This window comes from Bacillus sp. B.PNR1 (genome assembly GCF_030386235.1).
Lineage (GTDB): Bacteria > Bacillota > Bacilli > Bacillales > Bacillaceae > Bacillus > Bacillus stercoris.
This window is the reverse complement of the sequence record NZ_JANYMN010000002.1, coordinates 228,695-344,037: the sequence shown is the minus strand read 5'-3', so window position 1 is coordinate 344,037 and position 115,343 is coordinate 228,695. Positions and strand designations below refer to the sequence as shown.

Annotated in this window: 115 protein-coding genes, 1 riboswitch and 1 other annotated feature (2 of these 117 running past the window's edge); of the genes, 40 read left to right on the top strand and 75 right to left on the bottom strand. The window is 45.8% G+C overall.

Annotation, left to right across the window (positions count from 1 at the left end):
• The 11 genes in view from NZD81_RS13105 to spsA are tightly spaced (at most 24 nt apart) and all read right to left on the bottom strand, a layout consistent with a single transcriptional unit that may run on beyond the window.
• A protein-coding gene (locus NZD81_RS13105) for a dTDP-4-dehydrorhamnose 3,5-epimerase family protein (RefSeq protein WP_014665810.1) crosses the window boundary here: on the bottom strand, window positions 1–235 show its 5' portion. The gene continues 221 nt to the left of window position 1, outside the view; only the first 235 of its 456 coding nucleotides appear in the window; its start codon is at window positions 233–235; the stop codon falls past the left edge of the window.
• Window positions 228–1,079, bottom strand: a complete 852-nt coding sequence (gene rfbD / locus NZD81_RS13100; RefSeq protein WP_282373776.1) for a dTDP-4-dehydrorhamnose reductase — start codon at window positions 1,077–1,079, stop codon at window positions 228–230. The genes NZD81_RS13105 and rfbD overlap by 8 nt, the downstream gene beginning before the upstream one ends.
• A 13-nt stretch (window positions 1,080–1,092) precedes the next feature.
• Window positions 1,093–2,040 carry a dTDP-glucose 4,6-dehydratase gene (gene rfbB, locus NZD81_RS13095; RefSeq protein WP_040081490.1) on the bottom strand — a complete coding sequence of 316 codons (948 nt, stop codon included), beginning with the start codon at window positions 2,038–2,040 and terminating at the stop codon, window positions 1,093–1,095.
• Window positions 2,040–2,780: a sugar phosphate nucleotidyltransferase gene (locus tag NZD81_RS13090; RefSeq protein ID WP_014665812.1), complete on the bottom strand. Its 741-nt coding sequence runs from the start codon at window positions 2,778–2,780 to the stop codon at window positions 2,040–2,042. The genes rfbB and NZD81_RS13090 overlap by 1 nt, the downstream gene beginning before the upstream one ends.
• A 24-nt stretch (window positions 2,781–2,804) precedes the next feature.
• Window positions 2,805–3,824, bottom strand: coding sequence for a PseG/SpsG family protein (locus NZD81_RS13085; RefSeq protein WP_014665813.1), 1,020 nt, complete (start codon window positions 3,822–3,824; stop codon window positions 2,805–2,807).
• A 2-nt stretch (window positions 3,825–3,826) separates the two neighbouring features.
• Window positions 3,827–4,549, bottom strand: coding sequence for a glycosyltransferase family protein (locus NZD81_RS13080; RefSeq protein WP_282373777.1), 723 nt, complete (start codon window positions 4,547–4,549; stop codon window positions 3,827–3,829).
• A complete protein-coding gene (locus NZD81_RS13075) occupies window positions 4,542–5,663 on the bottom strand; it encodes an N-acetylneuraminate synthase family protein (RefSeq protein WP_282373778.1) in 1,122 nt (373 codons plus the stop codon). The genes NZD81_RS13080 and NZD81_RS13075 overlap by 8 nt, the downstream gene beginning before the upstream one ends.
• A complete protein-coding gene (locus tag NZD81_RS13070) occupies window positions 5,663–6,532 on the bottom strand; it encodes a GNAT family N-acetyltransferase (protein ID WP_014665816.1) in 870 nt (289 codons plus the stop codon). The genes NZD81_RS13075 and NZD81_RS13070 overlap by 1 nt, the downstream gene beginning before the upstream one ends.
• Window positions 6,533–7,702 (bottom strand): DegT/DnrJ/EryC1/StrS family aminotransferase, encoded by a 1,170-nt coding sequence (locus NZD81_RS13065; protein WP_014665817.1) that lies wholly within the window; start codon window positions 7,700–7,702, stop codon window positions 6,533–6,535. It lies immediately after the preceding gene.
• Between the two features lie 20 nt (window positions 7,703–7,722).
• The gene (locus NZD81_RS13060; protein WP_282373779.1) at window positions 7,723–9,147 is read right to left on the bottom strand and encodes a CDP-glycerol glycerophosphotransferase family protein; all 1,425 of its coding nucleotides are present in this window, start codon (window positions 9,145–9,147) and stop codon (window positions 7,723–7,725) included.
• 4 nt (window positions 9,148–9,151) lie between these two features.
• Window positions 9,152–9,922 (bottom strand): spore coat dTDP-glycosyltransferase SpsA, encoded by a 771-nt coding sequence (gene spsA / locus NZD81_RS13055; RefSeq protein WP_282373780.1) that lies wholly within the window; start codon window positions 9,920–9,922, stop codon window positions 9,152–9,154.
• Between the two features lie 319 nt (window positions 9,923–10,241).
• On the opposite strand from spsA, the gene gerQ reads away from it, so the two are divergent.
• Complete coding sequence (gene gerQ / locus NZD81_RS13050; RefSeq protein WP_014665822.1) at window positions 10,242–10,778, top strand: spore coat protein GerQ; 537 nt, start codon at window positions 10,242–10,244, stop codon at window positions 10,776–10,778.
• A gap of 43 nt (window positions 10,779–10,821) precedes the next feature.
• Here the strand turns inward: gerQ and NZD81_RS13045 are convergent, their stop codons facing one another.
• The 3 genes from NZD81_RS13045 to NZD81_RS13035 all read right to left on the bottom strand — a co-directional run bounded on the left by NZD81_RS13045 (window position 10,822) and on the right by NZD81_RS13035 (window position 12,914).
• Window positions 10,822–11,193, bottom strand: a complete 372-nt coding sequence (locus tag NZD81_RS13045; RefSeq protein ID WP_014665823.1) for a DUF423 domain-containing protein — start codon at window positions 11,191–11,193, stop codon at window positions 10,822–10,824.
• A 61-nt stretch (window positions 11,194–11,254) separates the two neighbouring features.
• Window positions 11,255–12,577 (bottom strand): purine/pyrimidine permease, encoded by a 1,323-nt coding sequence (locus tag NZD81_RS13040; protein WP_282373781.1) that lies wholly within the window; start codon window positions 12,575–12,577, stop codon window positions 11,255–11,257.
• Between the two features lie 19 nt (window positions 12,578–12,596).
• Entirely contained in the window at window positions 12,597–12,914 is a 318-nt protein-coding gene (locus tag NZD81_RS13035; protein ID WP_282373782.1) for a YwdI family protein, read from the bottom strand.
• A 166-nt stretch (window positions 12,915–13,080) separates the two neighbouring features.
• Here NZD81_RS13035 and NZD81_RS13030 point away from each other — a divergent pair, with 166 nt between their 5' ends.
• A complete protein-coding gene (locus tag NZD81_RS13030) occupies window positions 13,081–14,451 on the top strand; it encodes an aldehyde dehydrogenase (protein WP_289860734.1) in 1,371 nt (456 codons plus the stop codon).
• Window positions 14,452–14,475: 24 nt separating this feature from the next.
• Here NZD81_RS13030 and NZD81_RS13025 read toward each other — a convergent pair whose 3' ends face one another.
• Both NZD81_RS13025 and NZD81_RS13020 read right to left on the bottom strand, forming a co-directional pair.
• Window positions 14,476–15,153 (bottom strand): uracil-DNA glycosylase, encoded by a 678-nt coding sequence (locus NZD81_RS13025; RefSeq protein WP_040081472.1) that lies wholly within the window; start codon window positions 15,151–15,153, stop codon window positions 14,476–14,478.
• Between the two features lie 13 nt (window positions 15,154–15,166).
• The gene (locus NZD81_RS13020) at window positions 15,167–15,973 is read right to left on the bottom strand and encodes a glycosyltransferase family 2 protein (RefSeq protein WP_148343316.1); all 807 of its coding nucleotides are present in this window, start codon (window positions 15,971–15,973) and stop codon (window positions 15,167–15,169) included.
• 190 nt (window positions 15,974–16,163) lie between these two features.
• On the opposite strand from NZD81_RS13020, the gene NZD81_RS13015 reads away from it, so the two are divergent.
• Complete coding sequence (locus NZD81_RS13015) at window positions 16,164–16,979, top strand: bifunctional hydroxymethylpyrimidine kinase/phosphomethylpyrimidine kinase (protein WP_069150545.1); 816 nt, start codon at window positions 16,164–16,166, stop codon at window positions 16,977–16,979.
• A gap of 89 nt (window positions 16,980–17,068) precedes the next feature.
• Here the strand turns inward: NZD81_RS13015 and NZD81_RS13010 are convergent, their stop codons facing one another.
• The 3 genes from NZD81_RS13010 to scrA all read right to left on the bottom strand — a co-directional run bounded on the left by NZD81_RS13010 (window position 17,069) and on the right by scrA (window position 20,232).
• Window positions 17,069–17,317: a hypothetical protein gene (locus tag NZD81_RS13010; protein WP_282373784.1), complete on the bottom strand. Its 249-nt coding sequence runs from the start codon at window positions 17,315–17,317 to the stop codon at window positions 17,069–17,071.
• A gap of 93 nt (window positions 17,318–17,410) precedes the next feature.
• Window positions 17,411–18,850, bottom strand: coding sequence for a sucrose-6-phosphate hydrolase (gene sacA / locus NZD81_RS13005; protein ID WP_282373785.1), 1,440 nt, complete (start codon window positions 18,848–18,850; stop codon window positions 17,411–17,413).
• On the bottom strand, window positions 18,847–20,232 hold the full coding sequence (gene scrA, locus NZD81_RS13000; RefSeq protein ID WP_014665833.1) for a PTS system sucrose transporter subunit IIBC: 1,386 nt from the start codon (window positions 20,230–20,232) through the stop codon (window positions 18,847–18,849). Before scrA ends, sacA begins: the two co-directional genes overlap by 4 nt.
• Window positions 20,233–20,532: 300 nt before the next feature.
• Between scrA and NZD81_RS12995 the strand changes: the two genes are divergently transcribed.
• Window positions 20,533–21,303, top strand: a complete 771-nt coding sequence (locus NZD81_RS12995; RefSeq protein ID WP_014665834.1) for a formate/nitrite transporter family protein — start codon at window positions 20,533–20,535, stop codon at window positions 21,301–21,303.
• A gap of 39 nt (window positions 21,304–21,342) precedes the next feature.
• On the opposite strand, the gene sacT is transcribed toward NZD81_RS12995, so the two are convergent.
• Window positions 21,343–22,173, bottom strand: coding sequence for a sac operon transcriptional antiterminator SacT (sacT, locus tag NZD81_RS12990; protein ID WP_014665835.1), 831 nt, complete (start codon window positions 22,171–22,173; stop codon window positions 21,343–21,345).
• 39 nt (window positions 22,174–22,212) lie between these two features.
• Window positions 22,213–22,515, bottom strand: coding sequence for a hypothetical protein (locus NZD81_RS12985; protein WP_003222155.1), 303 nt, complete (start codon window positions 22,513–22,515; stop codon window positions 22,213–22,215).
• A 530-nt stretch (window positions 22,516–23,045) separates the two neighbouring features.
• Between NZD81_RS12985 and vpr the strand changes: the two genes are divergently transcribed.
• Window positions 23,046–25,466, top strand: a complete 2,421-nt coding sequence (gene vpr / locus NZD81_RS12980; RefSeq protein WP_289860725.1) for a serine protease Vpr — start codon at window positions 23,046–23,048, stop codon at window positions 25,464–25,466.
• A 36-nt stretch (window positions 25,467–25,502) separates the two neighbouring features.
• Here the strand turns inward: vpr and NZD81_RS12975 are convergent, their stop codons facing one another.
• The 3 genes from NZD81_RS12975 to NZD81_RS12965 form a co-directional block, all read right to left on the bottom strand.
• Window positions 25,503–26,504, bottom strand: a complete 1,002-nt coding sequence (locus NZD81_RS12975; RefSeq protein ID WP_289860724.1) for an LLM class flavin-dependent oxidoreductase — start codon at window positions 26,502–26,504, stop codon at window positions 25,503–25,505.
• A 174-nt stretch (window positions 26,505–26,678) separates the two neighbouring features.
• Window positions 26,679–27,428, bottom strand: coding sequence for an oxygen-insensitive NADPH nitroreductase (gene nfsA, locus NZD81_RS12970; protein WP_289860721.1), 750 nt, complete (start codon window positions 27,426–27,428; stop codon window positions 26,679–26,681).
• Between the two features lie 106 nt (window positions 27,429–27,534).
• Complete coding sequence (locus NZD81_RS12965) at window positions 27,535–28,719, bottom strand: FtsW/RodA/SpoVE family cell cycle protein (protein WP_014665841.1); 1,185 nt, start codon at window positions 28,717–28,719, stop codon at window positions 27,535–27,537.
• Window positions 28,720–29,193: 474 nt separating this feature from the next.
• On the opposite strand from NZD81_RS12965, the gene ywcE reads away from it, so the two are divergent.
• Complete coding sequence (gene ywcE, locus NZD81_RS12960) at window positions 29,194–29,457, top strand: spore morphogenesis/germination protein YwcE (protein ID WP_003227411.1); 264 nt, start codon at window positions 29,194–29,196, stop codon at window positions 29,455–29,457.
• 41 nt (window positions 29,458–29,498) lie between these two features.
• Here ywcE and qoxD read toward each other — a convergent pair whose 3' ends face one another.
• From qoxD to qoxA, 4 genes are read right to left on the bottom strand one after another with little or no spacing between them, the layout of a single operon-like run.
• A complete protein-coding gene (gene qoxD, locus NZD81_RS12955; RefSeq protein ID WP_014665842.1) occupies window positions 29,499–29,873 on the bottom strand; it encodes a cytochrome aa3 quinol oxidase subunit IV in 375 nt (124 codons plus the stop codon).
• A gap of 1 nt (window position 29,874) precedes the next feature.
• Window positions 29,875–30,489, bottom strand: coding sequence for a cytochrome aa3 quinol oxidase subunit III (gene qoxC / locus NZD81_RS12950; RefSeq protein WP_069150551.1), 615 nt, complete (start codon window positions 30,487–30,489; stop codon window positions 29,875–29,877).
• Window positions 30,490–30,502: 13 nt separating this feature from the next.
• Complete coding sequence (gene qoxB / locus NZD81_RS12945) at window positions 30,503–32,452, bottom strand: cytochrome aa3 quinol oxidase subunit I (RefSeq protein ID WP_014665843.1); 1,950 nt, start codon at window positions 32,450–32,452, stop codon at window positions 30,503–30,505.
• 27 nt (window positions 32,453–32,479) lie between these two features.
• A complete protein-coding gene (gene qoxA / locus NZD81_RS12940) occupies window positions 32,480–33,445 on the bottom strand; it encodes a cytochrome aa3 quinol oxidase subunit II (protein ID WP_010886637.1) in 966 nt (321 codons plus the stop codon).
• 513 nt (window positions 33,446–33,958) lie between these two features.
• On the opposite strand from qoxA, the gene NZD81_RS12935 reads away from it, so the two are divergent.
• Window positions 33,959–34,204, top strand: coding sequence for a GlsB/YeaQ/YmgE family stress response membrane protein (locus NZD81_RS12935; protein ID WP_009968363.1), 246 nt, complete (start codon window positions 33,959–33,961; stop codon window positions 34,202–34,204).
• A 71-nt stretch (window positions 34,205–34,275) separates the two neighbouring features.
• On the opposite strand, the gene galT is transcribed toward NZD81_RS12935, so the two are convergent.
• The 4 genes from galT to slrC all read right to left on the bottom strand — a co-directional run bounded on the left by galT (window position 34,276) and on the right by slrC (window position 38,148).
• Window positions 34,276–35,817: a UDP-glucose--hexose-1-phosphate uridylyltransferase gene (gene galT / locus NZD81_RS12930; protein WP_289860697.1), complete on the bottom strand. Its 1,542-nt coding sequence runs from the start codon at window positions 35,815–35,817 to the stop codon at window positions 34,276–34,278.
• A 3-nt stretch (window positions 35,818–35,820) separates the two neighbouring features.
• Window positions 35,821–36,993 carry a galactokinase gene (locus tag NZD81_RS12925; protein ID WP_289860695.1) on the bottom strand — a complete coding sequence of 391 codons (1,173 nt, stop codon included), beginning with the start codon at window positions 36,991–36,993 and terminating at the stop codon, window positions 35,821–35,823.
• An 82-nt stretch (window positions 36,994–37,075) separates the two neighbouring features.
• On the bottom strand, window positions 37,076–37,459 hold the full coding sequence (locus NZD81_RS12920) for a GtrA family protein (RefSeq protein ID WP_014665847.1): 384 nt from the start codon (window positions 37,457–37,459) through the stop codon (window positions 37,076–37,078).
• Window positions 37,460–37,476: 17 nt separating this feature from the next.
• Window positions 37,477–38,148 carry a transcriptional regulator SlrC gene (gene slrC / locus NZD81_RS12915; RefSeq protein WP_069150554.1) on the bottom strand — a complete coding sequence of 224 codons (672 nt, stop codon included), beginning with the start codon at window positions 38,146–38,148 and terminating at the stop codon, window positions 37,477–37,479.
• Between the two features lie 354 nt (window positions 38,149–38,502).
• On the opposite strand from slrC, the gene slrA reads away from it, so the two are divergent.
• The 3 genes from slrA (at window position 38,503) to NZD81_RS12900 (ending at window position 40,951) form a co-directional block, all read left to right on the top strand.
• Entirely contained in the window at window positions 38,503–38,661 is a 159-nt protein-coding gene (slrA, locus tag NZD81_RS12910; protein ID WP_014665849.1) for a transcriptional regulator SlrA, read from the top strand.
• A 443-nt stretch (window positions 38,662–39,104) separates the two neighbouring features.
• A complete protein-coding gene (locus NZD81_RS12905) occupies window positions 39,105–39,413 on the top strand; it encodes a DUF485 domain-containing protein (RefSeq protein ID WP_003222190.1) in 309 nt (102 codons plus the stop codon).
• Window positions 39,410–40,951, top strand: a complete 1,542-nt coding sequence (locus NZD81_RS12900; protein ID WP_136653913.1) for a solute symporter family protein — start codon at window positions 39,410–39,412, stop codon at window positions 40,949–40,951. Before NZD81_RS12905 ends, NZD81_RS12900 begins: the two co-directional genes overlap by 4 nt.
• Before the next feature lie 29 nt (window positions 40,952–40,980).
• Here NZD81_RS12900 and NZD81_RS12895 read toward each other — a convergent pair whose 3' ends face one another.
• The 7 genes from NZD81_RS12895 to cidR all read right to left on the bottom strand — a co-directional run bounded on the left by NZD81_RS12895 (window position 40,981) and on the right by cidR (window position 48,093).
• Complete coding sequence (locus tag NZD81_RS12895; protein WP_069838455.1) at window positions 40,981–41,583, bottom strand: DsbA family oxidoreductase; 603 nt, start codon at window positions 41,581–41,583, stop codon at window positions 40,981–40,983.
• 89 nt (window positions 41,584–41,672) lie between these two features.
• Complete coding sequence (gene efeB / locus NZD81_RS12890) at window positions 41,673–42,923, bottom strand: iron uptake transporter deferrochelatase/peroxidase subunit (RefSeq protein WP_136653915.1); 1,251 nt, start codon at window positions 42,921–42,923, stop codon at window positions 41,673–41,675.
• Window positions 42,924–42,941: 18 nt separating this feature from the next.
• Complete coding sequence (efeM, locus tag NZD81_RS12885; protein ID WP_289860687.1) at window positions 42,942–44,099, bottom strand: iron uptake system protein EfeO; 1,158 nt, start codon at window positions 44,097–44,099, stop codon at window positions 42,942–42,944.
• Window positions 44,096–45,541, bottom strand: a complete 1,446-nt coding sequence (gene efeU, locus NZD81_RS12880; RefSeq protein WP_289860685.1) for a ferrous ion permease EfeU — start codon at window positions 45,539–45,541, stop codon at window positions 44,096–44,098. Before efeU ends, efeM begins: the two co-directional genes overlap by 4 nt.
• Before the next feature lie 155 nt (window positions 45,542–45,696).
• Window positions 45,697–46,365 carry a thiamine phosphate synthase gene (gene thiE, locus NZD81_RS12875; protein WP_014665855.1) on the bottom strand — a complete coding sequence of 223 codons (669 nt, stop codon included), beginning with the start codon at window positions 46,363–46,365 and terminating at the stop codon, window positions 45,697–45,699.
• Complete coding sequence (gene thiM / locus NZD81_RS12870; protein ID WP_282373790.1) at window positions 46,362–47,180, bottom strand: hydroxyethylthiazole kinase; 819 nt, start codon at window positions 47,178–47,180, stop codon at window positions 46,362–46,364. Before thiM ends, thiE begins: the two co-directional genes overlap by 4 nt.
• Before the next feature lie 7 nt (window positions 47,181–47,187).
• Complete coding sequence (cidR, locus tag NZD81_RS12865; RefSeq protein ID WP_040081438.1) at window positions 47,188–48,093, bottom strand: cidABC operon transcriptional activator CidR; 906 nt, start codon at window positions 48,091–48,093, stop codon at window positions 47,188–47,190.
• A 105-nt stretch (window positions 48,094–48,198) separates the two neighbouring features.
• Between cidR and NZD81_RS12860 the strand changes: the two genes are divergently transcribed.
• The 4 genes from NZD81_RS12860 (at window position 48,199) to NZD81_RS12845 (ending at window position 50,779) form a co-directional block, all read left to right on the top strand.
• Window positions 48,199–48,585 (top strand): CidA/LrgA family holin-like protein, encoded by a 387-nt coding sequence (locus NZD81_RS12860; protein ID WP_003227375.1) that lies wholly within the window; start codon window positions 48,199–48,201, stop codon window positions 48,583–48,585.
• Window positions 48,567–49,244, top strand: a complete 678-nt coding sequence (locus tag NZD81_RS12855; RefSeq protein WP_014665858.1) for a CidB/LrgB family autolysis modulator — start codon at window positions 48,567–48,569, stop codon at window positions 49,242–49,244. Before NZD81_RS12860 ends, NZD81_RS12855 begins: the two co-directional genes overlap by 19 nt.
• Window positions 49,245–49,345: 101 nt before the next feature.
• Window positions 49,346–50,548, top strand: a complete 1,203-nt coding sequence (locus tag NZD81_RS12850) for an MFS transporter (RefSeq protein ID WP_282373791.1) — start codon at window positions 49,346–49,348, stop codon at window positions 50,546–50,548.
• 33 nt (window positions 50,549–50,581) lie between these two features.
• Window positions 50,582–50,779: a YwbE family protein gene (locus tag NZD81_RS12845; protein ID WP_040081435.1), complete on the top strand. Its 198-nt coding sequence runs from the start codon at window positions 50,582–50,584 to the stop codon at window positions 50,777–50,779.
• Between the two features lie 32 nt (window positions 50,780–50,811).
• On the opposite strand, the gene NZD81_RS12840 is transcribed toward NZD81_RS12845, so the two are convergent.
• A complete protein-coding gene (locus NZD81_RS12840) occupies window positions 50,812–51,999 on the bottom strand; it encodes a class I SAM-dependent rRNA methyltransferase (RefSeq protein ID WP_134974936.1) in 1,188 nt (395 codons plus the stop codon).
• Between the two features lie 120 nt (window positions 52,000–52,119).
• Here NZD81_RS12840 and glxA point away from each other — a divergent pair, with 120 nt between their 5' ends.
• Window positions 52,120–52,500 carry a glyoxalase GlxA gene (glxA, locus tag NZD81_RS12835; RefSeq protein WP_014665869.1) on the top strand — a complete coding sequence of 127 codons (381 nt, stop codon included), beginning with the start codon at window positions 52,120–52,122 and terminating at the stop codon, window positions 52,498–52,500.
• Between the two features lie 250 nt (window positions 52,501–52,750).
• Here the strand turns inward: glxA and NZD81_RS12830 are convergent, their stop codons facing one another.
• From NZD81_RS12830 to celB, 3 genes are all read right to left on the bottom strand, one after another.
• Complete coding sequence (locus NZD81_RS12830; RefSeq protein WP_425604079.1) at window positions 52,751–54,043, bottom strand: Kelch repeat-containing protein; 1,293 nt, start codon at window positions 54,041–54,043, stop codon at window positions 52,751–52,753.
• Window positions 54,044–54,424: 381 nt separating this feature from the next.
• Window positions 54,425–55,102, bottom strand: a complete 678-nt coding sequence (locus tag NZD81_RS12825) for a DUF2711 domain-containing protein (RefSeq protein ID WP_282373793.1) — start codon at window positions 55,100–55,102, stop codon at window positions 54,425–54,427.
• A 78-nt stretch (window positions 55,103–55,180) separates the two neighbouring features.
• Window positions 55,181–56,515 (bottom strand): PTS cellobiose transporter subunit IIC, encoded by a 1,335-nt coding sequence (gene celB, locus NZD81_RS12820; protein WP_069838448.1) that lies wholly within the window; start codon window positions 56,513–56,515, stop codon window positions 55,181–55,183.
• Window positions 56,516–56,742: 227 nt separating this feature from the next.
• Between celB and epr the strand changes: the two genes are divergently transcribed.
• The 3 genes from epr (at window position 56,743) to sacY (ending at window position 61,386) form a co-directional block, all read left to right on the top strand.
• Window positions 56,743–58,680, top strand: a complete 1,938-nt coding sequence (gene epr, locus NZD81_RS12815; protein ID WP_172641025.1) for a minor protease Epr — start codon at window positions 56,743–56,745, stop codon at window positions 58,678–58,680.
• A 430-nt stretch (window positions 58,681–59,110) separates the two neighbouring features.
• Window positions 59,111–60,490, top strand: a complete 1,380-nt coding sequence (gene sacX, locus NZD81_RS12810; protein ID WP_134974934.1) for a SacY negative regulator SacX — start codon at window positions 59,111–59,113, stop codon at window positions 60,488–60,490.
• A gap of 53 nt (window positions 60,491–60,543) precedes the next feature.
• Complete coding sequence (sacY, locus tag NZD81_RS12805; protein WP_040081426.1) at window positions 60,544–61,386, top strand: transcription antiterminator SacY; 843 nt, start codon at window positions 60,544–60,546, stop codon at window positions 61,384–61,386.
• 52 nt (window positions 61,387–61,438) lie between these two features.
• Here the strand turns inward: sacY and NZD81_RS12800 are convergent, their stop codons facing one another.
• Window positions 61,439–62,299 carry a glycosyltransferase family 8 protein gene (locus NZD81_RS12800; RefSeq protein WP_040081424.1) on the bottom strand — a complete coding sequence of 287 codons (861 nt, stop codon included), beginning with the start codon at window positions 62,297–62,299 and terminating at the stop codon, window positions 61,439–61,441.
• A gap of 109 nt (window positions 62,300–62,408) precedes the next feature.
• Complete coding sequence (locus NZD81_RS12795) at window positions 62,409–63,122, bottom strand: YwaF family protein (RefSeq protein ID WP_134974933.1); 714 nt, start codon at window positions 63,120–63,122, stop codon at window positions 62,409–62,411.
• 143 nt (window positions 63,123–63,265) lie between these two features.
• Between NZD81_RS12795 and ywaE the strand changes: the two genes are divergently transcribed.
• The 3 genes from ywaE (at window position 63,266) to ywaD (ending at window position 66,795) form a co-directional block, all read left to right on the top strand.
• Window positions 63,266–63,781, top strand: coding sequence for a tyrZ transcriptional regulator YwaE (gene ywaE, locus NZD81_RS12790; protein WP_014665879.1), 516 nt, complete (start codon window positions 63,266–63,268; stop codon window positions 63,779–63,781).
• Window positions 63,776–63,990 (top strand) — a binding site (T-box leader). (Overlaps the previous gene by 6 nt.)
• 40 nt (window positions 63,991–64,030) lie before the next feature.
• Window positions 64,031–65,272, top strand: coding sequence for a tyrosine--tRNA ligase (gene tyrS, locus NZD81_RS12785; RefSeq protein WP_289860671.1), 1,242 nt, complete (start codon window positions 64,031–64,033; stop codon window positions 65,270–65,272).
• Window positions 65,273–65,427: 155 nt separating this feature from the next.
• Window positions 65,428–66,795, top strand: coding sequence for an aminopeptidase YwaD (gene ywaD / locus NZD81_RS12780; protein WP_289860669.1), 1,368 nt, complete (start codon window positions 65,428–65,430; stop codon window positions 66,793–66,795).
• A 46-nt stretch (window positions 66,796–66,841) separates the two neighbouring features.
• Here ywaD and NZD81_RS12775 read toward each other — a convergent pair whose 3' ends face one another.
• From NZD81_RS12775 to NZD81_RS12750, 6 genes are all read right to left on the bottom strand, one after another.
• Window positions 66,842–67,681, bottom strand: a complete 840-nt coding sequence (locus tag NZD81_RS12775; RefSeq protein WP_069150567.1) for a helix-turn-helix transcriptional regulator — start codon at window positions 67,679–67,681, stop codon at window positions 66,842–66,844.
• A 67-nt stretch (window positions 67,682–67,748) separates the two neighbouring features.
• Window positions 67,749–68,132: a carboxymuconolactone decarboxylase family protein gene (locus NZD81_RS12770; protein ID WP_069150568.1), complete on the bottom strand. Its 384-nt coding sequence runs from the start codon at window positions 68,130–68,132 to the stop codon at window positions 67,749–67,751.
• Between the two features lie 6 nt (window positions 68,133–68,138).
• Entirely contained in the window at window positions 68,139–69,332 is a 1,194-nt protein-coding gene (locus tag NZD81_RS12765; protein ID WP_069150569.1) for an MFS transporter, read from the bottom strand.
• 138 nt (window positions 69,333–69,470) lie between these two features.
• On the bottom strand, window positions 69,471–70,103 hold the full coding sequence (ywaC, locus tag NZD81_RS12760; RefSeq protein ID WP_014665885.1) for a GTP pyrophosphokinase YwaC: 633 nt from the start codon (window positions 70,101–70,103) through the stop codon (window positions 69,471–69,473).
• A gap of 141 nt (window positions 70,104–70,244) precedes the next feature.
• Window positions 70,245–71,180: a 1,4-dihydroxy-2-naphthoate polyprenyltransferase gene (locus NZD81_RS12755; protein ID WP_136653929.1), complete on the bottom strand. Its 936-nt coding sequence runs from the start codon at window positions 71,178–71,180 to the stop codon at window positions 70,245–70,247.
• Window positions 71,181–71,341: 161 nt separating this feature from the next.
• Window positions 71,342–71,476 (bottom strand): hypothetical protein, encoded by a 135-nt coding sequence (locus tag NZD81_RS12750; RefSeq protein WP_052438131.1) that lies wholly within the window; start codon window positions 71,474–71,476, stop codon window positions 71,342–71,344.
• 149 nt (window positions 71,477–71,625) lie between these two features.
• Between NZD81_RS12750 and NZD81_RS12745 the strand changes: the two genes are divergently transcribed.
• The 7 genes from NZD81_RS12745 (at window position 71,626) to NZD81_RS12715 (ending at window position 77,997) form a co-directional block, all read left to right on the top strand.
• The gene (locus NZD81_RS12745) at window positions 71,626–71,775 is read left to right on the top strand and encodes a teichoic acid D-Ala incorporation-associated protein DltX (protein ID WP_003227330.1); all 150 of its coding nucleotides are present in this window, start codon (window positions 71,626–71,628) and stop codon (window positions 71,773–71,775) included.
• A gap of 17 nt (window positions 71,776–71,792) precedes the next feature.
• The gene (gene dltA / locus NZD81_RS12740) at window positions 71,793–73,304 is read left to right on the top strand and encodes a D-alanine--poly(phosphoribitol) ligase subunit DltA (protein WP_147772699.1); all 1,512 of its coding nucleotides are present in this window, start codon (window positions 71,793–71,795) and stop codon (window positions 73,302–73,304) included.
• Window positions 73,301–74,488, top strand: coding sequence for a D-alanyl-lipoteichoic acid biosynthesis protein DltB (dltB, locus tag NZD81_RS12735; protein WP_014665890.1), 1,188 nt, complete (start codon window positions 73,301–73,303; stop codon window positions 74,486–74,488). Before dltA ends, dltB begins: the two co-directional genes overlap by 4 nt.
• Window positions 74,489–74,504: 16 nt before the next feature.
• A complete protein-coding gene (dltC, locus tag NZD81_RS12730; protein ID WP_003227325.1) occupies window positions 74,505–74,741 on the top strand; it encodes a D-alanine--poly(phosphoribitol) ligase subunit DltC in 237 nt (78 codons plus the stop codon).
• Window positions 74,741–75,919, top strand: a complete 1,179-nt coding sequence (dltD, locus tag NZD81_RS12725; protein WP_282373797.1) for a D-alanyl-lipoteichoic acid biosynthesis protein DltD — start codon at window positions 74,741–74,743, stop codon at window positions 75,917–75,919. The genes dltC and dltD overlap by 1 nt, the downstream gene beginning before the upstream one ends.
• Window positions 75,920–76,006: 87 nt before the next feature.
• A complete protein-coding gene (locus NZD81_RS12720) occupies window positions 76,007–76,765 on the top strand; it encodes an SDR family oxidoreductase (protein WP_289860654.1) in 759 nt (252 codons plus the stop codon).
• Between the two features lie 140 nt (window positions 76,766–76,905).
• Window positions 76,906–77,997 carry a branched-chain amino acid aminotransferase gene (locus NZD81_RS12715; protein WP_040081401.1) on the top strand — a complete coding sequence of 364 codons (1,092 nt, stop codon included), beginning with the start codon at window positions 76,906–76,908 and terminating at the stop codon, window positions 77,995–77,997.
• Window positions 77,998–78,030: 33 nt separating this feature from the next.
• Here the strand turns inward: NZD81_RS12715 and licH are convergent, their stop codons facing one another.
• The 7 genes from licH to NZD81_RS12680 form a co-directional block, all read right to left on the bottom strand.
• A complete protein-coding gene (gene licH / locus NZD81_RS12710; protein ID WP_040081400.1) occupies window positions 78,031–79,359 on the bottom strand; it encodes a 6-phospho-beta-glucosidase LicH in 1,329 nt (442 codons plus the stop codon).
• Entirely contained in the window at window positions 79,356–79,688 is a 333-nt protein-coding gene (gene licA / locus NZD81_RS12705) for a PTS lichenan transporter subunit IIA (RefSeq protein WP_134974924.1), read from the bottom strand. The genes licH and licA overlap by 4 nt, the downstream gene beginning before the upstream one ends.
• Window positions 79,689–79,706: 18 nt before the next feature.
• Window positions 79,707–81,065 (bottom strand): PTS lichenan transporter subunit IIC, encoded by a 1,359-nt coding sequence (gene licC / locus NZD81_RS12700; RefSeq protein WP_014665896.1) that lies wholly within the window; start codon window positions 81,063–81,065, stop codon window positions 79,707–79,709.
• 15 nt (window positions 81,066–81,080) lie between these two features.
• A complete protein-coding gene (licB, locus tag NZD81_RS12695) occupies window positions 81,081–81,389 on the bottom strand; it encodes a PTS lichenan transporter subunit IIB (RefSeq protein ID WP_041521453.1) in 309 nt (102 codons plus the stop codon).
• A gap of 128 nt (window positions 81,390–81,517) precedes the next feature.
• The gene (licR, locus tag NZD81_RS12690; RefSeq protein ID WP_289860648.1) at window positions 81,518–83,443 is read right to left on the bottom strand and encodes a transcriptional regulator LicR; all 1,926 of its coding nucleotides are present in this window, start codon (window positions 83,441–83,443) and stop codon (window positions 81,518–81,520) included.
• A gap of 161 nt (window positions 83,444–83,604) precedes the next feature.
• Complete coding sequence (locus NZD81_RS12685; RefSeq protein ID WP_014665900.1) at window positions 83,605–83,763, bottom strand: hypothetical protein; 159 nt, start codon at window positions 83,761–83,763, stop codon at window positions 83,605–83,607.
• 28 nt (window positions 83,764–83,791) lie between these two features.
• Entirely contained in the window at window positions 83,792–84,382 is a 591-nt protein-coding gene (locus NZD81_RS12680) for a DNA-3-methyladenine glycosylase (protein ID WP_282373800.1), read from the bottom strand.
• Window positions 84,383–84,511: 129 nt separating this feature from the next.
• Between NZD81_RS12680 and katX the strand changes: the two genes are divergently transcribed.
• Window positions 84,512–86,155 carry a catalase KatX gene (gene katX / locus NZD81_RS12675; RefSeq protein ID WP_069838433.1) on the top strand — a complete coding sequence of 548 codons (1,644 nt, stop codon included), beginning with the start codon at window positions 84,512–84,514 and terminating at the stop codon, window positions 86,153–86,155.
• Between the two features lie 101 nt (window positions 86,156–86,256).
• The gene (locus NZD81_RS12670; RefSeq protein ID WP_069150579.1) at window positions 86,257–87,459 is read left to right on the top strand and encodes an MFS transporter; all 1,203 of its coding nucleotides are present in this window, start codon (window positions 86,257–86,259) and stop codon (window positions 87,457–87,459) included.
• On the opposite strand, the gene NZD81_RS12665 is transcribed toward NZD81_RS12670, so the two are convergent.
• From NZD81_RS12665 to sigY, 6 genes are read right to left on the bottom strand one after another with little or no spacing between them, the layout of a single operon-like run.
• The gene (locus NZD81_RS12665) at window positions 87,456–88,232 is read right to left on the bottom strand and encodes an ABC transporter permease (protein WP_069150580.1); all 777 of its coding nucleotides are present in this window, start codon (window positions 88,230–88,232) and stop codon (window positions 87,456–87,458) included. The genes NZD81_RS12670 and NZD81_RS12665 overlap by 4 nt on opposite strands.
• The gene (locus tag NZD81_RS12660; protein ID WP_071582440.1) at window positions 88,229–89,116 is read right to left on the bottom strand and encodes an ABC transporter ATP-binding protein; all 888 of its coding nucleotides are present in this window, start codon (window positions 89,114–89,116) and stop codon (window positions 88,229–88,231) included. Before NZD81_RS12660 ends, NZD81_RS12665 begins: the two co-directional genes overlap by 4 nt.
• Before the next feature lie 5 nt (window positions 89,117–89,121).
• Complete coding sequence (gene yxlE / locus NZD81_RS12655) at window positions 89,122–89,310, bottom strand: sigma Y negative regulator YxlE (RefSeq protein WP_003227293.1); 189 nt, start codon at window positions 89,308–89,310, stop codon at window positions 89,122–89,124.
• Window positions 89,307–89,513, bottom strand: a complete 207-nt coding sequence (yxlD, locus tag NZD81_RS12650; RefSeq protein ID WP_014665906.1) for a sigma Y negative regulator YxlD — start codon at window positions 89,511–89,513, stop codon at window positions 89,307–89,309. Before yxlD ends, yxlE begins: the two co-directional genes overlap by 4 nt.
• Window positions 89,510–89,830, bottom strand: coding sequence for a YxlC family protein (locus tag NZD81_RS12645; protein ID WP_040081385.1), 321 nt, complete (start codon window positions 89,828–89,830; stop codon window positions 89,510–89,512). The genes yxlD and NZD81_RS12645 overlap by 4 nt, the downstream gene beginning before the upstream one ends.
• A complete protein-coding gene (gene sigY / locus NZD81_RS12640; protein ID WP_014665908.1) occupies window positions 89,823–90,359 on the bottom strand; it encodes an RNA polymerase sigma factor SigY in 537 nt (178 codons plus the stop codon). The genes NZD81_RS12645 and sigY overlap by 8 nt, the downstream gene beginning before the upstream one ends.
• Window positions 90,360–90,572: 213 nt before the next feature.
• On the opposite strand from sigY, the gene NZD81_RS12635 reads away from it, so the two are divergent.
• Window positions 90,573–91,946 (top strand): cytosine permease, encoded by a 1,374-nt coding sequence (locus NZD81_RS12635; protein WP_014665910.1) that lies wholly within the window; start codon window positions 90,573–90,575, stop codon window positions 91,944–91,946.
• A 14-nt stretch (window positions 91,947–91,960) separates the two neighbouring features.
• On the opposite strand, the gene NZD81_RS12630 is transcribed toward NZD81_RS12635, so the two are convergent.
• From NZD81_RS12630 to cydA, 5 genes are all read right to left on the bottom strand, one after another.
• Complete coding sequence (locus tag NZD81_RS12630; RefSeq protein WP_014665911.1) at window positions 91,961–92,791, bottom strand: NAD(P)H-hydrate dehydratase; 831 nt, start codon at window positions 92,789–92,791, stop codon at window positions 91,961–91,963.
• An 85-nt stretch (window positions 92,792–92,876) separates the two neighbouring features.
• A complete protein-coding gene (cydC, locus tag NZD81_RS12625) occupies window positions 92,877–94,604 on the bottom strand; it encodes a thiol reductant ABC exporter subunit CydC (protein ID WP_243571665.1) in 1,728 nt (575 codons plus the stop codon).
• Entirely contained in the window at window positions 94,601–96,304 is a 1,704-nt protein-coding gene (gene cydD, locus NZD81_RS12620; protein ID WP_282373805.1) for a thiol reductant ABC exporter subunit CydD, read from the bottom strand. Before cydD ends, cydC begins: the two co-directional genes overlap by 4 nt.
• Window positions 96,304–97,320, bottom strand: a complete 1,017-nt coding sequence (cydB, locus tag NZD81_RS12615) for a cytochrome d ubiquinol oxidase subunit II (protein WP_014665914.1) — start codon at window positions 97,318–97,320, stop codon at window positions 96,304–96,306. The genes cydD and cydB overlap by 1 nt, the downstream gene beginning before the upstream one ends.
• Window positions 97,304–98,710: a cytochrome ubiquinol oxidase subunit I gene (cydA, locus tag NZD81_RS12610; protein ID WP_014665915.1), complete on the bottom strand. Its 1,407-nt coding sequence runs from the start codon at window positions 98,708–98,710 to the stop codon at window positions 97,304–97,306. Before cydA ends, cydB begins: the two co-directional genes overlap by 17 nt.
• A 555-nt stretch (window positions 98,711–99,265) precedes the next feature.
• Between cydA and cimH the strand changes: the two genes are divergently transcribed.
• The 3 genes from cimH to NZD81_RS12595 all read left to right on the top strand — a co-directional run bounded on the left by cimH (window position 99,266) and on the right by NZD81_RS12595 (window position 102,681).
• A complete protein-coding gene (gene cimH / locus NZD81_RS12605; protein WP_069150586.1) occupies window positions 99,266–100,618 on the top strand; it encodes a citrate/malate transporter CimH in 1,353 nt (450 codons plus the stop codon).
• 122 nt (window positions 100,619–100,740) lie between these two features.
• On the top strand, window positions 100,741–102,429 hold the full coding sequence (locus NZD81_RS12600; RefSeq protein WP_286314280.1) for a M56 family metallopeptidase: 1,689 nt from the start codon (window positions 100,741–100,743) through the stop codon (window positions 102,427–102,429).
• 57 nt (window positions 102,430–102,486) lie between these two features.
• Window positions 102,487–102,681, top strand: a complete 195-nt coding sequence (locus NZD81_RS12595; protein WP_014665918.1) for a hypothetical protein — start codon at window positions 102,487–102,489, stop codon at window positions 102,679–102,681.
• A gap of 13 nt (window positions 102,682–102,694) precedes the next feature.
• Here the strand turns inward: NZD81_RS12595 and NZD81_RS12590 are convergent, their stop codons facing one another.
• The 4 genes from NZD81_RS12590 to NZD81_RS12575 form a co-directional block, all read right to left on the bottom strand.
• Complete coding sequence (locus tag NZD81_RS12590) at window positions 102,695–103,534, bottom strand: polysaccharide deacetylase family protein (protein ID WP_289860631.1); 840 nt, start codon at window positions 103,532–103,534, stop codon at window positions 102,695–102,697.
• A gap of 102 nt (window positions 103,535–103,636) precedes the next feature.
• On the bottom strand, window positions 103,637–104,362 hold the full coding sequence (locus tag NZD81_RS12585) for a ZIP family metal transporter (RefSeq protein WP_041521454.1): 726 nt from the start codon (window positions 104,360–104,362) through the stop codon (window positions 103,637–103,639).
• Window positions 104,363–104,470: 108 nt separating this feature from the next.
• On the bottom strand, window positions 104,471–105,568 hold the full coding sequence (msmX, locus tag NZD81_RS12580; RefSeq protein WP_282373808.1) for a maltodextrin ABC transporter ATP-binding protein MsmX: 1,098 nt from the start codon (window positions 105,566–105,568) through the stop codon (window positions 104,471–104,473).
• Between the two features lie 120 nt (window positions 105,569–105,688).
• Window positions 105,689–106,582 carry a PucR family transcriptional regulator gene (locus tag NZD81_RS12575; protein ID WP_040081369.1) on the bottom strand — a complete coding sequence of 298 codons (894 nt, stop codon included), beginning with the start codon at window positions 106,580–106,582 and terminating at the stop codon, window positions 105,689–105,691.
• Between the two features lie 183 nt (window positions 106,583–106,765).
• Here NZD81_RS12575 and NZD81_RS12570 point away from each other — a divergent pair, with 183 nt between their 5' ends.
• A complete protein-coding gene (locus NZD81_RS12570) occupies window positions 106,766–108,223 on the top strand; it encodes an aldehyde dehydrogenase family protein (RefSeq protein ID WP_282373809.1) in 1,458 nt (485 codons plus the stop codon).
• A 41-nt stretch (window positions 108,224–108,264) separates the two neighbouring features.
• Here the strand turns inward: NZD81_RS12570 and NZD81_RS12565 are convergent, their stop codons facing one another.
• Window positions 108,265–109,101, bottom strand: coding sequence for a YitT family protein (locus NZD81_RS12565; RefSeq protein WP_003242615.1), 837 nt, complete (start codon window positions 109,099–109,101; stop codon window positions 108,265–108,267).
• 77 nt (window positions 109,102–109,178) lie between these two features.
• Window positions 109,179–109,281: riboswitch (guanidine-I (ykkC/yxkD leader) on the bottom strand.
• Between the two features lie 272 nt (window positions 109,282–109,553).
• On the opposite strand from NZD81_RS12565, the gene NZD81_RS21290 reads away from it, so the two are divergent.
• Window positions 109,554–110,483, top strand: a complete 930-nt coding sequence (locus NZD81_RS21290; protein WP_282373810.1) for a zinc ribbon domain-containing protein — start codon at window positions 109,554–109,556, stop codon at window positions 110,481–110,483.
• A gap of 30 nt (window positions 110,484–110,513) precedes the next feature.
• Here the strand turns inward: NZD81_RS21290 and galE are convergent, their stop codons facing one another.
• On the bottom strand, window positions 110,514–111,533 hold the full coding sequence (gene galE / locus NZD81_RS12555) for a UDP-glucose 4-epimerase GalE (RefSeq protein WP_069150592.1): 1,020 nt from the start codon (window positions 111,531–111,533) through the stop codon (window positions 110,514–110,516).
• Between the two features lie 228 nt (window positions 111,534–111,761).
• Here galE and NZD81_RS12550 point away from each other — a divergent pair, with 228 nt between their 5' ends.
• The 4 genes in view from NZD81_RS12550 to pepT are tightly spaced (at most 49 nt apart) and all read left to right on the top strand, a layout consistent with a single transcriptional unit that may run on beyond the window.
• Complete coding sequence (locus tag NZD81_RS12550) at window positions 111,762–112,235, top strand: DUF1453 domain-containing protein (RefSeq protein WP_282373811.1); 474 nt, start codon at window positions 111,762–111,764, stop codon at window positions 112,233–112,235.
• Window positions 112,236–112,252: 17 nt separating this feature from the next.
• Complete coding sequence (locus NZD81_RS12545; protein WP_282373812.1) at window positions 112,253–113,473, top strand: sensor histidine kinase; 1,221 nt, start codon at window positions 112,253–112,255, stop codon at window positions 113,471–113,473.
• Window positions 113,460–114,116 carry a two-component system response regulator YxJL gene (yxjL, locus tag NZD81_RS12540; RefSeq protein WP_069838414.1) on the top strand — a complete coding sequence of 219 codons (657 nt, stop codon included), beginning with the start codon at window positions 113,460–113,462 and terminating at the stop codon, window positions 114,114–114,116. The genes NZD81_RS12545 and yxjL overlap by 14 nt, the downstream gene beginning before the upstream one ends.
• Before the next feature lie 49 nt (window positions 114,117–114,165).
• Window positions 114,166–115,343, top strand: partial view of a peptidase T gene (pepT, locus tag NZD81_RS12535; RefSeq protein WP_282373813.1) — the 5' portion only. Its footprint extends 55 nt past the window's final position; the window shows 1,178 of its 1,233 coding nt (coding positions 1–1,178); it begins with the start codon at window positions 114,166–114,168; its stop codon lies off the right edge, out of view.

Below are 115,343 nucleotides of genomic sequence, written 5' to 3'. Positions count from 1 at the left end.
TTGAGTCGTCTCGAAGATCGTAGAGGACAACCTGAGCGTGACCGGTTGGGAAGAACCAGAGATCATCCTGCTTCTCATGATAATGAAATGCCTTAATCACACCCGGATAGCTTTTCGACCAAGAGGCCTGCCCGAAATGCTCAAGAAGATTCTCATCATCCCGGACCAGCTCAGCAAAAAAGCCTCTGTCATCGCTATGCTTCGTCAATTTTTTCACCTTGACTCCATCAATCATGCACACTGCTCCTTTCCTGCAAATACTCCCGTAACGCTTCCCGCCAGTGGCGGGGGCGGATGCCGGCTTCTTCAATAGCCCGATGGCTCAGCACAGAGTATGCCGGGCGGGGCGTTTGGTTCCCATATTCCTCTGTTGTGACAGGCAAAATGACTGTGGCCAGCCCGCTTTCTTCCATAATCGCCTTCGCAAACTCATACCAGCTGCATATGCCTGAATTGCTGACATGATAGATGCCCGGCGGATGGCTGAACAGCTTGATGACCGCTTCTGCTAAATCCTTCGTATAAGTCGGCGAACCTATTTGATCGCTGACAACCCGCAGCTCTTGTTTCGTTTCAGCAAGCTTCAGCATGGTATGAACGAAATTGCTGCCGCCATGTCCGTACACCCATGATGTTCTGATGATCGTGCTGTCTTTTGTTGCCAAACGAATCAGTTCTTCTCCGAGCTTTTTGCTTTTGCCATAGATGGTGCTTGGATCAAGGGGATCGTTTTCCTTGTAAGGCTGGTTTCCTTTCCCATCGAATACATAGTCCGTGCTGATATGAACATATTGAGCGCCGATGCGGGTTGCCTCTAGCGCAGTATAATAAGCGCCGATTCCGTTGATCAAGTACGCTTTATCAAGCTCTTTCTCACATTGATCAACCGACGTAAAAGCGGCGGTATTGACCACAATATCCGGCTGATAATGGCCAAACGAATGCCGTACTGAGCGCTGGTCAGCAATGTTCATCATCTTCTTTGTTAACGCAATGACCTCGTATCCGGCTTGCTTCAGCTGGCGGCACAGTTCCAGTCCAAGCTGTCCTCCCGCCCCAGTCACCAATACCTTTGTCAATCAGATCACCTTCTTATCGGTCATTGTCTGTATACCACTGAATCGTACGCGCAATGCCTTCTTCAAACGGCACTTCCTGCCGCCAGCCAAGTTCGTTTTTCAGTTTTGATGCATTGATTGCATAGCGCCGGTCATGCCCTTTTCGGTCTTCCACGTGGGCGAACAATTCCTCACAGCCCAGGTGCTTCATGATGATGCTCGCAAGCTCTTTATTCGTGCGTTCATTTCCGCCGCCGATGTTATACACCTCGCCTACGGTTCCTTTTTCTAAAATCAGCTTGATGGCGCGGCAATGATCCTCCGCAAACAGCCAATCTCTAATCTGAAGTCCATCTCCATACAGCGGAACCGGCAGGCCTTGCTTCGCATGACGGATAATCGTCGGAATCATTTTTTCGCTGTGCTGATAAGGGCCGTAATTGTTGCTGCATCGTGTAATGATCGCCGGAAGCTTGTGGGTTTTCACATAAGACAATACGAGCAAATCAGAGCTTGCTTTGCTGGCTGAGTAAGGATTATTAGGAGAAAGCGGCGTCGTTTCTGTAAATGCTGGATCATCCGCTTCTAAATCTCCGTACACCTCATCCGTTGAAATATGAATCAGCTTCTTGGCTTTGCCTTGCAAAACCGCTTCCGCCAATCGGTAAGTCCCCATGACATTTGTGGTGATAAACGGCTCTGCTTGGGAAATGCTTCTGTCCACATGCGATTCTGCAGCGAAGTGAATAACCCCGTCATAGGTCTCGTCAAACGCGCGGTCGATATCCTCCTGAACGCTGATGTCCCCTTTTATAAAGCGAAAGCGGCTGTTTTGCTTTAATGTTTCCATTTCTTCCGGGTGGCTGGCGTACGTCAGTTTATCTAAAACGGTAATGCGCGCATCCGTTTCCCTCAGCATGAGCTTTGTAAACGTGAGCCCGATGAAGCCGGCCCCGCCCGTAATTAAATATGATTTTGCCATCACTTTTCGTCCTGTCCTTTCTGTAAAGCCTTGTGTACAAGCTGGGAAGCGAGATAAAGCGATTCGTGAGTTCCGGCATCTACCCACCAGCCTGATAACACATCATACGTAAGCTGGCTGTTTTCGATGTATAGATTATTTACATCGGTGATTTCCAGCTCGCCTCGCTTTGATGGTGATATTTGTTCAATATACGAAAATACCTCCGCATCATACATATAAATGCCGGTAACGCAAAGGTTGGTCGGCGGCTGTTTGGGCTTCTCGATGATGGAACGAATCCGTGTGTTTTCTTCATCAATCTGAGCGATTCCGAAGCGTTCCGGGTCATCCACTTCTTTCAGCAGCACCTTTGCCCCTTTCCCCTGCTGTTCAAAGCGTTCTGTATAAGGCTTTAATGAATCTTCAAATATATTATCACCTAATAACAAAATGAAAGGCTCTTTTTTCGTAAAGCGCTTTGCATAAGACAGCCCATCCGAAATGCCCGATGCTGCAGGCTGTACCTGATAAGTGATTGTAACGCCAAGCTCTTCCCCGTTTCCAAGCAGTTTATAAAATTGCGGCATATGCTCTTTTTGGCTGATGAGTAAAATGTCTGTTATTCCGGCTTCCTCCAGCTTCATAATCGACCAGTATATCATCGGATACGGGCCTACAGGAAGCAAATGCTTGTTGACGGCTTTCGTTAAGGGCATAAGGCGTGAGCCGTTTCCTCCGGCTAAAATAACACCTTTCACATTAACACTTCCTTACATGCATTTTTATACCTTTTGTTCATGTAATTCTTGAAGAATAGCTGTTACCCGCTTGATGCCTTTTCCATCCACGAACGGCCTTCCTCCTTTGTGCAAAGAAAGGCGAAGAGGATAGCTGCTCACAATGCGCGACATCTGATAAATGAGTGTTTCACCCGGTACAAGCTCACCCAAGCCAAGATTAAGAGCGGCACCTTGCTCGGCAAATGTTTTGGCTGTTGTCGTTTGATGTTCAACCTGAGAGAGAACAAGGCACGGCACGCCGATGCAAATGGCTTCATACAGTGAGATGCCGCCGGCGACAATGGCTGCGTCCGCTTGTTTCATCAAACCCGCCATATCATTTGTCTGTTCGATCACCTTGTACTGCGGCTTCTTTTCGATCTGCCTTCGGACTGCCTCTTGATGCGGTGAAGCGCTCCCCATCACAAACATCATGTTTTTGTCTTTTATGGCGGGGACTTGATCAGCGGCAGCCAGCACTTTAAAAATAAGCTGCTTCGGATCACTTCCTCCTAATGCAACAAGGATAGTGCGGCAGTCTTTCTTAAGTGTGTAATTCTCTCTTGCGGCCTGAAAGGCGGGGTGAAGAATAAGATAGTCCGGGCCTTCATAGACGCGTGTGTTTCCCTGAACGTACACCCTGCTCCTGATGTCACCGTAAATGCCGTTAATGACCGCGTCACTATATTGAATCGATTTACCATTTTTCTCTTCAAAAAGAACAATTTTCACATCTGTTTCCGTCTTTATTTTCTTTAACAGCTCTGCAGGCGCACCTAGAATATCAAATAAAAGCAAATCAAACTTCTTGCTTTTTATTTCCCGGAGAATAAATTCGTGCTGCTGCAGGTCCGGTTTTACGATGACACGCCAATGCTCTTCATGAAGAAACGCTTCAGACTCCTGATTCGTGTAAAACGTAATCAAGCAGCTCTGTTTGAGTTCTTCCGCAAGTCTCTTCATCCGGACAACATGGCCCATTCCCTTTTCATAGCCACCGTCTGCAACGATCCCAACACGCATGGCTAGTCATCCTCTCGTTCGATCGCCGCATCAGAGTTTCGGTTCAGAATGCTGATGAGCTCAGAGGCTGATACATCGGGGCGCTCGCCTGCTTTTTGATAGAGGGCCTTTATTAATTCATAGTCTTCTTTTGTATCAATGGTCAACCGGTATTGAGGGGCCCGAAACCGTTCCGGCGCCTCTAAAAATTGAACACGATAAAGGGCTGGGTGATCTCTCACATATAACGTGACATGCTCCTGATATTGATCCTCCAAAGCCTGAATACGGCTGATGTCAATTAACAGGTTGGCGTTGACCACTTCGCCGCAAATCCCTAATGGGGCATTCAGGAGATACGTATAATCCGCGCCTTGATCAAAATGCGCCTTAATCATTACATCGAGCAGCTCTGGATCAACAAACGGATTATCACCCGTTAACCGGATGATAACTGACGGTTTGACAGCCTCTATGACCTTGACAAACCTATCGAGAACACGTTCTTCGCTCCCGCGGAAAACGCGATAGCCATGTTTGATGCAATGCGCCTCTAATATGTCGTCGGTTTCTTTGTCAGACGTGGCAATGACAAGATTATCCCGATCCTTTTGGTAAAACGCGCTTTTCCGGACGCGATGAACGAGAATATCAAGTAAACGATCCGATCCAAGCGGCCGAAGCACTTTTCCCGGCAGCCTTGTTGAACCCATTCTCGCTTGAATGATAAAGAGAATGTCATTCATGAAACGGGCTGTCCTTCATTAAAATGTCATCCCAGGCAATGCCTGTGTCGGCCGGGATGTCTCTTACAGCCCGAACACCGCCGGTCAGCAGTTCGAAATATCTCGGGTGCAGTCCCTGCGGCTTTTGTCCGGGCCGAAGCACTGCGATATTGTCTTCACTAAAGACCTCACCTTTTTGAATCGGAGCTGTTGTAAAAATGCCTCTGTATGCAAAATTTCTGATTTCACCTTCGATGGCGGTTGTTGTTTTGTATGAACTGCCAAGCAGTTTTTCAGAGATCGGCTTTTTGATCCCCTGTTCCAGCTCAGCCTCCGTTTTCCTGATGCCATCGACCATTTCTTTCAATTCATCTGGATTTAATGCAAACGAGTGGTCGGCACCCGGCAGATTTTTATCGATCGTAAAATGCTTTTCTATCAGTCTTGCTCCAAGCCTAACCGCGGCACATGGCGCTTCTGTCGGATGCTCGCTATGATCCGAGAAGCCGATCACCGCCTCAGGAAAAGCGGCGACAAGCATCGGAATGACGCTAAGGTTGCTATACTCCGGCGGTGCAGGGTATTTCGCCACACAATGCATTATGGCAATTTGATTGTTTCCCTCTGCCCTGATGGTGCTCCAAGCTTCTTGAACGTCAGAGATTTCAGCTCCGGCTGTAGAGAAAATCATCGGCCTGTTCAGCCTGGCAACATATTTGAGCAGCGGGAGATGGTTAATTTCATAGGATGCGATTTTAAAAGCGCTCGGCGAGGTGGACTGAAGCAGGTCGGCTGACCCTTCGTCACATACCGTGCTTAAAAAGATTACCTGCTTTTCGCGGCAGTAATCCAATAACGGTGAAATCCACTCAGCGGGCATTTCCATAGATTGAACCAAAGAAAAAATAGAGACGTCCTTGCCCGCTGCCGTTTTGTACAAACCAGGATCTTTCTGATACATCCTATCAGCCTGGAACATTTGAAATTTCACGGCATCCGCTCCCGCTTCCGCCGCGGCATCTATCAGCGCAAAAGCCTGATCAAGCTTCCCGTCATGATTAATCCCCGCCTCGGCGATAATAAATACAGGAGCGTCATGGCCTACAGTTTTATTTGCAATCTGAAACTTTGCCATTATTTCGCCTCCTTGCCCGGCCAAATATGATAATAGTAATACGATTGTTCAGCGGTGAAGCCCATTCGTTCATAAAGGCGGATCGCCCTTACATTGTGAAGCTGCGTCCCCGCTGTTACCGTTCTATGCTTCTGGGTCTCCGGTTGTTCTATGAGATTCGCCAATAAATGAAAGGCAATACGTTTTCCTTCAAATCCCGGCTTTACAGCCATCAAATCGAGAATGCACTCATCATCCCTTGATAAGCCCTGAAGATAGCCGATGACCTCGCCATTGTGTTTAGCGACAATATTAACCGCCGCCCTTCCATTCAGATTGTTTCGTGTCCACTCCTGAAAAATGTTGTTTGCTGCATCGCGGCTGAGATGAGGGTCCTGAAAATATCTGCTTTTTGTAAACGAGTCTCGGGCCAGCTCACATATCGCTTCTGTGTCTCCGGGCTCAGGCGGACCCAGTTCAAAAAATGGCGGGGTTTTGTCATAAAAAGACGGAGGCATCGCCAGCTTCAGCAAACTGCCGACAAAGTAAGAGGACGGCTGTTGCTGTATCACATGCGCGGCTCCGATATCTTCAGCCGGAACACGGACAAAGATAAAATCCGTTTCATCCATTTGGCGTACAGAATAAAAAGCTTCAAACAGCCTCTTCAGCTGCCCGGTGCTGTTCGCCGCAAGAAGTTTGACATTCATGACTTTCTTCTGAAGCACCTTGCTTTCCCACAAAGAATCTTCGTAAAGCAATACGCCTTGGAGCCTGCTGTTTTCAAAAAGGCCGAGGGAAAATTGATACGGAACATCCAATGTAAGCTGTCTGCTTTGGAGAAATTCCTCAATCGCCTCTTTGGAGACATGTTCTTTTACCGTATACACTTAACCAGCCCCTTTTACGATATCCCGCACAGCTTCAATGACATCATGTACATCGTCGTCAGACATTGACGGATAAAGCGGGAGGGAAAGGGTTCGTTTATAGTAATTCATGGCATTCGGGAAGTCCGATTCCTTAAATCCAAATTGTTTTTGATAATACGGATGAATGTGTACTGGAATAAAATGAACGCTCGTGCCGATATTGTATTCATCCTTTAAAGCCGTAATCATTTCGCTTCGCGTAACCCCAGCCTTTTTTTCATCAACTTGCAGAACATATAAATGCCAGGCGTGTCTGCCGTCATCATGAACAAACGGTGTGATCAGCCCCGGAATCTGCTGAAAAGCGGTTTGATAGCGGCCGGCAATCTCTTCTCTCCGTTTCTGCATATCATCCAGCCGTTTCAGCTGATGAAGTCCAAGAGCCGCCTGCAAATCAAACATATTCATCTTATAGCCGGGCGATTCGACTTCATAGTACCAGCTGCCATTTGAAGAATAACGGTTCCATGCGGCTTTACTCATGCCGTGAAGGCTTAGCACCCGAATCTTATCGGCAAGCTCCTCATCATCTGTCGTGAGCATGCCGCCTTCCCCTGTCGCCAGGTTTTTGGTGGCGTAAAAGCTGAATGCCGTCGCATCCCCGATCGAACCGATCATTCTGTGCTTATAAGTCGTATATACCGCATGCGCCGCATCCTCCAGCACGAATAAACCATGTTTTTGGGCAATTGCCAAAATCGCATCCATATCGCAGGACTGCCCGCCAAAGTGGACAGGTACAACTGCTTTCGTTCGCGGTGTGACGGCTGCCTCAAGCTTTACCGGGTCAATATTGAGCGTGTTTTCGTCAATGTCCGCAAACACAGGCGTCGCTCCTGTATGAATAATCGTATTGGCGGTCGAGCTGAACGTAAGCGGAGAGGTAATGACCTCGTCCCCAGGACCGATTCCTTTTGCTTTCAAAGCCAAAAATAAAGCTGCGGTACATGAATTCACCGCCACGGCGTGTTTCGCCCCGACAAATGCGGCAAACTCTTTTTCAAACTGCTGAACCTTCGGGCCTTTGGAGAGCCACCCCGATTCAAGCGTTTCAGTAACCTCCTGAATTTCTTCCTTACCGATTAACGGCAATGAGTAAGGGAGAAAATGATTTCTCTTTTGCACCATTTCTTTGCGCTCCTATCATTTTATTCAGTATCTTCCCGCCTATAATCAACCCCTGTTTTGGCTTTCAGTTCCGTAAATAAAGCGTTTGTTGATTCTGCCACCGGATAATTAGCCGCTATGAATGCCAGACGCGCCTCTTCCGCTTTTTGATGCACGTCAGGGCTTCGAAGAACCTCAACCAAGGTGTGTGCCAGTTCATCCGGCTGGTCAAACATAAAATCGCCAAGAGATTCATAGTACGGATACGAACGATTTCCGGATGATTTGCCGATCAGAACAGGCTTTTGAAACAGCATGGCTTCGAGACCGACTGTTGAGGTTTGCGTCACTGCGGCATCAGCATACGGCAGCAAGTCATAAAGGTCGAGCTCCTTTTTGATGACTCTGCATGCTTGATGTTTTTTCGCTGCCTCGTGATACAGATCAAGCTTGTTTTTCCCAATTTCCCACGGGTGGGGTTTGATGATGATTTGCAGCTGCTTCTGATCAGAAAGCCCTTCCAGCACACCGGAATAAAAATCTTCTGAAAAGGGCTGAGTGGCAATGAGCACAATTTTTTTAGACGGGTGAAAAGCAAGTTTTCGATAGAATATGGACATATCCATTGGTGTTCTGTTAAAAATCTGATCGAAGCGGGGATGTCCCGTTACTAGAATCTGCTCGGGTTTACAGCCTTTTCGTAAGAACCACTCTGCTTCATACGCACCGAAAACTGCTTGATAGGTTGTAAAAACAGGAATGAAGGCTTCATCTCCCATCAACGCGCCATGCTGAAGACAAATGCTGACGGTCCCTTTCCTTTGACACATGAGAGCGAGCACCCTGCTGTAAATATCTTCTGCCGTGCCGACAATAACTGCTGAAATTTTTTCCTGTTCAAACAGCGCATCAACTGTATCAATGGCCTCTATAAATAAAGGAATGTCTTTGAAAAGCCGGTCACGAAACGCTTGATCACCAAATGCCGGATGGTCATCATAAGGGGCGAGAATCGAACAGGCTGTTTCGAGATAAGGCTTCGAATCGCCTTTTTGGCATGATTCCGCAATCTCCCGCTTGCTAATCACAGGCAGATCACAATAATGCGGCAAACTCCATCTGGCCAGAACAGCGGTTTTTTCAGGATCAAATTGATAGTAATTTTCGTTTGAAAAACGCAGGTAATCAAAGTGCAAAATGACTTTTCCTTTAACAGGTTCGTCATTTGTTTTAACGATGTTTTGGATTCTTTCTTCAAAAAACGGCTGAATCTGCCCCTCATCAATATGCTGATCCACCGGTCCGAATAACTCCGGTTCTTCTTCCATCATCACCCTCAGCTCAGGGCTGATGTATTGATAAAAATTACTGATAAGCCCAAGCGGAATCCCTTTGTAGCGAAGTTTGTCAAAAAGCTCGACATACTTCCGGTACAGCACCCAATAATTGCTTAAATAGGCCGACAAGCTCTCACCCCATTCCAAGCTTTTTTAATGATTCACGCAGCTCTCGGCAATTTCGCTGCGAAGGCAGGTTCCTGACAAATTCGTTTTTTTCTGATTCAAACAGCTGAAAGTGAATCGATTGGTCGGTAATATAATTCAGGTCCAGCTCCTCATCCAGCGGGTAAAACGGATAAAAATGATTGACTCTCCAAAAGAACCGGGCATCTCCTATACGGTAAAACGCCGGGCTTTCATCCCAATAGGAGCCAAACTTCTCCTTCACCTTCTCAAGCACCGAATATCTGTGCATCACCGAGCAATGATCGATGGCGCACGGCGCGTTCCATGTCACTTGAGCGGCAGGCCTGACCGTTTCTTTTACAATGTCGCGATGCTCGTTTAAATGATAGGTTTTGGAGGCTGAGTAAATCACAGCCTTTTCAGGATGGGCATCGAGCTCTTGCACCATTTTCAGGAGCCGGTCCGGCATATAGATGTTGTCATCCGTCGCATAGGTGATATATTCACCTTCCGCCATCTCAATTGCCTGATTGATCAGTGCCGCGTACCTTGTTTTTTCTGTTCTTTCCTTTACTCCAGATACATCGCTTTGATAAAAACGCACTCGGTTATCATTCAAAAAAGGACGGATTACATTCAGCGTCTCTTCATTGGAGTTGTCATCCATAATAAACAATTCAAAATCGGAAAACGTTTGTGAGAGTATGCTAGAAATGGACTTTGCCACATAATCGCTTTTGTTATAGCTCGTCATAATGACTGATACTTTCGGCAAATCCTACACCTCCTTCTTGGAACTTCACACCTGAAACTATCGTTATCTTATGTTGCTTACGCTCAAGTTGCGCTAGGGATACAAACCAATATGCGAAAAGTTTGTGTATGTCTATGAAAAACAGCGGCTGCCCAGAGTGAAATCTGATCCGTCCGCTGTTCTTTTTCAGCATATTTCAAGCATCAGCCTCATAAGGTGAAAGAGATAAAAATCGCACCAGCGACTAAGATCGTTTTCCATCGGAGGTGAGTCATCGCGGAGCGTTCACCTATACATCCAGAACATGTTTTGAATGGCTTTCATAAAAAGGAGGAACGATATGAAACCGAAAAAAAATCAATACCAGCAAATGCAGGGATTTGATAATATGCAGGGGTATCAGCCTCAGTTTGGCGCCAACCCTTACCCGCAGCAAGGCCAAGGGTCACAAATGCAGACGATGGGGATGCAGCCAATGATGCCAATGCAGCAGGGACAGCAAGGACAGCAGGGATTTGGATTCCCGGGCCAGCAGCAGGGCGGCGGGTTTCAAATTCCTTCGGGGCCTACACCATCAGCACCAGGCCAAAGCGTTCCCGGCATGCTGCCTGTTGAGGAATCTTACATCGAAAATATTTTGCGACTGAATCGGGGAAAAACGGCCACCATTTATATGACATTTGAAAACAGCAAGGAATGGGGCTCGAAGATCTTTCGCGGCGTCATCGAAGCAGCGGGCCGGGATCACATTATTATCAGCGACCCGAAATCAGGAACACGCTATCTGCTCCTGACAATCTATCTCGATTACATTACGTTTGATGAAGAAATTGCTTATACGTATCCATATTCCATGGCGTCCTATTCGCCAAGATAAGAAAAAAGCCAATCACTCATATGATGAGGATTGGCTTTTTTGTTTAGAGATATTTGACAGCTGCGACAACAACCATAATCCAAGAAATAATAAACGCCACACCGCCGAGCGGAGTGATCGCGCCAAGAATGGAGATTTGCGTCACACTTAGAATATACAGGCTTCCGGAGAACAGCACGATTCCCGCAAACATCAGCCATCCGGCTGTCGTGACACTGCCTATGCCGGATAATTTATCAGCCAGAAACGCGACAACGAAAAGCCCCAGAGCGTGATACATATGATACTGCACGCCTGTGTGCCAAACCTGAAGATATTTATCAGGTATTTTCCCTTCTAATCCGTGAGCGCCAAATGCTCCAAGCCCCACAGCAAGCAGGGCGTTAATGGCCCCTAATATGATAAAAACTTTCATCTATCTCTCCCGCCTTTTCGTTAAACTCATATCATTTATCTTATCGCACCTGCACCAAAATTCAATGTTTGTTCTCCGTTGACACGAGATTGTCGGATTTTCTCCTGCGCCAAAGCTGGAACTGGTCAGCCCCTATTGCAGCAAGCGTCCCTAATACGAGCCCGTTGCTTAACAGAGAAATAAATACCGGATGCAATCCTTTTAACGCAGTTTCAGGAACAAACATGATACCGACCCCTGTCAGCAGCGAGATGCCGATGACAGACCGCACCCTTTTTAATTCTTCTTTCTCATATGAATCAAATTCGGCAAAGGCCAGACCGCCCATTGCGGAGAAAACAACAAAATTCACCGCAAATCCCACGGGTGACGGCAGGCTCGCAAACGTATTCATAAAAAACGGGATCACGCTGATCACGATAACCAGAATACTGCCGAGCATAAACGGTTTTTTAGAAGGCATTTTGGTTGTTTCAATAAAACCTGCCGCTCCCGAAATCGGAACCGGTGCTATCGCTCCCGTCAAACCGCTAAGCAAATGGCTGAATGAAGCGGCAAAACCGGCATGGCGTTCATGATGCTTTCCATCAGGCTGTTTGCTGAATTTTTTCACGGCGATGTCCACGACCTTCATGCTCGCCAGCATATTCACGATCAGCAAGATTGTAATAAATATAGAAGTAATGATCAGGCCGCTGTTAAATAACGGAGTCCCAAAAGGAAACAGGGAGGGCAGCTGAAACAGCCGGTCCGGCATTTCAATCGGCTTTGCCGCCCCGGCAGCCGCAAACAGCACCCATCCGCCAAACAAAGCTAATAAAATAGAATATTGCTTAAAAAACATGATGTTCGAATTTGTCATTATAAAGGCGGCAGCGATCACAACAAGCGCCAGACCAAATACAAGACCGTCCACCCCGTCCTGTCGATAACCGATTCCGAGAATTCCTTTTATAATGGGCTGACTCAGCTGCATGACAAGAAGCAATAAATAGACGCCCGTTACAACCGGAGTAAACAATTTTGCAAGTCTGTCAATGACCTTGAAAACACTTAACAAAAAGAAACATACAGCGCTTACAAGAAGAGCTCCCTGCAACCCCCGCAGTGTGTCTCCATATGTCGCAAACACAGTTCCCGTCAGCCCTGCGTAGATCGTATACACTCCCCACCACAAACCGGCGGGGCTTTCATTGATCGGCAGTCTGTGGCCTTTCAAACACTGAATGACGGCAGCAATTCCCAGTACAAAAAAAGTGCTTTGAATCAATCTCGCAGAATCCGAGTGATCCAGATGAAACGACTGGGCAACCGCCACCGGAACAACAATCGCCGCAGCAATGATAAACGCTGTCCATTGCAGCGCGCCAAGAACCAATTTCACGTAAGCTCAACCTCTCTCTTTAAAAATCAAATAAAGACTCTCCGTTTCCGTCCTCTTCCTGCTTCTCTTTTTCTTGCTTTCGATATTTGTTTAATCCCGCGCTCCCCATCATTTTTTCCATCATCAGAAGGTCTGTCGATGGCGGCGGGGCAGGACTTGGCGTAACGCTCGGCTGTATGCGGGGCGCGCTCGCGGTCTCCGGCTGATCAAGCACGACATCACACAGAGAACGGACAACCGCTACATAACGCTTCAGCTCCTCATCTCGTTCAGCCGTTTTTGCTTTTTTCAGCTCTTCTTCCATCTTTTGAATCAAAGCAGATATATGAATGTTCATGAAGCACCCTCCAAAAAATAAATGTTATCTTCCTGCATTTTATCAAATTCCTGCCGCGAACGCAGAAATGAGTTTGTTATTTTTTCTGACAAACCCTGCGCAATTGACAAGCAGAAGAAATTTTTCACATAATAAATCACCATGCCTTACAAAAAGGAGAGACGGAATGAACAGCATCCCCTCTATCGTCAGCAAGCACAAAACCTATTTTGCAGCGGGACATACGAGACCGCTTGAAACGAGACTGAACATTTTGCAGAAGCTGAAACAAGCCGTCAAAACTCATGAGGCCGATCTCATAGCCGCTCTCTACCAGGATCTCCACAAATCTGAGCAAGAAGCGTACTCAACAGAAATCGGAATCATCTTGGAGGAAATCAGCTTTGTCATGAAACGGCTGAAAAAATGGTCCAAGCCGAAACGAGTCAAAACGCCACTGACTCATCTAGGCTCCAAGAGCATCATCATCCCTGAGCCGTATGGAACCGTTTTGGTAATTGCGCCTTGGAACTATCCCTTGCAGCTGGCGCTTTCCCCGTTGATTGGAGCCATTGCGGCGGGGAACACGGTCGTTCTCAAACCGTCAGAATATACGCCGGCTGTTTCCGCTGCACTTTCGAAACTCATCAGCAGCGTTTTTCCGACCGATTATGTCGCTATGGCAGAAGGCGGGCCCGACGTCAGCACGGCATTATTACAGCAGCCCTTTGACTACATTTTCTTTACAGGCAGCGTAGCCGTGGGAAAAGTCGTCATGGAGGCCGCCGCCAAACAATTAATTCCCGTAACCTTGGAGCTCGGCGGAAAAAGCCCCTGCATCGTCCATAAGGATGCTGACATACGGCTTGCCGCAAAACGCATCGTCTTCGGGAAATTTACAAATGCGGGACAAACCTGCATCGCACCGGATTATTTATTTGTCCACGAGGACATCAAAACGAAGCTGGCGGAAGAAATGAAGCATGCAATCAGAGAATTTTACGGCCCTCAGCCTGAACGAAATCCGCAGTACGGGAAAATCGTCAGTGAACGGCACTATCAGCGGCTGCTCAGCTTTCTGAATGATGGCATCCCGCTCACAGGCGGACAATCTGATCCTGATCATCACAAAATTGCGCCGACCATTCTCGAACAAGTGAAGGATGACTCTCCAGTGATGCAGGAGGAGATTTTCGGGCCGATTCTTCCGCTCTTTACATACCGTGATATCGGGGAAGTCATTGAGAAAGTCCAATCGCGCCCAAAGCCGCTCGCCCTGTATCTCTTCACCACAAACAAAGAAACTGAGCGCGCTGTTTTAGAGAATCTGTCGTTTGGCGGCGGCTGTGTCAATGATACGTTAATGCACGTCGCGACACCGTATTTGCCATTCGGCGGCGTCGGGGAAAGCGGCATCGGCAGCTATCACGGATTTGACAGCTTTAACACGTTTACGCACAAAAAAAGCATCGTCAAACAAACGAACCGCTTCGACTTCGCATTTCGTTATCCTTCCTCCAAAAACTGGCTGCGAATGATTCGAAAAATACTCAAATAAAAAAGCGCAGATCACCTGCGCTTTTTACAAATCCTTAATACACCAATCAATCGGTGCCTCTCCCATTTTCTCCAAATAGGCATTCGCCCGGGAAAACGGTCTGCTCCCGAAAAATCCGTTTCTTGCAGAAAACGGGCTGGGATGCGTTGATTCAATGATAAAATGCTTGGACGTGTCGATCCGTTCTTTTTTCATTTGAGCATGCCGTCCCCACAAAATAAAGATAACCGGCCGCTCTCTTTCATTCAGCACATCGATAATCCGGTCTGTCAGACGCTCCCAGCCTTTTCCCTTATGGGAATTCGCCTGTCCGCGCCTTACTGTCAGCACAGTATTCAGCAAAAGAACCCCTTGCTTTGCCCAGCTCACAAGCGATCCGTGATTTGGGATGCTGCATCCGATGTCCTGCTGCAGCTCAAGAAAAATATTTTTTAACGAAGGCGGCTGCTTTACACCCGGCTTTACAGAGAAGCTTAAACCTTGAGCCTGTCCTGGCCCGTGATACGGATCTTGCCCCAGAATGACGACCTTGACATCATCATATGACGTATAATGCAACGCATTGAAAATGTCCCGGCTGTCCGGATAAATCGTTTGCTCCGCGTATTCCCGCTTCAGCATTTCTCTGAGCTCTTGATAATACGGTTTCTCAAACTCTTCCTTTAGCTGATCCCACCAGCTGTCTTGTAAAAGCTGTTTCAAGATTCAGGCCTCCTTACGAACGATGAAGTCTGGAATAAACAGGTTCGCCATCCCAAACCATTTCACTTTTTGCTTCCCGCCTTTTCATCTCAGGCTCTTCAAGCAGGACGGCAAAGTTTTTCGTCGGCAGCTCTCCGAGTCCGTGCTTTTCACTTAACCGATCCAAATATTGCTTCCGCTTGGCGCCAAGGTCCGCAGACTGATTGTCTCCCGCGTCACTGAAGGCATAAATCACACTGGCGCAAGGGACACGCTTCACCCGGTAATCCTTGGCCGCGCGTAAATAAAAATCCCAGTCCCAATAATTGTGCACATCAGCATCGAAATACCCGATTTCATCATGCAAAAAACGTCTGTACATGCTGCCCGACGGCACATATGTAGAGAACACTCTCATATCCTCATAGTCTGCGGTATAAGCAAACAGCTTCCGTGAAACAGGATATCTTGTTCCGTTTTTCTCTTCAAACGAGACAATTTCCGCATCAGAATGAACGAAATCTGCCGTTTCTATTTCCTTCGCCATTCTCTCCACATGCCCTGGCGTAAAGAAATCATCATCATCACACAGCATAATGCAATCGCCAGACGCCTCTTTTACACCGGCATTTCTCGCAGCCACATGCCCCGAGTTCTTTTCTAAATTGATGACAGCAATCGGCAGCTCCGGATACAGTGCTTTGACTGGCACGACCGATTCCCCCGCATCATTCACAATAATAATTTCATGCGGCTTCAAGGTCTGGCGGGAAATCGACTCCAAAAGCTCACACAAAGCCGGAATCCGATTATAGGTCACAATTACGATAGAAATCTTCATGATGCTCTCCTTCTCATTTTCATAGTCATGTACTATTAAAACATATATTGCACGGGAGATCAGTGGGAATATCCTACTGAAACAGGAAAGGTGACCTTGAGAATACCAGATGATTTGCTAAGCCTTCTATATTGTGATACAGAGTAAATCTAACTATAATGAAAGACAAAACACGATGGAGGTTCAAGACATGTCTATGCATAAAGCACTCACCATTGCCGGCTCAGATTCCAGCGGCGGTGCTGGGATTCAAGCTGATTTAAAAACATTTCAAGAAAAAAACGTATACGGGATGACCGCCTTAACGGTGATCGTTGCGATGGACCCGAATAACAGCTGGGACCACCAGGTATTCCCGATCGATACGGATACAATCCGCGCCCAGCTTGCAACAATTACGGACGGCATCGGTGTGGACGCCATGAAAACAGGAATGCTGCCAACCGTTGATATTATCGAGCTTGCAGCAAAAACAATCAAAGAAAAACAATTAAAAAATGTGGTAATTGACCCGGTTATGGTTTGCAAAGGTGCTAATGAAGTCCTTTATCCAGAGCATGCCCAAGCCCTGCGTGAGCAGTTGGCTCCGCTAGCCACTGTCATTACGCCAAACTTGTTTGAAGCCAGCCAGCTCAGCGGCATGGATGAACTAAAAACAGTTGACGATATGATCGAAGCCGCGAAAAAAATTCATGCACTCGGCGCTCAATATGTCGTCATTACAGGCGGAGGCAAACTCAAGCACGAGAAAGCCGTTGATGTTCTCTATGACGGTAAAACAGCGGAAGTCCTTGAAAGCGAAATGATCGATACGCCTTATACACATGGCGCAGGCTGTACATTCTCAGCAGCCGTGACAGCGGAGCTTGCCAAAGGTGCGGAAGTCAAAGAAGCCATTTACGCAGCGAAAGAATTCATCACAGCTGCCATTAAAGAATCCTTCCCGTTAAACCAGTATGTCGGACCTACGAAGCATTCTGCGCTGCGCCTGAATCAACAATCATAAAAAAAGCGGCTGCCTTACTGAGAGGCAGCCCCTTTTAAATCACCGAAGACTTTTCACAGAAAAAACTGCCGATCCCCTCGGCAGCCTGTTTATTTCATTTTTAAATTATTTGCAGATTTCCTCAAAAATGCTTCTATCGACTGAACAAAAAGTGCATATTCCTTCATTTGTTCATATGCCCGCGTGAGAATTTCGGCCGTTTCACTGTGCGGTGTTGTTCCGCCAAGCATTTTTTTCAGCTGAAGCAGCACATCCTTATATTCTTCCCGCTTATCTTCAACTTGGTCCGCAGCCTTTTCCAAACATGCCGGTGTTATCTTCTGTTCATGTATATTCAAGAAAACAACTCCTTTTACAGAAAAAAATAGTAGGTTATCGTTGAAGAATAGCACAGATGGCTTAGATTTCACATAAGAAAATAGAAGGATTTTCTACATAAGGGTCCAAATTCTGACATTCATTTCAGATTTCCCGGTCGAACTGGCTGTTACTTCATGATTTCCCGGGAAAGGAAAATATCTCGCACTAAAGACCTCTTCTCCGTTATTGATAAAGATTTCAACAGAGGATGCGTCGATAAACATGTGCACGGTATGCAAATCCTTGATGCGGCAATGTCTCGACTCTGTTCTTTTTCCGTCGAAGCTCGTCCGTTCCAGCGTAACAATCCCCTCGTCTTTATGGAAGGAAAACGAAGCCGTTCCGCGGATACTGATTGAAAAACCGGACTCCGTATGAATGTCTTCCAGCAAGATCTCAGCTCTTTCAGGGTTTTCCACTGGAAGTGTGCCAGATGATTCGTGCATGTGGATTTGTAATTTCTTCTCGTTTCTGCGCATGGCTTTCAGCTCAGGCAGCGGCTGCTGAATCAGCTTCTCGCCTGATAGCGTCAGCTGTCTCGGCAGCGTCATGCAGTGAATCCAGTGATAGTCAATCGTCGGATGAGATCCTTCATCCTGGTCAGGCACAGCCATCCATGCAAACAAAATTCGTCTGCCCTGATCATCTTCAAGTGTTTGCGGCGCGTAAAAATCAAAACCTTGATCAAGCTCCCTAAAATCACCATGCTTCAGTTCAGGCTTGTTATAATCGAGACGCCCGAGAAAATAACCTGACTGGTACACGTTCTGATAAAGGAAATCGTCAGCCTCAAGCCCTTGAGGCGAGACAATCAGCACGTCGGATCCTTGAAGGGTAAACAAATCAGGGCATTCCCACATGTATCCAAAATCGTCCAGCCCGTTGAATCCCGCGCCAGTTATCGGGCCAAGAAATCGCCACTCTGTCAGGTTATCAGAAGCAAACAATACAGCCTGCCCTTTCAAATTTTCCGTTTGCGCACCAATCACCATATACCATGTACCTTCATGCTCCCATACCTTCGGGTCGCGAAAATGGGGCGTATATCCTTCCGGAAGGCGGGCGACAACACCCTTTTTCTCAAAAGACAGCCCGTCGTCAGAAACAGCAAGGCATTGATACGTTTCCCGATTTCCCTCCTGGTCCCTGACATTTCCTGTGTAAAACAAATAGAGCTGATCATCTTTCGGGACAGCGCTGCCCGAGTAGCAGCCGTTTTTATCGAACCAATCACTCGGAGCAAGCGCAATGTCTTCCCGCTTCCAATTCACAACATCCTGTGTCGTATAATGCCCCCAAAATTTCGCGCCGTGCCCCGTCTGAAACGGCTGCCACTGAAAGAATACATGATAGGTGCCCTTCCAATAAATCACGCCATTCGGATCATTCAGCAGCCCAACCGGCGGCATGATGTGAAAATGCTGGCGATGCGGATCGCTGTCAGCGATAGGCTCTTTTTTCTCCACCTCTTCATAAGCCCGGCGACGAAGCTCCTGATCATGTGCTGTCATTTTTTTCTCCCCTCATCCTCATTGATCTTCATGACAAATGCTGCAATGAACGATGACACTGCCGCAATGGCCATTCCAATCAGATAGTTGATCAAGTTGCCCATGCCAAACGGTGCAGCAATGGCGATCATCGGAATACCCGTTAACCCATAAGCGTTTGCAGCAACATGAGTAAAGACGACATAAGCACCGCCCAATGCGCCTCCGATCATCGCGGCGATAAACGGTTTTCGGTAGCGAAGGTTAACTCCGAATATGACGGGCTCAGTAATGCCGAGAAAAGCGGAAAATGCTGCCGGAAGCGCGATTTCTTTTGTCTTTGCTTTTTTGGCCATAAAGAAGACGGCAAGGCCGGCCCCGCCCTGTGCGACATTCGCCATTGACCAGATTGGCAGCAAGTAGTTTTTGCCAATATCCGCAATTAGCCCCGCCTCAATCGCATGGAAGCTGTGATGAACACCTGTCAGTACGATGAGTGAATACGTGCCCCCGAAAATCAAACCTGCAACAAAACCGGCATGGTCATACACATAAGTTAAAGCAACCGTAATCCCGGAGCCAAGGGCTCTTCCCAGAGGGCCAATCGCGATAAAAGCAACAAACCCGGTGACAATTACAGTAACAAAAGGTGTAACAAGCAAATCTACCGCATGCGGAACCACTTTTCTTGTCCATTTCTCTACCTTGCTCATTACATAAACCGCCAGCAGAACAGGGATGACAGTTCCCTGATAGCCTAGAAGCGCGATATCCAATCCGAAAAGATGCATATAATCAGGTGTCGCTTCAGCCAAACCCCATGGATTCAAAAGGTTTGGATGAATCATGATTCCCCCAATGACCGCTCCCAAGTATGGGTTGCTGCCAAATTCTTTTGAAGCGCTTACTCCGATTAGAATCGGCAAGAAAATGAATGCTGCACTTGAAAACATATCAAGCAGCTGAAAAACTGCAGAATCCTTGCTCATCCAATGAAACGCATTGATCATACCCAGCAATCCCATTAATAGACCGCTGGCTACAATAGCCGGAATGATTGGGACAAAAATATTAGAAAGCGTTTTCGCAAATCTCGCAGCGGGATTCAGCTTTTCTTTTGCCGCATCCTGATGATTGACGTGTTCCTCACGCTCAATATCAGCTTCTTTAGAAAAAGCATCGAATACTTTATTCACAAGGCCTGTTCCGAAAATGATCTGGTATTGGCCAGAGCTGCTGAAGGCCCCTTTGACACCATCAAGCTCTTCAACCTGTGCTTGATCTATCTTTGATTCATCTTTCATCACTAAACGCAGTCTTGTTGCACAATGAGCCGCGCTGATAATATTATCTTTCCCTCCGAGAAGCTCAATGAGGCGTTTTGCAGTCTCTTTGTAATCCATCTGTTTCTCCCCCTTTTATTTAAACAAAAAAGACCTAAAATTCGCCAACGAATAAAGGACACAGTGATCCTTTTTTCATTTCGCAAATTTTAGGTCTTGCCTGCTTTACCAGTCACAATCCCGCTTATTCAGATTGAGAATACGCTTTCATCATAAAACATGACAGCGTTTTCGTCAACTACTTTTTAGTTAAATAGTTTGATAAAACATGTAGACAAAAATTCGTAAAAAATATTTGTGAAATATTTCACAATATCATGCTATACTATGCTCAATCATGATAGAAAGCAGGAAAAGACCATGGAAACTCAAGCATTGCAAAAGGTTGAACAGTACGCTTTGAAAAAACAAAACATATTCGCTTCAAGCAAAATCCGTTATGTGCTTCGGTCCATTTTGGCCAGTATGTTTATTGGTTTTGGCATTACAGCCGCAAGTAAAACCGGCAGTTATTTCTATATGGCTGATTCTCCATTTGCCTTTCCGGCAGCCGCTGTCACTTTCGGGGCCGCTATTGTGCTGATCGCTTACGGAGGCGGAGATTTATTTACCGGCAATACCTTTTATTTCACCTATACCGCGCTCCGAAAAAAACTCCGCTGGCGCGACACCCTGTACTTGTGGATATCAAGCTATGCCGGCAATTTAATCGGCGCTATTTTGTTTGCCATCCTGATCAGCGCGACAGGGCTTTTTGAGGAGTCTTCCGTACATTCCTTTTTGATTCATCTGGCAGAACACAAAATGGAGCCGCCGGCTTCCGAACTATTTTTCAGAGGATTGCTGTGCAATTGGCTTGTGTGCCTCGCCTTTTTCATTCCAATGGCTCTCAAAGGGGAAGGCGCAAAGCTCTTTACCATGATGCTTTTCGTTTTCTGCTTCTTTATTTCCGGCTTTGAACACAGCATTGCCAATATGTGCACATTCGCCATCTCACTTTTGGTCGAGCACCCTGATACAGTGACACTGATGGGAGCAGTCCGAAACTTAATTCCCGTTACACTCGGGAATCTGACCGCGGGAATGGTCATGATGGGCTGGATGTACTACACACTCAATCCTGATCAATAAAAAAAACTTCCAGAGATCACTCCCTGCAAGTCAAAGCGGTTATTCCGAGAGATCTTGAAGACGCTGGACATGCAGCGTGATATAGCCGGCCTCGGATTCCGGCAACTGTAATTGATATTCATTTTTCAAAAACTCCGCCAGCTCCAGCGCACATTGATAGGCAAATGAATACTTTTTTTGGATGAAATAAAGCATCTCCTCGTCCATATGATGGAGAGCTTCATTTGATTCCAACCGGCTGACCGCGTATCGCAAATGCGTGACAAGGCGTTGATAGGAAATGCTGTTTTCATCCACCTTTCGATTAAAGTATTGTTCTATTTTCTCTATCATTTCTTTGATCATGGTCGTATGCTTCAGCGCTGAATACATGCTCTCCGCATCCATCTTGGCCGTATGGATGTGAAGGGCAATATAACCCGCTTCATCTTCAGGCAGAGACACGCCTAATGTCTCTTTTACATGTCCGATCGCCCACAGGCCGATCTCGTATTCTTTTTTATAGAGCGCTTTTATCTCATGCAGCAATTTATTCTGCACAAGCAGCCCATTTTGAACCCTTTCGATCGCAAAGGATAAATGGTCAGAAAGCGCGATATGAATGTGGTCGCTCAGCGGCGCCGCGAGCTCCCCTTCCGCATAGCTGATGATATCTTCAGCTATCTCTATATGCTCCTCCGGCAGTGTTTGCAGGATTTGTTTGAATTTTTCATTCTCGTCGCGCACGACAAAGATTTTTTCCACTTTATTCATAGGGATGAGATCATTTTTCTTTTTTTGAAAAGCGATTCCAGGTCCCATCACGATTTTTTCCTGATCATCCTCTTTTATTAAAGCCGCATTGTTGTTTAATACTTTATAGATTTTCAAGAGGTTATCTCTCCCGCCAATTTGCTTTTGACTGGGATTTTACCTCCTTTTGACCGCCATGTAAAGATGCGGGCCCGCTCTCTCCTGCTTTGGCGATTCCTTGAAGGCTTGCAAACACCTTCTTTTATAAAGCGCGGCGGCTTTCGCTTTCTGTTTTTCTTCCTCATTCACAGCCATCCGCCATTCATAAAACGAAACAAGTCCCGCGGCTTGCACCGCCGCCTTTCTTTGGTATGTACGCTGAGCCGAGTAGACCGCGGCAGCCGCAGTTTTTCTGTCCGGCGTCACCCAGTTCATCAAAAAGACCATCCACACCCGTAAAGATACAAGCAAACGTTTCATAGAAAAACATCCCTCCGCTTCTTTTTGGCAGGCAGCCTTTTTTAGCAGCCCGTTTTCTCAGCCGCAGCCCGCAGGAAAAGACGGCCGATTTCTTTTCTCGCAAACTAGCAGCTCTAGCAAAACTCATGACTCTATGATAGACCGTTGAAAGAGAATTCTTTGTCACAATATGAGTGAAAAAACCAACTAGTTTTTAGAAGTTTTGTTGAAAGCTGAAAGAATTGAAATGAAAATTGGAGAACGGCTTTGAAAACTTTATACACAAGTTATCCCAAAGATAAGAACAACTTAATCACAAGAGATATCCACATGTCCACAAACTCTATCTATATTTTGTATACGAACATTTATTCCCAACTATATATATACACAGGTTTATTCACTTATGCACAGGGTTCTGTGTATAACTCCTTCCTTATACACAAACAAAATCCAATAAATGGTCCAAATGACACAAGGATTTTTTTGAATTTTCAAGAAATATATACTAGATCTTTCACATTTTTTCTAAATACAAAGGGGGAAACACATTGAAAAAGGGGATCATTCGCTTTCTGCTTGTCAGTTTCGTCTTATTTTTTACGTTATCCACAGGTGTTACGGGCGTCAAGGCAGCACCGCCGTCTTCAAAAACGTCGGCTGACCTGGAAAAAGCCGAGATATTCGGTGATATCGATATGACAACAAGCAAAAAAACAACCGTTATAGTGGAATTAAAAGAAAAATCCTTGGCAGAAGCGAAGGAAGCTGGAGAAAGCCAATCGAAAAGCAAGCTGAAAACCGCTCGCACAAAAGCAAAAAACAAAGCAATCAAAGCGGTGAAAAACGGAAAAGTAAACCGGGAATATGAGCAGGTATTCTCAGGCTTCTCTATGAAACTCCCAGCTAATGAGATTCCAAAACTTCTCGCGGTAAAAGACGTGAAGGCAGTATACCCGAACGTCACGTATAAAACAGACAATATGAAGGATAAAGACGTCACGATCTCCGAAGACGCCGTATCTCCGCAAATGGATGACAGTGCGCCTTATATCGGAGCAAACGATGCATGGGATTTAGGCTACACAGGAAAAGGCGTCAAGGTGGCGATTATCGATACTGGGGTTGAATACAATCACCCAGATCTGAAGAAAAACTTTGGACAATATAAAGGATACGATTTTGTGGACAATGATTACGATCCAAAAGAAACACCAACCGGCGATCCAAGGGGCGGTGCAACGGACCACGGCACACACGTAGCCGGAACTGTGGCTGCAAACGGAACGATTAAAGGTGTAGCGCCTGATGCCACACTTCTTGCTTATCGTGTGTTAGGCCCTGGTGGAAGCGGGACATCGGAAAACGTCATTGCGGGCGTGGAACGCGCTGTACAGGACGGAGCAGATGTGATGAACCTGTCTCTCGGAAACTCTTTAAACAACCCGGACTGGGCGACAAGCACAGCACTTGACTGGGCCATGTCAGAAGGGGTTGTCGCTGTTACATCAAACGGCAACAGCGGACCGAACGGCTGGACAGTCGGATCGCCTGGCACATCAAGAGAAGCGATTTCTGTCGGTGCGACTCAGCTGCCGCTCAATGAATACGCCGTCAAATTCGGCTCCTACTCTTCAGCAAAAGTGATGGGCTATAACAAGGAGGACGAAGTCAAAGCACTCAATAACAAAGAAGTTGAGCTCGTCGAAGCGGGAATCGGCGAAGCAAAGGACTTTGAAGGAAAAGACCTGACAGGCAAAGTCGCCGTTGTCAAACGAGGCAGCATTGCATTTGTGGATAAAGCGGATAACGCTAAAAAGGCCGGTGCCATCGGCATGGTTGTGTATAACAACTTCTCTGGAGAAATTGAAGCCAATGTGCCGGGCATGTCTGTCCCAACGATTAAGCTTTCATTAGAAGACGGCGAAAAACTCGTCAGCGCCCTGAAGGCTGGTGAGACAAAAACAACATTCAAATTGACGGTCTCAAAAGCGCTCGGTGAACAAGTGGCTGATTTCTCATCACGCGGCCCTGTTATGGATACGTGGATGATTAAGCCTGATATTTCCGCGCCAGGCGTCAATATCGTCAGCACGATCCCCACACACAATCCTGAGCATCCTTACGGCTACGGATCAAAACAAGGAACAAGCATGGCATCGCCTCATATCGCCGGAGCAGTTGCCGTCATTAAACAAGCCAAACCAAAATGGAGCGTTGAACAGATTAAAGCTGCCATCATGAATACCGCCGTCACTTTAAAGGATGGCGATGGGGAAGTATATCCGCATAATGCCCAAGGCGCGGGCAGCGCAAGAATTATGAACGCGATCAAAGCCGATTCGCTCGTCTCACCTGGAAGCTATTCATACGGCACATTCTTGAAGGAAAACGGAAATGAAACGAAAAAAGAAACGTTTACGATTGAAAATCAATCTTCCATTAGAAAGTCATACACACTGGAATATTCATTTAATGGCAGCGGCATCTCCACATCCGGGACAAGCCGTGTTGTGATTCCGGCACATCAAACCGGAAAAGCCACTGCAAAAGTAAAAGTCAATACGAAGAAAACAAAAGCAGGCACCTATGAAGGTACAGTTATCGTCAGAGAAGGCGGAAAAACGGTCGCTAAGGTACCTACACTGCTGATTGTGAAAGAGCCCGATTATCCGAGAGTCACATCTGTCTCCGTCAGTGAAGGGTCTGTACAAGGCACCTATCAAATTGAAACCTACCTTCCTGCGGGAGCGGAAGAGCTGGCGTTCCTCGTCTATGACAGCAATCTTGATTTCGCAGGCCAAGCAGGCATTTATAAAAATTCAGATAAAGGTTATCAGTACTTTGACTGGGACGGCACGATTAATGGCGGAACCAAGCTTCCGGCCGGAGAGTATTACTTGCTCGCCTATGCCGCGAACAAAGGCAAATCAAACCAGGTTTTGACCGAAGAGCCTTTCACTGTTGAATAAGAAGAAGCCCTGCCGATTGGCAGGGCTTTTTAACGATCAGTCAGCTAACGCCTCCTGCAATAAACGATACGAGCGGAGCTTATCTTCAAAATGATGTGTAATGGTCACCACCATGATTTCCTCTGTTTCATATGCTTTACTCAAAGCTAGCAGCTGCTCCTTAACCTGTTCTTTCGTACCAACAATCATTCGATTTCGATTATCAGCAATTCGTCTCTGTTCATAGGGAGAATACGAGTTTCCCTGAACAGCTTCATACGAAGGAACTCCCTCTAAAGGAATCCCCTGCTCTCCTGCCAAAAGCGTAAAATCGAGGACAGCCCCAAGCTCCTCTGCCTTCTCCTCCGTGTCAGCACAAAGAACAAAAACAGCAACTGCCGCTCGCGGTGCATCCCCTAATACAGACGGTTTGAATCGTCTCTTATACTGTCTGACAGTATCCTCTCCGCCTTCTCCATTGATAAAATGGGCAAACATATAGCCAGCGCCAGATTCCGCGGCGAGCAGCGCGCTTTCTCCAGAAGAGCCTAGCAGCCATACATCCGGAGCAGTTGAAATATGCGGCGCAGCCGTCAGATTCGGAAAACGGTGTTTGTCATCCGCCAAATCATGCAAATACATGGTCAGCTCCTTAATTTGCTGCGGATACTGATCAGCATTGCGCTTACCGCCATCATTCAGCGCCCATGATGCAATCGGCATTCCCCCCGGTGCTCTGCCAAGCCCCAGGTCAATTCTTCCCGGTGTCAGCCCCTCCAGAACACGAAAGTTTTCAGCTACTTTATAAGCACTGTAATGCGGCAGCATAACTCCTCCTGATCCAACGCGGATTCGCTTTGTTTTCGCCGCTATATGACTGATGAGCACCTCAGGACTAGACCCTGCCAGCCGTTTTGAAAAGTGATGCTCAGAAACCCAAAATCTCTTATATCCAAGGTCCTCAGCAGCTTGGGCAAGCGCAACGGTTTGCTGTAAGGCCATTTCTGCATTGCAGCCCTCTGATACTGGAGATTGATCTAATATACTTAATGAAACCATCCCTACCACCTCATCCTCATCGTATCACTGATCCCCTAATTTTTCTTCAAAGCCGCTCACACTGCTTATCAGTGTCTCCCATCATTCGCCGTTTATTTGTGAAAGCATGTCCCTATTTGTCGGAATATGTTACACGTGAAACATAAAAACCCCTCCTAGACGGAGAGGTTAGCTTTAGTTTTTATTAAAGCCCTTTTCTTTCACGTAGTCATTTAAATACGTACGCGGCTTCTGCTTCATAAAGTTCAGTATTTGATCGGACCACGTTTCTTCCCGCTGTCCGTTTGTTCTTTCTCTATAGTAATCAGAAATGGTTTTGTCATACGTATTCATAGTATGACGGAAATCGTCTGCGTTCACATTATACGCATTCTCATGATAAACAGCCTGCTTTGGCAGTCTCGGTTTTTTGCCGGATAGATTCGCTGGATGACCTACTGCCAGCCCGAATAGCGGGAGCACATGGTCAGGCGTTTGCAGCACCTCTGTCACCTTGTCCAACTCATTCCGAATGCCGCCGATATAACAAATGCCAAGCCCCATAGATTCAGCCGCAATGCTCATATTTTGCGCTGCGAGCGCCGCATCAATCAAGCTAACCATAAACATTTCCGTATTCTTGAGCAGCTCAGAAATATGTTCCCCTTTTTCCTCAGCCAGTTGTTGATGGCGGTACAAATCCGCACAAAATACAAAAAAGTGCCCGTTCTTCTCAACGTAAGGCTGATTCCCAGCAAGCACAGACAGCTCACGTTTTTTCTCAGGATCAGAAACCCCGATAATCGAATATGCCTGCACATAACTGGATGTAGACGCAGCCTGCGCACTTTTCACTAATGTATCAATTTCTTCAGCTGTCAAAAGCTGATCAGTAAAAGACCGGATTGACCGATGATTCAAAATGGTTTCGATTGTGTTATTCATCACAAGAACCTCCTTATCTCTTTTTATCATATCCGAAAAAAAGTATTCCCAAAAGTGAAATGCTCTGCACAAAAAAAAGACAACCTCTGAAAAGGCTGTCTTCATCTTAAGAATTAAAGAGATAACTTCTGTATTTCGTCAGCTGCACACTCGCGTTATACACAATCCCGAAACCGATTAGCGTTGCAAGCGTCGAGCTTCCCCCGTAGCTGACGAACAGCAACGGTATCCCGGTAACAGGCATAATGCCGATGTTCATTCCGATATTCTGGAATGTGTGGATGACAATTAACGCCGTATAGCCAACGCAAAAGAAGGAAGCAAAACGGTTAAACGGATGTATTTTGTCTATCAGAACCACAAGCCTGTAGATTAAGAAGAAGAACATAATGACAACAATTGCACAGCCTATAAAGCCAAAGCTTTCACCCAAAATGGCGAAGATAAAGTCGGTCTGTCCTTCTGGTACATACACCTTCAAATTGTGAACGCCATTTCCGACAATGCCGCCTGATCCGATAGCCATAACAGCCTGATCAACCTGCCAGCTGCTATTTGCATCTTCCTGAGTTGTTCCATTTGTATCAGAAACCCAGGATGTTACCCTCTTTATTTGATACTCTTGAATCCCAACTGATTTAGCAGCATCAGGAAAATTAATCATTACTAACAAGATAAGAGAAATAAGTAAGATACCAGAACCACCAATGATTGCGATCAGCTTCCAGTTTACTCCTGACATAAAGATCATGACAATCACAATAAACATACATATCCCGGCTGTACCAGCATCCTGAAGAAGGATAAGTCCGATCGGCACTACCGATACACCTGCAATCTTAAGCAAAAGATGCACATCATCTCTGAGCGTTCGGATTTTTTTAGGGCTTGCTTTTGAAATCACTGAGGCTACCATCATCATGAGCCCGATTTTCATAAATTCAGAGGGCTGTAACGTTACAGAACCAAACTGAAACCAGCTTTTTGCACCGTTTTTCACTGGTGCAATAGACTCAGGACTGACTCTCAATATCAAAAGAAGCAAAATCCCGAATAAAAATACATATAAACTCAATTTTTCAAGCTGCTCCAAATCGAAATACAGCAGTACCGAAATGGCAATAGCCCCCAAAGCATAATAAATAATTTGTTTCGTCCAGGCATTATCTCCATACTGCCCAAACTGACCGGCAGCATAAATCGCCAATACGCTTATAATAAAAAACACACCAAATATAAAAATCAAATCCCCCTGGTAAAAGGGACTTTGCTGTTTCTTATATCGACTCATTCTATCCCGCCTTACATTTTCATCGGAAAATCACTAATGTTTATTATACATGAACCACGTTCAAGATGACACGTGAAGCTCGCTTCCTTTTAAGTTTTTTCCGCACTTGCGGCGCTTTTCAGCTACACGACATATGACGTATGATAAACCGAAATGTTTCGATTGACACAAAACTTTTCAAATGAAAAAAACTCCATTTCGAAAGAGATCATTAAAAAAAGGAGGTGATGATGTGTTCCGTTCTCAAAAGAGACTAAAACATTAGAGCCCGGTGCCCATACATTCTCCTAGCAAATTAAGCAAAAAAAATAAGACGATAGATGCAGTCCATTTCTGCAAAAATACGTATCAATTTCTGGAAAACATGGTATAATAATTGTAACAGAATGTTCAAAAAACAATCACAAAACAGACACAACTCAGTTCCTCTATTTCATTTTTGTAAACGTTATCACAAAATGAAAGGAGACGGGTATGATGGACATGTTTTTCGCTTACTTATTGGTTGCCAGCGCAACGCCTCTCTTTATTTGGCTTGATAACAAAAAAGTCGCACTCTCAGCTATTCCGCCAATCATCTTAATGTGGGTATTCTTCTTCTTTTACGCAACAGAAAGCCTTTCTCCACTAGGACACACTCTCATGATTATCTTGTTTGCCGTCAACGTCATTGTCGCTCATATCGCCGCATTTATCATTTACGGTCTTCCGTATCTTCGCAGAAAGCGAAGCAGCTGAAGACAGCAAAAAACCCTCTTCTCACGAAGAGGGTTTTTGTATTATTCGTTGTGGCCTGAGTGCTCTGAGTGTTTAGCGCCTCCAGGAGGATTTCCGTCCATGTGGTCACCATGGTGATAGTGAGCCGCGAAAATCCAGATGGAGCCAAGTACGATAACGATCGCGCCAAAGAATCCGAACAGCGTGTTTCCGACTTGGATTGTGCCGTTTTCGCTCTCTGTCATGTGCATGAACATGAGAAGCTGCAGCGCCGCCTGAATGAAGGCGAAACCGAAGATAATCCAAAGTTTTGCTGATGAGCTCAGGTCAGTATACACTGCAACCCATAGAGCCAGCAGGGTCAAAACGATAGACAGTGCAAAACCTACAATGTGCTTCCATGGAAAGTGACTGTGTTCAGCAGATTTGTTTGCCATTTTACAGACCCCCCAATCCCATGAGATAGACACCTGTAAAGATGAAAATCCATACAACATCTAAGAAGTGCCAGTACAAGCTTGAGATAAAGATTTTAGATGAAGTTTGCGGAGTTAAGCCGCGTTTCTTCAACTGAATCAGAATTCCTGTAATCCAGAAAATACCGATTGTTACGTGAGTTCCGTGAGTTCCAAGTAAAACAAAGAATCCAGACCAGAACGCACTTGTACTGAGAGCCGCTCCTTCATGTACATAATGGACAAACTCGCTGATCTCGCATCCGACGAAGCCGGCACCGAGAAGAAGAGTGATAATTGTCCAAATGACGACGCCTTTTAAACTTCCGCGGCGCATTTCATGAACAGCGATCCCGCAGGTAAAGCTGCTGATAAGCAGCAAGAACGTCATAATCATTACCAGATTGACTTCAAAAAGTTCGTCTGGCAAGACACCTCCAGCTGTTCTGTTTTTAAGAACGAAGAAGGTTGCAAATAGTGTTGAGAACAACACAATTTCTGCCCCTAAAAAGATCCAAAACCCGAGTATATTAAGTCTGCCGGTTTCAGATTGATATTCCATAGGCGCGTTAGAATTGCCGTGTTCTGCATGTTCCATAACTCACGCCTCCTTATTCGGAAATCTTTCTTTCCGTCTCTTTTATTTCATCAACACTAATGTAGTAGCCGTTGTCGTATTCGAATGAACGCAGAACCATGCAGAGCAGGACTCCGATCAATCCGACTACGCCCATCCAGTACCATTCAAAGACAAGTCCAAAGCCTGCAAGACCGAAGGCAACAGACATAAAGAATGGTCTGCCTGAGTTGCTTGGCATATGGATTTTCTTGAATTTGCTTTCAGGGTATAATTCAGTTTTTTCTTCTTTCATATGCAGGAATGCATCTTGAGATTTGACTTCAGGAAGCACCGCAAAGTTGTAATGCGGCGGAATCGCAGAAGAAGTCGCCCAATCAAGCGTACGTCCCACACCCCATGAATCTCCGCTGATTTCACGAGTAGAGTAACGGAAGCTGTAGTAGATGTTATAGCAAAGGATTAAGAATCCTACACCCATCATGAAAGCTCCGACAGTTGAGATAAAGTTCAATGTTGTCCAGCCATCGTTTGGTCCGTATGTGTAAATACGGCGAGGCATGCCTTGAAGCCCCAAGAAATATTGAGGGAAGAAACATACATTGAAACCGATCATAAAGATCCAGAAGAACCATTTTCCGATTCTTTCGTTCAGCTTGTGGCCGAACATTTTTGGATACCAGAAAATAAATCCGGCGAAACAAGCAAATACAGTACCCGCGATCAGCACATAGTGGAAGTGAGATACAAGAAAGTACGTATTATGGTATTGATAATCCGCTGCTGCCATCGCAAGCATAACCCCTGTAACCCCGCCGATAACGAAGTTAGGAATGAACGCAAGCGCCCACAGCATAGGTGTTGTAAAGCTGATTCGGCCTTTATACATCGTAAAGAGCCAGTTAAAGATTTTAACCCCGGTTGGGATTGAGATTGCCATTGTCGTAATTGAGAAGAATGAGTTAACGGACGCACTGTTCCCCATTGTGAAGAAGTGGTGAGTCCAAACTAAGAAACTCAATACAGAGATGGCGATAATAGAACCAACCATCGCTTTGTAACCAAACAATTGTTTTCTTGCAAAGCTTGAGATGATTTCTGAGAAAATACCAAATGCCGGAAGAATAACGATATATACTTCAGGATGTCCCCAAATCCAGAACAAGTTAGCCCAAAGCATCGGCATACCGCCTGCTTCCAATGTGAAAAAGTGAGCGCCGAACAAACGATCAAATGATAAAAGTGCTAATGCTACTGTAAGTACAGGGAACGCAAACACGATAATAACCATTGTGATCAGTGTTGTCCATGTGAACATTGGCATACGCATTAATGTCATGCCTTTTGTTCTCATTTTTAAGATTGTTACCATAAAGTTGATCCCTGTCATCAGGGTACCGATACCGGCAATCTGAAGTCCGAGGAGGTAGTAGTTCTCACCCGGCCCAGGGCTCATGTCGTTACTTGCAAGCGGCATATAACTCGTCCAGCCTGCGTTCGGAGAACCTCCGATTACGAAAGAAATATTGAAAAGCATCGCACCTACAAAGAACGTCCAGAAGCTCAGGTTGTTCAAGTAAGGGAACGCAACGTCGCGAGCACCGATTTGAAGAGGTACAACAACGTTGATAAGACCGATTAAGAACGGCATCGCCATGAAGATGATCATGATTGTACCGTGAGTTGTAAAAATTTCATTATAGTGGTTTGAGTCTAAAAAACTGTTATTCGGAAGCGCTAGCTGGGCACGCATCATCAGACCGTCGACACCGCCGCGGAATAACATAATTACAGCAGATATAATATACATGATTCCGAGTTTTTTATGGTCAACAGTAGTTATCCATTCAGACCAAAGCCATTTCCACTTTTTGAAGTAAGTCAGTACAACAATGATGGCAATGGTTGAAAGCGCAATGGAAACTTGTGCGCCCAGAATTAATGGGTCACCAGTTACGAAAAATTCGTCCCATTTCATTTTCATGCGGGCTTCCTCCTTTCCTGATCAATATCATTCTTCTGTATCATCAGACTTCTTAAATTCGTTTTTCTTTACGTTTTCAAACGGATCTGTTTTAGAGTGCGGTGAAACGGCTTGATAGCCAAGGCGTTTGCGCGCCTCCATCGCGTACTCAGCGTCTTGTCCGTGATCAACGTATTTCAGGTGAGTAGAAGAGAACGTTAATTCGTCCACATTTTCAGGAAGCATCAATTCATCATACTTCTCTTTTGTCAGCTTAGGAGCCTCGTTCTGAGTCTTTTTCACCCAGCTGTTAAAGTCTTTTTCTGTGACTGCATTCACATCAAACTCTTGGTCTGCAAAATGTTCACCTGTGAAGTTCGCATTGCGGCCTTCGTAAGTACCCACTTTATCAGCCTGTAAGTATTGATCCATCAGCATTCCGGCCATCGCATATTTTTGCCCTCCAAGCTGAGGAATCCATAGCGAAGCCATTGAATCTGCAGATGAGATTTTGAACAAGATCGGGCGGTCGACAGGAATGTTTAAGTAGTTGACCGTTTCAATATCCTGTTCAGGGTAGCTGAATACCCATTTCCAGTCTACCGAAGTAGCGTAAACAACAAGAGGCTCTTTGTCTTTTGTTGCTTCAGGAGCTTTTTCTAACGAATATATCGTCTGTACTGTTGGCACAGAAAGTGCAATGACGATTAAAATTGGGATCACTGTCCAGACTACTTCTAAAAACGTGTTACCGTGAATTTCTGGGTTATAAGATCCATTATCTTTGCCTTTACGGTCGCGGTATTTTACTAAAATAATGGTAAATAGAACAAAGACGACCCCGACGATAAACAGCATAAATCCGATAGATAACAGGATTAAATCACTTTGCTGTTCAGCTACAGGCCCTTTCGGATCTAGTACTGAAGCATTGCTGCATCCCCCAAGGACGAAAACCACAGTTAACAGCGCTAATACAAGCAACGGTTTTAATGCTCTGAACAAGAAGATCACCATCCTTCCTATTGATGTAATAAATCTGAAGTGCATACTTCCTCAAAATCTTTTCTCTACTTTGTTATGCTATCAAAAAGTTCACTTATTAGCTTTATTTTTTTATAAACTTCATCCCATTTTCGCTTAAATGTCATAAAATCGACAAAAATTGCTCCAACTTTATTCACATCTATCGCTTAAGATGAAAAGTTTCTAGTTATTTCCGCATATAAAGTAAAGAAAGATGATGAAGAACTAATTCTGACAAATTAAGGTTTACCACAATAAAAAACTTAGGTCAATCAAAAGTTTCATTTTGTTAAACTTTCTAGATAGGAATTATTTTTTCCTTGTCTAGCATCTTTTCACATGGTTACCATTTTAACGCATCAAATATTGAAAGAAAAGGCTCAATGAAGAGCCAATATGCTCTGAATTGTCCGCATTTTTCAAAGAGAGCATCCAGTTGTTTATCTTATACAAAAATGAGGAATGATATAAGCAAATAATAAAAATAGGATGTGTTGCATGATGAGTTTTCTTATTTCACTTATCGTAGCTATTATTATCGGATGGCTTGGAAGCCTATTTGTAAAAGGAGATATGCCCGGAGGAATTATTGGGTCTATGATCGCAGGTCTTATTGGCGCCTGGATCGGTCACGGGCTGCTTGGAACATGGGGGCCGCACCTAGCCGGATTCGCCATTATTCCAGCGGTAATCGGCGCAGCCATTGTTGTCTTTCTAGTAAGCCTGTTAACCAGAAAAAGAGGATAAATGCAACAGCACCCGAGGCGTCAGCGCTTTGGGTGTTTTGTTTTGCCATAAAAATCGAAAAAGCCTCAACCTTAGCGGTTGAGGCTTTTGACTGGTTTGGCGCCCAACTGATCGATGAACGTTCTGAAGGCCTGTTTTCCCTCTGTTGTCTGTTTAAATACACCGGCGTGTTCAAGAATGCGCGCGAATACCTGTCCCAGCTCTTCCTTTATGACTAGATCTGCATTCTCTTTCGTTATGGTTCTTTTTTCCATCATCCGAAGAGCCCATTCACTATGTTTTGCCGTGAGCGGATTTTGTTCTAAGGCTGTTTTCGGATCAGCAGAGCATAGCGCCGCTGCCGTTTCTTTCATTTCCTCCTGTAAGCGGCCAGGCAATATCGCCAATCCCATGACCTCAATCAGGCCGATATTTTCTTTTTTAATATGGTGGACTTCCTGATGAGGATGAAATATTCCTAATGGATGCTCCTCATTCGTCCGGTTGTTCCTCAGGACGATATCGAGTTCGTACAGGTCTCCCCTGCGCCGCGCAATCGGTGTGACTGTATTATGGGGCGTATCGCCTGTATAGGCGGAAATGCCGGCTTTTTCATCAGAATACGTTTGCCACGTGCGGAAGATATGATCAGCAGCTTCAGCGACACGATCCGGTTTGTCTCCTCGGAGCCTGAGCACAGACATCGGCCACTTCACTAAGCCCAGCGACACGCCGGGATAATCATTTAAGTCATAAACGTCTTCCGCTTCTGCACGTGCCATTGGAAAGTCATGTGCGCCGCCTTGGAAATGATCATGGCTTAGGATGCTGCCGCCGACAATCGGGAGATCCGCGTTCGAACCGATAAAATAATGCGGATATTGCCCAAGAAATGACATCAGCCTTTCAAATGTTTTTTTGCTGATCTCCATCGGTTCATGTTCACCTTTTAAGACGATGCAATGCTCTGGATAATAGACGTATGGCGAGAATTGCAAAAACCATTGTTCGTCTTCAAGGATGACTGGAATGATTCTGTGATTTTGCCGGGCTGGATGGTTCACGTTTCCCTCAAACCCGACATTTTCTTTACACAGCAAACACATCGGATAATTTGTCTGCGCCTGCTCTTTTGCAGCCGCAATCGCTTTCGGGTCCTTTTCAGGCTTGGATAGGTTAATGGTCATTTCCAGCTCGCCATATTCGGTCGGCACTGTCCAATGAACATTTTTGGCGATTCTGTCTGTCCGTATATAATAGACATCCTCTGAATATTGATAGAATTCCTTTGTCGCCTGTTTTGGGCCGTATAATGCTTTTGTTTCTTCAAACTTGCGAATGACCTCGGATGGAGCAGGTACAAAACAGCCCATCAGCTTTGCGCTGAGCAGGTCTCGGTACGCATCTGTATCCGCTTCCATTCGGCCGGTTTCCGCAGCCCATTTATAAATGGGAGCGAGTAAGTCCGGAAGGCTTTGTGACTGCTTAATAGAGATGCTGGAGACCGGCTCGGGGTGCGTGATGCCCAGCGCTTCATAAAGACGGTTTCTCGTATATTCCCGATCCCAGATTGAAATCAGTTTTCGTTCTAGGCCATACTCAAGCAGCTGTTCTAGATGTTCTACAATACTCATGTGTCACTCCCCCTTTAGTTCTCTTGCACCTTCTCCGATATCAGCGACATAAAAATCCGCTTGGAGCCCTGTTTTTTCTTGATATCTGTCTCCAACTTTTTGAATAAAATCATCCACAAACGCATCTTTTACAATGCTGATGGTGCAGCCGCCGAAGCCCGCGCCCGTCATTCTTGATCCAATTACACCTTCGTGATCCCACGCCGCAAACACAAGCTCATCAAGTTCAGGGCATGTTACTTCATAGTCATCCTTCAATGAAAGATGGGATTCCTTCATTAAACGCCCGATCTCATCTATATTGTTTTCTTTGAACATATGGGCTGTCTTGATGGCACGGTGATTTTCGTATACAGCGTGCTTTGCCCGTCGTCTGTTCGTTTCATTTTGGATCAGGCTGGAATGCGCATCGAAATCAGAAGGCGTGACGTCGCCCAGCGAGGCAATATCGAGGCCTTTTTGCAGATCAAGCAATGCATCGTTGCATTCTTGGCGTCTCGTATTATAGCTTGAGTCTGCCAATGTCCTTTTTTTGTTCGTATTCGCGATGACCAGCGCGAGGCCAGGGACATCGAGCTTGCTATATTCATAGTCAAGCGTGTCGCAGTTCAGCAGCATCGCATGATGTTTTTTCCCCATTCCAATTGCGAATTGGTCCATAATCCCGCAATTGACGCCGATAAAGTGGTTTTCCGCATGCTTCGCCATTTTCACAAGCTCAAGCGCATCTACTTCAGGATGAAAATAGCTTTGGAGGACGACTCCCATCAGCAGTTCAATAGAAGCGGACGACGACAGCCCCGCCCCGTTTGGAATATTTCCTGAAAATACAATGTCAAAGCCATGGGGAACAGAATAGCCCCTCTGCTGGAATTCATAAATAACGCCTTTCGGGTAGTTCGCCCAGTCGTCTTCTTTTTGATAGTGAATGTCGCCAAGGCTGCACTCCTTGATGCCTGCGTTTTTAAAGTTATCTGAATACATCCGGACAAGCCCGTCGTTTCTTTCTGCAACAGCAGCATATGTACCCATTGTCAGCGCGCACGGAAATACATGCCCGCCGTTATAGTCTGTATGTTCTCCAATCAAATTCACTCTTCCAGGTGCGAAAAAAAACCGTAACCCCTCTTTTTCTCCGAATACACTTGCAAATATCCCCTTTAGCTCTTCCCGCATGTGCAATCACCTTTCTGGTTTTTATTTTTTATTCCCTTTATTTCTTCAGAGAAAACGGTAGATCATATGCTGCTGTCCTCTGTCATACCCCTTCTTCTTTTGTTTTTTTGAAGACGAGCCATTTGCTCGCAACATAGTTGACGACAACAATGACTGCGTTGTCGAGTATTTTGGCCAAGGTTTCATTTGTATTGAACTGGCCGACAAGAATGATCATCATGCCTAAATCTATGCCGAGAGACAGGACCCGAACGCTGAAAAAAGCAGTGATCTCTTTCAGCAGGCTCTGCAGATCATGTGTTTTTTGCTGAAACACATATAATTTATTTGTTATGTAAGCAAACAGCACGGACAAAATCCAAGCAGCGACAGTGGCGGCTTTGTAATCCATATTCATCATCTCTACCAATATATAAAAGCTGGCGATATTCACAATGGTTGTGAAAACCCCCATAATGACATACATAATCATTTCTCTATACTTCACTGATGTTCCTCGCTTTCTGAAAAACTTTTCAAAATTCTTGGCCTCTCGTGCTCTCTGTCTAAGGTGAAAAATGCCGAAAGTGCGTCTAAAAAGCTGCGGAAGGTGGCGGGCTGGCCCAATACATATGATTGTTTGATGATTCCGTCGAGGACTGCACATATTATTTTAGCCGTATATTCCGGATCAATACGGGCGTCAATCAGCTTTCTCTCCTTCAGCCAATTAATAAACAACACATTTTCTTCCACCCACAATTCGTACAGCCGGACATAGGCCTTGCATTTCTGTAAGACTTTATATGTCGGCATGTTCATGGCAAACGAGGTAATGTCCCACGACGGTTTATTTATGTAATAGGAATAAAGCAGTTCTGCAGCGTGTTTTGCAGCCTCGTCCAATGTCAGCGATTTCACTGATTCCCGCTCCATTTGATCAAGGTACCCTATAATGATCTTTTTTTTCATCTGGCGTTTTTCAAGAAGATACAGCAGAAAATCGTCCTTGCTGACAAAATGAACATAAAACGCTCCTTTGCTGTATCCGGCGGCTCTGCTGATATCTTCTACAGAAACCGGATCATACGCTCGATCAATCAACAAATTCACGCCAGCTTCTATAAAACTTTCAAATGTTGCTTCTCTTTTGATTTGAAATTTGTTTTTTTTCATATTTTTCTCCTGGCGGTAATGATTACCCTTATCTTACACCGGATCAATCTTTAGCGGTATTTATTTCTTTGAACGATTATGCTATTCGGTTTCCCAGGGGTCATTTTTAATAGGCTAATTGATTTATTTTCATTTACATACTATCCAGTCAGTATTTAATTGTTTATTATTATAATTAAGATTCATTGGTTATATTAGTCATTTTTTTAGGGAATAGGTAGGTGGTTTTTCCTTCAGTTTGTGAACACCGAGCAACTATGTGTGAAATTTGTTGTACTCGCCTCATCATCGCGCCGGCTTGTCTATTATTGCCCGCATGTTGCAGGAAAACATTTTATACAATTGGAGGTTACTATGAAAACTCATGTTAAAAAAGATTTGGACAAAGGTTGGCATATGTTGATTCAAGAAGCTAGATCCATTGGATTAGGCATTCATGATGTGAGGCAGTTTTTAGAATCTGAAGCAGCATCGAGAAAGAAAAACCACAAAAAAACCGTCCGCCAAGACTAATCCGAACAGGCGGATCTATTTACCTCTGGCTTTTCTATCACCTGATCTGAGTTTTCACCATATCCTCTATTTCGAAAGCACATTGCTGCGCTTAGCTTGAGGACAAACGGTGTGTCAGCTAACTACGACAGACAGCCGGTGATGCGATCACCTCTTGGCACATGCATTGTCATAAAGAGGTGATGCGAATATGATAACCGTGCTCTGATAAACAGCAGCTTTGCTGAGAAGAAGCTGCATTCGGTGAGGTTTTGAAAGCAAACTCGTTTATACACGGCCGAGCTTGAAAACCTTCGCCTGTCTTTATACCACTGTGTTCACCTCTTCACGACTTCCTTCTTTTTTCATCCTCCAGGTATAGTTCAACGCATAAATCAGACTTTCAGTACATACCTATTGGTGTACCTTTTTGCTTACGTATAGCGAATAAAAGGAGGAAAGCCATGTACAAAGCTGATTACAAACAGATTGCTGCAACGCCGTCTTTCCAAGCTTTTTTAAAGCAGAAACGTGCTTTTATTGTTCCTTCTGCGATTTTCTTTTTTGTCTTTTATTTTTCACTTCCTGTTTTGACTTCTTATTTCACCTTTTTGAATGCACCGGCCATTGGAGCTGTTTCATGGGCTTGGCTGTTCGCCATCGCCCAATTCGCCATGACCTGGATACTGAGTACGGTGTATTCCCGAAGAGCAGCTCATTTCGATCGGTATGTAAGCGCTTTAAAAGAAGATCTAAAGGGTGAACAGACATGAATATGACCGCTTTTTTATTGTTTTTGGCGATTGTCGGCCTGACGCTTATTATCACGTATTTTGCCGCGAAGAAGACAAAAACGACAAGTGAGTTTTATACGGCGGGCGGCGGGCTCACCGGTGTTCAGAATGGACTGGCAATTGCGGGTGACTACATGTCTGCCGCCTCGTTTCTTGGGATTGCCGGAATGATTGCGTTATATGGATTTGATGGTTTCTTTTACAGCATCGGTTTTCTTGTGGCTTATCTCGTTGTCTTGTATATCGTGGCGGAACCGCTTCGGAATCTTGGAAAGTATACGATGGCAGACATGATAGCCGCTCGATTTAAAGAAAAGAAAATCCGCGGAGTTGCGGCGCTCAATACCATTGCCATCTCTACTTTTTATATGATTGCCCAGCTCGTGGGGGCGGGCGCGCTGATCAAACTGCTTCTTGGACTGGATTACACCGCGGCGGTTCTCATCGTCGGAGTGCTGATGACCATTTATGTCGTTTTTGGGGGCATGATCGCGACAAGCTGGGTTCAAATTATTAAAGCCGTTTTGCTGATGGCCGGCACACTCGTGATTTCGATCATCGTGTTTTCAAAATTCGGCTTTAGCCTTAATACCATGTTTGAACAGATGAAAACGGCTACTCCGCTTGGCGCTGATTTCTTGAATCCCGGGAATAAATACAAGGTGCCGCTTGAAACCTTATCGTTAAACTTGGCACTCGTGCTGGGAACCGCCGGGCTTCCGCATATTTTGATCCGGTTTTATACCGTTAAGGATGCCAAGACGGCCCGTACATCCGTTGTGTCAGCGACATGGATTATCGGCGTGTTTTACATTATGACGGTGTTTCTCGGCTTTGGCGCTGCTGCATTTGTCGGTTTTGACGCGATTACGGCAGCTGATCAAGCGGGAAATATGGCGGCTCCGCTTTTAGCAAAAGCGCTCGGGGGAGACTTCCTATTCGCGTTTGTATCAGCCATTGCCTTCGCTACCATTTTGGCTGTCGTGACAGGATTGGTGCTGTCTGCCGCCTCAGCATTTGCCCATGATATTTACAGCCAGATCATCAGAAAGGGAGAAGCAACTGAAAAAGAACAGATGAAAGCGGCCAGATGGGCTTCAATCGCCGTGTCAGTGCTCTCGATTCTCCTAGCGATTTTTGCACAGTCCTTAAATGTGGCGTTCCTTGTTGCCCTTGCGTTTGCGGTAGCCGCCAGCGCAAATCTCCCGCTGATTGTGTTTACGGTCTTTTGGAAACGATTCAATGCTTCAGGCGCTTTATGGGGGAGTCTGACAGGCCTGATCAGCGCGCTTGTGCTTGTGTCGATGAGTCCGAGTGTATGGGACCCGGCCGGAGGTGCTATTTTCACCGGCGATCCGCTCATCCCGCTGTCTAATCCAGGGATTATTTCCATCCCGCTTGGCTTCCTCGGCGCGTGGCTCGGAACGGTGCTGTCGTCTGATAAAACAATTAATGAAGATACGTTTGCAGAAATACAGGTGAAGGCGCATACTGGCATTCATATGGAACAGGAGTAAAAAAGCTCTCTTTATCGAGAGCTTTTTCCTTACTTTTTCTTCTGCTCGTCAGAAATCGCTTTTTCAAATACATCCTTGCCGGCCGCACCCGGAATGACAGTGTCGCCAATAATAAAGGTTGGAACGGCTGTGATGTCAGCCTCTTCATAGGCGTGCTTCAAGGCTTGGCGCTGCACGTCCTGATATGTTCTTGCTTCCAGTGCTGATTGAAATGATGCTCCGTCTAATCCCACTTCCTCGGCGAGCTTCGTCAAGATGTCAATGTCGCCGATATTTTGGCCCTCTTGAAAAAATGCCTGAAAAACACGGGTGTTGTATTCATGTCCTTTATTGAATTCCTTCGCAAAATGGAAGCCTTCAAACGCGAGATCTGTATACGGATGGGGCGAGACGTTTGGAAAATTGATCTCGACTCCTAATTTCTCCGCCATTGGCAGAATGGATGTCTGCCACATGTATTGTTTGGAAGGATCATTGACCGGATCAAGCTGAGGGGATGGGCTTGGGCGCAGTTCAAACGGCATCCACTCGACTTCAACATCCTTTCCTTTTATCGCTTCTTCAAAAGCGGCTTTTCCGACGAAACAAAATGGGCAGACGTAATCTGAATAAACTTTGATGTGTACTGTCATGATAATTCTCCTTTCGTATAAATTGATTTTAAACTGTAACAATTAAAGTTACAACTGTTTTTTTAATAAAGAAGCCAATTTAGGCTTCTTTATGATTCCAGCAAGCGCTGGGCAATATATTCTCCTTTTTTGCAGCCGCCTGGGCATGCGTATAAAGCAGAACCGATTGTTTGTGTATATTCATTTAACGCATCCTTTGCCGAAAGAGCCTTCAGCATCGGGATAAACTGATTGTCGGGATTTTTTTGAAAACTGATAAACAGGAGACCTGCATCCATATAGCCGGTTTTCGGATCAAGTCCTTCTGTGTAAGAGAAAGCTCTTCGCAAAATTTGTTTTCCAGTAGATTTCGCTAGACTGACGTGCGAATTAGACGGAATTTGATTCAGCTTCACAGGATCTGTTTCCTTTTTCTGTCCGAAAGGCGCCCCTGAGCTTTTTCTGCGGCCGAAGGTATCCTCTTGGTCCTTGAGGGAAGAGCGGTCCCATATCTCAAGGAACATTTTGATTTTCCGAAAAGCCATATAGGTGCCGCCCGTCATCCAGTCAGGCTCACCGGACTGAATCCACACGATCGAGTTCATCAAGCTGTCATCCTCCGTGCTCTGGTTGCCTGTTCCATCTTTGAACCCGAAGAGATTGCGCGGTGTTTCGCCATTTTTTCCTCCGCTTAAAAAGCCTTTGTTCACAAAGCGGACCTCACAAGTGCCGACCGCTTGATTTAACAGGTTGCGCAGCGCGTGAAACGCCACTTGCTCATCGTCTGCACACACTTGAATGCAGATGTCTCCGCCTCCCTGCTTTTCATCCAGGTTGTCATTCGGCATCGCTGGAAGAGCGGCCAAGTGCTTCGGTTTTTTGCTTTTCAGCCCGAAGCGGTCCTTTCCGTCTTTTTCAAAAAAGCCAGGCCCGAATCCGAATGTGACCGTTAAGTTGGAAGGGGGTAAATCAACAGACTCACCTGTATCCTGCGGCGGCAGATATTGATTTTTCTGCTCAGCCGACATTTTCTTGCCAGACGTCAGCATCTGTGTGAGACTTGTCCAGTTTCTAAATAATGTAATGATGTCGCTTTTCTCTTTTGCTGTTACATCCAGCGCAGCAAAATAGACATACGTTTGATGGGCAGTCGTGATTCCGGCCTGATGCTTTCCGTAAAACGGAACGACCTGATCATCCTCTTTTTCATCCTTTTTCGATGGCTTAGCCACGGTCTGCACAAGCGGAGCGAGTCCGCCGAGTCCGCTGGCACCGATCGCAACGGCTGCCCCCGCCATTGCCCCCCATTTTAAAATGTCCCGTCTGTGAATTTGTTCTGGCTTTTTTTGTTCATCGCTCATGATGTTACAAAACTCCTTTTATAGCACATTCGCAATCTTCGACATGGTTTCAGAAAGAGTCGTCAGCTTAGTGCTCAGCTCTCTGATTTGCTTTTCACTTAATTTATCATAAGACGTATAGGACTGATCATTTGTTTTGTATTTTGCCATTAAAACTTCAAATTCGCTGAATTCCGTATCCAGTTTTTCCGTCAAGTCGGAGTGATCTTTTACAAGCGCGCTTTTCACTGTTTGATAAACGGCTTCGGAGCCTTCCACATTTGCCATAAGGTCGACTAAGTCGATTCGTGAGTAGCGCTCTTCTTCTCCCGTGATTTTCGAAATCCCGGCTTCGTTCAGAAGCTCCATCGCGCCTGCTACAATTTGTTCAGGTGTTAATTTCAGTGATTGAATTGAACCGTCAAGCTTTTTTGCATCTTTGAGAAGCTGGTCAGCTGTTGCCTTTTCCCCGGAAATATCTTGATCCTTCCAAATGGCCTTCTCAAGCTTATGGAAGCCTGTCCATTTGTCTCCTTCTTCAACATCGTTTTCTCGTGCATCAATTTTCGGGTCAAGATCTCCAAGGCTTTCAGCGATCGGCTCGATTCGCTCGTAATAAACACGGGCTTTCGCATATAACGTTTTAGATTTTTCGATATCGCCGGATTTCACAGCGCTTGTAAATGCTTCAGTCGCTTTGACAAGCTGGTCACTCTGCTCTTTGACATAGCCTTTATATTCATCCGCTGCTTTTGCCAGCTGATCGCTAGCCTTTTTGCCGCTCTTCTTTGCTTCTGTCAGGTCTTCTAAGGATGCTTTCAGTGACTCGGATTCTGTCTTGATTTTTGCTGTATCCGGTTTGTCTTTTTGCGCTTCTGTGTAGATTGGCTGAAGATGCTTTTCGATTTCTGTATATTCGAATGGATAGTCGCTGCGAATATCGTTTTCAAAGGAAAGCCAGTAGCTGTTTAACTCTTTCCCCTTCTTTTCAATCTCTTTTTGGTCTCCTTTTTCCGCTGAGTCATTCAGCTTGGAAATGATGGTTTCCATTTTATTTACGGATGCGGTGATTTCTTTAGTGACCCCGCTTTTTTCTGATGAAGCTTTTTCTTTGGTTGAAGATGTGTCGTTGGCTCCGCAGCCTGCGCACAGCGCAAGGATGCATCCGGCTGATACAGCGATTTTTGTGAAATTCATTTTGTCAGTTCCTTTCCGTTTGTAAAATGTTTTGCCGCTTCTGAAACAAGCGCAATCAATAAAAAGAGTAAAATCAGTAATTGCGGAATCGTGCTGTACACGGACGGATAAATTCCTAACACCGATACAGACGGCAGCCAGCTTTCTGCATCAGACGGAAGAATGCCCGCAAGCTGAAGGCTGTGAACGCCGGTTCCGAGAAATTTCACGCACATATACAGGACAACCGCCATTGATAGAAGAAAGAACGGCTTCAATGGAATGCGCATCCCGAGCTTGATCATCAGAACACCGACGATAACGAGAACGATAAGCCCTGCGGCAGTTCCGCCGATCAGTTCAGTGAGCGGGAGCTTCCCGACAAGCCCGATGAAAAAGATGACCGTTTCGAGACCTTCTCTTACAACGGCCAGAAATGCAATGAGCGCAAAGGAAAGCAGGCTTCGTTTTTTCAGTGCCTGTGACTTCTGGATATTGATTTTTTCTCTCCATTTATCCATTGAGGCGTTTCTGTGCAGCCACACCCCGACATACAAAAGCATGACAGCGGACAATACGCCGGTAACACCGCCAAGCAAGAAATTGTTTTCTCCGAATACACTGGAGGAGAACAAAACCGTGACACCGATGCCCGCTGCTAAGGAAACAACGATGCCGGCGGACGCCCCGCCCCAGATCCATGCCGAAGAGCGCGTGACCCGCGCTTTCTTTGTCATGGTTAGCAGCGCTCCGATGACAAGGAGGGCCTCCATTCCTTCACGAATCGGGATCAGCGCCGCGTCCCACCAGCTGTAGCTGCTTGAAGCGATCGGCTCGAGCAATTGAATCATTTCGTCAATTTGCTTTGATACCTTTTCGGGATGGCTGCCGATCTCAGCTTTCATCAACGCCAGATTTTCCTCTGATGTCGTATAGGCTTCTTTCGATTGGGAAACGACGTCTCCCTCTACGGCGAGCCAGGATGTAACTAAATTGTCGATTGCGGATGACGCTTCATCCAATTGTTTTTTTTCTATTAACTGCTTCGTGTCTTTCAAGCTGTGTATATAGGCTGTTAAGGATGCCCTTGATTGACCTGAGGATGTCTTTTTCAGCACGACAGCCTGCTGATAGGTTTCTAAATGAGACGAAAGCTCTTCAAGCTGTGTTTTGAGCTTGTCTGCATCTTGATTGATAAAAGAAAGAGAAATCATTGCGATATTCGCGTCCATTTCGCTGTGAGAAGAAAGGTTTTCCTTCTTAATAGAAGGTTCTTCTTTTTTCCACTTCGCCTTGAAGGTTTCAAACGTTTGTTGTGCCGAGTCTATATCTTCGTCTTGTACGGATTTGATCATTTGCTTGTTTAATTGAATTAATGCAGCGATCGGATCATCTTCCGCGTGTGCCGCAGAACCGAAAACCATCAACAAGCTGAATAAAATAAGTGCCAGCCCCCGAGCCATCATGTTCCTCCTATAACTGAAAATGATTATCATTGTATAACATAATCATAGCCAGTTCCTGTCCTTTGTCAATTAAAATTTGAAGGTCTGAAAACCTTGATATAAAGCAAAAAGGCTGTCCTTTATAGAACAGCCTTTTGAAGGAAGAAGAACGTTTATCTTCTTGTTTTATACGTTTGAATTTCTTCATGAAACTTGCGTGCGGCACCCTCAGGATCCTCCGCCTGACTGATGGCGCTGATCATACTGACACCATCGGCCCCCGCTTGGATAATAGGTGAGGCATTATCTATTGTGATGCCGCCGATGCCGACAATTGGAATGCTGATGCCTTGGCGGCGGACTGCTTCGATAAGAGATACCCCTTGTACCGCTCTCGTATCCTTTTTCGTTTCAGTCGGATAGATCGGCCCGAGTCCGACATAATCCGCTCCGTCTTCTTCGGCTTGCTTCACCTCAGACATCGTATGGGCGGAAACGCCGAGAATCATATCACCTATGGCAGCTCTTACCTCTTTCGCGTTTGCGTCTTCCTGGCCGATGTGGATACCGTCAGCTTTCAGCTTCAGAGCCAATTCCACATCATCATTGACGATGAACGGAACACCAGCTTCACGGCAGGCTGCCTGCACTTTTTCAGCAAATTCAGCCCGAGCCTCTCCAGTCAGTGCATCCCCGCCCTTTTCACGGAATTGGTACAGGGTGGCACCGCCTTTTAACGCTTTTTGTACAACTGTGACAGGATCAGCTTTCGTATTGTTTGACCCCATAATGAAGTAAACAGATAATAACTCTTTCATCATTTCCCGAGAAATACGAGTCATGAGACAGTCACCCTTTCAATTGTCGCCCATTCTTGGACGTCTTGTTCAGTAACAGACGAAAGCTTGTTCAGCAATTCAATCTTAAAGCTTCCTGGACCTTTGTCAGCTGTTTGCTGTGCGGCAAGCTGAGCTGCGACTCCATACGAGGAAATAGCAGCGATAGCAGCAAACAATGGATTTTCTTCCACAGCGCAAAACGCACCGACAACGGAAGTCAACAGGCAGCCGGCGCCTGTTACTTTTGTCAGCAGCTTGTGGCCATTATGAAGGGCATATACGTTTGATGTGTCGGCAATGACATCGACTTCACCAGTAATCGCAATGACCGTGTTTAGCTTTTGTGCCGCTTGCTGAGCCAGCCGGATGATGTCGCCCCCGCCTTCACCCGCATCAACACCTTTGATCAGCCAATCCGTCACACCGACGGTATGGGCAATTTCCGCCGCATTTCCTCTGATTGCAGCAAGGCGCACCTCACGAATGATGTCACGTGCCGATTCAGTTCGGAACGGTGTTGCTCCGGCACCGACAGGATCAAGAATGACGGGGACGCCATGTTCATTGGCTGATTTTCCCGCGATGATCATCGCTTCGACTGACTCCTTGCTTAGCGTTCCGATATTCAAAACGAGTGCCCCCGCAATCTTCGCCATATCGGCAACCTCTTCTTTCGCGTACGCCATAACGGGCGATGCGCCGAGCGCGAGCAGGCCGTTTGCTGTGAAATTCGTTACAACATTGTTGGTTATGCTGTGCACCAGAGGGCTATGCTGGCGGACAGCAGTCAGGCATTTTGCTGCTGATTGTTCATCCATGTTTGCATCATCCTTTACTATCTTTTTTCGGGTCCCATAAATACGATTTCGTATGTTCGAGCCAAGCTCTGGCGGCAAACGGCAAGTAGCGGTCCTTTCTCCAAATAATGGCGAGATGCCAAGGGATGACCGGATCGATAAGCGGAATGACTTTCACTTTTTCCGGGTCAAGTCCGCGGCAAATTCGTTCCGGCAAAAGCCCGATTCCAAGGTTGGCTGACACCATCTCACTAATAAAATCCCATTGTGAGGTTTCATAAATGATATGAGGCCGGAATCCAGCCTTGATACATTCCGTCATAATTCGGTTGTGCAGGACAAAATCCTCCCTGAAGAATATAAAAGGCTCGTCCTTCAACTCACGCAGCTGACATTCCTTCTCATCAGCCAGCCGGTGGGAAGGGTGAACGACAAGCATTAAGGTTTCTTTTACGATTGTAAACGAATGAAAGATGTCTTCGTTTGCGGGAAGGACCACAACGCCGATATCAAGAGAGCCGTCCCCGACACCTTCTTGGACTTTTATAGAACCGTCTTCGACTAGTTGAAAGGTAACATTCGGATAGTTTTCACGGAAATCGCCGAGCACTCTCGGGAAAAACCCCGAGCCGATCATTGGCGGCAGTCCAATCCGTACGTGCCCTTTCTTGACTTCCATAATATCATTTAATTCTGACGTCAGGTTTTGAAATGATTTAATAATTTCCTGCGCCTGCACATACATGCTATGGCCGGCGTCTGTCAGTTCCACCTGCCTGCCATTTCGGTAAAACAGTTCAATCCCGAGCTCTTCTTCTAAATTTTTGATCATTTTTGATATCGTCGGCTGAGAAACATAAAGGGATTGGGAAGCCTTCGTAAAACTTTTTAAACGGGCGACTTCCAAGAAATATGTTAAATGGCGGATATCCATGTGCTTCACCCTTTCTATAGACAAAAGGAATACTTCTTATTCTTAATATATATTTTACCTATAGCGAGACCTTATGTACAATATGAATATAAGGGAGGCATCAATATGAAAAAACTGTTGCTAACCGTTATTCAAATCGCTCTGTTATTTATATTTGCTAGGCTGATTAATTGGGTGACAGCCCTTCTTCATATAAATATTCCCGGCAGTATAATAGGGATTGTGATTCTTTTCACATTATTGCACTTTAACATCATCAAGCTGGAATGGATAGAGCTTGGTGCAGCGTGGCTTCTCGGGGAGCTGCTTTTATTTTTTATCCCGTCTGCCGTCGGAGTGATTGAATACGGAGACATTATGTCGAAATTTGGTGTCAGCATTCTGCTTGTTGTCATCATCAGCACGTTTGTCGTGATGGTGTCTACAGGAACGCTTACACAACTCATTGCAAAGAGAAAGGAGAAAAAGCATACGTGTTCATCGGAATTGTAAGTTTGTTTTTAACGGTTTTGGTGTATTTAGGAGCAAAAAAGGTCTATCAACGCTTTCCGCGTGTTTATACGTCGCCGCTATTGCTGACGCCCGCTGTGTTAGTCGGTCTGCTGCTGCTGGTGAATGTCCCGTACGAGTCCTATAATCTCGGCGGCGGTTTGCTGACCGATATGCTTCAGCCGGCCACCGTGGCATTCGCGATCCCGCTATATAAATATTTCCCTGTTTTAAAGAAATACGCAGTGGAAATTATTTTGAATGTGGCCGTCGGTTCATGCATCGCGATTATTTCTACCGCTCTTATTGCGAAATGGCTTCACCTCGGCACCGGCTTAATTGACAGCCTCGTCCCGAGATCAGTGACAACGCCGATCGCGATGAACGTATCTGAAATGATCGGCGGAATGCCTGCCGTCACTGCCGTGTTTGTGATTTTAACCGCTTTGTTCGGCACAGTGATCGGCCCGATGGTCATCCGCTATTTCCGCATTGATAACGAAATCGCCCGGGGCGTGCTGCTCGGCACAAGCGCGCACGGAGCGGGAACGTCAAAAGCATTTGAGCTCAGCTCTGTGTCCGGCACGATTTCAAGCGTGTCGATGATCCTAGCTGCGATTATGACGCTTTGCGCGGCGCCGTTTTTGCTTTCATTTATGTAAAACTGTCCTTTCACGGGCAGTTTTTTTATGTGCTTCCACTTATTGAAAAGCTGGCGAATTCCAATATAATGTATTTGTGGATACCCAAAGGAGGCACCCTGATGCACAACTTGCAGGTGAGACGGCATTATGCCGCGTTAAAAGGATTTTATTTGTTTGCTTTTCTCGGTACGGGCAGCATGATTCCCCTACTCAGTATGTATTTAACGAAGGAACAGCATTTAAGCGGATCACAGGTCGGCTTGATCATGTCACTGGGCCCGATTGTGATGATTTTCTTTCAGCCATTTTGGGGCATGCTGAGCGACTATACACAAAAAACGAAAAGCCTGCTGGCGGTTTGCACATCAATCACAGGCATCATTGGACTAGGCTATATTGCATTTGACAGCTTTCCTCTGTTTATTTTGATTGCGGCCTGTTTTGCAGCCTTTCAAAGCACGATTATTCCACTTTCGGACAGCATTTCACTAAGGTACACACAAGAAACAAACGGCAATTATGGCGGAATCCGCCTGTTTGGTTCTCTCGGCTTCGGCGTCGCGGTGTTTGTGATGGGACAGGTGACGAATCAGCTGTATCCCATTCATGTGATCTTTATCTTCGGCTGTACCTTTCTATGCATTGCCGCCATATTGGCTTCTCAAATGCCGGGCCAGCAGAAAACGAAAACAAAGGTCAATATCCGCAAAGGATTCCGGGAGCTTATCAGCAACAAAACCTTCCTCATCTTTATGATCATCACTTTTACGACATTTGCTCCAAACTTAGCAAACAATACGTATTTCAGTCTTTTTCTGGACAAAAGCGGCGCGTCACTTTCCGCCATTGGCATTTTATTTTTTATCGGCGTCATTTCGGAAATACCATTTATGCGATTTGCCCAAACATTTATAGATAAAATGGGGCTGCTCAACGTCATTATGCTGTCAGGCGGGGTTTCATTATTCAGGTGGGCGCTCTATTTCACGGCGCCTTCACTATGGATCATTTATGCGACGGTCTTTCTTCAAGGAGTGGCCATCGGTTTATTTATCCCGGCAGCACTTCAATATGTGAAAAAGATTACGCCAAGACACGTTGAAGCGACGGCGCTGACCATGTACGCCGCCATCGGCAACGGGTTCGGCAACTGGTTCTGCACATTTGCGGGCGGGTATATTTTTGACTACGTATCGATCTTCGCAGTCTACTTGCTTTTTGGCATTCTGAGCATAGCAGGCTTTGGCTTGACATTATATTTAATGAAGGCTGAAAAAAACAAAAATACACTCCATCAGCCGGCTGTTACTTTTAAACCATAATGACTATAATGAATAAAAGAAAGGACGAGCGTTATGAACGGGCAAGAGCGAAACAGCATTTCGAAAGGGTTGCAGGTTGATATTGTATTGAAAGCGGATCAAAAAACAGGAAAACTGACGCGAGGGATAGTGAAGGATATTTTGACGAAATCAAGCTTTCATCCGCACGGCATTAAAGTCCGGCTTGAAGATGGCCGTATCGGCCGCGTCCAGCAGATCATTTCTACATAAAAAAGCTGCCCCCGAAAAGGGCAGCTTTTTCGTTATTTTTTCTGCAGAAAGACCACTTTCAGATAGTTGCCTTCCGGAAATGCCGAAATCGTTTTGAAATCCTCCGGCAGTGTAAATTCCTCAATAATCGTGTAGCGTTCATTTGTTTCTTTAAAGGCGGCATCGATAAAGCCTTTGAATTTCTTCATGCCAAAGGCGCTGCTGTTTGTAGAGGCTACAATGACACCCTTGTCAGCTGTGATGGCGATCGTTTCCTTCAGCAGGTTTTTATAATCCTTGGCCGCGCTGAAGGTGCGTTTTTTTGTACGCGCAAAGGAAGGCGGGTCGAGAATAATGAGATCAAAGCGCAAATCCTTTTTTGCAGCATATGAAAAATAATTAAACACGTCCATCACTTTAATGTCGTGCGCTTCGTAATCCAGCTTGTTCACGCTGAATTGCTCGATCGTTTTGGCCAAGCTTCGGTTTGCCACGTCCACGCTTGTTGTTTTCTCCGCTCCGCCAAGCGCCGCTGCCACGGAGAATGCACCCGTATAAGAAAACGTATTTAAAACTGTTTTCCCTTTTGCATAGCGGTCTCTGATTGCCTTGCGCACATGTCTTTGATCCAAAAAGATGCCCGTCATGGCGCCCTCATTCAGATCCACCGCATATTGAATGCCATTCTCCTGGATGATGATCGGGAACTCGCCTCTTTTCCCTTTCACGAAGTCATCGTCTTCAACGTATTGTCCAGCCGTGTCGAATCGTTTTTTCTCGTAAATCGCTTTATAATCAAGATTCATTTCATCCAAAGCGGAAATCAGCATATCTTTAAAGGTGTAAATGCCCTTGCTGTACCATTGTACCAGCAGATAGCCGTCATAATAGTCGATGGTGACGCCCCCGACACCGTCGCCCTCACCGTTGAACAGGCGGAAAGCCGTTGTATCTTGAGCCTCAAATAGTTTGGCGCGCGCTTGGGCCGCTTTTGTTAATTTGCTGAGAAAAAAGGCTTGGTCAATCTGTTCATGTTTATTGCGGGTAAGCGTCCAGCCGACCCCTTTGTTTTGCAGGCCATAATAGCCCCGTGCGAGAAACTCGCCGCTCTCAGACACGATATCAACGAGGTCTCCTTCTTTCATGTGCCCCGCACTCCCTGCGAGAGCTTCTTTTTCGATAAGGGGATAGCCTTTTTTGATTTTGGCAGCGTGTGCTTTCTTTAGGGTGAGTAGCTTCATATATGTCGTCCTCTTTCTGTTTGCTTTCTCTTATCGTACCACAAAACGCCAAGATGTCTGCATTGACAGAAAGGAAAGGTTTTTCTACGATAGACAAAAAGAGTTTCGAGGAGGAGCAGCATGCCAAAACGAATTGACCATACAGGCATCATGGTAAGAGATATTAACGCGTCCATCACATTTTATGAAGAGGTACTCGGCATGAAATTGAAGGATCGCATCACACACACGAACGGTGTAATCGAGCTTGCTTTTCTCGGCTTTGAAGACGGCCCGGAAACAGAAATCGAACTGATTCAAGGCTACAGCAGTGAGCTTCCCTCCGAAGGAAAAGTGCACCACATTGCCCTGCTGACGGATGACATCGCGGCTGAATATACAAAAGCGGAAAGAATGAACGCGAAATTTATTGACGAGGAGATCACAACATTACCAAACGGATACCGTTATTTCTATATCGAAGGCCCTGATGGTGAGTGGATTGAGTTCTTTCAGCGGTAAAAAATAAAGAACGTACATTTTGTGATGTACGTTCGAGCCTGATTAACAGAGAGTATGTCATATCCGGAAAGCCATGAACACTACATCAGTTTCCGTATGATTCCGCAATTACTTGAAGGTGTGGCGAAGCCGTATCTAGGCACGCATCCGATGCATGAAGGGAAGGATGAGAAAAAAATCTCTTTAAGCAGAATAAAAAAATTAGTGTAAAATAAAAAGGCCATTCAGTTCACTGAATGGCCTGACAGGCTTACTTATATTTGTTAACCTCAAACATTAAAATATTTTTAAATACAACATAGTCTTTTTTGCTTTCAAACGGCCCTTTGTTGTTGTCATGCTCATCAATTACATAAAAACCAGGTCCTTCCCCTTTATCACGTGCTCCGTACCATTTGATGAAATCATTCACTTCCTTCATGGAAAGCTCATATTCCTTTTGTAGACCGTTGGTCATCGTGACTACAAGAAGAGCTTGCCCCTCATCTGAGCCAGATGTTACATCATCATTATCTTTATCTCCTGGTATTGTCGTATCATCACCAGAAGGCTTATCTTTTTCACCTTCTGTACTACTATCTGATTTTATACCTAAATCTTTTAATGAAATTGCATCAACTGATTTATATTTGAACGCTTTTTCAGCAAAACCGCCGTTTTGCTCCCTTCCGCCTATCATGTAAAGAGTATCATCAACTATTACAGATGAATGCGCCATTTTGTAATAGTCTGTTTTAGGAACAGATAGAGCTGTAAATGTTTCCGAGTTAGGATCATAAACCCTAACTGTATAGACATTCCCTGTTACCAACATCTCACCATTATATACCACCGACGAAAGATAATGTCCTGAAAATCCTCCCTTTTTTACTTTCCAGCTATCACTCACTGGATTATATTCATACATACTTTGATTCGATGCTTGTCTGCCGCCAGAAATATATAATTTATCATTGATTACCACCGAGGTTCCATCAGTTACCTCATAATTAAATCTTTGTTTCTTTTCCCATTTTTTATTTTCCAAGTCATAACTATAAGTATTTCCATAATCTTTATGAGCTAAAGTATTCCCAGATCCGACCACATATATTTTCTTTCCGATGACCCCTGCGTATAAACTATTCGCTGGAATTTTCAACTCAAACGGAAGATCATCCATTTTTTCCCAAGTATCAGTTTTGGTATCATACACTTCTACTGTATTGACATACCCCTCTAACGATCTGCCCCCCATTACATAGATCTTATTATCAACGGTAACAGTAGCAGCACCTGCTCTCGCTGTAGGCATGTTAGCTTTCCTCGTCCATTCATTTGTTTTTGGATCATACATAAATGTTTGATTTTCAGCATAGTTCGCAGTGCTACCACCACCAATTATGTAAATTCTTCCACCAACAACACTGCTACTTGCATGAACCCTCGCCTCTGGTAAATCCGCCTTTTTTTTCCACCCAATTTCTTCAGCCGCACTCGCAGTCTGGAACGATTGAGTCACTGAAATGATCAACAAAAGTAACATAATTAAGTATTTCCTCAAATTAAACACTCCTTTTTAATAGGTGCACTTAACAAATATCGACTTCGTTTACCAATTTTTTATAGCTTTTATTGAAATTTATGTTAAAATGCATTGTTCTCGCTCTATAATAGGAGTGTCTTTTTATAAATTGAAATAAAATCAAAAACTAACCGGTATTATACATCAAGGAGTTGATGATTTACAGATATTGTATCAGGATATCATCGAGTAGTACTTTCTTTATCAGTTAAGAGCTTAGAAAGAAAATCTACAGAAAAAAACTGGCGTCTATTTATATATACTTTCATATTCAAGAAACCGATATAGGCCTTCGCACAGAGCAAAACAATAGGGAAAATTCAACATATTCAACGTACATTTTGTGAAGTACGTTCTTTTTTATCTGTACCAACTGATATGCGTCGATTCATCGCAAACCATCGCTTCCCAGTCCATACGCTGAACCAGGTCATTGATGTTTTTATCTTTTGCTAAAAAGACATTAATGAATGAGTCATATACGCTCATAAACACAAAGTCCATTTTCTCATCAGTCAAAACGAGCTCTGCCGCGGCTTCATCAAGAACCGTTCGCAAGTTCGCCTCAGTTATGTCCAAAAAGCCACTGTTTTCCACAATCGGTTCTGCGAAATAAAACCGATTAGATCCGTTCATACCTAACACCTTTATCAAACCCGGAATGTGGAAATTTGAAATATGATCCTCACTGGGATAATAGAGGTCTCCATTTATGTTTTCATGTAAAAGCTCAGCCAAATCCTCTCTCGCGCACTCGTCCCTTAAGGCGCCTATCGATGTCATTAAAGCCAGCGCCAGCTCAGCATGTGTTTGCAAGCCGCAAGAGGACATAACCTTCTCCCAGGAAACAGCCTTGCCTTTTCTTCTTATTTCATCATCGTTTGGATAAATATGCTCGTAATCATGTTTTCTCTTTGCTTTCTCCCATCCTTCAGGCATTTGGATAAAAGGAGAAAAAATAAGAGCAGCTGATGAGTATTCAACAGGTATTTGTTTTAAGATCGGTGATTCGTCATCGAACCATATATAATCTAACATGCGCACCTCCTTTACATATTCTAACATTTCCTTTCGTTTGAAAGAAGATGATCAGCCCTATGACAGGCTGATCGTCTATCACGTCACATTCTTATCTCCGGATTCAACCGCACTCTCTTCCCGCCATTTTTGATGATCCCATATTCTGAAAAACGGATAGTAGATAGCACAGGTGATCAACAGATTCACCAGCTGCATAACGGCGCCCGAGACCTTGCCGCCTGTCGCCAAATAGCCTGATATGAGCGGCGGCATCGTCCATGGCACGGCGATTCCGGCCGGCTTCGCCACCAATCCGGTGCTCATGCCGATATAAGTTGCGGTAATCGTGAGGAGCGGCGCGATGATGAATGGAACAATGAGAAGCGGGTTCATGACAATCGGCATGCCGAAAATGATTGGCTCGTTGATATTAAAAAGCGCGGGCCCAATCCCTAATCGGCCAAGCTGCTTCATTTGTTTGCTGCGAGACCGGACAAGCATCGTCAAGACAAGCGCCAGCGTCGCTCCGCTTCCGCCGACATTGATCCAAATTTGAAAAAACTGAGTCGTAAAAATGCTTGGCAGCGCCTCACCCGCTTGGAAGGCGAGACGGTTGGCATCCATCGCGCCGTACCAAATTGGCGCCATGATCCCGCCAATGATGGAAGCCCCGTGAATCCCGCACGACCAAAGCAGCATCTGCACAAATTCAGCAATCAGGCTTCCGCCGAGACTGCCGCCAAGGATGGAAAGCGGTGTGCCAAGCAGGTCTCCTACGACATTGTGCAGGCTCTGAAAAGGTGTCATTTCAATCAGAAGACGCGCCAGCCACACGAGAAACACAATGATAAAGCCGGGGATCAGCGCGACAAACGATTTGCTTACCGCAGGCGGCACACCGTCTGGCATTTTGAAGACGATATTCTTTTGAATAATATATCGATAGATTTCGGTTGAAAACAAAGCGATCAGCATGGCGACAAATAAGCCTTTGCTGCCGAGCAGCGTGATCGGGATTCCGCCCCCTACCATGATGGACTCCGTTGAGCCATCCGGCGTAAACGGCACCTCAAACGGCGTTGCCAATAGAAATGCGGCAATTGAAATCGCTCCGGCAGAAAGGGCATCGACACCATAGCTTTCTGCCAGCCGATAGGCGATCCCGAAAGCGGCGATCATCGCCATAATATCAAACGAAGCATTGACGGGATATCCGAGCTTATCAGCCCACTCCTTCCCAAACACACTCGCCATGAAATCAGCATACCCCGGAATCGGCAGGCTCGTTAAAATCAAGAAGACAGACCCGATAATAATCAGCGGCATGGTCAGGATAATTCCGTCACGCAAAGCGCTGAGATGCCGCTGTCCGGCAATTTTCCCGGCGACAGGCATTATTTTTTCTTCCATTACCCGAGTGAATGCGCTCATCTGAAAAGCCCCCTTTTCTCATTGCTTTGTGAACAACCTCCGCAATGTTTTCTTTATCTTATTTTGAAAACGCTTACAAATTCATTTGGAAAATTTCCTCTTCCTGCGGAAAAAATCTGCATTTTGCTAAACAACCCTGCCCATGAAAATTTTTTTCCTTCTTACTATCAATCTCTCTTTTTTTCTCCGATATATATATCAAACATCATAGAAAAAGGAGATGAATCATGAAAAACATGTCTTGCAAACTTGTTGTATCAGTCACCCTGTTTTTCAGTTTTCTCGCCATAGGCCCTCTCGCTCATGCGCAAAACAGCAGCGAGAAAGAGGTCATTGTGGTTTATAAAAACAAGGCCGGAAAGGAAACCATCCTGGACAGCGATGCTGATGTTGAAAAGCAGTATAAGCATCTTCCCGCAGTAGCAGTCACAGCAGATCAGGAGACAGTAAAAGAATTAAAGCAGGATCCTGATATTTTGTATGTAGAAAATAACGTATCCTTTACCGCAGCAGACAGCACGGATTTCAAAGTGCTGTCAGACGGCGCTGACACCTCTGACAACTTCGAGCAATGGAACCTTGAGCCCATTCAGGTAAAACAGGCCTGGAAGGCAGGACTGACAGGAAAAAGTGTCAAAATTGCCGTCATTGACAGCGGAATCTCCCCCCACGATGACCTGTCGATTGCCGGCGGGTATTCAGCTGTCAGTTATACCTCTTCTTACAAAGATGATAACGGCCACGGAACACATGTCGCAGGGATTATCGGAGCCAAGCACAATGGCTACGGAATTGACGGCATCGCACCGGAAGCACAAATATACGCGGTTAAAGCGCTTGATCAGAACGGCTCGGGGGATCTTCAAAGCCTTCTCCAAGGAATTGACTGGTCGATCGCAAACAGGATGGACATCGTCAATATGAGCCTTGGCACGACGTCAGACAGCAAAATCCTTCATGACGCCGTGGACAAAGCATATGAGCAAGGCGTTCTGCTTGTTGCAGCAAGCGGGAATGACGGAAACGGAAAGCCAGTGAATTATCCGGCGGCGTACAGCAGTGTCGTTGCAGTTTCGGCAACAAACGAAAAGAATCAGCTTGCCTCCTTCTCAACAACTGGAGATGAAGTTGAATTTTCAGCGCCGGGAACAAACATCACAAGCACTTACGTAAACCAGTATTATGCGACAGGAAGCGGAACATCCCAAGCGACACCGCACGCCGCTGCCATGTTTGCTTTGTTAAAACAGCGTGACCCTGACGAGACAAACGTCCAGCTTCGTGAGGAAATGCGGAAAAACATCGTTGATCTTGGTACCGCAGGCCGCGATCAGCAATTTGGCTACGGCTTAATCCAGTATAAAGCACAGGCAACAGATTCAGCGTACACGGCAGCAGAGCAAGCGGTGAAAAAAGCGGAACAATCAAAAGCACAAACCGATATCGACAAAGCGCGGGAACTCGTCAGCCAGCTGCCGGACTCCAACGCCAAAACTGCCCTGCAAAAAAGACTGGATAAAGTACAGTCATACAGAAATGTAAAAGATGCGAAAGACAAAGTCGCAAAGGCAGAAAAGTACAAAACACAGCAAACCGTTGATACAGCACAACCTGCCATTAACAAGCTGCCGAACGGAACAGACAAAAAGAACCTGCAAAAACGGTTAGACCAAGTTAAACGCTACATCGCATCAAAGCAGGCGAAAGACAAAGTTGCGAAAGCGGAGAAAAGCAAAAAGAAAACAGATGTGGATAGCGCACAATCAGCAGTTGGCAAGCTGCCCGCAGGTTCAGAAAAAACGTCCCTGCAGAAACGCCTTGCCAAAGTGAAAAGCACCAATTTGAAAACAGCGCAGCAATCCGTCTCCTTCGCTGAAAAGACATCAACTGATGCAAATGCGGCAAAAGCACAATCAGCTGTCAATCAGCTTCAATCAGGCAAGGACAAAACAGCATTGCAAAAACGGTTAGACAAAGTGAAGAAAAAAGTGGCGGCAGCTGAAGCAAAAAAAGTCGAAACGGCAAAAGCTAGGGTAAAGAAAGCGGAGAAAGACAAAACAAAGAAATCGAAGACATCCGCTCAGTCTGCAGTGAACCAATTAAAAGCATCCAATGAAAAAACAAAGCTGCAAAAACGGCTGAACGCCGTCAAAGCGAAAAAGTAACCAAAACCCTTTAAGACTTGCATACCAGGTCTTAAAGGGTTTTTATCTTCTTAGAACACCGCACACAACCTTTTTCCCATCCATCGCACAGGCTTTTCATACTATTGCTATACAGCCATGAACAGCATAAAATGAACGTTATTACAGTTATCACCACATATGGCGGGATTGTGACTGGGCAGGCAGGCAAGACCCAATGATGCAAAGGGAGTATTAGTGCCTAAAAAAGCAGGGCATTTTAACTCTTCTTTTCGTGTTGGTCTCATAACGGCGCCTTGGACAACAATTCCTATACTAATGCTCCGTCACCGACGCGGGCATTTTTGCCATTTTCAACCGGTATTTCTCACTTTTTTCATTTTGATTGTCAACTTTTCATTTGATACGATGAACAAGCCGACTTTTCTTCAGCAAAGGAGGTTTTGATTGCTTGCATAATGAGATTGCAAAAGACTTACTGCTGCTAGCAGGAGGAAAAAACAACATTATCAGCATCAGCCATTGTACGACCCGTCTTCGTTTTGATGTAAAGGACGAGACGAAAATTGATATACGTGCCATTGAGAACCTGCAAGGTGTGCAGGGCACCTTTTTCCGATACGGACTATTCCAGATTATTTTCGGAGCAGGCGTCGTCAACAAAATATATAAAGAAGTCGTTCAAGTGTGGGAGGCCGCGCCTTCTGAAGAGCCTGTTCACCAGAAAAAAGCCAGCCGGAAGCTGAACCCTGCCGCAGCTTTTGCGAAAACACTGTCTGATATTTTTGTGCCGATTATTCCGGCAATAACAGCAAGCGGCCTGCTCATGGGGCTGATTGGCATGATTAAGGTGTTTCACTGGTTCGCTGCCGGCAGCCCATGGATTAAAATGCTCGACCTCGTGTCCAGCACAGCCTTTATTTTGCTGCCGATTTTAGTCGGCTTCAGTGCCGCACGGCAATTTGGCAGCAACCCATATCTAGGGGCAGTGATCGCGGGGCTTTTGACGCACCCTGATCTGCTGGACCCGTCTATGCTCGGCAGCAAAACCCCGTCTTCTTTAGATATATGGGGGCTTCACATCCCGATGATGGGCTATCAGGGTTCCATCATACCGATTCTTCTCTCCGTTTTTGTCATGAGCAAAATTGAGAAGCTATTAAAATCGATTGTGCCGAAGTCACTTGATGTCGTGATCATTCCCTTTATTACGGTCATGGTGACAGGGTGCCTCGCGCTGATTGTGATGAATCCCGCCGCTTCTATCGTCGGCCAAATCATGACACAATCGATAGTCTATATTTATGATCACGCCGGCATTGCCGCCGGAGCCCTTTTCGGCGGCATCTACTCTACTATCGTCCTATCTGGCTTGCATCATAGCTTTTATGCGATTGAAGCAACGCTGCTTGCGAATCCGCATGTCGGTGTCAACTTTTTAGTGCCGATATGGTCGATGGCGAATGTGGCCCAGGGCGGAGCGGGGCTTGCGGTATTCCTCAAAACGAAACAATCAAGCCTGAAAAAAATTGCGCTCCCCGCTTCTCTGACCGCGTTTTTAGGCATTGTTGAACCGATTGTATTCGGGGTGAATCTCAAACTGATCCGTCCCTTTATCGGTGCAGCCATCGGCGGTGCTATTGGCGGAGCGTACGTAGTTGCGGTACAAGTTGTGGCAAATTCCTACGGGCTGACAGGCATTCCGATGATTTCAATTGTGCTGCCGTTTGGCGCCGCGAATTTTGTTCATTATATGATCGGTTTTTTGATCGCCGCCGTCTCTGCTTTTATAGCTACATTGTTTCTCGGGTTTAAAGAAGAGACAGAATAACTGGATTTATTCGTTTTCATTCATAAAACGGGGGATGAAAGGACAAAAAAGCTATGAAAATTAAAAGAATCTTAAATCATAATGCTATCGTCGTAAAGGATCAAAATGAAGAGAAGATTCTCTTGGGTGCAGGAATTGGGTTCGACAAAAAGAAAAATGATATTGTCGATCCGTCAAAAATAGAAAAAACCTTTATCAGAAAAGATACAGCTGACTATAAGCAGTTCGAAGAGATTTTAGAAACATTGCCTGAAGACCATATTCAGATTTCTGAGCAAATTATCTCTCATGCCGAAAAAGAGCTGAACATCAAAATCAATGAGCGCATTCATGTCGCTTTTTCAGACCATCTTTCCTTTGCGATTGAACGCCTGAGCAATGGGATGGTCATTAAAAATCCGCTGCTGAATGAAATCAAGGTCCTTTATCCGAAGGAGTTCCAGATCGGCTTATGGGCCAGAGCACTGATTAAAGATAAACTGGGGATTCACATTCCAGATGATGAAATCGGCAATATTGCCATGCATATCCACACAGCAAGAAACAATGCCGGCGATATGACCCAAACGCTAGATATTACAACAATGATCCGTGATATTATCGAGATTATCGAAATTCAGCTGTCTATCAATATCGTGGAAGATACCATCTCTTATGAACGGCTCGTGACCCATCTCCGCTTTGCCATTCAGCATATCAAAGCGGGCGAATCCATTTATGAGCTGGACGCAGAAATGATCGACATCATTAAAGAGAGGTTTAAGGATGCTTTCCTGTGCGCCCTTAGCATCGGCACCTTTGTGAAAAAGGAATACGGCTTTGAGTTTCCTGAAAAAGAATTGTGCTACATCGCCATGCATATTCAGCGGTTCTACCAACGGTCAGTCGCACGCTGAAGCAAACAAAAAAACGCTTTTGATCATCTCAAAAGCGTTTTTTATATCTATATTATTGGTTGATCGCCGGGTTCCCAATCGTATTCCACTTCGTATACGACATGTAATGGAAATACTCATCGCGATACGGATGTTTTGTATTGGAGTTCCAAGGCTTTTCTCCGCCGCAGAAGTGCACGATTGCCGGGTTTTCTCTCGTTTCATTATATTGCTTCCGCCCTAACAGAGTCGGTGGGGTTTTCAGCTTTAACATGATATAGGTTTGAGCGTTCCAGCGCGGATGAAGTTCATACCACTGATCATACAAGATCGCATTCAGTGCATCTTGGTCGTGCAGCACAAGAAAGTCTTCGTCTGGGTGTTCATTGATAAAGTTGATGACTTTTTCTGTGATGTTTTGCTTTCTCCAAGACTCACAATCAATAATCATGATACCTGAGTTAAAATACTTCCCTGTATCAGTGATGTCCATTTCCTTCAGGCGTTCATGCTGCCCCGCATCCTCAACAGCGGCAACGGTGTATGGCGCAATGTCCAAGTCCCATAACTTTGAAATATCCTCTAGGACAAGCGCATCGCAATCGATGTAAATCATTCGTTTGATGCTTTCATCCTTAATTAAGTCGGGAATCGAAATGCGGTAATACGCTGCTTTTGTAATATGGCTGCTCTCTACAGCATGTTCATACATGTTGGTATCCACTTCTAAAAACTCAATCGGCACGCCGAATTTCAAAGTAGTTTCTTCCAGTCTTTTTTTGTTATCAGGCTGAATTCCGCCATCAATGACGTATAATTTAACCTCTCTCTCCTGATCCATATTAGTCAATAAAGAAACGAACATCCCACCCAAATGACGAGCATAATTATCATCTGCGCATGATACGATATGCATGATTTCATCTTTCCTCAATGGTATTCATCTCCCTTTTTGTTGTACAAGTTACATACCCTTTTTCAAAAAAATAAACACGTTCTCCGACATTTTTTAAAACAGAATGTGTGATACAACAAAAAAGGTGTCATGTTTTGAAGATGCGATAAAGCCAATAAAGAATGAAAAAGCTGGCGATCGTGATAGCTTCAGCTGAGACGATATACCACGGCCATGGCCCGAGAACATCCAAGAGAGAGGACCCGCCCGGTTTTTTCGTCAAATACATATAATTCGCGCCAAGCCATCGATCAATCAGGTAAATGCAGACGCCGTACACATTAACAAGCAGGACAGTCACCCATAACGAGCGCTGGCCCATTCTGTATGTGCCAATCACCGCCATCAGCAGACAGGATAAAAACACGGACCCGTGCGAAATAAAAAAGAGGATATATCGGATATGCGGAAAAGAATACATGCCGAGGTCGGGAGTGGCAAGAGCCTGAATCGAACTGCCAATGCCGGCAAAAAACAAAAATACAAACAGCTTCCTGCTTTTTGTCACTAGCATAATGGCTGACAAATACACCGACAGGTCACTAAGCTGGAGAGGCAATGACGTACGCACTGACCACCTGCCTGTGGCGATCATCCATATTTGATAGCCGATTTGCGAACCCAGCAAAAGAAACACAAACAAAAAACGCAAAAACCGGCTGGCCTTAGACCGTTTAATCCCATCTTGAAACAGAAACAACAGAACGGCCAAAAGAGCGATAATCGCTAGCGTTACCACATGCTCTGCCGAAAACAGATGAAACGGATCATGCTTATAGACGGATTGAACATACTTTTGCAAAACTGCACCCCCGTTTGCGGGTTTTTGTTTATTTTGGCGTTGTTTGGGCTTTTTTTATTCAACCGATATATGGGCTTGAAGTTCACATCAGACTCTGTTACAATTCGTTTCATGATTCTGATAATTTAAGGCAGGCCTAAAAAATGGAACGTTCACATCAACATCAGCAGCTTCGGAAGGAAGAACACGATACACTTTCTAAGCTCAAACAAATGCCCGTCGAGTCACTCAACCTGGAAGCCATTTCGATCGCTACGAATCTGTATCGGTCTGCACAAAGGCTCCGTGTCAAAATGGAGACTGAGGTTCTTTCTTCCTATAACCTTTCTTGGACCGCTTTCTCCATTCTTTATGATCTATGGGTATGGGGAGCGCTCGAGACAAGAAAAATCGCTGAGCTGTCAGGGATATCTACAGCTACAGCAAGCAACGTGATCAAAACGCTCGAAAAAAAGAGTTTTTGCCGTAAAAGCATCGACACAAGAGATCGGCGACTCGTGTTTGTCTCCATCACCGATTCCGGCAAACAAGCGATCGAAGAACTCTACCCTGAGTTTCACAAAGGGGAAACAGAGCTCATAGCGGGAATGACAAAGGACGAACAGAAAACATTGACAGGGCTGCTTAGAAAGGTAGCTGACAATCTTCATACAACATAAGCTTTGACGGGAATCCAGTAGGGTTTGTCTCCCTGTTCCAGAGAGCCGGCGGAAGGTGCGAGCCGGCGCACAGGCAAACGTGAATTACCTCCCCGAGCTTTCTTTGTGAACCTTAAAAGTAGCAAAGAACGGGAAACCGTTATTCGAATGAGCGGAAGACGATGTCTTCAACCAGGGTGGTATCGCGTGCATTGAGCCACGTCCCTTATCGGGATGGGCTCTTTTTTGTGTTTAAAAAAAGGAGGAAAAGTGATGAAAACATTTGAACAGCTCACAGCAGCACAGCAAAAAGAAGTCGAAAGACAGCTTCAGCTATACATGACAGGCGCCCACGAAGTCATACCGCCGGAGGAATTAAAGGCAAAGCTCGTGAAATCGATTTCGACAGGCACACCCCTCAAAATTAAACTTGGATTAGATCCGTCTGCACCAGATGTACATTTGGGCCATACGGTTGTGTTAAATAAGCTTCGCCAATTTCAAGAAAACGGCCACATTGTCCAGCTGTTAATTGGGGATTTCACAGGAAAAATTGGTGATCCGACCGGAAAATCGACAGCCAGAAAGCAACTGACTGATGAAGAAGTTCAGCACAATGCCAAAACATATTTTCAGCAATTCGGAAAAGTGCTTGATCCAGAAAAAGTCGAGCTTCACTATAACTCAAAATGGCTGAAAACATTGAATCTGGAAGATGTCATTGAATTAGCAGGGAAAATAACGGTAGCCCGCCTGATGGAGCGCGACGACTTTGAAGAACGCATCGCCATGCAAAAACCGATCTCGCTTCATGAATTCTTTTACCCATTGATGCAGGGATACGATTCCGTCGTTCTCGAAAGCGATATTGAACTTGGCGGAACAGACCAGCATTTCAATGTCCTCATGGGACGGCATTTCCAAGAACGATACAACAAAGAAAAACAAGTTGTCATCCTGATGCCGCTCTTGGAAGGCTTGGATGGCGTGGAGAAAATGTCGAAGTCGAAACACAACTACATCGGCATTGACGAACATCCAAACGACATGTACGGGAAAACGATGTCACTGCCCGACAGCCTGATGAAAAAATACATCCACTTGGCGACAGACTTAGAGCTTGAAGAGAAAAAACAGCTGGTAAAAGACTTAGAAACCGGCGCCGTTCATCCGCGTGATGCTAAAATGCTTTTAGCTAAAACAATCGTCCGAATGTATCACGGAGAGAAAGCCGCAGAAGCTGCCGAACACTCGTTTAAAACAGTCTTTCAGGAAAACAGCCTGCCAGAGGATATACCGGCCGTAAACTGGAAAGGCGAGAAAACGATAGCGATGATTGATCTGCTCGTCAAGCTGGAACTCCTCTCTTCGAAGAGCGAGGCGCGCCGCATGATTCAAAACGGCGGTGTCCGCATCGACGGAGAGAAAATAACAGATGTTCACGCCAAAGCAGAGATAAGAGAGAATATGATCATCCAAGTCGGCAAACGCAAGTTTTTAAAGCTCCAATAGTTTGATATTCCGAAACGCTTATGATCCTTCATTCATAAGCGTTTTTTTGCAGGTATAAAGCACTGTCTTTTCAAAAACGCTCTTCATCTTGCAGGAAACTCCTTTAGCATCCCGAAATATTCCCCAACCATATATTTAGGGGAGGTTTATTTTTGATGAAAAAGCTTTTGACTGTCATGACGATGGCTGTTTTAACTGCCGGCACACTGCTCTTGCCGGCACAGAGTGTTACCCCTGCGGCGCACGCTGTACAACTATCAGATAGCGAGCGCGAGCTTCCATTCAAAGCAAAGCATGCGTACTCTACCATTTCTCAGCTAAGTGAAGCAATCGGACCCAGAATAGCCGGAACTGCAGCTGAAAAAAAGAGTGCCCTATTGATCGCCTCATCAATGAGAAAATTAAAGCTTGATGTAAAGGTTCAACGATTCGACATTCCTGACCGCCTTGAGGGAACGCTGTCTTCAGAAGGACGCGATATTCTTCTCCAAGCGGCGTCCGGCTCGGCTCCGACTGAGGAACAAGGACTAACGGCTCCGCTTTACAATGCAGGCTTGGGCTATCAAAAGGACTTTACCGCTGACGCCAAGGGCAAAATCGCCTTAATTTCCAGAGGAGACCTGACTTATTACGAGAAAGCCAAAAATGCCGAAGCCGCTGGAGCGAAAGCTGTCATCATTTATAACAACAAAGAAAGCCTCGTGCCTATGACGCCAAACCTATCGGGAAATAAATCCGGCATTCCGGTCGTCGGCATTAAGAAAGAAGACGGCGAAGCACTTACCCAGCAAAAAGAAGCCACTTTAAAACTAAAAGCATTCACAAACCAAACCTCCCAGAACATCATCGGAATCAAAAAACCAAAGAATATCAAACATCCAGACATTGTATACGTGACGGCCCATTACGACAGTATTCCTTTTTCGCCCGGAGCAAATGACAACGGCTCAGGAACCTCTGTTATGCTGGAGATGGCGCGTGTCTTAAAAAGCGTTCCATCTGATAAAGAAATCCGCTTCATCGCTTGCGGCGCTGAAGAGCTCGGTTTGCTCGGATCCTCTCACTATGTAGATCATCTATCCGAAAAAGAGCTAAAACGAAGCGAAGTGAACTTCAACTTAGATATGGTAGGCACAAGCTGGGAAAAAGCGTCTGAGCTGTATGTCAACACATTGGACGGCCAATCAAACGCTGTTTGGGAATCCAGCCATACGGCCGCTGAAAAAATAGGGTTTGACAGCCTGTCTCTGACACAGGGAGGATCATCTGATCACGTGCCATTCCACGAAGCCGGCATTGATTCCGCCAACTTTATTTGGGGAGACCCGGAAACAGAAGAAGTTGAGCCATGGTATCATACCCCCGAAGACTCGATCGAACATATCAGCAAGGACCGCCTCCAGCAAGCAGGCGATCTTGTGACAGCCGCTGTCTATGAGGCTGTGAAAAAAGAGAAGAAACCGAAAACCATTAAGAAACAAATGAAGGCCAAAGCATCTGACATTTATGAAGATATCAAATAAAAAAAGACGGCACTTGGGTGCTGTCTTTTTTATAATGATCAGCTGTTTAGCCGTCTATAAGTAAAGCTTTCAGTTTATCAACTGTATTTTCTTTTTCTAACGGCCGATAAATGGTCAGTTTCAAATCAGGAGAGTCATATATTTGTAATGTCATATGCTCCATCACCATTGTTCCGGCTGCCGGGTGATGAAGTACTTTTTCTCCTGCGTGTGTGCCTAATACTTCATGGTGGTTCCACCATTCTTTAAATTCCGGGCTTCTTTCAGTTAACTCATCGATCAGCTCTTTTATCCATGCTTCCCCAAGAAACCGGCTGGCTGTCGATCGAAACTGTGCGATCAGTTTTTTGGCGTGGCTTTCCCAGTCGTCAAGCAGATTCCGATACTCCTTCGAGGTGAAACATCGCCATATGGCATTTCTTTCCTTTCTGCTCATTTGGCCAAAATTGCCGAACACAGCACAAGCTGCTGTGTTCCAAGCAATAACGTCCCACTTTTCGTCAGTCACATAAACAGGGCAATTGGTTAAATGATCAATAAAGTGCCGTACAGCCAGAGGAAGGCTTTTATTTTCTTCATCCTGATCATCTAAAGGAACATGATGGCCCGCCAACAGAAAGACATGGCGTTTTTCCTCGTAATTCAATTTGAGCACTCTCGATATGCTTTCCAGTACCTGTGTAGATACCCGAATATCCCTTCCCTGCTCAAGCCATGTGTACCATGTGACACCTATACCGGACAGCTGGGCTAATTCCTCTCTCCTCAAGCCTGTCGTTTTCCTTCTGGTGCCCATAGGCAATCCAAACTCTTGCGGAGAAATCTGTGCCCTTTTAAGTTTTAAAAACTCCCCTAGCTCTTTCCGTTTTTCTGCCATACTGTCCACATACACACTCTCCTTCTGCATAGAATTTCCTATTAGTATTCTACATAAAAAGGAGAAGGTTTTTATATTATTTGTTTCGTTCTGCAAATACTTCCGCGGCCACAGGAAGAATGGTATTCAGTGCATTCGGGAAACCTGAGTAAATAATCATCTGCATCATCACTTCTATGAGTTCTTCTTGTGTCCATCCGACATTCAGGGCTCCGTTAATATAGAATTTTAGCTGCTGGGTATTGCCCAATGCAGTCAATCCAGCAACGGTTGCTAATAATCTGGATTTCAGATCAAGACCTGGTCTTGAAAAAATCTGACCGTAGTTAAACTCCACAGCAAGCACACCAAGGTCCGGAGCGATGGAATGTTTAAAATTGTCCACGATCGCTTCATAGTTCTCCTCATCAATTTGTTTCAGAATATCTAACCCTTTTTTATAACGTTCACTTGTTTGCACCAGCTTCTATCTCCCTTCCAATATCGCTTTTTTAGTAGTACGATTTATGGTAATCCTTGAACTGAAGGCAATACCGACCATGATCATCCCCATAATACAAACGCCGTTCCAATGAAACAGCATCCAGACTGCACCCCCTGCATACGATCCCAAGGCGCCGCCTAAAAACGTGCTGACCATAAAGATGCCATTCAATCTGCTTCTCATTTCAGCCGACAATTGGAAAATCTCCGCCTGACACGCCACCTGATTCGCCTGAATGCCCATGGTGATGAATAAAGCGCCCAATACAATCACAATCAATGAAGTCTGGCCTGCCATTAATAAAACAAATGACAATAAGGTAAACGACATACAAAGCTTGTTGGAAAAAGCAGCTCCTTTTTGATCAATAATCCGGCCGATCAGCGGCGTTGCAAAAGCTCCGCCAATTCCCACCAAACCGATTGTTCCGGCAGTCTGGCTGCCAAACGAAAATGGAGGTTCACTCACCATAAACACTAACGCCGTCCAAAATAAACTGAAGGCGCCGAACATGAAGCCTTGGTTTACACATGCTTTTCTTAACACTTTCTCCTTAATCAAAAGGGGAAATAATGAAGAAATAAGCTTTCCGTAATGAAATGCATGTGTCCCTTTGCTTTTCGGAAAGCAGAAGTAAATGATCAACATAATGATGACGGCTGCCGCACAGGCAATCCAATACATCACGCGCCAGCCATAATGGGCATCTATCGCCCCGCTGACTACTCTCGCCCCTAAAATTCCGCAAACCAAGCCGATGGCTACGTTTCCGAGCACTTTTCCTCTGTTCCTGTCGTTTGCTAAACCTGCCGCAAACGGCACAAGGATTTGAGGAATAATCGTGAAGAATCCCAATAATAAATTTGTGATGACTAGCCATGGAAAGCTTACAGCTAACGCTGAAGCGGCCGAACAAACCCCCACTAAAAATAGCAGGCTCACAATGAAGCGGCGGCGTTCAAAAAGATCTCCCAATGGAACAAGCAGCAGGTTCCCAGCCGCATAGCCAATCTGCGCCAATGTAGCAATCATCCCCGCTTGTGCCGGCGTCACATGAAACGTGCCTGCCATGCTGACAAGCAATGTTTGATTGATATAGACATTAGCTACAGTAAACCCGCAAGTCACCGCTATAAGAAAAATCAAACCTCTCGATAATGAAATGGAATGGCTCATGTTTACCTCCTTTCTTCATGCATGATAAAGCAGGTTCAATCATGGAAACAGAAGTGAGTTTATACTGGTATAAAAAGTACTAGCAAAGCAAAAAAGCGAAACCCTGTCAGGCTTCGCTTTTGTAAAACATTTTGTTTATCAATCCACTTCTTTCTTAATCCCCAGCATTTTCTCATCTAGGTAATGGGCGATTTCCGCGGCTTCCTTCAGCTCATCTGTTAATTGCTTAGGAACATCATTGTTCAATTTATAGTAAATTTTATGTTCAAGGCTCGCCCAGAAATCCATCGCGATCGTCCGGATTTGAATTTCTGCTTTGACGTATTCCACACGATTCGTTAAATTCACAGGCATCTCAATGATTAAATGCAGGCTTCGGTAGCCATTCGGTTTGGGTGTCTGGATATAATCCTTTACCTTTACGATTCTCAAATCTTCATGCTGCTTCAACACATTTACGACATTATAAATGTCAGAAATAAAGGAACAGATGATGCGCACGCCGGCAATGTCGTGAATATGCTCCTTCATTTCCCTCGTCGTAATTTCGCAGCCCTTTCTCATCAACTTATTTACGATGCTTTCAAAGCTTTTGACACGGGATTTTGTATGTTCAATCGGGTTGTGTCCGTGAATGAGGTTATATTCCTGGCTGATAATTGAGAACTTTGTATCGAGTGCATCTAGCGCAAATTTATAAACTAATAATTCATTTTTCCAATCTTCCATTACTGTTTTTAAATCGTCCATATGTGTTACAGATAAATCCATTTTCGTCATCTCCTTTAACGGAACTTTATCCGCTGTCCATGTACTAGACGTCCCTGTCAGCTGTAAGGTTCTATGAATTTTTTTACAAAATGCGGTCGATTGTAACAAAAAAAGACCGCACGAAACGAGCGGTCTTTTTTATTATCGGAAATAGCTGATCAATAATCCGATTGAGAGCAGGAATCCGAAAAATGTATTTGTTTGGGCTGTTGATTTCATTGCGACAATCATATTCATCGGCATTTCTTTCTGGACGAAGCCCTTCACAGCCTGAACCGGCTTAGGCACGCTCAAAAAGACGACAAAGAGCCACGGGCTTGCGGCACCGGTAATAACCAAGCCGACAACCCAAATATAAGCGACGGCAAACGACGCAGCTAACAGAGTAACAGCTCCCTTATGCCCCATCAAAATCGCCAATGTTTTGCGGCCGCCTTTTTTGTCCTCTTCAATATCGCGAATGTTGTTTGACAAATTAATCGCGCCGACAAGAATCGCAATCGGGATCGAAATCAAAATGCTTTGCATATTGATTTTATCTGTCTGAATAAAAAACGAAATCAGCACAAACACCGAACCCATGCAAATGCCTGAGAATAATTCACCGAACGGCGTGTACGCGATCGGCAGCGGCCCGCCTGTATACAGGTAGCCGATCGCCATGCCGACGAGGCCGATCACAGCGAGCCACCAGCTGCTGCTCGCGCAAATATAGACACCGAGCAAAATGGCAATCCCGTATGATGCGAGGGCTAATTGCAAAATCGTTTTAGGCTTCATTCCGTGGCGTACAATTGCCCCTCCGATTCCGACTGATTCTGCTGTATCTAACCCGCGTTTAAAATCATAGTATTCATTAAATAAGTTCGTCGCGATCTGGATCCATAGGCAAGAAAACAGCATAGCCAAAAACAGCAGCAGATCAACCTTCACATAAAACATCGCCAAAACGGTTCCGAGCAGCACAGGCACAAACGATGCGGTTAACGTATGAGGACGGGTTAACTGCCAAAGGATCTGCCCCATGCTTTCTTTTTGCGGCGCTGTCTGACCCTCACCCTTATTTGTTTGGTTCATCTTCCTCTTCCTTTCTATTAAAAGGCTTACTTTTTTTCAGCCGGCAGCTTAATAAAAAACTCCTTTTGCTTCCTTATCTATCATAATGACTTCTCCCTTATTTCACAAGATACCGCAAGAAGGCGTTTTCTTTCTTATTATACGCTTCCGCCCCGATTTCATTAGGTTTCTGCTTCCACTTGATCGAACAGGTACAGAAAAATTTTTTTAAGTACATTACGCTTTTTAAAAGTTAAAAAGATCTTTTGACTCCATGTATCTTTTCCTTTATTATGAATCAGCTCGAAACATTCCATTCTTGCCCCTGCAGGTATAAAGATTCATTTTTAAAAACAGACGCCGATATATTAATTTGAGGGAGTTTAGGGAAAAAATGAAACTTTTTGAGCATCTGATCGTCAAATAATCATGTGATTGTCGAAAAAACGGGAAGGGAATTTTTGATATGCTGCAATTAATGAAACAGCTGTATGAAAAACCCGCTGTCAAGTGGACATGTCATACAGGCTTTTATTTGATGATACTGCTTGTTTTGTTTTTTATGTATGGTTTTCACACCGCGAATACCGGTTCATATATTTATAACGATTTCTAATTGGAGAGAGAATAACTATGAAACTTTTACATGCTATTCAAACACATGCGGAAACTTATCCGCAAACCGATGCCTTCCGCTCTCAAGGCCAGTCGCTCACGTATCAGGAGTTATGGGAGCAGTCTGACCGCGCGGCTGCCGCAATCCAAAAACGCATTTCTGGGGAAAAGAAATCTCCTATCCTTGTGTACGGCCATATGGAGCCGCACATGATCGTTTCCTTCTTGGGAAGCGTCAAAGCGGGACATCCTTATATTCCGGTTGATCTGTCCATTCCGGCTGAACGGATTGCGAAAATTATCGAAAGCTCTGGAGCAGAGTTGCTGATCCATGCAACCGGACTTCCAATTGATGCAGTCAGCCAGCAGATTCAAGCCGTTTCAGCGGAAGAACTGCTGGAAAACGAAGGCGGCTCTGTCACCGAAGATCAATGGGTCAAAGAACACGAAACGTTTTATATCATTTACACTTCTGGAAGCACAGGAAATCCGAAAGGCGTGCAGATTTCCGCTTCTAACCTTCAAAGCTTCACAGACTGGATTTGTGCAGACTTCCCAGTCAACGGCGGAAAAACATTTTTAAACCAAGCGCCATTCTCATTTGATTTATCTGTCATGGACCTATATCCGTGCCTGCAATCAGGCGGGACTTTACATTGCGTGACAAAGGATGCTGTGAATAAGCCGAAAATCTTATTTGAAGAGCTGAAGAAGTCCGGGCTGAATGTGTGGACATCAACACCTTCCTTTGTGCAAATGTGCTTGATGGACCCGGGTTTTTCACAGGACCTGCTGCCTGGTGCGGACACATTTATGTTTTGCGGAGAGGTTCTTCCGGTTTCTGTGGCAAAAGCGCTGCTTGAGCGTTTTCCGAAAGCAAAGGTTTTTAATACGTACGGCCCGACTGAAGCGACAGTGGCTGTCACATCGGTTGAAATTACGGATGACGTGATCAGCCGCAGCGAATCGCTTCCAGTGGGCTTCGCCAAACCAGATATGAACATTTTCATTATGGATGAACAGGGACAGCCGCTTCCTGATGGAGAAAAAGGGGAAATCGTCATTGCAGGGCCGAGCGTAAGCCGAGGCTACCTTGGTGAGCCGGAACTGACGGAAAAAGCGTTTTTCTCTCATGAAGGCCAGTGGGCATACCGGACTGGCGATGCCGGCTTTATTCAAGACGGTCAGATTTTCTGCCAAGGGCGTTTGGATTTTCAGATTAAACTTCACGGTTACCGAATGGAACTGGAGGAAATCGAGTTTCATGTCAGACAGTCACAGTACGTTCGCTCTGCTGTCGTGATTCCTTATCAGCCAAACGGAACAGTTGAGTACCTGATCGCTGCTATTGTGCCTGAGGAGCATGATTTCCAGAAGGAATTCCAGCTGACAAGCGCTATTAAAAAAGAGCTTGCCGCTTCTCTTCCGGCATATATGATCCCGAGAAAATTTATCTATCAGGATCACATTCAAATGACGGCTAACGGCAAAATTGACCGAAAACGCATTGGCGAAGAGGTTCTTGTATGACGCCTTACAGCTCGTTTTTATTCTTTATACTGCTTGGCATTCTTCTCCTGCCGACGATCATCCTCGGCTTAAACGGAAAAAGATTTCAAGCATACAACATGTTCATATCTATCATTATATTGGCTTTAATTTTTTCGCACGACTTACATGGGGTCATTGCACTGTGCCTGTTTACAATATGGCAGGTGCTCCTGGTCAGCGGCTATCTGGCATACCGGCAGAAAGCGAACAGCGGCTTTGTGTTTTGCGGAGCTGTTATCGCGTCGATTCTGCCTTTATTTCTGTCAAAAATATGGCCGTTTCTTTCACACCCGCAGCCGCATCATCCGCCGCATAACCTGATCAGCTTTTTAGGGATCTCTTATTTAACCTTTAAAGGCGTTCAGCTGATTATGGAAGCAAGAGACGGACTGCTGAAAGAACAGCTGCCATTGCACCGCCTGCTGTATTTCATCCTGTTTTTCCCGACGATCTCCTCCGGTCCGATCGACAGATACCGCCGGTTCGTCAAGGATGAACAAAAGGCTTGGACGAAAGAAGAATACGCCGACCTGCTGTATACGGGGATCCATAAAATCTTCATCGGTTTCCTGTATAAATTTATTATCGGCTACGCGATCAATACGTACTTCATCATGAATCTTCACGCAATCACGCACAATAAGATTCTTGGGAACCTGCTGTACATGTACGGCTACAGCATGTATTTATTCTTTGATTTCGCCGGCTACACGATGTTTGCCGTCGGGGTCAGCTACATTATGGGCATTAAATCTCCGGAAAACTTTAATAAACCGTTTATCAGTAAAAATATTAAAGATTTCTGGAATCGCTGGCATATGTCTCTGTCATTTTGGTTCAGAGATTATGTGTTTATGAGATTCGTATTTTGGATGACAAAGAAAAAGTGGATCAAAAACCGCATGGCTGTCTCAAACATCGGGTATTTCCTGCTGTTTATGCTGATGGGGGTTTGGCACGGGCTTGCGCCGCAATATATCATCTACGGCCTTTATCACGCCGTGCTGATGACGTGTTACAACTTTTTCGAGAAGTGGAATAAGAAATATAAATGGCTGCCGTCCAACCGCTGGACAACCATTCTTGCTATTGTGATCACGTTCCATTTCGTTTGCTTCGGATTTTATATTTTCTCAGGAAAACCATTTCATCACCACCATTAAAGGAGATTAGAAAGCTATGGATTTTAAACAAGAGGTATTAGACGTTTTAGCAGAGGTTTGCCAGGATGACATCGTAAAGGAAAATCCTGATATTGAAATTTTTGAAGAAGGTTTGCTTGATTCTTTTGGAACAGTAGAATTGCTGCTTGCGATTGAAAACCGTTTTGATATTTTAGTGCCGATCACTGAATTTGACCGGGACGTTTGGAATACCCCTAACAACATTGTAAATCAGCTGTCTGAGTTGAAATAATGAAAAAGCGTTTTTTCGGTCCAATTATTTTGGCGTTTATTCTATTCGCAGGCGCCATCGCAATTCCATCTTCATGGCTGACAGGCTTCATCACCGATAAGCGTGTGAAAGAGTCAGCAACAGCCTTGAATCCGAGCATGTTTCAAGGGCTATATTTACAAGATCAGATGCTCAAAGATCCGACATATCTTCCGATTTACGGGTCTTCTGAGCTTTCCCGGCTGGACGAGTTCCACCCATCTAATTATTTTCAGGTAAACAATGAGGGATTCACGCCATACCTTGTCGGCAAAGGCGGGTCTCAATCATTGATTCACTCTTTAAACTTCGCTGCCCATATGGATCAGCTGAAGGGCAAAAAAATCGTATTCATCGTGTCTCCGCAATGGTTTATTAAACGCGGGTCTGATGAACAGCATTTCGCGCCGAACTATTCTGCGCTGCAAGGGCTTGATTTGGCGTTTAATGATCAGATCAATCCTGAAATAAAAAAGAAAATGATGAAACGCATGCTGCGCTTTAAGGCTGTGCAAAACGACGCGATTCTTTCCGAGCTGTGCAAAGCAATCGTAAACGGCCAGAGGTGGAAAGTGAACGCGCTAAAGCCGGCGGCGAAAGTGTATTACAGCATGCTGGAAAAGAAAGATCTGTATTATTCAACGACAGAAACACCCGGACCAAAGCGTTATATCTCGCAGTCAGTAAAGGATAAATCATGGTCTGAACTGAATAAACTGGCGGATCAATCGGGCAAACGCCACTCCGGGTCTAACGATTTTCGTATCGACAACCCTGTCTATAAAAAGCTGAAGCCAAAAGTGCAAAAGCTGAAAGGGAAAAACAAAGGAAGATCGTATGCTGTATCACCGGAATACGGCGACTTTGAAATAATGCTGGATATCCTGAAGGATGCGGGCGCAGAACCTATGTTTGTCACTATTCCGGTTAACGGAAAATGGTACGATTACACAGGCTTCCCGAAAAAAGGACGCACTGACTATTACAAAAAGGTAAATAAACAAATCAGAGCCAAGGGCTTCCAGGTTGCTGATTTCTCAGGGCATGAATATGACCCGTATTTCATGAAAGACACCATCCACATTGGCTGGAAAGGCTGGGTGTATGTCGATAAAGCAATTGACGAATTTTATAAAACCGGTAAAGTCACTTCATCCTGAGCATCTCATAGGACGCGGCTGTATATTTCCTGCTAAGATTTGAAATAGTAAAGGAAATCAGCCAACTGAATAAGAGGTGTTACATCCATGAAGATGACAGGCAATACGGTTTTAATCACAGGGGGTTCTGCTGGCATCGGGCTTGAACTGGCCAAACGGCTGCTGGAGCTCGGCAATGAAGTCATCATTTGCGGACGCAGCGAGGCACGTCTTGCAGAAGCGAAGCAGCAGCTCCCAAACATCCATACAAAGCAATGTGATGTGGCAGACCGGTCGCAGCGGGAAGCATTGTTTGAATGGGCGCTAAAGGAATTTCCGGCCCTGAATGTTCTCGTCAACAACGCCGGCATTCAAAAGGAAATTGACTTTAAAAAAGGGACAGAGGAGCTTTTTGTGGACGGAGACGAAATTGAACTTAATTTCCAAGCGCCTGTCCATTTATCCGCCCTTTTTACGCCTCATTTGATGAAGCAGCCCGAGGCGGCAATCGTGCAGGTTACATCCGGGCTTGCTTTTAACCCGTTAGCTGTTTATCCGGTGTACTGTGCAACAAAAGCGGCACTTCACTCGTTCTCGCTTACGCTCAGACACCAGCTTCGCGATACAAGCGTGGAAGTGATTGAAATGGCGCCTCCTATGGTGGACACGGGCTTAAACCAAAAATCGCGCGATAAACAAGGCCTGACGTACCGGGGCATTTCATCTGAAGAATATGTTCAATATTTCTGGGACCGCTTGAAGGAAGGCAAACAGGAGATTACAAATGAACGTGTTGAGGGTCTTCGGGATGCCACTCGCGCCGATTATGACAGGGTATTCGAGCAAATGAACTCGCAGGAGAATTAATTTCTCCTGCTTTTTTCATATGAATTTCTTACAAATTTGAGCAAACCTATTGCGATTATTTGTTGAAGGTATACAATAGAATATAATTATTTTCAAATAAGTTTGATAATATAAACAATTTAACAGCAGGGAGATTGACCATGACTAAACAAACGATTCGCGTTGAATTGACATCAACAAAAAAACCGAAACCAGACCCAAATCAGCTTTCGTTCGGAAGAGTGTTTACAGACCACATGTTTGTAATGGACTATGCGGCAGATAAAGGTTGGTATGATCCAAGAATCATTCCTTATCAGCCCTTATCAATGGATCCGGCCGCGATGGTCTATCACTACGGCCAAACCGTGTTTGAAGGGTTAAAGGCTTACGTGTCAGAGGATGACCATGTCCTGCTTTTCAGACCGGAAAAAAATATGGAACGCCTGAATCAATCAAACGACCGCCTCTGCATCCCGCAAATTGATGAAGAACAGGTTCTTGAAGGCTTAAAGCAGCTTGTCGCAATTGATAAAGACTGGATTCCAAATGCGGAGGGCACATCCCTTTATATCCGTCCGTTCATCATCGCAACCGAGCCTTTTCTTGGTGTTGCGGCATCTCACACGTATAAGCTCTTGATCATTCTTTCTCCGGTCGGCTCTTATTACAAAGAAGGCATTAAGCCTGTCAAAATCGCTGTTGAAAGTGAATTTGTCCGTGCGGTAAAAGGCGGAACAGGAAATGCCAAAACCGCAGGGAACTACGCTTCAAGCTTAAAAGCGCAGCAGGTAGCCGAAGAGAAAGGATTTTCACAAGTGCTTTGGCTGGACGGAATCGAAAAGAAATACATCGAAGAAGTCGGAAGCATGAACATTTTCTTCAAAATCAATGGTGAAATCGTAACACCGATGCTGAACGGCAGCATCCTGGAAGGCATTACGCGCAATTCTGTCATTACCTTGCTTAAGCACTGGGGCTTTCCTGTTTCAGAACGAAAAATTGCGATCGATGAGGTCATCCAAGCCCATAAAGACGGCATCCTTGAAGAAGCCTTCGGAACAGGTACAGCAGCCGTTATTTCGCCAGTCGGCGAGCTGATTTGGCAGGGTGAAACACTGTCAATTAACAATGGTGAAACAGGGGAAATCGCAAAAAAACTATATGACACGATTACAGGCATTCAAAAAGGCGCTGTCACAGACGAATTCGGATGGACGACCGAAGTTGCAGCACTGACTGAAAGCAAGTAAGAAAAAAGCCGGACCATTACAGGCCGGCTTTTTTTACGCTTCAATTTTGTTGAAGAACTGCGGCAGATACGCTTTGTGCGCCTCCAGCATGTCGTCTAAAATCTGTTTGGCCACAGTATCGGATGGGACAAGCGGGTTAATCGTCATGGCAAGGAGGGCGGTTTGATAGTCACCTGTAACTGCCGCTTCTGCCGCGACACGCTCAAAGGATTTGATTTGCTGGACGAGGCCGCGGACAGACACCGGCAAGTCGCCGACAGCAATTGGCTTAGGGCCTGTTTTCGTCATCACACAGTTCACTTCAACTGCGGAATCGTCTGGAATGCTCGCTATTGCACCATTATTGATCGTGTTCACCGGCTGAATGTCATGTTTATCATTGTAAATGGAGCTGATTAGGTTACATGCTGCATCACTGTAGTAAGCTCCGCCCCGTTTTTCCAGCTGCGGCGGTTTGATCGCAAGGTTCGGATCTTTATAGAGCTCAAACAGCTCTTTTTCGACCTTCTGCACGACTTCAGCGCGGGTGCCCTCCGTTTGTGATGCTTCCAGTTCGTGCTCCAGCATTTCTTTTGTTTTGAAATAGTAACGGTGATAGCCGCAAGGGATCACATTGAGCGCTTTTAAGAAATCCGGTTCCCATTCGGCGCCTGAGATATTTTTCATCGTCATCGCGTTTTTCGGGTCACCCATCGCCTCGATGACTTGCTCTTTCACACTTACGCCGTCCAAGAAAACATCCAGCCCGAACACCATATGATTCAGTCCGGCGAATTGGACTTCTACGCGGTCCACATCTACATCAAGCGCTTTGGCTACGCCCATTTTGATGCCGATTGGAACATTACAAAGACCGACGACTTTCTTCAGGTTGGAGTAGCGAAGCAAGGCTTCTGTTACCATGCCGGCAGGGTTTGTGAAGTTAACAAGCCAAGCGTTCGGGCAGAGCTCTTCTATGTCCTTTGCGATCTCAAGGATGACCGGAATCGTGCGTAATCCTTTAAACAGGCCTCCCGGACCGTTTGTTTCCTGGCCAATTACTCCGTATTTTAGTGGAATGCGCTCATCCTTTGCTCTTGCCTGCAAAAGTCCGACACGGAATTGAGTCGTGACAAAGTCTGCGTCTTTCAGCGCTTTTCTCCGGTCGAGCGTAAGATGAATGTCAATCGGGACGCCTGCTTTTTCAACCATCCGTTTGGCGAGTGTGCCGACAATATTCAGCTTTTCTTCGCCCTCAGGGATATCGACGAGCCATAATTCACGCACAGGCAGCTCATCATACCGTTTAATGAACCCTTCCACTAGCTCGGGCGTATAGCTTGAACCTCCGCCAATCGTTACAATCTTCAATCCTTTTGTCATATGCTTGCTCCCCTTTGCTCGGTGATTTTTTCATATAACTCAATGATCTCTGCAGCCATATCCTTCACTGTCATTGCATTCATTAAATGATCCTGTGCATGAACCATCAGAAGCGTCATTTCCGTTTTATCTCCGCCCGCTTCATTTTGGATCAGCTCTGTCTGATAGTGATGGGCTTTTGACAATTCTTCAGCAGCGTCTTGAAGCTTTTTCCGCGCTTCTTCTGCGTCGCCGCTTTTCGCTACGGCAATGGCCTCCATTGCGGAGCTCCTTCCGTTTCCTCCGTGAAGGATAATTTGAAAAATGATTTGTTCCATTTTCTCATTCACGCGATTCACTTCCTTTCTCTACAGAGCCGCTTCCTTGTCATCTGATGCAGCAGGTGTTTGGACCAGCTCCAGATCGTTTTCTTCTTTCAGCTTCTGCTTATCCCACATTCTGAAGAATGGATAGTAGACAACAAAGGATACGGCAATATTAATGGCTTGCATGACCGCGCCTGAGACTTTTCCTCCTGTCGCCAAGTAGCCTGAAAAGATCGGCGGCATGGTCCACGGCACTGCGATACCCGCCGGTTTGGCGACAAGGCCGGTGCTCATTCCGATGTACGTGAGTGTCACTGTGACAAGCGGCGTGATGATAAACGGAAGTAAGAGCATTGGGTTCATGACGATCGGCATCCCGAATATAATCGGTTCGTTAATATTGAAGATGGCCGGGCCGATCGCAAGTTTTCCGAGCTGTTTCATTTGTTTGCTTCGGGCACGCAGGAACATCGTGACAACCAGTGCCAATGTCGCGCCGCTTCCGCCGATATTGACCCAGATATCGAAAAATTGCTGGGTGAAAATCTTAGGAAGCTCCTCTCCTGCTTGGAACGCAATTCGGTTGGCATCCATTGCACCGTACCAAATCGGTGCCATGACGCCGCCGACAATATTGGCGCCGTGAAGTCCGCAGGCCCATAAAAGCATTTTGACGGCTTCGGCGACAAGGCTTCCTCCAAGACTTCCTCCAAGAATGGAAAGCGGAGTCCCCAGTAAAACGCTTACAATATTATGAAGACTTTCAAACGGTGTCGCTTCAACTGCCAGCCGGGCTGCCCAAATCAGAAAGATGACGGCAAAGCCGGGAATTAAAGCGACAAATGACTTGCTTACCGCCGGCGGAACGCCGTCCGGCATTTTGAAGACTAAATTGCGCTGGATAATGAGACGGTAAATCTCTGTGGACACCATCGCGATAATCATGGCGACAAACAGGCCTTTGCTTCCCATGAGCGAAAGCGGAATCCCGCCGCCGACCATGATTTCTTTCGTCGCTCCATCCGGTGTAAACGGCACTTGATAAGGTGTTGCTAATAAAAATGCCGCAAGGGAAATGGCTCCGGCCGACAAAGCATCGACGCCGTATTTCTCGGCGAGCCGGTAGGCGATGCCGAACGCGGCGACTAGCCCCATAATTTCAAAGGTGGCGTCAACTGGGTAGGCCAGTTTTTCAGACCAGGAGCTGCCAAACGTTTTTGCCATAAACTCAGCGTATCCCGGGATTGGGAGATTGCCGATGATAAGGAAAAAGGAGCCGATGATAATCAGTGGCATCGTGAGGATGATACCATCACGCAGCGCCTGCAAATGACGCTGTCCTGCAATTCTTCCTGCTATAGGCATGACCTTTTCTTCTAAGATCTGATTGACTTTATTCACATAGCCCGCCCCTTTCTATGACACATTTCCAAGCTGTTCAGCCGATTTCAGCACTTCCGCCCCGTTGCAAGTGCCATAATGGACGGTATTAATGACGTCTACCGGAACCCCCTTTGACTCTCCTAATTTTTTGAGCTGCGGAAGCATATAACGGACTTGCGGCCCGAGAAGCAGTACATCCGCTTTATCGATATGATTTTGTACAGAATCGCCTGAAACTGCCCAAATGGTATAGTTTTTTCCTTGTTCCTGCGCACTTTTTTCCATCTTGCTCACCAGTAAGCTAGTAGACATGCCTGCTGCACAAACGAGTAATATATTCATGTAAAAGACCCCCTAGAGTTTGATCAATCTTGTTATATCCTGCTGTTGCTATCATCATATTATGAAATCGCTTTCATAAACACTCAAGGTTTTTCCGCAGGAAACGGAAAAAAGGTATATACAGGCTGTCAGCCCAGCTTTTTTTGGTCAAACACATCCGAAAGCTCTTGATACGAACGGCATTTGATCAGCTGGTTCACCGCCGCCGGGTCATCCAAAATGCTGCCCAGAAGTTTATACATGCTTTGCAAATCTGTTGTGTTCTCCTTCTCGACACAAAGCAGACAGACAAATTGAACACGCTGATTCTCCCAATCGATCGGTTTTTTGAGCGTACAAACGGCCCAAAACGTAGTTTTTGTCTGCGGAACGAGCGGGTGCGGGATGGCAACTAGATTGCCAAAGCACGTTGGCGACATGTCTTCTCTTTCAAAAATGGAATCTATGATTTCTTCATCTGCATAGCCGCATTCGACCGCTTTCTGCCCTAAAAATTGAATCACTTCTTCTTTTGTGCGCAAATCCTCCTGAAAAAAAACGAGTTCCTTTCTTAGATAGCGGTCTGCTTTTTCCTTTTCATCACTTAGAATGGATTCTATTTTTGTAAAGTCAGTTCCGCCTAAAAGTGTGTTAACCTTCAGTACGGGTACAGGGAGCTCTTTTTTCATCGGAATGGTGCTGATGACAAAATCAATGGATTCATAGGATATTTGGTCAAGACTGTAATACTCAGCCGTTCCAAGAATATCGAGCCGATTGCCGAAATGGGAACGGAGTTTTTCGCGCAGAAGCTGGGCGCTTCCGGCACCCGATGCGCATACAATGATACAGCGTTTCGGCGGGCTTTCTGTTTTTTTTCGTTCAATCGCGGCGCCAAAGTGGAGAGCCAAATATCCAATTTCGTTTTCATGAATGTCGATGTCTGTTTGTTCCTTTATCACCAACCCCGCAATGATCCCAGCTTCAAAAGCGAGCGGGTAATGTTCCTTGATCGCTGCCAGCATCGGATTTCGAAGATTCATGCCATATCTGTTGCGGCTAATCGCAGGCTTCACATGCAGGGCCAATCCGATTTTCAGCTCTTTGTCATGCAGAATGCCGAGCTTCAGTTCACGATCAACGGCTTTGATCATGGCAAATGTCAGCTGATCGGTTTCTTCTTCTATTGAAAATGTGTCCTCTCCGCATTGTGATTGTGTCATTCGTTTTGTGCCAAGGAGATGCATGGTGATGTACGCTGTCTCGTCTTTCGGAAACGTAACGGCAAGCGCTGATTCCAGTTCTTTTACGATGGCTTCTGCAGCCTGGTATTCTTTTTGATGCAGGATATGATCCATATCTTCAGGGAAAAGAGATACATAGTTTTCCGTTCTGATCCGTTTACAGGCGATAGCGATATGGATAATGAGGTTATTCAGTCCCAAGTTGGACAGAGGAATGCGGTCGTTTCTCATTTTTTTCAGGATGGCGGAACGGATGATCTCAATTTCTTCTTTTGGCAAAATATCAGCCTTTTCATTCAAAACATCCATCTCCGTTTCTCTTTCATCGACGATGTACTCCGCCATACAGTACCTCATCTGCACCTCGTCCCCGCGCAGCTTGAAGCCATAATTCGGACGTGTTTCCATGACGATGCGGTAAGGCAGCAGACGTTTCTTTACTTCCTTTATATCCGATTGGAGTGTAGATTTTGAGATGAATAGTTCTTCAGCCAGTTCATCGAGCTTAAGGTAATGATCCGCCAGCAGCAAACGTTTCATCAGATAGGCCATTCTCTCCTCCGGCAATACCGGCAGGCCCTTTTTTTGCTGAAACACATCTTGCAGCAGCACCCTAAAAGTCTGCTCATCATTAATGCTGAGCTTGTAGCCGGAGCCTCTTACCGATTGTACAAAGGCACCGTGGCCGCTTAGTACACCTTGCAGTTCCTTTATATCATTGCGGACCGTCCGCGTCGTTACATTTAATTGTGCGGCAAAAAACGAGCTTGTCAACGGGGCTTCAGCCGCCATCAGCAAGCGCAGAATATCACGAAGTCGCCCATGAAGCATGAGAAAAACCTCCTATCTAGTAGATGCAGGGATTCAGTGAATAGGCAGAAAGGATGATGAAGGGATGCGAAATGTATATAAATTCTATAATGGAGAGAATGGCAAGTCAATGAACATCCGGAGGACGAGAGGAAAACTGACCCATAAAAAAACAGCCGGGGTCAGCCGGCTGTTCTGGATGTTGACATATTCTTTTGTTTAGATGCCTTTCGATCCTTCATGATTTTTCGAACAATCGGGTAAATGAGCGGCGCCCATTTGATAACGGTTTTGATCATCTTTTTCAAAGCTCCGATTCTCCCTTCTTTTTTCTCAACCATTCCCCTGATTGCCTCTTCCTTAAACATGCTAACGCGACACGTACCTGTTTCCCGTCACCCAGAAACGCCATGGATAATCGCGGGCCTCCCCGCTGTTGTCGATGCCGATGCGCGGACCGGTTGAAATCTGCTCCGGTGTGTACCCTTTTTCAATGTAAAGCGGCTCTTCCGTGATCCAGCGCCCATAGTCATTCATCGTGACGCCAAGCGCTTTTGTGAGCTTTCCGGGACCGTTTGTCCATTCCCTAGGACTCCTGCCCAGTCTTCTCTCCTCCATTAACAGCTGGCCTTCATGCGGCTCAATCGCCCTGATTAAAACCGCTTGCGGGACATCCTCTTCCGCGGCAACGACATTCAGCAATGTATGGGTGTGCATCACATATGTATACACCCGCCCAGCCTCTGCAAACATGATTTCAGTCCGCTTCGTCCGGCGGTTGTTAAAGCTGTGTGCCGCTCTGTCTCCAGCCCCCATATAGGCCTCTGTTTCCACAATATAGCCTGACGCTATGCCTTCGTCTGTTTCTTTTACAAGAAGGCAGCCGAGAAGCGACGGGGCAAGCTCAAGAGCGGTTTTTTGATAAAACGTGATGGGCAGCGGATTTTTTTCTCTCGTCACGAATCGACCTCTCCTTTTACCGATTTTTGTACATTGTACCATTCCCGAAGCAGATGAAAAAAAACGGCTGTTTTAAAATCTTTCCATTCAGGGAATATTGTTACCGTTCAAAAAAGGAGGGTCAACCCATTGAAAGATGATCATCATAACAAGCAGCACGGATCAAATGCCCAGGGCAGCGAGGATGCGCTTTCTCATAAGACGTCCGGGAAAAATGAGTCAGAGGATACCTTAACGAATAGGCAGGGGCATCCTGTTACTGACAACCAAAATGTGAGAACCGTCGGGAACAGAGGGCCTACAACGCTTGAGAACTATGATTTTCTCGAAAAAATCAGCCACTTCGACCGGGAACGCATCCCAGAGCGCGTTGTTCATGCCAGGGGAGCAGGTGCACACGGGTATTTTGAAGCGTACGGAAGCTTCGGAGACGAACCGATTTCAACATATACCCGGGCCAAACTCTTTCAAGAAAAAGGCAAGAAAACACCGGCATTTGTCCGTTTTTCAACTGTGAATCATGGAAAACACTCACCTGAAACATTGAGAGACCCGCGCGGTTTTGCCGTAAAGCTATATACAGAAGACGGAAACTGGGATTTGGTCGGGAACAACCTGAAAATCTTTTTTATCCGCGACCCGCTGAAATTTCCGGATCTTGTACACGCATTTCAGCCTGATCCAGTGACCAACATCCAGGATGGGGAACGTATTTTTGATTTCATTTCTCAGTCTCCTGAAGCGACACATATGATCACTTTCTTGTTTTCGCCTTGGGGCATTCCGGCCAACTACCGGCAAATGCAGGGTTCAGGGGTACATGCCTATAAATGGGTAAATGAGGAGGGCAAGGCCGTTCTCGTGAAATACCATTTCGAACCGAAGCAGGGTATCCGCAACCTGACACAGAAGGAAGCAGAAGAGATCCAAGGGAAAAACTTTAACCATGCCACACAGGATTTATATGACGCGATCGAAAATGGCGATTATCCGGAGTGGGAAGTGTATGCCCAAATCATGAGTGATGATGAACATCCTGAACTGGACTTTGATCCTCTTGATCCGACAAAACTGTGGTATAAAGACGATTTCCCATGGAAACCGATCGGCAAATTGGTGCTTAACAAAAATCCGGAAAACTACCATGCGGAAGTGGAGCAAGCTTCATTTGGAACGGGAGTGCTTGTCGACGGTCTTGATTTTTCCGATGACAAACTGCTTCAAGGGCGGACGTTTGCCTACTCTGATACGCAGCGCTACCGTGTAGGCGCAAATTACCTGCAGCTCCCGATCAACTCGCCGAAAAAGCATGTCGCCACCAACCAAGAAGGCGGGCAAATGCAATATCGGGTTGATAGAGCAGAAGGACAAAACCCGCACGTCAACTATGAGCCATCCATTATGGGCGGGCTGAATGAAGCGAAGCAGGATGGAAAAGACCATACCCCTCATGTCGAAGGTGATGTAAAGCGTGAAGCAATTGACAGAACAAACAACTTCGGACAGGCTGGGGAAACGTACCGGAGATTTACTGAATTTGAACGGAACGAATTGATTACGAATTTGGTGAATACGCTTTCTACGTGCCGAAAAGAAATTCAGGATCAGATGATTGAGAATTTCACAAAAGCTGATCCTGACTATGGAAAACGCGTCGCGGAAGGGCTGAAAAAAGCTTCCGAAAACAACAGCAACGGGCCGATCGGCACAACTGAAACGGAACAGGCTGCAAAGCAGGCTGAACAGGAGAGCCATCCATCTGATCCGTATTAAAAACAGCGAACAGGGCTTTTTTAGAAGTCCTGTTTTTTATTTTTCTATTGAAACGCTTTCAATAATTGTGTTGTACTGGAAGGAAAGGGGTGGAGAGAACAATGGAATTACGGCAGGACTTGATTCCTCAGAAAAAAACAATCGGCGCTTTAGATCACGCCGTTTTTTTATGCATGGTATTTTGTTTCTGGTTTTCAGGCTATATTTATGTGCCTGTATTCAGCCTGTATTTGGAGGATCTGCACTTTTCATACGGCGCAATCGGCCTCATTCTCGGCAGCTACGGGGTCACGCAAATCCTTCTGCGCTTCCCGCTCGGCCTTCTGTCAGATATCCTGTTTTCTTTGCGCAAGCAATTGTTAATTGCCGGGTTCGGCTTTTCCGTCCTAAGCAGCCTGCTATTTCTGGTGTTTGATTCATTCTTCTTCGTGCTGGCCGCCCGGCTGTTTGCGGGAATTACTGCTTCTATGTGGGTGATGGCGACCATTTTATACGCACATTATTTCAATAATGGCAATGCATCAAAAGCAATGGGCATCATGCAGTTTTTTACCGTCATGCCTCAGTTTGTCAGCATTGTGTTCTGCGGACTCGCCGCAGCCCATTTAGGGAGGCAGGTTCCTTTTTGGATGGCGCTGGCAGCCTCTGCCGCAGGTCTGGTGATCTGCTGCTTTATTAAAGATCCGTCTGCTCCTCCGGCGAACCGCGACACCATCCATGTCTATCAATACGTCAAAGACACATTGCGGCTGCCAAAGCTGAAGCTTTTCACCATCCTGTCTATGACGGCTCATGCCGTATTATTTATGACAGTGTTTGGTTTTACGCCGCTTTACATCAATCAGCTCGGAATGGGCGACACGGAGCTGCTTTGGGTGATGGGCGCCTTTTTCCTCCCCCACGCAGCCGCCACATTAAGCTTTGTGTTTCTGCGCTTTACAAGCCCTATCGCCTACTCCGTGATGCTCATTAGCTTTGCTGTCACTGGGGTCTGCTTGCTATATGTTCCTTATTCAGCCACATTGTTCACGGTTTGCATCACACACGCCTGTATCGGGCTGGCGCTCGGCTTCGTTTTTCCTCTGCTGCTAAGCCATGTCGTCGAAATCAGTTCTGTCCGTTTAAAAATGTCAGTGATGGGGTTTTATCAATCATTTTATGCGCTAGGCATCTTCCTCGGGCCCCTTCTTGCCAGTAGAATCGCACAGCTTTTCGGGCTTACGGGAGTTTTTTACGGAGCCGGGTCGCTGGCATTTGCCGCCTTTTTTGTGATGCTCGCGCAAAAACGTAACATGATCAGTTAATAGCTTTCATACCGCTGGAAGCGCCACACAGAAAACATGGCAAGAAGCATGATGCACAGTATGGAGAAAGTGAGTGACCATCCGAAAAAATCTGCCCGCTCTCCATGAAGAAGGATATGCTCCGCCTGCTTGCAAAGCTCGGCCGGAAGCCACTTCGCATGATCTGGGAATAGTGAAACAGCAAAAGAAACAGCTGCTGTGAACCCGATCCCGCAAGCCGCAGCTGCTCCGAGAGACCGGAATATCGTGCTTCCGGCAAGGCCGGCAGTCACAATAAATATCACCCAAAGAGCGTAAAGGCCAAGACTTGCGGCAAAGCGGCTGAATGATGCATCCTCAAACAGCAGCCGGACGTAATAATACGCAAGCCCATATCCAGCTGCGAACGACAGAATGCCGATCACACTTTGGGTGAGCCATTTACTCACGATATAATGGGCTGCCGTCACAGGCCGTGACATGATCAGCGCCGTTACCCCTTGATTCCTTTCATTCGCTACACAGCCCATCACACTAAAGATGATTAGAGCCATGCCAAGCGTGTTGAATTGAGAAAGCGTGCTGACCATCACTTCAGACCCGGAGGGCACCGTAAAACTGATTTTCATGCCATCAGGAAGATTTCCTCCATGTGCGATGATGTCCGGCATATAATAAATGGTCAGCGGCTGTGTCAGTCCGACGATCATCATCGCAATCGGCAGCCAAACCAGCTTGCCGCTTTTCCACCCTTCCAGCCATTCCTTCTGCAATAGCGCCATCATCACCTTCATGCGTGCACCACCTTGAGGTAGACGTCTTCGAGAGACTCGGTTTTCTGTTCAAAACGGGTGACGGTCAATCCCTTCCGGATACAATCACTTAATAAGGATCGGCCAGCGTGTATATCAGGCAGCTCGAAAACAGCTTGGGATTGATTCTTATAGACAATAGCTGAGATGTAAGGCTTCTCTTCAAGCCAGCCCTTCAGCTTCTCTTTCACTGTAAGGGTAAAAACGTTCGTTTGATGCTGTTTTTTCAGCTCCTGCAGCTCACCTTTCCATGAAACCTCACCGTTTTTCATAATCACCACTTGATCACACACCTGCTCTGCATCGTGCAAAACGTGTGTTGAAAACAGAACGGCCATATGCTTCTTCAGCTCCCGCATCATGTCCAGCACCTCGAACCGTCCTGTCGGATCAAGTGCAGACACCGGTTCATCCAATATCAAAAGCTTCGGTTTATGGAGCAGTGCCTGTGCCAGACCGAGTCTTTGTTTCATGCCTCCTGAATAGCCCCCAATCCTTTTGTGTGCTGCTTCGTGCAAACCGACAAATTCCAGCATCTCACCGATCTCCTCTTGGCACTTTTTCTTTGGAAGACCGGATAGTCGCCCGGCAAATATTAAAAATTCATTTGCGGTCATCCACGAATAAAAAGCAGGATACTGCGGGAGGTACCCAATCAAACGCCGATCCAGCTTTTTTTCTCCTAACAGCTTAATGCTTCCGGAGGTTGGCGAAAGCAATCCAGCCAGCATTTGCAGAGTCGTGGTTTTGCCGGCTCCATTAGGTCCTAATAGTGCGACACACTCATTTTCATTCACGTGAAAACTGACATTCTTTACAGCTTCATGATGCCGATATGTTTTGCATAATGACTCAATAGACAGCATGCCACTCACCTTTGCTTTCTGCCGACGGTGAAAAATAAAATCGGCCCGATAATATTGATACATACGATGATTGCAGCCCACATCCACTTTGGCCCGTTTGTCCGCTCTTCTTTTATGCAGCTGATGAGAGCAAACACCGCCAAAGCCAACTGTAATACAATCAGCGGCAAAATCATTTCCCAAGAAATATTCATTGCTTGATCCCCCTTTTCTTCCGATCCGGCCTAATGACAAATAAGTAATAACAAATCAGCGGCATCGGTACTTGAATCAATCCGACAATCCCCCAAACCCATGCCATGCGATTTCGTTTTTTCGCATCAATAAATAAAAAGATTCCCTGCGCCACTACGAGGAGACAAGCCGCAACCGTGATGACAATTTCTGTTTGTGTCATCGGCGCTCCACCTCGCATTCCCCGAGCTGTCTTTTTTTCTCGGTCACAATCAAAATCGGCAGGGTAGCAAGCACACAAACCTGAAGTACAATAAACACAGCGGGAGCTTGAGTGAATGCCAGGATCGCCGCACTCACAACCATCAGCGCGCAGAATACAAATAAAATGATCTCTTTTAGCAGTTTTCTTCTGCGTTCAGCTTTCATTTGTGACAGCTGGTAAAGCAGTTCTTTTTGATTCGGTATAGAGGGATTGGCTGTTTCATCAATTTTCTGCAATTCTGATTTTAAATGAAGAGATACCTTTTCTTTATTCATCGTCCCACTCCTTTCTGATTTGCTGGAGCCCTTTATGCACTCTGGACTTTACCGTGCCTTCCTTGATCTGCAGCATCAGCCCGATTTCGGCGTAGGTATAGCCGTAGTAATGCCTTAATAAAACCGGCGTGCGCAGTTTAGGGTCCAGCTTTGAAAACAGATCGAGCGTTTCGCTCCATTCTGCTCCTTTCACTGACACGTCCCACTTGATCTTGCGGATTGCTTCCTCCGTAACCGCCTGATTCCGTTTCCATTCTCTCTTTCTCTTTTTTTGGTGATCGAGGTAGAGCCTGGATGCAATAGAAATCAGCCACGTGGAGAATTTGGAACGGCCTTGGAAGCTTCTTAAATGAATGTACCCTTTCAAAAAGGTTTCCTGAACGAGCTCCTCGCTGAGGTCAGGATGAAGAGAAAGTTTTAGCAAATATTTATATAAAAAAGAATAATGATAGTGGAAAAGAGCTGTAAACGCTTCGTCGTCTCCCTCTTTCGCCTGTTGTATCAGCTGCTGTTCTTCGTGTGTATCCAATGGCCGCGATCCCCCCTTTTTTTGTTTTTCTGCCTTATGTGACGACACCGGATTTAAAAGCGTTCATCTTTTTTTACAATTCTTTTCAGCCATTGACAGATCAGGTTTCCCAGCCGTTTGGCTGCATATCCTTATTTGTAAACCCCCTCATAGTCTGTTAAGCTATGACTTTATGTCGATTTCAAAAAAACATCCAATATGGAGGACGATGCATTGAAAGTAGAAAGGCGAACGATTGAATATATTCCGAATGAAGAAAGACATGGTAAAGCGAAAGATTTATTTCCCGTATGGTTCGGGGCTAATATGCATATCACCACGTTAGTGACCGGCACGATTCCCGTTGCAATGGGACTAAATTTGTTTTGGAGTGTTGCCGCTATTATTTGCGGAACCTTAATCGGTGCCATATTTATGGCGTCTCATTCCGCGCAAGGCCCTCAGCTTGGCATCCCGCAAATGATTCAAAGCCGTGCCCAATTCGGCGTAATTGGAGCGATTCTTCCCCTCTTCTTAGTCATGTTTATCTACCTTGGTTTCTTCGCAAGCAGCACGATTTTGGCGGCCGGAACCTTAAGCAGCTTTGTTCCCATCCCGGGATCATGGAGCATTATAGGCTTAAGCGCCGTATGTTTTTTACTCACCATTTTCGGCCATGATTTGATTCACAAAATGCAAAAAATCCTTTCTTGGACCTCTTTTGCTGTGTTTTTCGCTGCAACGATTCTTATTTTTCAATTGCCTATTCCGGCAGGCAGCTGGATTCCCGGAGCAGTTGATCTGCCCATTTTCTTGGTGGCAGTCAGCGCAGTTGCGACGTGGCAGCTTGCCTACGCGCCGTATGTTGCCGATTATTCAAGATATTTGCCAGTACAAACACCGGCTTCAAAAACATTTTGGTACAGCTATGCAGGTACATCTGTCAGCTCCATCTGGATGATGCTGCTCGGCGCTTTGCTGACAACTGCACTGCCTGACTTTACGGCAAACTCAGGAAGCCAGATTGTCCAATTGTTCGGCCCCTTCTCATTTATTATGCTGATCATTGTGTTATTTGGACAAATGGCAATCAATGTTTTTAACCTGTATGGAGCTTTCATGTCCACGACAACAACGCTGGAGCCGTTTCTGAAATTAAAAGTCACGCCCAAAGTCAGAATCACCATGATCCTGGGTGTCACGCTTGTCGGCACAGTCTTAAGCCTGCTGGGGCAAAGCAATTTTATGGAGCTGTTTTTGAGTTTTATCTTTTTCATCAGTTATTTCTTAATTCCATGGACGGCCATCAATTTAGTCGATTACTACTTTGTCCGCCACGGAAAGTATCAAGTCAAAGCCATGTTCGATGTAAACGGGCCTTATGGAAAGGTCAATTGGATCACCACGATTGCGTTCGTTCTGTCCATCTTGTTGGAAATTCCGTTTATCAATACAACCTTTTACATCGGACCGCTAGCCAAAATGTTTGGCGGCGGAGACATCGCATGGATTGTCGGCCTGGCCGTGCCTTCTGTGCTTTACTATGTATTAATGAAACCGCGTCTGAAAAAACGGGCGGGGTATCAAGAAAAGCTGTCTTCTCTATGAAGACAGCTTTTTTATCATTCAAATCGCTTCCACACGCGGGGCAGCATGTCAGAAAGCTCGTGAGCAAGCAGCGTATGAGCGGAATGCTCGTCCGTCCAGAGCTCGGCGCACGCGCCGTGCAGATAGACTGCGTTTAATATGGCGTGCTTTGAGTCCTCATGGCAGCAGAGCATCCCCAATATCATGCCCGTCAGCGTGTCACCGGTTCCGCCTTTGGCGAGCGCCCCGTTTCCGGTTGGGTTGAGCCAGCAGTCGCCATCAGGAAACGCGATGACGGTTTGATTTCCTTTTAATACAATGACAGTCTGCAGCCGAGCCGCCCACTCCTTTGCATGCTCCGCTCTTTTGTTTTGCAGCTCGTTCACTGGCACTCCTGTCATGCGGGAAAATTCGCCCGGGTGCGGCGTAAGGATGACAGGCGCCTCCCGTTTCGGATATGTGCGCTTTGCCAGCGCTCCGGCATCCAAAACAACAGGGCAATCCGCCGCAAGTGCATGATCGACTGCCTGCTGTACGCTTTCCGTTTGCGGAAGACCTGATCCGATGGCAATGGCCCGGTACTTCTCTTCAAGCTGAGCCTCCGCCGCTTTTTTCCAGCCGTTACGCCAATAGGTCGCCTCAGGAAGAACAGGAACAATCAGCGGGATCACGCTTTCAGACGTACCGATGACAAGCTTGCCGAGACCGCTCCGCATGGCCCCAAGCCCCGCAAGAAGCGCCGCGCCCGGCATGTCGTCGCTTCCCGCCAGCAGCAAGGCCGTACCGTACGTGCCTTTATGGCTCTCGGCATCTCTTTCAGGGAGCGAGGCCCTCACATGCTCCTCCGTCCAAAATGGAACATTCATCTCTATCCCTCCTCTTCTTTCTCTTCCTATTTTTCCTGCACCTTTTCTTTTTCAAACAAAAAAGACAGCCTTTTAGGGCTGTCTTCTATTTTACAGGAACATCAAGGTGATACAGGCGGCGATATCGTTCGTTTGCCGCCAACAGCTCCTCATGGGTTCCTTCCATTTCCGTTTTTCCGTTTTCGAGAAATACGATTTTATCGGCTGCTTCCACTCCCGCGAGATGGTGTGTAATCCATAGAATCGTTTTTCCTTTCAGCACCTCAAACACCGTTTCCATCAATTCACGCTCAGTGATGGGGTCGAGGCCGACTGTTGGCTCATCAAGGATGATGATCGGCGTATCCTGCAGCAAGATCCGCGCAAGTGCGATCCGCTGGCGCTCTCCACCAGAAAAACGGATGCCCGTTTCCTGTACAGAGGTATGATATCCGTCAGGAAGCGACTCAATGTAGTCATGCAGCTTGACCTGCTTTGCGGCACGGCGCACATCTTCGTCGCTTGCTTCTCCGTTTCCGAGCCTGATGTTGTTCAAAATACTTGTATCAAACAGGTGCGGTTTTTGATTTAACACAGCCACCGCATCAGCAATCTGATCCTTTAACAGCGCTGTCTCCACTCCGTTTAACGTTACAGAACCGGAGTCCGGTTTTAAGGCGCCTTCGATTAATGCAAGCGACGTTGATTTCCCAGAGCCGCTTCGGCCAAGCAGCGCCATTTTTTCTCCTTGGCGCAGCGTAAAGGAAAAGTTGTCAAGCACTTGGCTGCTGTTGTCATAAGAAAACGTCACATCACGAAAGGACAGGGTAACATCTTGGAGATCAAGCGTTTGTGCCCCTGATTCTGTTTGTGATGCCTCCGGCTGAGGAGCCACCCTGTTCATGCGTTTGATAGAATCCTGATAGCCCGGCACTTCGCCTAAGGCATCCGAAAGCGGCAAAAAGGCTTCCGTCAGCGGGAACACCACAAGCACAAAAGCGGCAATCATCGTTTTAGCGAGCTCGCCGTCCGCTTGCTGTCCTGCTGTCCAAAAGAGCATCAGCAAAATAAGGCCGGCGACAAGGCATTGCGCAGCAAAGTCCCGCCATCTTGTAAAGCGTTGTTTTTTCCGTTCAAGCTCAAACCAATCATGCTCCTCTTTTTCATACGCATCAATAAAAGCATGCCGGCGTCCGCTGAACATCCAATCGCTGACACCCATCACGGCATCTGTCAAACGGCTGTACAGCACATTCCGTCCGCTTTTCAGCTTCGCATTCCTCGCTCTCGTCACGAGCAAAGACACAACCGGAAACAATACAACGAGAACAAACAAATACAGCGCAATCAAGATGGCAAACGGCCAAGAGAAGAAGCCGAGCGCTATCACTGACACAGCATACAGTAACAAGGCTGAGATCGCAGGAAAAATCGTTTTTAAGAAAGCATCCTGCAAATGTTCAATATCCTCAGACAAAATGCCGAGCATATCCCCTGTGCGAAAACGGGAACGCAGCATCAAAGCACCCGGCTCAAGCATATTGTAAAGGCGGACGCGCATGTCAGATACGATTTTCAAAATGATGTGATGGCCGACGAGCCGTTCCACATATCGCGACACAGACCGTGCAATCCCAAAGGTTCGGACAGCGACAATCGGCACATAAATGAGCAGGATGTTTTCCGGCCTTGTCGCCGCTTTAGAAATCAAGAATCCTGAGGTGAACATGAGGAAAGCAGCAGAAAAAATCGTCACCGCGCCCAAAAAGATAACCAGAACGAACAGGCGGGCATTTTGCTTAATATACGGCAAAATCCATTCTTCTTTCTTCATGCTCTTTCCCCCAGTTGTGCCTTCACGAGTTTAGTGTACACACCGTTTTTCTTCAGCAGTTCATCGTGAGTCCCGATTTCCGCAACCCTGCCCCCGTCAAGCACGATAATTTCATCCATATCAAGCATCCAGTGAAGGCGGTGAGTCGCGAGAAAGACGAGCTTATCCTCAAATAAATCCAGCATCGTTTCTTTTATTTCATATTCTGTTTCGATATCAAGATGGGCGGTCGGCTCATCCAGCAGCAGAATCGGGCGGTTTCCCAAAAAGGCGCGGGCCAGCGCGACACGCTGTGCTTGTCCGCCGCTGAGCGCCCGGCCGCCTTCCCCGATTCGCCCCTCTAATCCGTCAGGAAGCTTATCCACCAGCTCCGTCAGACCCGCCGCAGCAGCGGCACGGACTGTATCCTCTGCCAAAGCGCTTGGGTGGTAGAAGCGAATGTTATTGCTAAGCGTATCATCAAAAATGTACGGATGCTGAGGGATGTACAGAAGATTTTTCTGCCAGCTGCCGTCCTGCAAATGGGACCGGCTTGTGCCATTCACCTCAATCATCCCGCCATCCGGCTCTAAAAATCCGCCGAGAATATCAATTAATGTTGATTTTCCGGCACCACTTGCACCGATAATGCCGATTTTTTTCTTACCTTTGAAAGACAGATCAATATCAGACACCGAACGGCCGACTGACACGCCTGACAGCTTCAGCTCATCCTGATCACCCCAAGTCTCGAGCTGAAGCGGCGTCTCTTCTTTAAAACCAGGCTGTGACAAAATCTCTTGAATGGTTTTTCCTGCTTCCTGGCCGTTCAGCGTTGCATGATAATCATTCCCCACTTCCCGCACCGGCAGAAAATACTCAGGCGCCAGAATAAGCGCCGTTAAAGCGGGACCAAGCAAAATATCGCCGTCAATCAGGCGCAGGCCCAGAAACACCGCGACTGTCGCCACCGACAGCATCGTGAAGAAATCGAGGGCGAATGATGATAAAAACGCCACCCGGAGTGTGCTCATTGTTGCTTTGCGATAACGCTCACTCACGTAGAAAATATTTTTGCTGTGTGACTTGCTCAAACCTAGGAAACGCAATGTCTCCAGCCCGCGAAGAGAATCAACAAAATGATTGGAAAGTCTCTGATAGGATTTCCACTGGCGATCCGCTTTTCTCTGCGCGACAAGGCCAAGGAGAATCATAAAAATGATTAGAATCGGCATCGCTGCGACTAAAATGACGGCCGACGTACGATCCTGGAAAAACACATAAATGACAACCGCCGCAGGCACAATCGCCATACTGACCATTTTCGGCAGAAACAGCTCCAGGTAACGGCGGAACTGGCTGATGCCTTCCATCGCCAGCGTCACCATTTGCCCCGTCCCCTCTTTCTTTGCAAAGCGGGGGCCTAAACGGAACAGCTGATCAAGAAAACTTTTTCTCAAATCTGCTCCTGTCCGGGCGGCATATTGATAGACGATTTTCTGGCGCGCCACCGTCACCCCGTGCCGGGCGATAAAAGCGATGAGGAAAAAGCCGATCACCGGAAACAGGGAGGCAATGCCCTCCCCATTGAACAGTCCGGTTACGGCCTCACTCAGCCACTCTGCCTGCATAATAATAGCGGCTGTCTGAATCAGCGTTAAACAAGTAATCACGGTGAGAATCCGCTTCATTCCTTTATATCGAAACAGGTCTTTTCCCATTAATAAGTCATAGGCTCCTTATGGCTGACGCGCTTCCGGAAGACATAATAGCTCCAGATCTGGCTGCCGATGACGAACGGCAATAGCGTTAATGCTGCAATTGACATGACTTTAAGCGAATAATCACCGGAAGAAGCGTTAGCTACTGTTAAATCGTATGCGCTTTTAAGCGAGCTGACCATTACGCGAGGGAATAGGGAAATAAAGATCATTCCCACGGTCAGCGCAAGACCAGCGCCTGTCATCCCAAATGTCCAGCCGTCTTTTTTCTTACGGATAAATACAGCCGCGAGCATAAAGCAGATGACAATCAAAACAACGAGCGGAATGGTAATTTCTCCGCGGCGTGTAAACATGTCTGTCTGATACGCAGAAAGAGCCGCGAAGGCAAGAACCGCTACAAAAACAACACCCATTATCTTTTGTGCCATTTTCCGGGCGCGGTTTTGCAAATCACCAATCGTACGCAGCGTAATAAACATTAATCCGTGCTGGAAGCAAAGAAGTGTTACCGTCACACCGCCAAGTATAGAATATACATTGATATAATCAGATACATGTGCGTGAATGTTCATGTCGGCATCAATCGGCATTCCGCGGAATAATGTCGTGAACAGAACACCAAGCACAAACGGAGGAATCAGACTGCCGAAGAAAACGACCCAGTCCCAAACCTTTACCCATTTCAAATGATCCACCTTGCCGCGGAACTCAAACGCGACCCCGCGGCCCATTAACGCAAGCAGCACAATGACAAACGGAATGTAATAACCGCTCAGCATCGTTGCATACCAGTTTGGGAATGCCGCGAAAATGGCGCCCGCGCCAGTCAAAAGCCACACTTCATTCGCGTCCCAGAACGGCCCGATCGTGTTGATCAGCACTCTGCGTTCTAATTCATTATGGCCAAGAAAACGGGTCGCCATGCCGACCCCGAAATCAAAGCCTTCCAAAAAGAAGAATCCTACAAACAATACAGCAACGAGTATAAACCAAAGATCATGAAGAGATGCCATGGTATACCTCCTGACTAAATGGATCTGTTGATACAGGCACTTCATGATGATCATCATGCTCGGCACCTTTTTTAATCTCACGGATAAACAAGAAGACAAGCAGCGCGCCCAGAATCATGTACATCACACCGAATGCGATGATTGAGAATAACAAGGAGCCCGCTGTTACGTTAGGCGACACGGATTGAGCCGTTGTCATCAAGCCCATAACCGTCCAAGGCTGACGCCCGATTTCTGTCATAATCCAGCCCGCGGAGTTCGCAAGAAACGGGAAGGATATCAAAGCGATCATGATGCGCAAATACCATTTGCTGTTTTCAAGCTTTTTGCGGCGGTTCAGCCAAAGGCCGCCTAACGCTGCAAGAATCATGACAACGCCTGCGCCAACCATGATGCGGAAGCTCCAGAATGTCGTTTTGACCGGCGGAATATAGTCGCCTTTTCCGTATATTTTTTCGTACTCAGCCTGAAGGGTTTTCATCCCTTTGACACTTCCGCTGAATTTCTGATAAGCCAAGTAGCTCAAGGCATAAGGAACTTTGATCTCATTTGAGCTTTTTTCATTTTTTGTATCGATCGTCGCAAAAGCGGTCCAAGCAGCAGGATCACCGCTGTCTTCCCACAGGCCTTCACTGGCAGCCATTTTCATCGGCTGTGATTCCATTAAGTGCTCAGCCTGCATGTGTCCGCTAAGGCCGACGCCAAGACCTGCACAAAGGCCGACGATCATTGCGAGTTTAAAAGATTGCTTAAAGAACGGCACTTCTTTTTTCTTCAATAGTTTAAAAGCACTCACTCCGGCAATAAAGAAAGCCCCGGTGGCAAGCGCACCGAAAATAACGTGCGGGAATTCAACCCAAAGCTGAGGGTTTGTGATCAGCGCGCCAAAGTCGTTCATTTCCGCGCGGCCGTTTTTGATCGTAAAGCCGACTGGCTCCTGCATAAAGGAGTTTGCTGTTAAAATCCAGAAAGATGACATGATCGTTCCGAATGATACGAGCCATATGCAGAGAGCGTGAATTTTCTTCGGCAGGCGGTCCCAGCCAAATATCCATAATCCGATAAAAATAGATTCCATAAAAAACGCCAATAGGGCTTCAATCGCAAGCGGAGCGCCAAATACATCTCCGACAAAACGGGAGTAATCAGACCAGTTCAGTCCAAACTGGAATTCTTGCAAAATCCCCGTTACAACACCGACTGCGAAATTTATTAAGAATAAGTGTCCCCAAAACTTTGCCATTTTGAGATACAGCTCATTTTTCTTCACAAGATAAAGAGTCTCCATCAACGCAACCATAAACACAAGCCCGATAGACATCGGCACAAACAAGAAATGAAACAACGTTGTAGATGCAAATTGTATGCGGGCTAATACCAATTCACTCATGCTTTCTCCTCCATTTCCGGTTGAAACTACTAATTTGCTCACCACTTCACAAATAGAACCAAAACTTTGATCAGTAATTCACAAAATAGACGAAAAAAATATTGTTCAACATTTCACAAATGTGTCAAAAAGTCGTCCAATATGATACAAGATTGCTAGACTGACCAAATGACACAATCTCTGACTGGTTCATATTAAGTACTTTACAACGATTCATTTCAAAAATAAAGCCTAAAACACCTAAAAAGTCCCATACTATGTGACGGTTTTTTGTCTATTTTGTTGCTTATTTATGTCGGCTGCTAGGATAAATGACCCTTTATCATCGTACATCAACACATCGTTCCTTGCGAACAAAATGCTCACACCCGCTCCATCACTCGATTCTCAGCATTCCGTCATAAACCGATTTTAGTCAGAATGCCTCTTTCCATTTAAATCGGCAAGAGGAGAAAAGCTGAATAGTAAATTTTTAATATATTAATAATTTCAATTTTTTATTATACTTAACATAGTGAACAATTTCACTGCATCAAGAATAGGGGAGGTTTTTCAATGGGAGAGCTTCAAACACACATGCAATTGCAAACGGATACAATTCACGAAGGGGTTCGAAAAGAGAATTGGTTTGCGAAAGCCATGAATATAAAAGTAGGCATCATACCGCTTCCTGTGTATGCCTTGCTGTTTATATTAATCACTGTTTTTGTTATGCATCACGATGTAAAAAGTGACATTCTGACATCCATTGCCGTCATGGCGTTTTTCGGGTTTACCTTTGCCCAAATCGGCAAATCGATACCGATTGTTCGGTCTATCGGCGGCCCGGCCATCCTAGCTACTTTTATTCCATCCGCTGTCGTGTACTATCACCTGCTGCCTAATGATATCGTCAAATCCACAACAGAATTTACAGAAAACTCAAACTTTCTATATTTGTTTATCGCCGGTATTGTCGTCGGAAGCATCCTCGGCATGAAAAGAGAAACACTCGTAAAAGCATTTATGAAAATCTTTATTCCGCTTATTGTCGGTTCTGTCACAGCCGCTATTGTCGGACTGGCTGTCGGGACTTTGCTCGGACTCGGATTTCAGCATACACTGCTGTATATCGTTATTCCTATCATGGCCGGAGGAGTCGGAGAAGGTGCTATCCCGCTGTCCATTGGCTATTCTGACATCATGCCTATTTCTCAAGGGGAAGCGTTTGCACTTGTTCTCCCATCGATTATGCTGGGCAGCCTGTGCGCGATTATTCTAGCGGGCTTGCTGAACAGAATCGGAAAGAAAAAACCGGAATGGACTGGAAACGGCAAAGTGGACCGCTCTGAAGAAGAGTCCCCTGCGCTGGAGGAATCACAGAGCGGTCAGCACATGTTCAACCTTTCTTTATTTGCGTCAGGCGGTATCCTTGCTGTTTCTTTATACTTAGTCGGCATGCTCGCCCATGATTTTTTCGGATTTCCGGCACCCGTTGCCATGCTGTTACTGGCTGTTCTAATCAAGCTGTTCAGATTGGCGCCTGCCTCAATTGAAAATGGCGCGTTTGGAGTATCCCGCTTCTTTTCAACAGCTGTGACCTACCCGCTGCTCTTTGCGATCGGGGTATCCATGACGCCGTGGGACAAGCTTATCGCTGCTTTTAACCTCAGCAATATCATTACAATTCTGTCTGTCGTTGTGACCATGATGGCCGTCGGCTTCTTCACCGGAAAATGGCTGAACATGTATCCGATTGAAACCGCCATTATTAATGCATGCCATTCAGGGCAAGGCGGCACCGGTGACGTCGCTATTTTAAGCGCGGCGGAAAGGCTTGAGCTGATGCCGTTCGCCCAGGTGTCTACCCGCATCGGGGGAGCGATTACAGTATCCTTAACCTTATTGCTGCTGCACCAATTTTATTGATACACCTCGGAGCAAGTTCTTCGGAAAACGAAAGAGCTTGCTTTTTGCATGTCCGTATTTTTGCAAGTTCCCATCCCATGCTATAGTAATAGTTGGAAATACTAGATAGAAAGGAATCTGGCATGCCTATGGGAACTCATCTATTTCTCTTTATGCTTCTCGGGCTGGGATTTTATTTGATATCAGCCCTGGCTGCAAAACTCATTCCGGCCATAGACTTCTGGATTGATATTGTGCTATGGGTCGGCGCTGCAGTTTACATCTTCTCTCATCTCTCATTCATGGACGGCATTGTCTCAATCGCGACAATGTTCTACTGCTATTGGACCGCAATGGATCTCATTGTTTCAGAGCGTGCGGAAAAACCTTCGGGAGACTGGCAGGAAATCGAGCTTGCCAGAAACAAAACACGTCTCCTGTCAGACATTACGCTGACTGCCATTGTGTTTGCAGGAGCTGTTATTTTTTTCATCTTTGGACCTGACACAAGCCCTCTCAAATATGTGATCCTTCTCGGCATGATCTCCGGCGGAGGGGCACTGGTGAAGCGAATACTGAATGTTTTCAGCGTAAAGGTTTTTTATTCAGCAGCCTTAGAAAAATTGCATATCAGCTCACACTATGAAACCCGGTCATACCCGCTTTCCGATTTGAAGGACATTCAGCTTGAATCAACGGCTGATCTCTTAAAGCTCCATCCGCTTATGACGATGTATTCATCACGTTTAGATTTGACAACAAGCTTTCAGCAAGTCATTAAACTGTCTCTTCCCGGCGAAACACTGTTTCTGACGGTGAAGGAACCGCAAAAATGGAAAACGATTTTCCGAGAATACGCAGATGAAGAAATCAATGTGGACAATGTGATTTCTGTTTTGCCGTTTTATCATAGAAAAAATGTGAAGCGGCTGCTCGGGAAGCTTTATTTTGCCGCCAGCGTAAAAGGGATATCCGCTTACGCCTTATTGGTGCTCGTGTTATACGCATTACACGCCTCTCCATGGGTCATGGCTGCAGCGGTTATCCTGTATTGGGTATTCAACATGTATATGTCAGACCGTGTGTTGCGGGCGGCGATGGACGCCAAGCCCTGTCATCATCCGCATGTACAGGCAGCGGCTGACGAGATTTTCCGCAAGGCCGGCATTTCCCATGTCCGCATATACGAAACGGAGAGTGATGATTACAACGGAATGGCAGTCGGCATGAATGTCGGAAGGTCAATGGTCATTCTGACAAGCGCCACACTAACCCTGCCGCTGCGTGTCATCGAGGGCATTCTGGCCCATGAGGCGATTCATATTAAAAAACGTGATGTACTGTCATCACAGATTTTGCGTTTTCTCTATCTTGGAGCTGTCGTTGGGATTATCCTCTTGTTTGAGCAGCATATCATCCACCCCGAGGCCCACAAAATTGCGCTTTGGGCTTTCATTATGGCAATCATTATCCTGTTTCAGCTCTATCAATCCTTTTGTTCACAATGGATGGAGGTGCGTGCTGACAACCTTGGCGCATCCTTGCTGGAGGGCGGTTACAAACAAATGGCTGAAGCTTTGAGGGTCTTGGCGGTTCGGCAAGATGAGGACATACAGAAACAAAGTGCCTATAGCGCTGAAGCAGATGAAGACGAGCTTCAAATTGACTCTCTCACCCGGGATAAAAGCTGGCTTTTCAGATTGATTGATTTTCAGTTCGCCCCTCATCCTCCTATGTATTGGCGTGTCGGCACTTTATTGTCAAACAAAGGACACGGGGTGCTGAAGCGTTGGCTCAGAGACCGCCTGAAAGAATCGATCACTTTGAAATGAAACCGGTCAGCGTTTCATCCGTATAACAGATATGGTGAAAAAAGGGAGTGACGAGAAGTGATTGTGATCATCTTATTGTTTATATCTATTATTGTTTTTCTTTCAGTCATTCAGCCGCAGCCATCGGAGCATAAAAGCCGCCAGCAGGCGGACAGCGGGTATTTCGGCTATTCAGACAATGGCTCACACCATGATGGATGCAGCAGTGACGGGGGTTTCAGCGATTCCGGATGTGGCGGCGGAGGCGATTGAGCGCCTCCTTTTTTTATTTCATTGATTCGACGTACGCGCCAAAAGCCGAGCCCGACATGCCTGGGGACACGCGCACGCGATGGAGGGCGTACATTCCCTGGTCTCTCGAAGCCGCGCCCGGTTCTGTCGTCACGCCCATTTGATAGCCCGTTTCTTTGGCGGCTTTCAGCGTCTCCTCATTGTAGCGCCCTACCGGATAGCTGATGATGGTGGTTTTCTGATGAAACATGTGGTCAAACAGTTTTTTCGAATCTGCCATCTCGCTTTGCTGCCGTTGAGGCGTTAACCCATTCAGTTCAAGGTGGTCAATTGTATGGCTTTCAATCGATATGCCGTGCTGTGTCATTTCTTTCATTTGGTCCTCTGTCAGATGGTGCTTATGTCCGATCGATTTGCCGATCATAAAAATCGTCGCCTTCATCCCGTACTTTTTCAGCACCGGATACGCGTCTTGATAGTTGTCGGTGTAGCCGTCATCAAACGTAATTAGCACGCATTTCTCACACGGCTTTTTATCCTGCGTCAGCATGAGATACGCCTCTTTTGGCGTTAATGTCTGATAGTCGTTATCGTGCAGCCACTTCATATGCGCTTCGAATTCTTTCTTTGGGACACGAAGGCTGTTTCCTGAGGAAATGCTGTGGTACATCAAAATCGGCAGCTTTGCCGGTGTCTCTGTTTTGATCCATCCGGCTGTATCGTTTTCTTTTTTCTGAACTTGTACTGCTTTTTCTTCCGGTTTCTTTTGTTCCGCTTTGGGCATCGTCTGCTCTGCATTCGCCTCTTGATCAGCGCAAGCCGCAAGAGCCAAGCAGCTTCCCACAAGAAAGATGCTTAAGATAAAACGTTTCATCGGTTCCCTGCTTTCTGTCTATTTCTTCCTCCTTTTTCATCGGTCTGATTCTGAGATTTTCAATAGCAAAAAACCGGACATGAAATCATGACCGGCTCACATTTAAGAAAACTGATTCAAAACCAGCGAGGTTAACAGGCCGAGTGCGGCGATTAAACCTGTCATCGGACCGCTGTCTTCGTACGCCTCAGGCATCATCGTTGAAGCAATCATCGCAATGATGCCTCCGCCCGCAAATGCTGCAATCGCTGACATGATTTCTTCAGAAGCGCCGTCAAGAAAGAAAAACCCTGACCATGAGGCAAGAATTGAAATCACGAGCACCGCGGCCCAAAGCAGCATAATTTTCGTTTTCGAGTACCCGCTGTTTTTCAGTCCTGCTGTACTAGACAGCCCTTCAGGGATGTTGCTGATAAAAATGGCGATCACCAAAAGAAAGCTGACCGATTGTTCTTCGAGAAGGCTGGCGCCAATCATAATCGATTCTGGTACAGCGTCCATGATCGTGCCGATAAAAATGGCGATTCCGCCGCCGGCAGCTGTTTGTCCCGATCTTTTTCTTTGTGACGCGCCCCGTTTGGAAACCGCGTAGTCAAAAATCGTAAACACAACAGCCCCCGCAATAAATCCCGCGCCTGTCGACACGATTCCGCCCTCTGCTACTGCGTCCCCAAGAAGCTCGTAAGCGGCCGCGCCTATTAATACACCTGTGCCAAAAGCCATAATATAGCCGATGATCTGTTTGCGAATCGGAAGAAACATGGACGCCAGCGCGCCCAGCAGCACAGCAGAGCCCGATATCCCGCCCCACATTGCCGCATTCCACATCTCTATCTCCCCTTTCTTACCAACCACTACCCGCTGCCGTTTTTTCCGTAAACCTCGCAAACAAAGAACAAAAAACCGGACATGTCTCCATGTCCGGTTTTGCTGATCTTATCGAATTCTCACTTCTGTCTCACTGTCAAAGAAATGGCCTTTATTCATATCAAATGCAACCGTCAGCTCATCGCCTGATTGAATATCGAGGCGGGCGTCGATCCGCGCAATAAAGTCTTGGTTGTCGATCTGCGAATAAATCATGATTTCTGAACCGAGCAGCTCTGCGACATTGATTTTTGCTTTAATCGAGGAGTTCTTATACGATTCCACGACAATCAATTCATCATGAATATCCTCAGGACGGATGCCGAAGATGACCTCTTTGCCGATGTAGCCTTTTTCACGCAGCACCTTCATTTTTCCTTCCGGGACGGTTAATGCCGCAGAACCGATTTTGATTAAGCCATCCGTGAGCTTTCCTTTGAAAAAGTTCATCGCTGGTGATCCGATAAACCCGCCGACAAAGACGTTTTCAGGAAACTCGTATACATCCTTCGGCGTCCCGATCTGCTGGATTTTCCCGTCTTTCATGACTACGATCCGTGTCGCCATCGTCAGCGCTTCTGTCTGGTCATGCGTCACATAAATCGTTGTGGTTTGCAGTCTCTGGTGGAGCTTAATGATTTCCGCCCGCATTTGCACCCTCAGCTTTGCGTCCAGGTTTGACAAAGGCTCATCCATCAGGAACACCTTTGCATCCCGCACGATTGCCCGCCCAAGCGCGACCCGCTGTCTCTGTCCTCCTGACAGCGCTTTCGGTTTACGGTGCAAATATTCCTCAAGTCCGAGAATTTTAGCGGCTTCCTCTACTCTTTTTTTAATTTCTGGCTTCGGCATTTTCCGAAGCTTCAGCCCGAACGCGATATTATCGTAGACCGTCATATGCGGATAGAGCGCGTAGTTTTGAAACACCATTGCGATATCCCTGTCCTTTGGCGCTACATCATTAACCCGTTTTCCTTCAATATAAAAATCGCCTTTCGAAATTTCTTCAAGTCCCGCGACCATTCGCAGCGTCGTTGATTTCCCGCAGCCGGACGGGCCGACGAATACGATAAATTCCTTATCGGCAATATGAAGGTTAAAGTCATCAACCGCAGCTTCCTTCTGATCATAAAATTTATAAATGTGCTCCATCCGCAATTCAGCCATCTAACATCCCCCTTTGTTATTGTAAACGCTTTCTTATATTGAGTGTAACAGCATTTTCCTCTTGCTAAAATGGGCAGCGTTCATAAAATCACCCAGCCCTTTTTCGTGCATATTTCCAATTTATTCTGAACTTTCACTTTGCAGGCAGATAAAATAGGCAAGAAGCGCGCCTTTGTACGATTTGATATCTATCCCTGACCGCTCAATAAATTTATCAATCCGATATTGCAGACTGTTGCGATGCAGATGCAGCTTTTTCGCTGTTAATGTGACGTTTGAGTTGTTTTCAATAAACAGCTTAATGGTCTTCCTTAGCTCAGATTCACTTCCAAATAAAAGCTCAGCTTCTTCAGATAGCAGCGTTGCCAATTTTTCTTTTTCTGTTTCTAATAATATGAAAGGAAAAATCATCTCAAAGGTCACACTCTGCACCTGAGGCAGCCGTTTTTCAGCAAACAGGAAATACGCCTGTTCACGAGCGTAATGTTTTCGCAGGCACTCATCCGGCTCGTAAAATCTTCCCGCGTAAAAACGGACACTGAAGTAGAAATCACTTTCAAGAACCTTAGCGAGCGATTCCAGTTCGTCCTTCTCCGCCGCCGCTTCACTTTCCTGCTCAACAATGACGCCTCTGTCCTCATGGATCCACACAATCACAAAAGACACCGGCCAAAAATGGCGTACCGCTTCCGTAAAGGACGTCCTGTCTATTTTGCCGAATAAATGAAAGTGAACAAACCTTGTCCGTTTCTTTATATTCGCCGGCAATTCTCCTCTTGAAAAAAGGAACGAAAACCACTTGTTTTCCTCCGGTGATTTCATAGACATTTGATTGCCCTCATCCGCAGCCGTCAAAAATGACTGCAGCACCAATACCTCTTTTTCGCTGATCTCTGTTTTCGGAATGGAGATGTATCTCTGACTGCTCTCATCAAAAAAACATAGACAGCCTTCCCTTATGCAAAGCTCCTCAGACACAGTCGAACCGGGATAAATAGCCAGCAGCGATTTCATAGAGTCTCCTCTCTTATGCAAGGATCTGTATATTCAGTATAAGGCGAAATACACATGTTCTCCACTAAAAAAGAGTATATCCGGTATAGATAGACGAAAAACTGAAAGAGAACCTCATTCGTTTACATATTGGCGGCAGCGGAAATAGAAGAGGATATGCGGGACCAAAAGGAGGGGCATCTTATGAGTTTCGAAACGTTAAACAAAAGTTTTATCAACGGAAAATGGACTGAGGGAGAAAGCGGACGTACGGAGGACATTTTGAATCCGTATGACCAGTCTGTGATCACAACAGCATCTTTGGCAACGGGCAAACAGCTGGAGGATGCGTTTGACATTGCACAGAAAGCCCAAAAAGAGTGGGCCAAAAGCACGACGGAAGACCGAAAAGCCGTGCTGCAAAAAGCGCGCGGCTTTTTACAGGAAAACCGTGATGACATCATTATGATGATCGCTCGCGAAACTGGCGGAACGATTATGAAATCAACGATTGAGCTGGAACAAACGATTGCCATTTTAGATGAAGCCATGACGTATACTGGTGAATTAGGCGGCGTCAAAGAAGTTCCATCAGACATTGAGGGGAAAATCAATAAGATTTACCGCCTTCCGCTCGGTGTCATTTCATCGATTTCTCCATTTAATTTTCCGATGAATTTATCTATGAGAACGATTGCGCCCGCTATTGCGCTGGGAAACAGCGTTGTTCACAAGCCTGATATCCAAACCGCTCTTTCCGGCGGAACCATCATTGCGAAAGCGTTTGAGCACGCTGGTCTTCCTGCCGGTGTCCTTAACGTCATGCTGGCGGATGTAAAGGAAATCGGGGACGGCATGCTCACCAATCCAATCCCAAGATTAATCAGCTTTACGGGATCAACAGCAGTCGGGCGCCACATCGGTGAAATCGCCGGCCGTGCCTTCAAACGGATGGCACTTGAGCTCGGCGGCAACAATCCATTTGCCGTCCTTTCAGATGCGGATGTCGATCGTGCTGTCGATGCCGCGATTTTCGGTAAATTTATTCACCAGGGACAAATCTGTATGATTATCAATAGGATCATCGTTCATCAGGATGTATACGATGAGTTTGTAGAAAAATTCACCTCCCGTGTCAAACAGCTTCCGTACGGTGATCAAACCGATCCGAAAACCGTTGTCGGCCCGCTGATTAACGAGCGCCAAATCGAGAAAGCGCTGGAGATCATTGAGCAGGCAAAGGCAGACGGCATAGAGCTTGCGGTTGAAGGAAAACGTGTCGGAAACGTACTCACGCCGTACGTCTTTGTCGGCGCGGACAACAACAGCAAAATTGCCCAAACGGAGCTGTTTGCCCCAATCGCAACCATTATCAAAGCCGGCAGCGATCAGGAAGCGATTGACATGGCAAATGATACCGAGTATGGCCTCAGCTCTGCGGTTTTCACTTCTGATTTAGAAAAAGGCGAAAAGCTCGCCCTGCAAATTGACAGCGGCATGACCCATGTCAACGACCAGTCCGTCAATGATTCACCGAATATTGCCTTTGGCGGAAACAAAGCAAGCGGTGTCGGCCGCTTCGGCAATCCGTGGGTCGTCGAGGAATTTACCGTGACGAAATGGATTTCGATCCAGAAGCAATACCGCAAATATCCGTTCTAAACGAAAAAATCCCTCTGCTTCAAGTACAGAGGGATTTTTCTTTATTTTGATATGTCCACAAATCCTTCACCAAACACGTCGCGTACATCATGAACGATCACAAACGCTTTTTTGTCGCAGCTTCTAATGATTTTTTTCAGCATGGACAGCTCCTGTTTGTTAATGACGATATACAAAATCTCCTTTGATTGGCCCGTATAATTTCCCTTCCCTGATAAAATCGTCACGCCCCGATCCATCAAGGTATTTACCTGCTCTGCAATCTCACTCTTATTTTCTGAAATGACCGTAATGGCTTTTTTCGTATTCAAACCTTCAATAATGAAGTCCATCACTTTCGTACCGATATACAGCATCACGATCGTAAACATCATTTTTTCCGCACCAATAATAAAATAAGAGCTAAATACTACGATTAAATCAAAAAACAAGAGCGCATAGCTGATATTCCAATCTAAATATTTATTAGCAATTCTGGCCAGAATCGCGGAACCGGCTGTCGTCCCGCCGACCCGGATAATCATGCCGATCCCGACTCCCGCAAATACACCTGCGAAAATCGTATTAATAATCAATTCATCAGACGGAATGCTCCACCCATGTGTCAGATGAAGAAAAAGCGAATTTGCCGCGACCGCAATGATCGTATAAACGGTTGTTTTTCCATCCAGAAACTTGTAGCCGATTAAAAGCAAAAACGCATTTAAGATAAAGTTCGTGACACCAGGAGACCATTGAAACAGATAATACAATATCAGCGTAATCCCAGTGACTCCGCCTTCCCCAAGATCATTGGGAATCGCAAATAAATTAACCGCAAGCGCGAAGAAAAAAGCGCCAATCACAAGCATAAGTACATCCAGCATTCTCTTTTTCATCACGAAAACACTCCTTCTCATAGTTCTGTTCTAGCAAATAAAAAAACCCAGGAGAACGCTCTCGCAAAAAGAGCAGAAACTCCTGGGCTTTTATCCCACCGTGTCATAACAGCCAAGCTGCTATGTGTTTTCTCTCGGTCACAGTCCAATTTGCATTGCGGAACCCTAGAAAACCACTGTTTTGATCATATCCTTTTCACTTTCCAATATTAGCATTATACGGGACGGCTCGAATTGGTTCAAGGGGTATTTGCGGAGATTTCATCAGTAAATTAATAGAATTAAAAAGATGGTCGCTGTTAATAAATAAAAGATTTAGTCGATATGATAAAAAGTACCCCCTTTTAAGAAAAAACTAAAATCACATTTCTAATTTATCATTGACTATATGAGATTATATAGGCAAAATGGAACATATATATTAAACAATTAATTACATAGGAGGAAATATAATGTCAGTTAAACTATTGCACTGCAAAGCTTGCGGTCAAGAGATTGCAAAAGGTGTTAAAAAATGTCCAAATTGCGGTAAAGACCAACGCAACTTTTTTATGAGACATAAAATCATCACGTTAATTTTAGCAATAGTAGTCATTATCATTATTGCAAACCTTGGAAACAGCGGAGACTCTCAAGCTTCTACTACAACAACCAGCTCCACATCTAAAAAGTCGACAAAAACAGTGCAAAAGGCTGATATGGAGAAACTATATACCAATGCCAATCAATTCAAAAATTATAAAGTCGATCTGTATGTAAAAGTTTTTGACGTTGAACAGGACGATGATGGTACATATCTTCAAGGCTACAATAATCCAGAAAAGTTAAGCAAAAATACGCTTATAATGAGCGACGACTCTGATTTAGACATTAAAGATGACGACATTATTCATGTAGTCGGTACGGTGAAAGACAAATATGATGGTGAAAATGCTTTGGGCGGTTCCGTTTCAGCACCGAGAATCATTGCCGATTCCATTGAAAAAAGCGACTATGCAACAGCTTTTGCTCCAGCTCAAAAAACAATTAACGTGAATAAAACACAGAATCAGCACGGATTTGCACTCACGCTTCAAAAAGTGGAACTTGCTGAAAAAGAAACTCGCCTTTATGTAAAGATAGAAAACAAATCACAAGATGAAATCAGCTTTTATGACTTCAATGCCAAAATTACAGCTGATAATAAACAGATTGAGCCTAAATCCGACCTTTCTGAGTATCCTGAAATTCAAAGTGAAATCTTACCGGGAGTTAAAACTGAAGGAATTATTGTTTTCCCTAAAATCGACAGCAAAACGGCAAACATTATTTTAGAAGGATCTTCCGAAAACTACGATATTACAATCAATCCATTTACATTTGAAGTAAACTTAGATAAATAACAAAAGGCTGGGGAGAACCCCAGCCTTTTGTTATTTTACACTCTTATACCCATTCACATTAGAAGACTGCCATCTCCAGGAATCAGCGCACATTTCCTCAAGGCCGCGTTTCGCTTCCCAGCCCAGTTCCCGCTTGGCTTTCGCAGGGTCTGCGAAGCAGGTGGCGATGTCTCCCGGGCGACGGTCCGCAAAACGGTACGGAATCTCTTTCCCTGACACTTTTTCAAAGGCTTTGACCATTTCAAGCACACTGTAGCCTGTGCCTGTTCCAAGGTTGTATGCATCGGCCCCAGTGGAGTTCAATACTTTTTCCAACGCTTTGACATGGCCTTCTGCGAGATCAACGACGTGAATATAATCGCGTACGCCTGTCCCATCTTTTGTCGGATAGTCATTTCCGAATACGCTTAATTGCTCAAGCTTGCCAACGGCTACCTGTGCCACATACGGCATGAGGTTATTCGGAATTCCGTTCGGGTCTTCACCGATCCGTCCGCTTGGATGGGCACCGAACGGATTAAAGTAACGAAGCAGCGCAACGCTCCACTCGTTGTCGGCTGTATGCAAATCACGCAATATTTGTTCCAGCATGAGCTTCGTCTGTCCATAAGGGTTTGTCGCGCCTAATGGAAAGTCTTCCGTAATCGGCGATGTTTCCGGAACGCCGTACACTGTCGCAGATGAACTGAATACGATTTTCTTGACGCCGTATTTCTCCATGGTCTCGCATAAAATAAACGTTCCTGTCAGATTGTTATGATAATATTTGAGCGGAATCGCAACAGATTCACCGACTGCTTTTAACCCCGCAAAATGAATCACAGCTTCGATTTCATTTTCAGCAAAAACGGAATCTATCGCTTCCCGGTCCAATAAATCCGCTTCGTAGAACGTTAAATCTTTTCCTGTAATCTCCTTTACACGGTTCAGCGCTTCAGCCGAACTGTTGGACAGATTATCAAGAACAACAATCTCGTAGCCGCTGTTCAATAGTTCAACACATGTGTGGCTGCCAATGTATCCGGCACCGCCAGTAACAAGTATTGCCATGATGTAAACCCTCCTAAAAAATGACCTGATTTCATTATATAGTGTTTAGAACCGGTCCACATCCATTTTCAAGAAGTTTAATCGTTTATTAATAGTTTCTTCATATATTATCAGCATTTTCATACCTTTATGCAGCTCGAACAAGTCTATCAGCTGAAAAATCAATCTGCCGGTTGACGTTTTTCTTTCCTATTTTCGCTATGCTTAATGCAGAAAGGATTTGATGACATGGCGATGAGCCCTTATATTTTTATTGTCTTTATTCTTATTGTTTTATCGATGTACCGGGAGAGAACTGTCAGACCCGGGAAGTTGCTGATCATTCCGCTGCTGCTCTTATGGGGCGTATCCGCATCGTTTCAGCCGGCGTATTTTCATTCCGTATTACATGTTGCGATCAGCGGCATTTTATTACTGATCGGGCTGGCCTGCGGGTTTGGCATTGGAAAGATGGTAAACGTGCGGATTCACCCGGAAACCGGAAAGGTCACTTCACGCGGCTCCCTTGGAAGTGTTATTCTCATTCTAGTGATACTTTCTTTGCGCATGGCCGCGAGAAGATGGCTTCCTGAGAGCAACGAAATGTTTATTGCCATTATTCATTCTATGTTCTTCATTCCCCTCGGCACCATCACAGCCCGTAACATTATGCTTTATAAAGCATACAGACAGCTGACCGCTGGCAAGGTATCCATTCAATAACTGAAAGAAGGACCAGCATGAACGGACTATCTCCGGCTCGGCACTACAAGAAGCTTGTGCCGAGCCTTATTCTCATTTTGAATTGCATACAGTTTTTATCTCACCCAGCCAAAGCTGATCCCATTTTGCTGGCATTTGTATTTGCGATGTACTTAGCATTCATTTGGGTCATTCCCTATGTGGCATCCGCTGCTGTTCATTTGAGCATATTCGTCGGGCTTTGGCTCCTGACCGTTTTTCTTTGGGCTGTTTCAGGCCAAGAGCAGGGAGCCGCCTTTTTCTTACTCGTATTTTTAATGGTTTATGCGGCCATAAAGCTTCCTGCACGGCTGTCTTTGATCTTTACAGTGTGCCTAATTGGGGGCAATGTTTTCTTTTTGTATACTGTTTTTGACACCAGCTGGGACGATATCGTCAGCAACATCTCGATCATGATCGGGTTGTACGTCCTCTTCTCCTCCATGCGTTTCAGACGAGAAGCGAGAAAGGAGGCTGAGCGAAATCATGCTGAATTGGCGAAAATGCATGTGCAGCTGGAGCATGCTCATCAAGAACTCCAGAAAGCGCATGCAGAGCTGCAGGAGGCATCTGTTCTTTCATTAAGGTACGCGGTCCTCGAGGAGCGTACAAGAATTGCCCGAGACATTCATGACAGCATCGGCCATGAGCTGACTTCTGTGATTGTTCAGCTTCAATCTCTTCCCTATATCCTCAAAAGCAGCGAGGAGGATTCAGAAAAAGTCATTCAAAATGTACTGAGTGTCGCCAGAGAATGTCTTCAAGAAGTGCGGTCTGTCGTTCACCAAATGGGCCGAAGTGAATCGATGGTGGGACTTGCCGCTTTGCGGGGGCTCATTCATCAAGTGGAGGAACGGAGCGGCTTGCACGTTTCTTTAGATACTGCCGGACTGTCAGAAGAGTCTTGGCCTCAAAACATAAGCGAAACGATTTACCGCATCTTGCAGGAAGCGCTGACCAATATCATTCGTCACGCCGACGCTTCTCATGCGGCGACTGTCATTTCTAACGACGAGACCCATCTCTATGTCACAATCATCGACGACGGACAATTCACCGGCAGCCTTACTTATGGATTTGGCCTGACAGGAATGAAAGAACGCGCTGAAAAAGCAGGCGGTTCCCTTACTTTTAGCGCCGTGCAGCCGAGCGGCCTGCAAATTGAGCTGTCATTGCCGCTCACGACAACGAATAAGGAGCAAAAAGATGAACAAAGATAAAATACGCGTCGCGCTTGCCGATGATCAGCCGCTTGTGCGTGAAGGCTTCCGGTACGTCATCAACGCCCAGACGGATATGACAGTTTCTGGCGAGGCCGGCGACGGTCACGATATTATAGCACTCGCAAAACAAACAAAACCTGACGTCATCCTCATGGATGTCCAGATGCCGCATTGCTCAGGCATCGAAGCGGCGAAAGACATCATGTCCGCCCTTCCAGATACAAAGATTGTCATTTTAACGACCTTTGACACGGAGGAATATGTATTTGAAGGCATCCGTGCAGGCGCAGTCGGCTATTTGCTGAAGGATGCGCTTCCTGAAGAATTGATAGATGCGATTCGCGCTGCGGCCAAGGGCGAGGCGATTTTCCGCACAGTCACGGCCGCTAAAATTATCAGTGAGACATTTCGGGCGAAACAGCAAACTCATGTCGAAGAACTGGCAGAGCCGTTCACCAAAAGAGAGCTCGAGGTTCTTCAGCAAATGGCCTACGGGCTGAGAAATGAGGACATTGCGGAAAAGCTTTTCGTCAGTGAAAGCACTGTGAAAACCCACGTGCACCGCATCCTGCAAAAATGCAATGCCCAAGACCGGACACAGGCAGTCGTTTTTGCCATTCGAAACGGTATTGTGCAATAGAAATCTCTCAGCCCGCCATGATAAAATAAGACAAAGGAGATGATTGGAAATGAAAGAAGAAATCATTGAACGGTTTACTACATATGTAAAAGTCGACACACAGTCCGATGAATCCGTTGACACCTGTCCTTCCACACCCGGCCAATTGACATTAGGAAACATGCTCGTTGATGAGTTGAAGTCCATCGGCATGCAGGATGCAGCCATTGATGAAAATGGCTATGTCATGGCGACGCTCCCCTCCAATACTGAAAAAGACGTGCCGACAATCGGCTTTCTCGCTCACGTCGACACCGCTACAGACTTTACCGGCAAAAACGTGAATCCGCAAATCATCGAAAGCTATGATGGTAATGACATCGTTCTTAACGAACAGCTGCAGGTCACCCTGTCACCTGATCAATTCCCTGAGCTGTCTGGCTATAAGGGCCACACACTCATCACCACAGACGGCACCACCCTTCTCGGCGCAGACAATAAGGCCGGTATCGCTGAAATCATGACAGCCATGGATTACCTCATCAAACACCCAGAAATCAAGCACGGCACAATCAGAGTCGCCTTTACGCCTGATGAAGAAATCGGAAGAGGACCGCACAAATTTGATGTGAAACAGTTCAATGCATCCTTTGCCTACACGGTTGATGGCGGCCCGCTCGGCGAGCTTGAATACGAAAGCTTCAATGCCGCTGCCGCGAAAATTACGATTAAAGGCAACAACGTACATCCCGGAACGGCAAAAGGGAAAATGATCAACTCTGCGAAAATCGCGATGAAGCTGAACAGCCTTCTGCCGGCAGACGAAGCGCCTGAATATACAGAAGGCTATGAAGGCTTCTACCATCTGCTGTCGATTCAAGGAGACGTAGAGGAAACAAAGCTTCACTACATTATCAGAGACTTTGACAAAGAGAACTTCCAGAGCAGAAAAGAAACAATGAAGCGCGCCGTTGAAGAACTTCAGAACGAATACGGGCAAGACCGGATTTTGCTGGATATGAACGACCAGTACTACAACATGAGAGAGAAAATTTTACCTGTCATCGAAATCGTCAACATTGCCAAGCAAGCGATGGAAAACCTCGGCATCGAACCGAAGATTTCCCCTATCCGCGGCGGCACCGACGGATCGCAGCTGTCCTACATGGGACTCCCGACGCCAAATATCTTTACCGGCGGGGAAAACTTCCACGGCAAATTTGAATACATCTCAGCTGATAACATGGT

Bases quoted from the DNA above. Each gene is read 5' to 3' on its own strand.
- NZD81_RS12585 (WP_041521454.1), bottom strand. From the start codon at position 104,362: ATGTGGAATGCGGCAATGTGGGGCGGGATATCGGGCTCTGCTGTGCTG.
- NZD81_RS12545 (WP_282373812.1), top strand. From the start codon at position 112,253: ATGAACGGACTATCTCCGGCTCGGCACTACAAGAAGCTTGTGCCGAGC.
- sacA (WP_282373785.1), bottom strand. From the start codon at position 18,850: ATGACAGCACATGATCAGGAGCTTCGTCGCCGGGCTTATGAAGAGGTG.
- NZD81_RS12840 (WP_134974936.1), bottom strand. From the start codon at position 51,999: ATGAAGCTACTCACCCTAAAGAAAGCACACGCTGCCAAAATCAAAAAA.
- NZD81_RS12745 (WP_003227330.1), top strand. From the start codon at position 71,626: ATGCTGCAATTAATGAAACAGCTGTATGAAAAACCCGCTGTCAAGTGG.
- NZD81_RS12590 (WP_289860631.1), bottom strand. From the start codon at position 103,534: ATGAAACGTTTTATCTTAAGCATCTTTCTTGTGGGAAGCTGCTTGGCT.
- NZD81_RS12550 (WP_282373811.1), top strand. From the start codon at position 111,762: ATGGCGATGAGCCCTTATATTTTTATTGTCTTTATTCTTATTGTTTTA.
- rfbB (WP_040081490.1), bottom strand. From the start codon at position 2,040: ATGGCAAAATCATATTTAATTACGGGCGGGGCCGGCTTCATCGGGCTC.
- NZD81_RS13080 (WP_282373777.1), bottom strand. From the start codon at position 4,549: ATGAATGACATTCTCTTTATCATTCAAGCGAGAATGGGTTCAACAAGG.
- msmX (WP_282373808.1), bottom strand. From the start codon at position 105,568: ATGGCTGAATTGCGGATGGAGCACATTTATAAATTTTATGATCAGAAG.
- NZD81_RS12630 (WP_014665911.1), bottom strand. From the start codon at position 92,791: ATGAATGTTCCATTTTGGACGGAGGAGCATGTGAGGGCCTCGCTCCCT.
- ywcE (WP_003227411.1), top strand. From the start codon at position 29,194: ATGATGGACATGTTTTTCGCTTACTTATTGGTTGCCAGCGCAACGCCT.
- dltA (WP_147772699.1), top strand. From the start codon at position 71,793: ATGAAACTTTTACATGCTATTCAAACACATGCGGAAACTTATCCGCAA.
- licB (WP_041521453.1), bottom strand. From the start codon at position 81,389: ATGAATATATTACTCGTTTGTGCAGCAGGCATGTCTACTAGCTTACTG.
- efeM (WP_289860687.1), bottom strand. From the start codon at position 44,099: ATGAATTTCACAAAAATCGCTGTATCAGCCGGATGCATCCTTGCGCTG.
- slrA (WP_014665849.1), top strand. From the start codon at position 38,503: ATGAAAACTCATGTTAAAAAAGATTTGGACAAAGGTTGGCATATGTTG.
- qoxC (WP_069150551.1), bottom strand. From the start codon at position 30,489: ATGGAACATGCAGAACACGGCAATTCTAACGCGCCTATGGAATATCAA.
- efeB (WP_136653915.1), bottom strand. From the start codon at position 42,923: ATGAGCGATGAACAAAAAAAGCCAGAACAAATTCACAGACGGGACATT.
- NZD81_RS12920 (WP_014665847.1), bottom strand. From the start codon at position 37,459: ATGTATGTCATTATGGGGGTTTTCACAACCATTGTGAATATCGCCAGC.
- NZD81_RS12965 (WP_014665841.1), bottom strand. From the start codon at position 28,719: ATGAGTCGATATAAGAAACAGCAAAGTCCCTTTTACCAGGGGGATTTG.
- dltC (WP_003227325.1), top strand. From the start codon at position 74,505: ATGGATTTTAAACAAGAGGTATTAGACGTTTTAGCAGAGGTTTGCCAG.
- NZD81_RS12935 (WP_009968363.1), top strand. From the start codon at position 33,959: ATGAGTTTTCTTATTTCACTTATCGTAGCTATTATTATCGGATGGCTT.
- NZD81_RS12685 (WP_014665900.1), bottom strand. From the start codon at position 83,763: ATGGTTGAGAAAAAAGAAGGGAGAATCGGAGCTTTGAAAAAGATGATC.
- NZD81_RS12670 (WP_069150579.1), top strand. From the start codon at position 86,257: ATGGAATTACGGCAGGACTTGATTCCTCAGAAAAAAACAATCGGCGCT.
- glxA (WP_014665869.1), top strand. From the start codon at position 52,120: ATGCCAAAACGAATTGACCATACAGGCATCATGGTAAGAGATATTAAC.
- NZD81_RS12850 (WP_282373791.1), top strand. From the start codon at position 49,346: ATGCACAACTTGCAGGTGAGACGGCATTATGCCGCGTTAAAAGGATTT.
- ywaE (WP_014665879.1), top strand. From the start codon at position 63,266: ATGGAACGTTCACATCAACATCAGCAGCTTCGGAAGGAAGAACACGAT.
- NZD81_RS12715 (WP_040081401.1), top strand. From the start codon at position 76,906: ATGACTAAACAAACGATTCGCGTTGAATTGACATCAACAAAAAAACCG.
- NZD81_RS12755 (WP_136653929.1), bottom strand. From the start codon at position 71,180: ATGAACCAAACAAATAAGGGTGAGGGTCAGACAGCGCCGCAAAAAGAA.
- dltB (WP_014665890.1), top strand. From the start codon at position 73,301: ATGACGCCTTACAGCTCGTTTTTATTCTTTATACTGCTTGGCATTCTT.
- NZD81_RS13030 (WP_289860734.1), top strand. From the start codon at position 13,081: ATGAACAGCATCCCCTCTATCGTCAGCAAGCACAAAACCTATTTTGCA.
- NZD81_RS12665 (WP_069150580.1), bottom strand. From the start codon at position 88,232: ATGAAGGTGATGATGGCGCTATTGCAGAAGGAATGGCTGGAAGGGTGG.
- NZD81_RS13085 (WP_014665813.1), bottom strand. From the start codon at position 3,824: ATGCGTGTTGGGATCGTTGCAGACGGTGGCTATGAAAAGGGAATGGGC.
- yxjL (WP_069838414.1), top strand. From the start codon at position 113,460: ATGAACAAAGATAAAATACGCGTCGCGCTTGCCGATGATCAGCCGCTT.
- NZD81_RS13035 (WP_282373782.1), bottom strand. From the start codon at position 12,914: ATGAACATTCATATATCTGCTTTGATTCAAAAGATGGAAGAAGAGCTG.
- yxlD (WP_014665906.1), bottom strand. From the start codon at position 89,513: ATGACACAAACAGAAATTGTCATCACGGTTGCGGCTTGTCTCCTCGTA.
- dltD (WP_282373797.1), top strand. From the start codon at position 74,741: ATGAAAAAGCGTTTTTTCGGTCCAATTATTTTGGCGTTTATTCTATTC.
- sacY (WP_040081426.1), top strand. From the start codon at position 60,544: ATGAAAATTAAAAGAATCTTAAATCATAATGCTATCGTCGTAAAGGAT.
- NZD81_RS12765 (WP_069150569.1), bottom strand. From the start codon at position 69,332: ATGAGCCATTCCATTTCATTATCGAGAGGTTTGATTTTTCTTATAGCG.
- NZD81_RS12895 (WP_069838455.1), bottom strand. From the start codon at position 41,583: ATGACAGTACACATCAAAGTTTATTCAGATTACGTCTGCCCATTTTGT.
- thiE (WP_014665855.1), bottom strand. From the start codon at position 46,365: ATGACTCGTATTTCTCGGGAAATGATGAAAGAGTTATTATCTGTTTAC.
- NZD81_RS12860 (WP_003227375.1), top strand. From the start codon at position 48,199: ATGAAAAAACTGTTGCTAACCGTTATTCAAATCGCTCTGTTATTTATA.
- celB (WP_069838448.1), bottom strand. From the start codon at position 56,515: ATGAGCGCATTCACTCGGGTAATGGAAGAAAAAATAATGCCTGTCGCC.
- NZD81_RS13015 (WP_069150545.1), top strand. From the start codon at position 16,164: ATGTCTATGCATAAAGCACTCACCATTGCCGGCTCAGATTCCAGCGGC.
- cimH (WP_069150586.1), top strand. From the start codon at position 99,266: ATGGGAGAGCTTCAAACACACATGCAATTGCAAACGGATACAATTCAC.
- NZD81_RS13045 (WP_014665823.1), bottom strand. From the start codon at position 11,193: ATGAAAGTTTTTATCATATTAGGGGCCATTAACGCCCTGCTTGCTGTG.
- NZD81_RS13065 (WP_014665817.1), bottom strand. From the start codon at position 7,702: ATGGTGCAAAAGAGAAATCATTTTCTCCCTTACTCATTGCCGTTAATC.
- cydA (WP_014665915.1), bottom strand. From the start codon at position 98,710: ATGAGTGAATTGGTATTAGCCCGCATACAATTTGCATCTACAACGTTG.
- scrA (WP_014665833.1), bottom strand. From the start codon at position 20,232: ATGGATTACAAAGAGACTGCAAAACGCCTCATTGAGCTTCTCGGAGGG.
- NZD81_RS12985 (WP_003222155.1), bottom strand. From the start codon at position 22,515: ATGAAACGTTTGCTTGTATCTTTACGGGTGTGGATGGTCTTTTTGATG.
- yxlE (WP_003227293.1), bottom strand. From the start codon at position 89,310: ATGAATATTTCTTGGGAAATGATTTTGCCGCTGATTGTATTACAGTTG.
- cydB (WP_014665914.1), bottom strand. From the start codon at position 97,320: ATGGCATCTCTTCATGATCTTTGGTTTATACTCGTTGCTGTATTGTTT.
- NZD81_RS12900 (WP_136653913.1), top strand. From the start codon at position 39,410: ATGAATATGACCGCTTTTTTATTGTTTTTGGCGATTGTCGGCCTGACG.
- qoxB (WP_014665843.1), bottom strand. From the start codon at position 32,452: ATGAAAATGAAATGGGACGAATTTTTCGTAACTGGTGACCCATTAATT.
- efeU (WP_289860685.1), bottom strand. From the start codon at position 45,541: ATGGCTCGGGGGCTGGCACTTATTTTATTCAGCTTGTTGATGGTTTTC.
- thiM (WP_282373790.1), bottom strand. From the start codon at position 47,180: ATGGATGAACAATCAGCAGCAAAATGCCTGACTGCTGTCCGCCAGCAT.
- NZD81_RS12825 (WP_282373793.1), bottom strand. From the start codon at position 55,102: ATGTTAGATTATATATGGTTCGATGACGAATCACCGATCTTAAAACAA.
- NZD81_RS13020 (WP_148343316.1), bottom strand. From the start codon at position 15,973: ATGAAGATTTCTATCGTAATTGTGACCTATAATCGGATTCCGGCTTTG.
- licR (WP_289860648.1), bottom strand. From the start codon at position 83,443: ATGCTTCATGGGCGACTTCGTGATATTCTGCGCTTGCTGATGGCGGCT.
- NZD81_RS12845 (WP_040081435.1), top strand. From the start codon at position 50,582: ATGAACGGGCAAGAGCGAAACAGCATTTCGAAAGGGTTGCAGGTTGAT.
- NZD81_RS12975 (WP_289860724.1), bottom strand. From the start codon at position 26,504: ATGGTTTCATTAAGTATATTAGATCAATCTCCAGTATCAGAGGGCTGC.
- NZD81_RS12565 (WP_003242615.1), bottom strand. From the start codon at position 109,101: ATGAAAAAGAGAATGCTGGATGTACTTATGCTTGTGATTGGCGCTTTT.
- NZD81_RS12645 (WP_040081385.1), bottom strand. From the start codon at position 89,830: ATGAATAAAGAAAAGGTATCTCTTCATTTAAAATCAGAATTGCAGAAA.
- NZD81_RS12570 (WP_282373809.1), top strand. From the start codon at position 106,766: ATGAGTTTCGAAACGTTAAACAAAAGTTTTATCAACGGAAAATGGACT.
- NZD81_RS12995 (WP_014665834.1), top strand. From the start codon at position 20,533: ATGGAAACTCAAGCATTGCAAAAGGTTGAACAGTACGCTTTGAAAAAA.
- NZD81_RS12925 (WP_289860695.1), bottom strand. From the start codon at position 36,993: ATGCGGGAAGAGCTAAAGGGGATATTTGCAAGTGTATTCGGAGAAAAA.
- galE (WP_069150592.1), bottom strand. From the start codon at position 111,533: ATGGCAATACTTGTTACTGGCGGTGCCGGATACATTGGCAGCCACACA.
- NZD81_RS12750 (WP_052438131.1), bottom strand. From the start codon at position 71,476: ATGGAATGTTTCGAGCTGATTCATAATAAAGGAAAAGATACATGGAGT.
- gerQ (WP_014665822.1), top strand. From the start codon at position 10,242: ATGAAACCGAAAAAAAATCAATACCAGCAAATGCAGGGATTTGATAAT.
- cydD (WP_282373805.1), bottom strand. From the start codon at position 96,304: ATGGGAAAAGACCTGTTTCGATATAAAGGAATGAAGCGGATTCTCACC.
- NZD81_RS13075 (WP_282373778.1), bottom strand. From the start codon at position 5,663: ATGGCAAAGTTTCAGATTGCAAATAAAACTGTAGGCCATGACGCTCCT.
- NZD81_RS12575 (WP_040081369.1), bottom strand. From the start codon at position 106,582: ATGAAATCGCTGCTGGCTATTTATCCCGGTTCGACTGTGTCTGAGGAG.
- licH (WP_040081400.1), bottom strand. From the start codon at position 79,359: ATGACAAAAGGATTGAAGATTGTAACGATTGGCGGAGGTTCAAGCTAT.
- NZD81_RS21290 (WP_282373810.1), top strand. From the start codon at position 109,554: ATGTCAGTTAAACTATTGCACTGCAAAGCTTGCGGTCAAGAGATTGCA.
- NZD81_RS12720 (WP_289860654.1), top strand. From the start codon at position 76,007: ATGAAGATGACAGGCAATACGGTTTTAATCACAGGGGGTTCTGCTGGC.
- NZD81_RS12905 (WP_003222190.1), top strand. From the start codon at position 39,105: ATGTACAAAGCTGATTACAAACAGATTGCTGCAACGCCGTCTTTCCAA.
- galT (WP_289860697.1), bottom strand. From the start codon at position 35,817: ATGAGTATTGTAGAACATCTAGAACAGCTGCTTGAGTATGGCCTAGAA.
- qoxD (WP_014665842.1), bottom strand. From the start codon at position 29,873: ATGGCAAACAAATCTGCTGAACACAGTCACTTTCCATGGAAGCACATT.
- slrC (WP_069150554.1), bottom strand. From the start codon at position 38,148: ATGAAAAAAAACAAATTTCAAATCAAAAGAGAAGCAACATTTGAAAGT.
- nfsA (WP_289860721.1), bottom strand. From the start codon at position 27,428: ATGAATAACACAATCGAAACCATTTTGAATCATCGGTCAATCCGGTCT.
- NZD81_RS12660 (WP_071582440.1), bottom strand. From the start codon at position 89,116: ATGCTGTCTATTGAGTCATTATGCAAAACATATCGGCATCATGAAGCT.
- ywaD (WP_289860669.1), top strand. From the start codon at position 65,428: ATGAAAAAGCTTTTGACTGTCATGACGATGGCTGTTTTAACTGCCGGC.
- cidR (WP_040081438.1), bottom strand. From the start codon at position 48,093: ATGGATATCCGCCATTTAACATATTTCTTGGAAGTCGCCCGTTTAAAA.
- epr (WP_172641025.1), top strand. From the start codon at position 56,743: ATGAAAAACATGTCTTGCAAACTTGTTGTATCAGTCACCCTGTTTTTC.
- ywaC (WP_014665885.1), bottom strand. From the start codon at position 70,103: ATGGATTTATCTGTAACACATATGGACGATTTAAAAACAGTAATGGAA.
- cydC (WP_243571665.1), bottom strand. From the start codon at position 94,604: ATGAAGAAAGAAGAATGGATTTTGCCGTATATTAAGCAAAATGCCCGC.
- NZD81_RS12600 (WP_286314280.1), top strand. From the start codon at position 100,741: ATGCCTATGGGAACTCATCTATTTCTCTTTATGCTTCTCGGGCTGGGA.